Source organism: Bacillus piscicola, from assembly GCF_022458745.1.
Classification (GTDB): domain Bacteria; phylum Bacillota; class Bacilli; order Bacillales; family Marinococcaceae; genus Alteribacillus_A; species Alteribacillus_A piscicola.
This window is the reverse complement of sequence record NZ_JAJJJF010000001.1, coordinates 403,700-519,042: the sequence shown is the minus strand read 5'-3', so window position 1 is coordinate 519,042 and position 115,343 is coordinate 403,700. Positions and strand designations below refer to the sequence as shown.

Sequence of the window (115,343 nt, the reverse complement as noted above, 5' to 3'; positions counted from 1 at the left end):
GTGGCAGCGGTTTCTTCCCCCATCATGAGAAGATTCAAGGCACGAGATTGAGAAACTAAATAAATAAATGTGATGGTAACGGCGATAACCGCCATAGGTAAACTATTCCAATTTGCACCTACTAAACTGCCCATCATCCAAAACATCGCATTTCGAATTCCTTCTCCTTCCGGTGCCGATATCACAATAAAGTTCGTAGCTGCACTTAAAATCATCGATATGGCGATCCCTGCCAGTAAAAGCCGTATTGTAGAAATACGTCCTCCTACTTGTGATAGCAAAAACACAAGAATGACAGATAAAAGAGCACCGAGAAAAGCAGCCAGCGATAAAGCATACTCCCCGAATAAACTAAAAGCACCAAATAAAATAACTAGTGTAGCGCCTACAGATGCACCTGAGGAAACCCCCAAAATATAAGGATCGGCTAAGGAGTTTCTTACAAGCGCCTGAATTCCTGCCCCGACCAAAGCCAATCCTGCCCCCACTGTAGCACCGAGCAAAACACGCGGAAATCGGATTTCCCAAACGATATTGCTCTGAGCCGTTGACCAATCTTTTGTAGTCAAGTTCTCTAGTAATGGGAAATGTGATAAAGCAATTTTCCAGACGGTTAAAGCGGGTATCGATACCGGCCCCAACATGACTGACAGTGTCATGGAGATAAGAAGGAGGAACGGAAGAACAAATAGCAATATTTTAAATCGATCAGCATGCCTTCGAGTATGGTCACCATGTCCGTCTCTTTCTACATCTAGCTTTATCACTTTTTCTTCCGATTTGTTCTCAGCAGCTAGATTACTCATTTAATCCCTCCTTTTGTGGGAACATCATATTTCTTAAAAAAGAAAAAGCCCTACCACGTAGAGAGGGCTTTTTAATGACAGCTCAAAAATGACGGCAATACTTAGCCATTTTGAATTGTAGTACATCCCACCTCCCCGGAGATATAAAATTAGAAATTCAGGCTGGTCTCCTGACTCATGTATCACCCTACTTTGACCCTTCCCGCATAACGACTACTCTATCTTCTAGAGCGCCCGTCATGCAGTGGTATTGTCATTTCGTCCACATTTACAGTTGCGGGGGCAGTCTTGGATTTTCACCAAGTTCCCAATTAAGTCTATACAACTAGACACCTAAATAGCTACGTATTCATTTTCAGCCGTACATTCAGAAGAAGAGCACTTAGAACTTGCGTTATTTGCTATCATCACCAGTGTTGTTACTTATCTCCGTAAATACCATTGACAATTTTCTCAAATGCCTCCGGTGCGCGTATCCCTTCCGCGGCTTCTGAAAGCGGGATGACCGTATATTCGGCCTCCTTCACTGCTTTTACCTTTTGCATGACCGGGTGTTCCTCGAGAAATGCGATTTTATCTTCTACACTCGTGTCTCCGTAATCAATAATAATGATTTCATCTGGATTCGCCTTCGCTGTATCTTCCCAATTAACGCTGGCCCATCCTTTTTCGATATCCCCGAAGATATTATCCGCTCCTGCTTCCTCAATTAACGTATTCAAGAAGTTTTGCGTAGCGGTAGTCGGGGCGTCTTCCCCGCTGTCATAAACAAATACCTTCTTCGGCTCCTCTTGTTCTGGCACCTTTCTTTTAGCTGCTTCAATGCGCTCAGACATATCTGTAATTAAACTTTCTGCAGCTTCTTCCTCTTTAAAAATAGTGCCGATATTGCGGATATCCTGGAAAACGTTATCCAACTCTGGGTGAACCATATTGGAAGATTCATGTAAATATGTAGTAATACCGAACTCTTTTAATTCCTCCCTGCTTCCAGCCGCTTCGTTCTGGAAGGCACTGGGCCATCCAGCGTAAATAAAGTCAGGATTTGCCTCCAGCACTGTTTCCTTAGAAGGGTAGGCATCCGCAAGTACCGGCACACTCTCATAGGCCTCTTTATAATCCGGATGGATGCTGTCATCCAGATAGGCAGTACCCACCATCTGATCCTGAAGCCCTAGTGCAAGCATCACTTCTGTGACGTGCTGGTTCATTGTGATGGCACGTTGCGGACTCTCTTCGATAATTATTTCCTCTTCGCCATTTGTTATTTTTATTGGTTCATTTTCTACCGTCTGTTCTTCAGCAGCTGCTTGACTGCCTTCTTGCACCGTTTCTTCCGCCTGGCAAGCTGCCAGCAACAAAACAAACATTAATAAAAATGCTACTTTTCTCATTCCTGTATCCTCCTAGACTGTATAATGGCTTCTCCGTAGAAGCCATATAAAGAACGGCCCGCCACAAATAGCGGTCACAATGCCTACCGGTAGTTCTTCCGGAGCAATGACAAGCCTGGCCGTAATGTCTGCGATTACCATAAAAACGGCTCCTAGCATCGCACTTATTGGCAGCAAAATTTTATGGTCAGGCCCGACAATGATTCTTGCCATGTGTGGAATCATTAACCCAACAAAACCAATCGCCCCGCTCACTGCCACTAACACACCTGTGATAAGGGCGGTAACTACGATTAACAGCATTCGAAAAGTCCCTGTCTTTAAGCCGAGCGAACGCGCTGTAGTATCATCAGTGATCAGCACGTTCATGGAACGAAAAGAATGATGGAGAAACAAATAACCAAGGATAACAGATAAGACTGGAATCCAGAGTTGTTCCAGTTTGGCACCGGCAAGACTTCCCATCATCCAATAGAGGGCCGTTTGAATTCCTTCTGCCCGCGGATTAGTCATGACTAAAAAACTTGTTACGGCACTAAAAATCATCGACACTGCTACCCCGGAGAGCAGCAGCCTCGTCACTGAAATGCGAAACCGCTCTTGTGCTAGCATATACACAAGAATAACGGTCAAAAGGGCTCCTATAAATGCTGCGCCCGATACGGCATATACACCTAGAAACGAAAACGCTCCGGCTAAAATGACGAGCGTTGCCCCGACTGATGCACCGGACGAAATCCCTAGAATATAGGGGTCGGCAAGAGGATTTTTCACCAGTGCCTGAATGGCCACTCCCACAATGGCCAGTCCTGCCCCAACTGTAAGCGCGAGAATCGTCCGCGGCAGTCGTAAATTCCAAATAATATGATCTGTTACTGACATTTCCGTGCTGCTCAGCCCGTTAGCTACCCGCCAAAATAAGGAAACAACGTCACGGGCGGGGATGGAAGCAGATCCTAACATTAATGATGCAATCGCTGCAGCTCCGATACAAATAGCTAATAGGAAAAACAGGCTCGACCGATAAAATGCACGATTATGCTTCATTGCCTGTTGGTTCTGCTTTTTTTATCAGTTGATCTGCTTGTTCGGAAAACCAGCTTACTTTGTCCCGCAGCCCGACCACATCGCCAATGATAATAATAGCCGGATTAGCAATACCCGCTTGTTCGATCTCCTTGTGGAGTAAATGAAGCGGTGCCGTGACAGTTCGCTGGTGGGTAGTCGTTCCCCATTCAACAGCAGCAGCAGGGGTTTCTTTTGGTCTTCCTGCGGTCACTAGCATGTCAGCAATTGCTTCAACTTGGCTCATGCCCATATAAAAGACAAGGGTGTCGATACCTTTTGCAAGCGCCTCCCATTGCTCTTTATTCTTTTTGTGAGGAAGATGACCGGTTACAATAGCAAATGTCCCGCCAAAGTCTCGGTGAGTAACGGGAATACCTGCGTATGCCGGGGCTGCTATGCCAGCAGTCACTCCAGGTATTACTTCAAATGGAATGCTTCTTTCCTTTAAATAGACAGCCTCTTCTCCGCCGCGCCCGTATACAAAAGGATCACCGCCTTTCAACCGGGTAACGACCTTCCCCTCTCGTGCTTTTTCATACAGTAATTCATTAATCTGTTCTTGGCGCAGTGTATGGTTTTTAGGAAACTTGCCGCAAAACACGAATTCAGCATCTTCTTTGCACTCCTGAAGTATCTCTTTATTAATCAGTCTGTCGTAAACTACGACATCGGCTTCCTGCAAAGATTCAAGGGCACGTATCGTCAAGAGCTTTGGATCTCCCGGCCCTGCCCCTGTCAAATAGACAAATCCTTTTTTCATACCTTTTCCTCCTGAGCAGCTCTCCATTCCCTCGCCTTAGACACAAAACGGGCGGGTATTACCGGGTTAGAGGCAAAATGAATGTGGGCATAAGACGCTGTAACATTGGGAGCAACATATCCTTCAGGCCCTGACTTACGCCGGGCTTTTACTTCATAAGCATTTTCATATGGCTTAGTTGCCGTAGATACAGAGTAGTGAAATTCATGACCTTTAGCGGATTCGCCTTTCCGTAAAATAACGGTGTCTTGAAGCGCTGTGACTTCCCGATATCCTAATGCCGCTAACCGCTTTTTCATTTCCACAGCTGCCGGTATCACTCCGAGCATCGGATGCCTTTTACCATCCGTTGTAACGAGTGCTTCCGTTAGGTACATAAATCCACCGCACTCCGCATAAACCGGCATGCCGTCAGTTATCGCGCTCTTTATAGAGTCTTTCACACGTTCTCGCTTCGCTAACTCTTCCGCAAACTCTTCTGGAAACCCGCCACCGATATACAGCGCGTCACTCCCTTCTGGCAGTAATTCTCCCTTTAACGGGCTGAAATAAAGTAATGCCGCGCCTTGTTCTTCTAACAGTTCAAGATTTTCTGGATAATAAAAATTAAAAGCTGTATCATAAGCGACTGCAATACGTACAGATTTTACGCTTTTTTGTCTCACGTATGTAACTTCAGGCAATTCCACCGTTTGATTCGCAATCTCTTGGATCTTTTCCAAGTTAATTCCAGCTGTCACTGCGTCCCCTAGTTCATCAAAAAAACTATCCATTTCCCCTCGTTCGATGGCTGGTATTAAGCCGAGATGACGTGCAGGTATAGAGGGGACATCCCCTTTTTTTAAGTACCCAACAACTGGAACACCGCATTCTTTTTCAATTGCCTGTTTACAAAGCTGATAATGACCTTCACTGCCAGCTTGATTGACGATCACACCGCCAATCTGAACGTCAGGCGACAATGTTTGGAACCCTTTCACAATGGCAGCAGCACTCCTTGCCATTGCACTGATATTCACAACTAGAATAATAGGAGCCGCGAGCATTTTTGCAATCTCAGCCGTACTTCCCTTATCCGATTCCGGACTCTTGCCGTCATACATTCCCATCACTCCTTCAATGATGGAAATGTCAGCTCCTTGACTGCCGCGGTGAAACACTTCAAAAAATGTATCTTCTGGCAGCATCCAACTGTCCAAGTTACGGGAAGCTCTTCCGGTAACAGCAGTATGATAGCTTGGATCAATATAGTCCGGGCCGCATTTAAAACCTTGTACCGTCATGCCTTGTTTTTTTAATGCTGCCATCAGGCCAATCGAGATGGTCGTCTTTCCTGTGCCGCTTCCTGTGCCGGCAATTACTATTCTTGGGTTCAAGTGGTTCGCCTCCTTCACTCGAATTGCTCTTGGATGGCGACAGAAATCGTGACATTGCCAGACTTCTCTTTTTCCAAAAGCAGATTTTCATTCCCGGATGACAATATAGCCGCTGGTTCGCTTACCCCATACGCCCCCGTATATTTGTACACGACGTCTGAAGGGTTGCGGAGCGGTGCTTTGTTTAGTTCCTCAGGGGGATAATAATGAAAAGGCCAATTGTTGTCTTCACAAACTTGCAACAGGCCTTCTTCGTCCTTTTTCAAATCAATAGTCGATACTTGTTTCACAGACAACCGGCTTAGCTTCAATTTAGCCAATGTCTCGCTAATCACCGCTTCAATTTCTTCTGCTTCCGTACCACGGTTGCAGCCAATACCGAGATGAATGACTTTGGGCCTGTAAATGATTTGTGTTTCCGGTAATTTCTCTTTTTCTTCTATGGATAACGTTCGATGAGTGATCACTAGTGCAGTGTTTACCCCCATGTCCGCAGCCTCTTCAAGAGAAGATGTTACCGTCATATGAGATGGTAACGGCCTATCGTAAGTCCACCAATCTTTCTCTCCCGATTGTTGTACAATAACGAGTGGTTCTTCATTAACAACAGCTGCACTTGCCGGGATAACATGATCATAATCTTCCAGTGTCCAGCCAAAGGAGCGTCCTAATATATCCACAGGAATGGTCTGTTGTGCCTCAGAGGCAGTCGTTATAACCGGTGTTGCTTGCAACAGCTCGGCCACTTGGTGCGTCAACGCATTGGCACCCCCCAAATGTCCAGAGAGAACACTAATAACGAATTCTCCTTTGTCATCGATAACAACAACTGCCGGATCTGTTTTTTTGTCTTTAATATGCGGACTAATTAAACGAACCACAGCTCCGATGGAGACAATCATGATAATGCCATCGTACTGTTCAAACAAAACAGGCACTTGTTTGCGCACGGATCCTTCAAACATCGTGACCCCTTTTTCCTCTTCATCGCCGCGTGAGAACTTTACGGGATAAAATGGATCTACCCCCGGTAAAGCGTTCCCTAAGCGACGCGCTAACGCTGAACCATGTTTTGTGATTCCAACAGCCGCTATTTTATTCATGGGCCGGTTCTCCTTTTCGGTAACCGTGTGTGAAGGTTTTATCGTACAATTTAGATTCGAAAGTATTGTTCGCGATCAACTCTTCGTCGGCTGCTCTACTGATAATGACCATTGCTTGTTTTGTTATTTTGTTTTTCCGCATATCATCTTGCAGGTTCCCTAACGTAGTCCTTACAACTTTCTCATCAGGCCAGCTTGCTTTATAGACGACAACTACCGCATCGTTTTCTGTCCAACCTGCTTCGAGAAATTCACGAACAACCTTTTTAATAAGGGTGGCACTTAAAAACAGAGCAATACTACACTGATGAGCAGCAAGATCAATCAACTTTTCTTTTTCAGGCACCGGTGTCCGACCTTCCGCTCTTGTTAAAATCACTGTTTGCGTTAGTTCAGGTACGGTCAATTCGATACCGGCACTAGCAGCAGCAGCAAAGGCTGAGCTCACACCGGGTATAATTTCCGCTTCAATTCCCTCTGCTTTTAATTTTTTCATTTGTTCCAATATCGCCCCAAATACCGAGGGGTCTCCCGTATGGACACGCGCGACTTTCTTTCCTTTTGAAACTGCTTCTGCCATCATGGCAACGATTTCGTCCAAGTGCATACCGGCACTTTTTTGCACGACAGCATTCGGTTTTACGTTGACAAAGAGTTCTGGATTGACGAGCGAGTCGGTGTAAAGGATAAGATCAGCTTCCTCAATGAGCCGCTTGCCTTTTACGGTGATGAGTTCCGGATCGCCAGGTCCCGCTCCAATAATATGAACGAGCGCTTCCGTCATACTAACGCCTCCTTCTTTTCTTTGCGTACCATCATCAAGGTCAAGTACTCGAGTTCGGCCGTTTTTAGCTCATCCATGTTCCGCCACACCCATTCGTCTTCCGAAGTCACTTTTGTGGCAACTGCCGCTGACTGAGCAAGACCTAATTCTTCGAGAAGTTCAATCATCATCGGGAGCACTTTCGCCACTTTAATAAAGATCACCCCATCATGCTGCAACAACGCCTCTTTCATCTTCTCACGATCTTCCGTTGCCGGGATAATTGCCGTCCAATCATCTCCGTCCGCAAGCGGGATCATTAACCGAGAGGCTACCGCAGTAACCGAAGAGATCCCCGGAATAGACGTTATTTCTACTTCAGGAAACTTTTTATTCATCGTTCTCCACAAATGGATAAACGTGCTGTACAGCATAGGGTCGCCTTCCGTGACGAAAGCCACGTCTTTTCCTTCTTCCACATGTTCATAAAGTTCGTCCGCGATTCTGTTCCATTCTTTTTCTAGTACATCTATCTCTTTTGTCATCGGAAATACAAGTCCTAAGCTTTCTTTCATCACATCGGCATAAGGCTCAATAATTTTGTATGCATAGCTGTTGGCACCACGCCGTTTCTTCGGATAAGCCACGACATCCGCTTCTTTTAACGCCCGGTATGCTTTAATTGTGAGGAGCTCCGGATCGCCAGGCCCAACCCCAACTCCAATAATTTTTCCATGATCGGCCATTTACTCTCTCTCCTTATGTGTTGCTGTTATGATGTAAACAGGATTCAAACCTTCAAAGCGAGTCATATGTAAAATTGGTTTACTGCGAGCAAGATGAGCCATCGTCACATCTACGGCAAAGTTTTGGCGTTTAAACACTTCCATCGCCTCATGCAAGGTCTCAATTGTCGCTGCATTTAAGACAATGCGGCCTTCGCTCTGCAGCCGTTCGGTAATCGTTTCCAATAGTTTTTGCAAATTCCCACCAGTGCCGCCGATAAAGACAGCGTCTGGATCCGGCCACTCTTCTAAGTGTTCAGGAGCCTTGCCATGGTAAAGGTGAATGTCTGCTCGTAATGTTTTCGCGTTTTCCTTAGCAGAATCCAAGTCGGCTTCATTTTTCTCGATCGCATATACGGCACCATCTACAGCTAAGTGCGCGGCTTCAATAGCAACGGAACCAGTACACGTACCGATATCCCAAACGATACTGTCCGTTTGCAAATTTAAAGCTGCCAGACTTAACACACGTACCTCTTTTTTCGTAATTAGCCCTTTATCTGGTTTGCGTTGCCGGAAAATATCATCAGGAAACCCAATAGAACGCCGTTGTGCTAGTTTTTTCGCTTTCAAAATCACAACATTAAGCGGTGCTGCTTCATAGCGGGAAGCCTCTTCTAATGTGTACCACTTCACCTTTTCTTTCTCACCGCCGAGATGCTCCGCAACGCATATGTCATATTCATTCATTCCATACTTTTGCAAATACTGAGCGATCTTAGCTGGATTATTCGTCTGATCGGTGAGAAGACAAACCTTCTTTTTCCCATGTACCTTTTGTGCAAGACCTTTCATAGAACGACCGTGAACACTAATGTAGACAGCATCGTTCCAGCTTTCTTGGATTGCAGCGAACGCCAGCTGAATAGAGCTTAAGGAAGGGTAAATTTCTACATTCGGGAGCTTCTTTGCGAGATAGGAGCCGATGCCGTAAAATAAGGGGTCGCCTGAGGCCAGGACAACCGTTTGTTTTGTATCGGATTTCCATTCTGCTATTTTATTTTTCAAACCACCTTCGAGAATAACTTTCTCTCCTGCATATTCAGGAAAGAAAGCAAGCTGCCGATGCCCCCCAGCTAAGCGTTCAGATTGCTGAATCCATTCCATGTATTGCGGCAATAAGGTATCCGTTCCATCTTCGCCTATGCCAATTACCTTTATCGTCATGACTGTCCTCCCTCTTTTTCGCTCCCTGGACCACAATAAACAACCCGGCTGAGTAGCTCTTTTTTTAACGTAATTAAAATGACTTCTACTTCAATGCCGCCTCCAGCATGGTCATAGCAATTCTTAGCCGCACGCTCACAAAGCAAGGCGAAAAAAGCATCATGCCCTGCTTCTCTCATGATGTTGCCAGCTTCGGTAGCTGTATTAGCAGTTTCGACTTTTTCCTGAAGTGCCTGATCCGCACCAGCTTTCGCAGCCAACTCCCGTAAAAAACGAAAGTCAACAGGGGCACTTCGAGAGTGAACCATCATAATTCCCTGAGCTACTTTGGAAAACTTCCCAATCATCCCCACTAGTGAAACTCGCTTCCTTTTTTTACTTTTACACTGTTTCAAGCTAAAGCCGACAAAATCACCCATCTCAACAAATGCTCCTTCATCTAGTTCAGGAAAGATAGAGATGGCGAATTTTTCACTTCTCCCGCCGGTTGAAAGCACAAGATGGTCGACGCCATTCTCAGCAGCAACACTCACACCTTGCGCGATACTGGCCCGGTAAGCTGCCGTTGAAAATGGTACGACGGTACCGCGCGTGCCTAATATAGAGATGCCACCGATGATCCCAAGCCGGGCATTCATTGTTTTTTTGGCAATCTCTTCCCCTTTAGGTACCGAAATAATAATTTCAGCCCCCGTGTGTCTCGTTTCATGTAATACTTCTTCTGCTACCTCCCGTAACATTTTCCGCGGGACCGGGTTAATGGCGGCCTCGCCAACCGCGATTGGCATTCCCGATTTCGTTGCGCGTCCGACCCCTTTGCCGCCATCAATAATAATCTCGTCACTCCACCTCACTTCCGCGACTATTTCAGCAAGATGGGTTGCATCGGGATCGTCTCCGGCATCTTTAATGATGCTGGCTTTCGCAAAATCATGGTGCACTTCGACGTGTTTCATATAAAACGTTACGAGGTCCTTATTCGGAAGAATGATCTCTACTTCCATCACTTTCTCCTGATAAGCGAGACTTAGCAGCGCTGCTTTAGCGGCTGCTGTTGCATTGGAACCGGTTGTGTAGCCGTGACGTAATCCTTTCAGGTCCTTAGGAGGTTTCTTCATCGTGTTTCTCCTGCTCTTCCGCAATTCGAATCAATGCATTTACAGCAGCAACGGTTACCGGGCTTCCTCCTTTTCTCCCCAAATTCGTAATAAAAGGTATGTCCAATTTAGCCAGCTCTTCTTTGGATTCTTGGGCGGAAACAAATCCAACCGGCATTCCGACGACGAGTCCCGGTTTTGCCTCTCCGTTTTTAACAAGACGAATAAGCTCCAATAACGCGGTGGGAGCGTTACCGATAGCGAAAATTGCCCCATCAGCCTCTTTTACTGCTTTACGCATAGAGATGATGGCCCGGGTCGTATTTAAACGCTTCGCTTCTTCCATCACATCAGGATCCGATATGTATACATTCACATCTCCGCCGAAAGTTTTTAATTTTGGCTTGCTTATACCAGATTGAATCATTTGTACATCGGCAATTACATTTTTACCGGCACGGATTGCTGCCACACCGGCGCGCACGGCATCCGGGTGGAACTGGACGCTTCTTCCGAGATCGAAATCAGCAGAAGCGTGAATAATCCGCTGTACTACCGGATATTGTTCCGCTGTAAATGGGTGTTCGCCGATTTCTTCTGTAATCATTTCAAAACTCTTTCCTTCAATTTCCATTGGTTGTACCGTTAAAGGTTTAAATTCAGTTGAAAAGTCCATTATTTTTCCTCCTTTAGTAAAGGCTGCAACTGGCGGAGTATTTCTTCGGGGCTGTCTGTGACCATTCCATACGCAATATCGGGTCGTTTAATTAAAATCACTTCTAACCCTAACTCAAGTGCAGCCGTAACTTTTTCATCAAACGATCCTTGCTTTCCACTTTCCTTTGTTACGACGACATCCGTTTTAAATTGACGATACAGGGCTGTATTAAGCTCCTTCGAGAATGGACCTTGCATCGCAACAATATCTTCCTGCGCTACGCCAAGCTCTTTACACTTTTCCATATTCTCGATTCGGGGCAACATTCTGCAAACCATCCTCACGTTCTCGAGCGGCTGCAAAACACGAGTAAAAGTGGCTAACGTTTTGCTTCCTGTCGTGAGAAAAATACTGTTCCCTTTTTCTCCTGCAAGACGGGCTGCATCCTCATATGTTTTTACTTTGGTTACCTTATCATCATAGGAAGTAATCGAACTGCGTTCATAGCGGATATACGGAATGGTGACTTCCTGTGCTGCCTGAATCGCCTGCCGGGAAGCTTCCTCTGCAAACGGGTGAGAAGCATCAACAAATGCCCTGGCATTGGTTTCTCTCAGTATACCGGCCATATCAGCAGCCGATAAACGACCTACCCTTGTGGGAACCCCGGCTTCTTCCAGTTTGTTAGCCGCTTCGTCCGTGACAACGGAAGCAAGCACATTATGCCCGTTCTTTTTCATTTCTTCAGCTAATTCTTTTGCATCACTTGTACCTGCTAACATAAATATCATGTTGGGTGTCTCCTTCCGAAACTAGTTACGATGAATGACTATGATGATGACCATGATCATGGTCGTGCTCGTGGTGATGATGGTGGATGCCGTCCATATTCTCGACAGCAAATAACCTGTACTGGCACATGTCGCAATTTAAAGAGGCTTCCCCTTCCAATGCTTCCGCTGCTCTTTCCTTTAAAATGGTTTTCAACCGCGGATGAAACCCGATCGGTGATGTGCTGGAAAATTTCCGTTCGGGATATTCTTTTTGAAACTCCGCAACTTTCGCTTCTGTCCTGTCCATTAAAATACCGGAAAAGAAAAAGTACGGTAGTAAAATGACGTTTTTCATACCAAGACGGAGGCAGCGGTCTACACCACTTTCCACATCCGGCTTCGTTACCCCGATAAAACAGACCTCGACCAGTGTATGATCGAGCGCTTCCGAAAGAAGCCGCGACAGCTTGTACACTTCACTGTTCGTATCTGCGTCGCTGCTGCCTCGTCCAACGATCAAGATCGCCGTATCTTTCTCTTGTTGATCAGCTGACAGTCCAGCCTCCTGTTCGAGCTTCTCCTGTAAAAGGTTCACCATTTCTTGATGAATCCCGATCGGACGTCCATACGTGAATGAAACGTCAGGATATTTCTCTTTAGCTTCGTCAATGGCATGCGGTATATGAATCTTTGAATGTCCTGCCGGAAGAAACATAATTGGTACGAGAGCCACATGTGTCGCACCTTTTTGAACACAGGTATGAACTCCTTCGGCTATCGTCGGATTGGCAAACTCCAAAAAGCACGTTTCGATGATAGATTCATTCATCTCTTTCTTTAACTCATTTACAAAATTAGAGATCTCAGTGTTCCCCTCTTCTTTCGGGCTCCCATGCCCGATAAACAATACAGCTTTCATTTCTTCCCCTCCTATTCACATGGATTGTTAACTTCCACAGGTGTAAACATTTCCTGGTATTGAAAGTTTTGTACGCGTTGAACGCGCTTGAAAAATTTATAAAAGCGCTCATTCGGCATACCTTTCTCGCGGTATTCATCGATGATGTTCACAATTAAATCAACTAATCTTTCCGGCGGGAGGCCTTCGGTAACAGGCTGACCCGTATGTGCGTTGCGTCCCATCGCTTTTGCGCCTAAAAATAAGTCAAAGGCTCCCCGACGATAGACAATTCCAATATCGTCTGCTACCGCACCGTAACAGGCCATCCCACAGCCATTGAACCCGATTCTTAAAACTTTCGGTACTTTTAAACCGCCTAGTCTTTCTTTTATTTCTTCTGCGTATGGGATGCTGCTCTTTTTTTCCCCGTCACAAAAATCACAAGCCTTTACATGGATCACATTTCCTACAGGAGACACGGTCCATCCCTCTTCTTCCAATCGTCGCGTAATTTCCTGCGGTTCTTCCGTCTCTAGAGAAACCCGCAAATAATGACTCGTCGTGTAGTACACTTCCCCTTTTTCACCGACGATGTCTGCAAGCAGGGCCAGCTGAGAAGCATTGATCGATTTTTGCCAAACACCTGGCGAAACAGCGAATTCGAAGACAGACGTTTGTTTAAATACTGGTGCGGCCTCCTCACGTGCGTCAGCCGTCAGCGTTGTGCCGTCTATATAAGATAATGCTTCTTTTGCTAAGTCTGTTGCGGCGAGCTGTTTATTCTTTATCAGTGGTTTTTTTTTTACTAATTTCTCCCTTTTTCCGCCATGCATGGCCCATGGTTCCGCTTCCGGCTTCAGACGCTGTGCCGGCTTTAGCTTTTGTTCTTCTTCCCCGAGCGTATACTTTCGTTGATACCCGCGCGGAGTAATCATTTTCCCGTCATAATAAAAAGTGGAGTTATTGCCAATAATGACAGTGGTTAACATGCCAATTTCAAACTCAAGCATATTCTCGAGATCTGTCATTACGATATGCTGACGTTCTCGAAAAGCACTTTTGACGAGACCTACTGGTGTTTTAGGATCGCGGTATTTCAATAAAATGCGTTGCGTTTCTTCAATTTGCTTCGTTCTTCTGCCGCTTTTAGGGTTGTACAAGGCGATAACAAAATCAGCCTGCGCCGCTGCCTCTACTCGTTTTTCAATTAATTCCCAAGGGGTTAAATGATCACTGAGACTGATCGTACAAGCATCATGCATCACAGGAGCGCCTAATAAAGAGGCACAGGAGTTAATGGCAGAAACACCTGGAATAATCTCTACTCCAATTCCTTCTTCTTCCTTCCAACCTTTTTCTATCAGCACTTCGTAAACGAGCCCTGCCATTCCATACAAGCCGGCGTCTCCACTGGAAATGACGGATACTTTACTGCCATTTTCAGCTTGTCTAACCGCTTCTTGGGCTCTTGTTACCTCTTCCGTCATCCCGGTACGCACAATTTCTTTCCCCTCAATTAAATGGCTGACCAGGTCCATGTACGTTTTATAGCCTATTACGCTGTCCGATTCAATTAGCGCTTCCTTCGCACGATGTGTCATATGTGCTTCATCTCCCGGTCCGAAACCGACTACAAAGATTTTACCTTTCATCATAGGTAACACCCTTTCTATTAAAATATGATGACGCAAAAAAAGCATCTCTAACATTGTGGAATGTTAAAGATGCTTGGAACGCAAACTATTCCTAGTAAAAAAGAAACAGACAGCCCTGCCGCACTCTTTAACACCTCCCCATTACCCGTAGGTTCTAACGGTGTTATTGAAAAAGGCAGGTCTCCTGACTCCTGGTTTCACGTTTACCATCCTTCCCCCCGGATGACTCGGGAGTGGCTCAGCAGGTAAACAACCCAGTTACAGTGGCGGGACCGTGCCGGAATTTCACCGGACTTCCCTTTTAAGGAAACAGTTCATCAGCTGTCTCCACCTTTTCCTATAAACATATTCAGTTGTCACTTAGTATGTATTGGTAACTAACTTGTATATATTGGTTTGTTGACAAGATGATTTCTCCATCTTCACTTTAAAACAAATGTCTTCTTTTGGCAATCCTTTTTGTAAAATAGGTAGAATGTTGTTCTGACAATTACAAAAAAATCGACAGTAATTCTCTTACTTTTAAAAACAAAAGTCATATGTTTATAATAGGAGGTATGTGTATGATGACACCAATATGGAGGTGGACGTTTTGGTCCCTGAACAAGATATATATGATATTACAATCCTCGGCGGTGGTCCGACTGGATTATTTACTGCCTTTTATGGTGGGATGCGACAAGCGAAAGTGAAAATTATCGAAAGCATGCCTCAGCTTGGCGGACAGCTATCAGCGTTATATCCGGAGAAATACATTTATGATGTTGCCGGTTTTCCCAAAATCAGAGCACAAGAGTTAATCGATAATCTTGTCGAACAAATGAACATGTTTGAAACGGAGGTTGTGCTCGAACAATCGGTTGAAAATGTAGTAAAAACAGACGACGGCATCTTCGAACTACACACTGGTAAAGATATCCACTACTCACGAACTATTATTATTACAGCAGGAGTGGGGGCATTTCAGCCACGCCGTTTAAAAATAGAAGGTACAGAGCCATATGAAAACAACAACCTTCATTACTTCGTCAATGATCTTCAGCAGTTTAAAAATCAGCGTGTTATAATATGCGGTGGTGGCGATTCGGCTGTCGACTGGGCCAATATGCTGGACCCGATTGCGGACGTTTTGCTTGTTCATCGCCGTGATACATTCCGTGCGCATGAGCATAGTGTCGAACAACTTGAAAAGTCCGATGTTGAAATCGTGACTCCTTTTCAAGTAAAAGAGTTGATCGGAGACGGGGAGACAATTGAGAAAGTCGTGATTGAGGAAGTCAAGGGCGATGAAACACGTGAAGTAGACGTAGACAGCCTCATTGTTAATTATGGATTCATTTCCTCTCTCGGCCCAATTAAAGAATGGGGACTCGAATTTGACAAAAACATGATAAAAGTCAATTCAAAAATGGAAACAAACATAGAAGGAATTTACGCCGCCGGTGATGTTGCCACCTATGAAGGAAAGGTGAAGTTAATTGCGACAGGTTTTGGGGAAGCGCCTACGGCAGTAAACAATGCCAAAGCCTATATGGACCCGAAAGCCCGTCTTCAGCCGGGACACAGTTCCCATATGTTTTAATAACGAAAAAGACTCCCTTTGCGGCCGGCAAAAGGAGTCTTTCATTTGGTTAACAATCTTCCGGGGTACCGGCATTAGTGGCCGTTTTAAACGATGAACCACATCCACAGGATACAAGGGCATTCGGGTTATCAATCGTGAACCCGCCCCCCATCATGTTCTGTTTATAGTCGATCACGACACCTTCAAGCAGAGGTGCGCTTTCCTTATCAATTAAAATTTTCAACCCATTCTCTTCCTGGACCTTATCGTCCTCGGCTGCCTCAGAATCAAAGCCTAAACTATACGACAATCCTGAACATCCGCCGCCTTTCACACCAACTCGTAACATTACGTTCTCTTCCTCTTCTTCCATCATTTTCTTCACTTGCGTTACTGCCGCTTCCTTGACGGTAATCATGAATTGTACCTCCTTTGCTTTAAAGCCTTTCATAAATTATAACGTGTTTAAAAGATTCCTTCAAACACTACACTTACAAAGTATGCGTCATGTTTTTCTCTAAATGGTTATGAGAACAATACTTTCAACACTTTGTTTTTACACAACTACAACCGACTTCCAATCGCTCTGGGCGGGCGCTTTCACCTACAGGCACAAGGGCGACATCAGCTCGAGACTGCGCTTACGCTTGCTCTCACTGTGTCTTCTTTGCCGCGGGCAACGCTTCAGCTTCCTCGGGCCTACAGGATGTAGGTCATGCAACCGTTGCGACAGGACGTCGCGAATTTAGGTTGCCTCCCTTTAAGCGCTCACTGCGGGACCTAAGGAAGCCGCCTAAGTTCCCCACGTCCTGTGGGAACGGCGGCCCTAGCACCTCCTGTGCGTCGCAGGATGCGGTGGCTTCTGCGTTGACTTGTACAGGATGTACTGACTTCTACGTTGCAAACAGGACGTTTGCGTTCTTAGTAGAAGTTCCCTTCCCGACGTGTGCGGTCTTAGCAGAGGTTCCTTTATGCTTTTCCCGCTGGAGTCGCCGCCCGACGCTCTTTTCAGTCCACAACTATCAGTTTTCTTTTGAAGTTATCGAGTAATATTTTACACATACACATGCAAAAGAAGCTATTCTGAGGGAACATCGAGAGGTCGTTCCTGGAATAGCTTCTTTAATGAATCAATTTCATAAGTGTTTAAATAACTAAAAAAGACGCACAATCATGTGGAAATTCTGTTTAAATATTCTCCTAAAACCGCAAATACTACCGGTTGATTGTAACGGAAGGCGGCGACTCCTGCGGGAATAGCATGAGTCTTGAGACTCCGCAATGAGCGGAGCGAATGAGGTGGCTCAAGCCATGCCCGCGGAAAGCGTCCGCCTGCAGTGGAAATCAACAGTCTATGCTATATCCAAATTGTTCGGATTTTAATAACTGGATTCGAATTATGAAATTGACTTTAATCTTAAAACATTGGGTTTTCTTCTAAATATTTATAAATATTGGCAAGCAGTTCATCTGGGTCTTCTCCATCAACTATTTCTCCATTGACTAGGGCATACATGTTCATCGCGCAGTGCGCACAGTTCCCTAAGCAGCCATATTCAATGATGTCAAGATCTGGATCTTTCTCAAGCTCTTCTTTTACTTCCTGAGTGCCGCTTGCCAAATTGCTCATGCAAAATTCTATAATAGGCAGCATCAGTTTCACCTCTTTAGCAGTCTGCACTTATCCTATCGCTGCTTGCGAAATAAGTCAACCTGTCCAAAGTCGAGTCTTTGCCCTTTCCTACCTGTATTATCTGTTCTCAAAAAAGGGAATAGTTGAAATTTAAACGAATTGTTGTAAAATCGCCACACAATCGTTATAATTTGAAATGACCATGGTCATTTTTACATATACATATCTAAAAGTGAAGTTATAAAAAGCTCTCTTAAATAAATAAGAAGGAGGGTTTTGGTGAACAGAGATGATAAAAAACAGCTAACCCGGGGGAAAATAATACAAGCTGCGGTGTCTTTATTTCGGGAAAAAGGGTTTGAGACCACTACCGTTCAGGAAATAACGGAAACAGCGGAAATCGCCAAAGGAACCTTCTTTAATTATTTCCCAACAAAAGAGTCCATCATGCAGTCATTAGCGGAGGACCGGCTGCAAGAAATTGACGATTACATGGAAACATATAGTTTACGACGTATGAATTTTTTATCCAAGCTGCGCGTCCATTTCAGTTACTTCCTCGGAGAGTATCACTTAAATCCTGAACTGACGAGGCAAATATGGCAGCATGTCGTAGAAAGAAAAGACTCCTTGCTAATAGAAAATTGGAAAGAACTCCTTAAAAATGGGATGAAAGAAAAAGATATCAAGGCTGACACCGACATTTCATTGTGGGCAGACATTATTAACAGCCTGTTTTATTATACATTGGCTACTGTTGAAGAAGATACCAGGGAAGCATATCTTGATCGATTAATGGTACTTCAATATACGAGCTTACAAGGAATTTTAACAAAAAGGGGACATCAATCGATGAAAAAGTTAGTCATTTTGGGAGGTGGTTATGGGGGGCTGCGCATGTTACAGCGCTTGCTGCCGAATGACCTTCCAGAAGATGTTGAAATTGTGCTTGTAGACAAACTTCCATACCACTGTATGAAAACGGAATATTATGCTTTGGCCGCTGGAACTGAGGCGGATCATGAAGTTCGCGTTCCTTTTCCAGAACACAACCAATTGCAACTTCACTTTGGGACGATTGAAAAAATTGACATCGAACAACAGTTAATCCACATGCGAGGGGAAGAGAGCCTTACCTTCGATTATTTGATTGTCGCCCTTGGAAGCGAAGATAAATATCACGGTGTGCCTGGTGCCAAGGAATTCACATACAGTATCCAGTCTATGGAAAATACACGGAGAACGTATGAGACCCTTAATAATCTCCCCGCTAATTCCGTTGTTTCGATCATTGGTGCCGGTCTAAGCGGCGTAGAAATTGCAAGCGAACTTCGTGAAAGCAGAGCGGATCTCCGTATTAAACTCTTTGACCGCGGTGAAACAATTCTGCCAATGTTTCCAAAGCGTTTAAGCAATTATGTTCAGAATTGGTTTGAGAAGCACGACGTTGAGGTCATCAGTAACTCTAATATTACCGAAGTGAAAGAAGATGGTTTGTATAACCATGACGAATTCATCGAAACGGATGCTACCATTTGGACTGCCGGCATCCAACCAAGTAAGATTGTCCGGGATATGGATGTGGAAAAAGACGACAAAGACCGCGTCATTTTAACCCCTCATCATCATCTCCCAAATAACGAAAATGTTTTTGTTGTTGGTGATTGCGCAAGTCTTCCGCACGCACCAAGTGCTCAGCTTGCAGAAGGGCAGGCAGACCAGGTTGCAACGGTGTTAAGGAAGCGGTGGAATGGCGAAGTTCTCCCTGAAAAACTTCCTACTATTAAATTAAAAGGAGTGCTCGGTTCCTTAGGTAAGAAACATGGGTTTGGTGTGATGGGGGACACAGCTTTAACGGGCCGAGTAGCACGATTGTTAAAGAGCGGTGTCTTATGGATGTATAAATACCACTCAGGTGTGTAATCATTATAATCATTCGGTTTGATGATACTGATTGATATCAGTTGTCAATGGAGCGCTGTTCATAGTACAATATCCAATAAGCCCTTAAAAAATGTACCCTTCTCTACAGCACTATTAAGGGGAATGAAAGGAGAGATTCGTGCATGCCACATACAACGGAAGATATGTACGCTCAAGTGCAGGAAGTTCTTGAAAAGTTACGTCCATTTTTGCTACGTGATGGCGGTGACGTTGAATTAGTAGGATTGGAAGACGGTATCGTTAAAGTACGCCTTATGGGAGCGTGTGGTACCTGCCCATCTTCTACAATTACTTTAAAGGCCGGTATCGAGCGTGCTTTAATTGAAGAAGTTCCTGGCGTTACTGAAATTGAACAAGTATTTTAACACTAAATTACATGTATAAAAGGGACTGTCCGAAGAGACAGCCCCTTTTTTTCTTTGCCTTGCCATTTTTTCACCGTAACCCTACTGATGGAAGTTTCCCCTTATCAGGATGAGAAACTTTTATCCTCCACATAGCGAACCGTTGCTCCAAATGGTGCCGGTCGTGCAGGATAAATGTGAAAGTCAGGATAATCTTTTTGCAGCTCTCCGCATACAGCTGATCCTTCACCAGCCGGCGCGAGACAGACGATGGTAGGTCCTGCGCCGCTTAAAGCGGCACCATAAGCCCCATATCTACGTGCATTATTGATAATATCTGTCAATCCAGGGACTAATTTTTCCCGGTACGGATGATGGAAAATATCACTTCCCATCATCCGTCCAACTAAATCCCACTCTTCTTTTAAGAGTGCTGCTACCAGTACATTTCCAATCGAACTTCCCCGGATGGCGTCAGCATAATTCAAGCTTTCCGGTAAAATCCCACGGGCTTCTTCTGTTAACAGCTCTGAACTAGGAACGGCCAGCACTAAATCAACGTCAGGAACACCGCAATGGACAAGGTTAGTCTCTACTTTCGAATGCGTCCCGACAATTAAACCTCCGTACAAACATGGGCCGACATTATCTGGGTGTCCTTCCCAAAGACTTGCATAGCGCAGTTTCTCTTCTATCGAAAGCTCGGTTCTCGTTAGCCCATTGACCAACTCAATAGCAGCAACTATCGCAGCGGCACTGCTTCCTAACCCACGCGCAAGTGGAATCTCCGTAGTCATTTTAACGTGGCAGGGAGGAAGCTCGACGCCTAATTCCTCAGCTAAACCGGACGCTGCCTTATAAACAAGGTTGTCGTTCCCCGCAGGCATAGTAGCCAACTCTGGAGATTCCGACTCAAAACTCCATTCCTCCGCTTGCTCTGCCTCCAGCGTTAAATAGCGATTCACAGCCAGTCCGATTGAATCAAAGCCCGGCCCTAAATTGGCAGAGCTTGCCGGAACCGTGATGACTAATTTTTTACCTGCCACCTGTTACGCCTCCCTTAAGTTTTTCCAAGAAGGCATCTTCACTGTTTGGAATTAATTCCGGTTTTACTGTAATAGTATCAATAGCTGTGTTCGGGTCTTTCAAGCCATTTCCGGTTAAGACACACACAACTTTCGAACCTTTTGGTATGATCCCCTGTTCTATATGTTTCCGCAAGCCGGCAACGGAAGCACATGAAGCCGGTTCCGCAAATACTCCTTCTTTCTGGGCAAGCAGCTGATAGGCTTCCAGAATTTCCGCATCTGTGACCATATTAATACGGCCATTTGACTCCTTGGCAGCATCAACTGCTTTCGTCCAGCTCGCTGGATTCCCAATACGGATTGCTGTTGCGATTGTCTCCGGTGCTTCAATGATCTTATTCTGTACAATAGCGGCTGCACCTTCTGCTTCGAAGCCATGCATCTCAGGAAGGCCTGTCTTTTTTTTCTCATGGTATTCCTTAAAGCCTTTCCAGTAGGCAGTAATATTACCAGCATTCCCGACTGGAATAGACAAAATATCCGGTGCCTCTCCTAATGCATCACAAATCTCAAATGCTGACGTTTTTTGACCTTCGATACGGTAGGGGTTAACCGAGTTAACGAGCGTGATGTTTTCTTTTTCACTAACGGACCTCACAATGTCGAGGGCGTTATCAAAGTTTCCTTGAATTTCAAACACTTCGGCCCCGTACATAACAGCCTGAGCAAGCTTGCCAAGCGCAATTTTCCCTTCAGGAATGACGACGACAGTACGCAAACCTGCTCTCGCACCGTATGCAGCGGCCGCTGCTGAAGTGTTACCAGTAGAAGCGCAAATGATCGCCTTACTGCCTTCTTCTTTCGCCTTTGCCACCGCCATAACCATTCCGCGGTCTTTAAATGATCCTGTCGGATTCGTACCTTCTGTTTTGACGTGGATATCAACGCCCCATTCCTCTGATAAACGTTCCAAATGAATTAAAGGCGTATTCCCTTCATTTAACGTTAAAAGCGGGGTCTGGTCATTTACTGGCAAATAGTCTTTATAGGCATGTAACAAACCTTTCCAGCTGCTCATCACTGATGTCCTCCCTCGACACGGTACGTGCTCTTGATGTCAATGACAACGTCCATATTTTCTAATGCATTGTAAATCCGTTCGTAAACTGCTCTGCTTGTTGTATGAGTGATAATAACTACCTCGGCAGCCGGCTGTTCTTCCTCTAACGGCCATTGCAAAAGTTTCTCAAAACTAACATCCTCTTGTGCAAACAACGATGTCAACGCCTTAAATGTTCCTGTTTCATCTTTAACGTGTAAACGCAGGAAATACTTTGCTTCTACTTCTTCATCTGACTTTAATTCTTTTGCAAATAAAGGGGTGGAAATCGATCGCCCATTTACTCCGAGTACTAAATTCTTCACAACCGTGATAAGATCTGAAACAATTGCTGTTGCTGTCGGCAATGAGCCGGCCCCAGGTCCGTAGAACATTGTTTCTCCGATCGCTTCTCCGTACACATACACAGCATTATATTCATTATCCACTGAAGCGAGAGGATGATTGTCAGGAAGCAGCATTGGCTGAACAGTAATTTCAATTCTGCCTTCCTGACGTTTCGCAAGACCGATCAGTTTCAGCACATAACCGAGTTGACGACAGTATTCCATGTCTTCCGTGGTTACAGTAGTAATTCCTCTTACGACAACGTCTTCCAACGCCACATCTGTTGAAAAACCTAATGTAGCGAGAATAGCCATTTTCCGAGCCGCATCAAGTCCTTCCACGTCAGACGTTGGGTCACTTTCTGCAAATCCAAGCTCTTGGGCTTCCTTTAATACTTCCGCATAGTCACGGCCTTCCTGATCCATCTTCGTCAAAATATAATTAGTCGTGCCATTAACAATACCCATCATTTGGGTAATGCGGTCAGATGCCAGCCCCTCCGTCAATCCGCGAATAATAGGGATTCCTCCCGCTACACTCGCTTCAAAAAATAAGTCACAGCTGTTATCCGCTGCAACCTTCAGCAATTCCGCACCGTACAGTGCCATCAAATCTTTGTTAGCTGTAACGACATGCTTTTTATTCTTTAATGCTTGCAGAATGTAATCGCGCGCTTCTTGGACCCCACCCATCACTTCGATTACTACGTCAATGTCTGGGTTGTGCAGAATATCTGCAGGCTCTTCTGTCAACTTTTCTTTATCAATCAACACTGTACGAGGTTTTTCCTTATCCTTCACAAGCACTTTCCCAATTGAAATAGGACGGCCCACTTGATGCATAAGTTCCTGCTGATGATCATTTACGATCTGAATGACACCAGATCCGACAGTTCCCAATCCAAGAATTCCAACAACAACGCTTCGTTCCATATTTCTCCACTCCTTGCTGCTATTCCGAACGTTCTTTGTTACACATCATGTCATAGAAACAACTTCTATGTCAATTGGATAAACGCGGGGTTGTTTTCACCCACGAAACATTTGTCTCCCCATAAAGGACATTATATAATTCAGTCATGATGATTACAAGAAATATTTATGCGAAATTTTTCTGTTGAAGCAGCCATTTCGGTTCCGTTTCCCACCTTGACACTTCCGTTTTTAGAAACTGTGCGAGCTGGTCAAGGTGAGCAGCTTCTCTATCCCATAAACGGCGCAACTCCCGTTCTGCCGTTTCCCGTTCTGGTATTGTTTCTTGTAAATACAGCCTTTCCAGCTGTTCGATATAATAATAAGGAAATAACAACCTTCCAAAAATGAGTTGTCGATCTAAACGGCTTAATCGTGACGTTTTCGTATATTGATCAATAAATGTACTAATCTGTTGGTGGTCATACTCCTCTTCAAACGCATATCTCACCCATTCTGCTATATCACGAGCAGGATGGTCATACAACCAATCCACAGGTAGTTTAACAGGATTAATCCCTTCCCCTACCGTCACCCAGGAAAAGGGTGTATAGCAAAAGTGACAAAGAGAACCTTTGGCAAACGATGGCATGAGAGACGCTGTTTCTTTTACATACTGTATGGCATTTTCAGCTCTTCCGATGTAATACGGAAATGTCTGGAGAAAAAAACGGTCGACCCGGGTATACGTCGTTTTCTTCCGAACGTTCCAAAACCAGTTTTCAAGCTGGTCTATTCTTTTCCCCCACCAGTCGCACCATCTGTCAGTGAAAAAGTGAGAGGTCGTTTCTGTAAATAAACGAGTGGACAGCTGGTGAAACGCTTGTAGTTCCTCGCCGTCTTCTAGTCGTTTTTGTGCGAACATGTGGGGTACCTGAAACAGTAACTGATTTTCCCCATCAATAGGTACCGCACGCTGGCCGGACAGCGGTGGAATATACAATGCTGTTGATTTATCACCCAGCCGCATCAACTGCTGGGCCCAGTTCCATTTTGTTTCCCAATCATCCTGACTAGCAGATTGGTCCGGCACTAGTAAAAAAATGTGGTCCTTCGTATAAAATCCTAAATAGCGTCCCGCTTGAAAAAATTGTTCCACGTACAACCCGTAATGGTCATAGATCTTTCGTTTTGACACGATCAAGGCCCTCCCTCATATAATCTCCCTTGAAAAATTATATGTAGGGAAGACACTCACTCATTCACGTAATCATAACAGTTGCCAATGAGCCAATGAAGGAATGCTATACGTAGGCGGTATGTTCTTTTGTAAAAGTTCGTCGGCTGCAGTCACTCCCGTATCCACATGAATGGTATCAATACCTGCCCTTATCCCGGCGAGAATGTCGGTATCGTAATTGTCTCCGACTAAAACAATCTTTTTTCTCGGTATACCTAACAACTGAACCGCCTGATCAATCATTACCTTTTCAGGTTTACCAATCAACATCGGCTGTTTACCCGACGCTATTGTGATAACGGAAGTGATGGCTCCATTACCTGGAAGAAATCCATTCTCCGTGGGAATAACCGCATCTCCATTAGTAGAAATAAAAACAGCGCCAGCCTGTACCGCTTGGCTCGCTTTTGCCAATTTTTCATATGTAACTTGTCGATCGAGCCCCACTGCCACAAAACCTGGTGTGTCTTCCTCCTCTTTAATGCCATGTGAGAGAAGCGCTTCTTTTAAGCCAGATTCTCCAATAACATACGCACTCTGTTTAACCGGTGAGGCGGACATGAAGGCAGCAGCTGCTACACTTGACGTGAGGACATTTCCCGCTTCACAAGGTATTCCCATATTTTGAAGGCGTTCTGTTACTTCTTCTGGAGAGGCAGTTGAATTATTCGTAACAAACACAAAAGGGATCTTTAAAGATTGAAGGCTTTTTACAAAAGTGACCGCCTCTGGAATCGGATCCTTACCTCGGTACATCGTTCCATCTAAATCTAACAGAAATCCGCTGTATTGTTTCCTCACAGCTGTTTCCCCTTATCCGTGTCTTGCTCTGGTAAAAATGCAGAAACTGGTCCCAGTTCTTTTTCTACATATTCACGAATGTTGTTCGGAAAATCCTCAAGTGCCTTTTTATTATCCTCGATCACTTGCTCTATTCTTTCATGATTGATTTGTGTATATTGTTGTACCAACGGCTTTCGTAACGCGATTACATTTTTCAGTGAATGAGCGTCATCCGCATGAATAACCTTTTCATCCTCCAATATATCCACAATATCATCGTAGCTCCCAGGATCCCGCATAATAAAACCATCGATCATTTTATTTCCTACGTCAATGACCGCTTCAATCCATCCTTGTACAATGCGCTCGAGTGCCAGCTTTGCCAACGGGGAGTCAGTTGCACCTGCCTGCGCATACACGTCATTTAAATGCTCTATGTAACAGACTGTTTCTTCCATGTTTTTTCTATCTACAAAGTACAACAGCACTTCCTCCCATCTAAAATCAGTATTATGGCAAGTATACCATATCATTCCCCTTTTCACTTCGTATGAATTCGTATCTATCGGGGGATCATTTGAAGAAAGGGGTGATCTAATGGAAAACAATTATCGAAAAGCACGAGTAGCCCATGAATCATCCACTTTTACTGACTTTGCCAATGTGGAAACAGGAAAAAATTACCTCGTTCCAGAACAGACGCCGGAAGGTCCGTACGGTTCTCCCATCAATACGAAGTTAGGCAAAACAACGCCGTGGGAGAAAGGGCAACGTCGTTACAGTGCCTTTAACTACGAATTCAAATCGTTCCACGAAGATATACCCAGACAATTCCCAGGGGCACACCCACCACATGATGACCCCGAGGAAGAAGAAGAATATCTTTACACTTCAAAATAAGGCATTCTCATTGAAAAAAGGTCTGGCTTCCTCCATAACGTGGAGGAGGCTGACCCTTTTTTATTCCGCTGGCCTAACTTTCTTTAGAACAAAGTAAGCGCATCCGAAGCTGCAATATTCATAAATATAATCTTCCAGTGTTTCAATTTTTGTATCAAATGAAGCTTTTTTACGGGTATTCGCAAAGAAACCACGTAGACGCAGTTGATTATGTGACCAGTCTCCGACCACAAAATCATATTTATTTAATATATCACTGTAGCGATTTTTAAATTCTTCCTCATCCCAGCCATTTCTGACGTCATTGACTAATTCAAACCGCTGGCTTTGCACTTGAATCACGACTTTGCACCTCGCTTTGTTCTTATTGTACCACAGGACTTTTTTTCCTTACCGGATTTTCCCGTCTGCTTTTTTGAATTTTTGAGCCATACTAACACTCACAGCTTACTTTAAAGGAGGATCTTCATGAAAAAAGCAGTGGTAATCGGAACTGCTGCCATCTTGTTCATACAAGGCTGTTCCGGCATCCCAAATAATACAAAAGAAGATTTAGGGGCAGAATACGGCCCTCACCACCCTATGGATTATGTGTCTTATACAGAAGAGGCGGAAACGGAAAAGCCAAAAGTGAATAATTTTGGTTACAGCAGAAATTACAGCAATGAAGTCGGGCTTGATAAAAAGTTGTCCATGCCTGACATCATTGATCATCAGAAAACAGCAGCCGGGATTGGCACACTCCTTGTGCAGGCACCAGAAGTGGACGAGGCTTCCGTACTAATTACAAACGAATACGCTTTAGTCGCTTTTAAACCTAATAAGGAACACAAAAAAAATGCAGTAAAGCAAGTTAAAATGATGACGGAGACAGCGGTCCCCTATTATTACGAAACAGTTGTGACAGACAATCCACGGATGATGGAAGATATTGAATCTTTTAAGTCAATGGACGATCAGGCTAAAGGAGGACGCTCTGCCCTTCGTCAAACCGTAAAGGATATGAAAAATATGACGAAGCAGCCTAAAACGAAAAAGGATGAGGTCGACTCCATGTAGGAGATCGACCTCTCGGTTTTTCGTTAGGCATTCTTATATTTGTTAGCTTCCTCAAGCACTTGAGCTTCGTTGACCTGTTCATCCGCATGATAAGAAGAACGGACAAGTGGACCAGACTCACAGTGACTGAATCCTTTCGTCATGGCAATATCTTTCAGCTCTGCGAACTCTTCCGGCGTATAATATTTCTTCACTTTTAAATGCTTTTTTGTCGGCTGTAAGTATTGCCCGATTGTCATAATGTCTACGTCATGAGCGCGTAAATCATCCATCGTTTCGATTATTTCATCCTTTGTTTCGCCCAAACCAATCATTAAGCTTGATTTAGTTGGGATATCTGGATGTAATTCTTTGGAACGCTGTAATAACTGCAGGGAACGATCATAAGTGGCCCGTGCCCGTACCCGCGGTGTCAAACTACGAACAGTCTCGATATTATGATTTAAAATATTAGGACGAGCTTCCATTAATATCTCAAGGTTTTCATAAATACCCATCATATCGGCTGGCAGCACTTCAATCGTACAAAATGGATTTCGCTTTCTGACCGCACGTATTGTCTCTGCAAATACAGCTGCCCCGCCGTCTTTCAAATCATCCCTCGCTACTGCGGTAATGACGACATGCTTAAGCCCCATTTGCTCAACCGATTCTGCTACCCGTTCAGGCTCTTGCCAGTCAAGCTCATTAGGCAGTCCTGTTTTTACCGCGCAGAAGCGGCAGCCTCTGGTGCAGATGTCTCCTAAAATCATAAACGTTGCGGTCTTACGCTCTGCCCAGCATTCATGGATATTGGGACATTTTGCTTCTTCACAAACGGTGTGAAGGTTTTTTTCTCTCATCATTTTTTTTAGGCCTTTATAAGACTCATTTGTATTTAATTTAATTTTTAGCCATTCCGGTTTACGAATGTATTCTTCTGTTTTAGCCATGTTTCCACTCCATTCTAATCCATATGTAAGAAACGATACTGATTAGTCTTACTGTAACACGGACCAGATTTAGCGGCAAATGGTTCGTTTTCCAGCCTTTGGGTTCATGAATGACTTTCTTCTCAGGCACACTAAACGTATGAAAATTTATTAAAGGACGAGTGAATGGTGCTATGAAAAAAATATTTTTCATTTTTTTAACAATCTTATTGACTGCTTCTTTATTAGTCCCAGTTGTTGAAGCAAAAGAAAAGACAACGGATACGGACAAGTATCAAGAACGTCTTTTCCTTTATAAACAGATGGAGGCGCTCACCCAAGTCCCGTGGTACTGGCTTGCCGGTGTAGATTCTTATGAACGGGGGCTGCGCGGAGCACGAAAGGATCGTGACAGTGCTGACGGGTTTATTAGTATTTATTATTCCCCAAAAGAATGGGCTGGTCCACTAAACCCTAATATAGAATCTGACGTGCCTGCCGACATCTCGTTTTTTGGCGGGGTGGGACTTGACGGCAACGGAAACGGAAAAGCTTCTCTTCAAGAAGATGCCGACGTTTTATTTACTTTTGCTAATTATCTCTCTCAATATGGATTCGATGACGAAAATATTAAAATCGGCCTTTGGAATTATTATCACCGGGATCAAGCTGTTAATATCATTACAGGACACGCCAGGATCTTTAAAAAATACGGAAAAATTGATTTAGAAGAGAAGCATGCTTTTCCTGTGCCTCTCCATTACAATTACAGTTATCGCAGCACATGGGGCGATAAACGAGGCTGGGGAGGCCGGCGAATTCATGAAGGCACTGATATTTTTGCCGGTTATCAAACCCCGGTACGGGCAACAAGGTATGGGATTGTTGAATTAAAAGGATGGAATAAGTACGGGGGTTGGCGAATCGGTATTCGTGACTTAACAAACACCTATCATTATTTCGCCCATTTAAGCAGCTTTGAAGAAGGGCTTGAGAAAGGAAAAATAGTTGAACCCGGGGAAGTGATTGGATATGTAGGGAGTTCAGGATACGGGAAGCCGGGGACGCAAGGTAAGTTTCCGCCCCATTTACATTACGGGTTGTATCGGGATAACGGCTACAGCGAATGGTCCTATGATCCTTACCCCTCTTTAAAAACGTGGGAAAGAGCAGAGCGTAACTAAAAGAGTCCGGGAAATTTCCCGGACTCCCCTTACTGTATTTTTTTCTTTTCCTTGGAAACTTTTCGTGCGTAAAGAAGGCTTGTGATCAGACCACCCCAAATGATCACCATTCCCAGTATCATCATAAAAACAGCGCCTAGAGACAAGTTACATCGCCTCCTTGTCAAGCTTTTCTTTGTTCTTCCAACGGATTACACTTAAAAGAATACCGACCACGAGGGCAAATAATGCAACTGCCCATCCACTGTAATTTATAAAGATATCCGAATAACCTTCATAGTTCCCGGTGTCCGTATCAAATTCACGAAGAAGGTTCTGTTTAAATAAATCAAACATCATATAACCGAGAACGAGCGGAGTGATAATACCAAGGCAAAATTTCCAAAACCCGCCAATTTTAATATCTGACGTAAGGTTTGCATGGTTTTTTAACGTGTCAAGCTTTCGCATAAACCAGGCAATCGCCACGACTTCCACCAAACCAACAAGCGCAACACCAAACTGGTTAATAAAGTAATCTGCCGCATCAAGGAAATAAAGCCCGCCTCTTGTTGCATAAAGCAAAGAAATAAGAGCTGCCAGGCCGCCTCCTATCAGCACGGAGGTTTGTCTGGAAATCCCCAGTTTTTCCGAAAAGCCTTTTACGTACGTTTCTGAAATGGAGATCAAGGACGATAACCCTGCCAATACGAGAGAAACAAAAAACAAAACGCCAAATAATCCATTTAAAGCCGGGAATTCATTGATTATTTGCGGGAAGACAACAAAGGCAAGTCCTACACCGCCTTCTACAACCTCTTTTACCTCCAGACCAGATTGCGATGCCATAAAGCCAAGGGCAGCAAATACTCCAATCCCCGCTAACAATTCGAAGCTAGAGTTACTAAAACCCGTGATAAAAGCATTGTTTGTAATATCGGATTCTTTTGGCAAATAGCTGGAATATGTAATCATAATTGCAAAGGCAATGGAGAGACTAAAGAAAATCTGCCCGTAAGCTGCCACCCACACTTCTCCGGATGTAATAGCCTTAAAATCAGGTTCAAAAAACGCCTGCAGTCCTTCCAATGCACCCGGCAAGGTCACAGCGCGAAGTACAATAATTAAAAACATCACGACAAGAGTAGGAATGAAAACGCGGTTAGCCATCTCGATCCCTTTTTGAACACCGCGGAAGAGGACTCCCAATGCGACTATCCAAACAAGTGCCAGCGGAATAAGCACAGATGGTACTAACCCGCCTATTTGTCCAGCCCCGTCGGCTAGCTGTAAATAATCTCCGTATAAAAAAGCTTCGGTATCTTCTCCCCATGCCAGGTTAAAGGAGAAAACAGTATACGAAATCGCCCATGCGACGATCACAGAGTAGTAAGTGGAGATAATGAAAGCTATGACAACTCCCCACCATCCGACCCACTCGGCTTTTTTATTCATTCTCGAAAAATTAAGCGGGGAAGAACCCCGGTATTTATGCCCGACTGTGAATTCCAATATTAATAATGGGATTCCGGCGGTTAGAAGAGCAAATAAATAGGGAATAAAAAATGCGCCTCCCCCGTTCTCATAGGCGGTAGCGGGAAAGCGCCAAATGTTCCCCAGGCCAATCGCCGAGCCGACTGCAGCCATAATGAAGCCCGCGCGCGTACCCCATTGTTCTCTTGTGCTCATGAGGTTAACTCCTTTCTATCTAAATGAAGCTAGTGAAGAAAATTCAGACAACATATTTCGAGGCCAAAAAACATTATAATTACTTCTGGCACGCTTGTCAAAAGCTCTTTTTGCTTTTTCCCTATTCTTCTTCGATATTCATTATAGTATCCATCTCACTTTGTTGCAAAATAGCAGGTGCAGGCATTTCCCCGTCCCCGGCATTATAGAACTCCGGAACTTCTCCCGAAACAAAGACCATTCCAATTGGTACGGATGTGGAAACTTCTGCCGTATCGGTTGCAAAGGGGATGACGATACGCACATCTACTTTGATATCAATCGATACTCTTAAGTACGTATTGTTAATCCCTGACTCCATGATTGATTCACTCATCGTCGAGCTTACATCCCCTATCGCCGAAAAACGAACCGGGATACGCGGGCCTAACTGGGCGAGCAACGCATTGTTTGTCGCCTGTCCTAATGGTATATAGTGGATAATCCCTTTTTCCGAGTATTTGTCCGTTTGCAACTCTTGTTTTATCTTTTCTGAAAGTCCCAATTCCTCCACTTTGCCATCCTCGACCATCTGTAAATAATCATGGACACGGATAGTCGTTTCAGCTAAAACTTGATTATACATTTTGGGATTAAAGTTTACCGATGTAATCCGCCCATCGTTGTCTTGTTCCATGTCAATCATCTTTTCGAGATCAATGTTTTTTATTATTTTTGTAGAAATTGCATCATTAATCGCGTGCGTTGCAATCTTTTTTGTTTCCATTCGCGCAATCGCCATCAGCGTAGGCCTTATTCCCTGATCTACCAGCCAAACACCTTGAACTGTTAAAACGAAGAAAAGAATAATAGAAATTAGTAAAATATAGCGCAAGGGGAGGGGACCTTTTTTTCGTGCCGTTCTTTTAAAAAGCCCAGACTTCTTCATAAAAAAACCCACCCTTCTTTACCCCTACCATGTGTATGCAAAAAAGGACGGGTTAACGCCTATTATTCCATTTTTCTCGTTAACGTGTAATAAGTATGAGGGTACTTATTTTTATCATCAGTTGGACCCTCTTTTCTGTCTACTACATTCCACTCTTCCTCATCAAATTTTGGAAAAAAAGTGTCCCCTGTAAATGCGTCATGAATGATGGTCAGATAAAGTTTTTCTGCGTGGGGGAAAAATTGTTCAAACAACGTCTCTCCACCAATTACATGCGTTTCCTGTGTTTTACTAATGTCTAACACTTCTTCCACCGTAGAAACAATGTCGCATCCTGGTGCTTGATAGTCTCGATTTCCTGTCATGATAATGTTACGCCTTCCCGGGAGCGGCCTACCAATGGACTCATATGTTTTTCTCCCCATAACAATTGGATGACCCGTGGTTACTTCTTTAAAATGCCTAAGGTCGGCAGGCAAATGCCAAGGAATGTCATTATTGTTACCAATTACTCTGTTCTTATCCATTGCCACGACAAATGCAATCATACGGAGACCTCTCCTTTAATGTGAGGATGAGGATCATATCCTTCTAATTTAAAATCTTCAAATGTGAAGCCAAATATGGAATCTACCTCCGGGTTGATTTTCATCTCTGGGAGCTTCCGAGGTGTTCGCTGTATTTGCGTCTTTACTTGTTCCATGTGGTTCGTGTAAATGTGAGCATCCCCAAATGTATGTATATATTCATGAGCCTGCAAGCCGCATACTTGAGCGACCATTTTAGTAAGCAACGCATAAGATGCAATGTTAAAAGGGACGCCGAGAAACACGTCTGCACTGCGTTGGTACAATTGTAAGGAAAGTTTGCCGTCATTTACGTAGAATTGAAAAAGGCAATGACAAGGCGCGAGGGACATGTCACTTATTTCAGCAGCATTCCAAGCACTTACAACGAGCCGCCGGGAGTCTGGATTCACCTTTATTTCGTTAATGACATCAGCAATTTGGTCAACTGTTTGTCCGTTTGCGCCTTCCCATGACCGCCACTGTTTCCCGTAAATCGGCCCTAAATCTCCGGTTTCATCTGCCCATTCATCCCATATCTTCACTTTGTTTTCTTGAAGGTAGCGCACGTTTGTATCTCCCTTCAAAAACCAGAGGAGCTCGTAAATAATGGAGCGTAGATGCAATTTTTTTGTTGTAAGAAGCGGGAACCCTTCTTCTAAATTAAAACGCATTTGCCACCCAAAAGTGCTGACAGTGCCCGTGCCAGTACGGTCACTCTTCTCCGCGCCGTTTTTTAAAATATGCCTGCAAAGTTCCAAATATTGTTCCATGGTATTGCCACCTTTACATCCTCATTTTTATTGTCTCACCATCATACTACAACCGGTGTCGCCGGTAAAATTGCCTGATCGATTAAAGAGGGTGGGAAATGGTAAAGGGTTTTCCTTTACCAAGTTGGCTGAGATTGCCCCGGAAAGTATTTTGACGGAGCGGCGGTAGCAATTGCTACCCTCGCCAAATAATCCGAACTGATTGTTTGCAATCGTTCGGATTATTGGAGAATATCCACTTGTTCCAGCCGTTTCTATTTCAGAAGTTACAGTCGACATACACTTCACTTTCCATGCGGTACTATTCCCGAGCAACCAACTTACGGAATGAACCTTACGCAAATTTTTTCATAGCATCTTTTCCTGTCATCCCGGCTTTTACGCCGAGTTCTTCGGCTGCTTTTGAAACCGATTGAAGCGGTGCCTCTACCAGTTGATCAATGGTACGTACCCCGAGTGCCCTTCCTGCAGCTATCTTCCGTTTCGGATATTTCCCGTTCAGGACCTCTATATCTAATGCTCCACACATAATGTAACCTTTTTCACCGGAGACGATTAAAAGTGTTGTTTCCGGCAATTCAACTGTTGTTGCTGTAAACAGCTGGCCATCAAGTGATAAGGGACTTACTGTAACCACTCTCATCCCCCTCCCTTTCTTTTTCTCTGATTATCATATGAAAAAAGAAAAGAAGTGGAAGGTTGTCCTGTTAACTTGGATATTTTTTTTGGAGAATAAACATCAGTACATCTCGGATCGTCTCGGGCATGAAGTACTTTTTTGGACCGCTTTGCGCAAGTCCCGGATAAAGAGAACCGAACGTGAACATATCGGCAGTTGCTAGTTTATACGTTTCTTCGGCCTTTATGGGTTCACCGTTTATTACGATCTGCCGTACAGTCTTGCTTCCCCCGTCTGCCATAACTATTTCAGCACCTGCAAATGCCATCCTCCCTAACTTCTCTCCACGAAATCCCAGACCTCTCAATGGAAGATTGATCATTTTTTCTGTAAAGGAAGAAGCAATCGTTTCCTTTAAGATGGAACCTTTTACCTCAACAAGACACGGATTAATTGGATGTGGGCAAATTCGGTGGACATCTCCTTTTGTAACCGGTCCTGCAGGCAATGATTCTAAAAGCAGGCCGGAATTCAACATCGCTATATCTGCCTGACACCATTCCCTAACACCTTCGGTCAGCAAATCCGCAAACAGAGACGGAGAGTCCCAGGAGATGGGAACCTCCTCTGGCATACAGGCAATTTCTTCTGCCAAACAATAATCTGCTTGCATCTGTAATTGTTCCACTAACTGCTGCGTGCGATAAGACGGCTCTTCTATACTAACATCCACTGCTGCTCCGTCTTTTTTAATGATTTGATTCGTTTTTTTATCGTACAACAGTTGGACTGCTCCCACATAATAACTGCCACGTCCACATTGGGCGATCAGCGTATCATGCACGATGACGGATGATTTCAATAAGTGGTGTGTATGTGCCCCCAAGATAACATCGACTCCCGGGAAACGACGTGCCACTTCTTCGTCCTGAGGGTAGCCAAGGTGGGAAAGCAAGATAACGATATCTGCCTGTGGCCTCACCGTACGTAACACTTCTGAAAGAACTTGAAATGGATCTCTAATGTCCCAGCCTAATTCTGTATAAAAAGGGTAGAACGGTACGGTTAAGCCAATCAGGCCTACCCGAACACCTTCCTCCGTGTTTACGATAGTAAACGGTGATGCCCATCCGGGACGGCTTCCATCCTCCTCAAACAAGTTCGCTAAGAGGACGTTAAATTCAGCATTTTCATAAAGCGTGTTTAATTCCTCTTTCGATAGAGTTATTCCTTCGTTGTTACCGATAGTAGCATACTGGACTCCAGCTTCGTTTAACAGTTCCACATTCCCCTTACCACGGCTTGCTTCCGTGATCGGATTAGCAAGATCGGCGTGGTCGCCGATATCAAAGAAAAAAGAAGTTTCCTGCTTTCTATGATGAAAGGTCTGCCGCGCTTTCAGAAAAGAGACAGCGGCCGGCCATTGCTTAAGATTGCTGTGTAGATCATTTGTATGGTACAGGTATAAAGGTACTATTGATTCTGAGGAAGACAAAGCTTGCACCGCCCTTTTCCAATGATATCGCCATGCACTATCTTTACATTTTACTATGAGTAGGGGGGATCAAACAAAGAAATTTGCCTTGGAGCAAGCCCCTCATATTCTATACCGGCTAAATTTAAAAATTGCTTTGCGTTAGGTGCCGCATGCCCGCCGGAATTATTGTTAAAAACAACGTATACAATACGTGAATTCTTTTCTAGTTTTTTAATCGCTTTTAGGCACTCCTCAAGCTCTGTTTTCGAGTAATCATACAAATAACGTGTTTCCCGCCAGCTTTTACCCTTTACTGGTCGTCTCCAAGCTTCTCTGTTTCGGCCATGCAAGCGCACAAGGGTCTTGTTAGAGTCCGTCGGCTCCAGCACCATGGGCACAGATCCCGGTTCCACTTGCGGCTCATCACAAATGCTATGTATCCAATTTTGGTTTTTCATAAAATCCAGTGTTCGTTTTTTAAACTCCGCTGAGAACCACGATTGATGCCGAAACTCTAAGGCACAAGGAAATGAAACAAGTTGTTCACGAACGTATCGTAAATATTGAACATTTTCTTTTGAGCAATGAAACCACGGAGGAAATTGACAAAGAATCATGCCAAGTTTTCCAGCTTGCTGTACAGGCTGTACAGATTCCTTAAATGCTTGAAACATCTCCTCTTTAGAAGAAAAGGGAATCTCCCCCCGTTGATGACCTGTGATACCTTGGTATGCCTTTACCACGAAGGAAAAGCGATCAGGTGTTTGATTCAACCACTTTTCATAGTTTTTTGCAGGCTGAACAGCATAGAAGGATGCATCTATTTCTACAATTGGGAAATGACTGCTGTATACTTCTAATTTGTCTCCCGGCTTTGTGCCAGGTGGGTATAAAGAGTGGTGATCTCCCCAGCCGGTGAGCCCTGTATAAATCATTGTCCTCCCTCCCTCACTTCACAGATTAACGAAACTAAAAAGCGAACCCGAAGAGGGTTCGCTTTTGGTTTCGGTGTTGGCTTATTAGCCGATAGACCCTTCCATTTCAAAGCGGATGAGACGGTTCATCTCTACCGCATATTCCATTGGAAGTTCCTTCGTAAACGGCTCAATAAAGCCCATTACGATCATTTCTGTCGCTTCTTCTTCAGACACTCCGCGGCTCATTAAATAAAAGAGCTGTTCTTCTGAAACTTTCGAAACAGAAGCTTCGTGTTCCAACGTAATGTTATTATTATAAATCTCGTTATATGGAATTGTATCAGACGTTGACTTATCATCCATGATTAACGTGTCACACTCAATATTCGCTTTTGATCCGTCTGATTTTCTTCCGAAATGAGCGATTCCCCGGTACGTTACTTTCCCACCGTGCTTCGATATTGACTTCGAGACGATCGTAGAGGAACAGTTAGGTGCAAGGTGCATTACTTTCGCTCCTGCGTCTTGATGCTGGCCTTTTCCGGCGATAGCAATCGATAGAATGGTACCTTTCGCTCCCGGTCCACGCATGATAACGGAAGGGTATTTCATCGTAAGCTTCGAACCGATATTTCCGTCGACCCATTCCATCGTTCCACCTTCGTCAACAACGGAACGCTTTGTTACCAGGTTATAAATGTTAGGAGCCCAATTTTGGATCGTCGTGTAACGGCAGTACGCATTTTTCTTAACAATAATTTCTACGACGGCACTATGCAGCGAGTCAGTAGAGTATACAGGCGCCGTACAGCCTTCCACGTAATGAACGGAACTGTCTTCATCCGCAATAATAAGTGTTCGTTCAAACTGCCCCATGTTTTCGGAGTTGATCCGGAAATAAGCTTGCAACGGAGTATCCGTTTTAACACCTTTCGGAACATAGATGAACGATCCGCCCGACCAAACTGCAGAGTTTAAAGCGGAGAACTTATTATCTGACGGTGGAATCACTTTTCCAAAATGTTCTCTAAAAAGATCTTCATTTTCTTTAAGAGCCGTATCTGTGTCTTTAAATACAATCCCTTGTTTCTCCAGATCTTCCTGCATGTTATGGTAAACCACTTCTGATTCATACTGAGCCGAAACACCGGCCAAATATTTTTGTTCTGCTTCTGGGATACCTAGCTTATCAAATGTGTTTTTGATCTCTTCCGGTACTTCATCCCAAGATTTTTCAGAGCGCTCCGACGGCTTAACGTAGTACGTAATGTCATCAAAGATAAGGCCAGTTAGATCACCGCCCCATTGAGGCATCGGCATTTTATAAAATAGCTCTAGAGATTTCAACCGAAAGTCAAGCATCCATTCCGGCTCTTCCTTGATCTTAGAAATCTCCCGTACGACTTTTTCTGTCAATCCACGCTCGGAACGGAAAATCGAAACATCTTTATCGCGAAACCCATATTGATACTCGCCAATTTCAGGCATTTTTTTAGCCATGTGTGAATGACCTCCTTATAGGATAATCAAGCAATTCCTCTAAATATAGAATCTAGAGCTATCAGCAACAACGTTGAAACGTTTAGTTATGGTCGTCTTCATTCAGGCCCTTCTCCATGGCCTTCCATGCTAGTGTAGCACATTTAATACGTGCTGGAAACTTTGTGACCCCTTGCAGAGCTTCAATATCTCCCAACTCATACGTTTCGTCGTCGTAATCTTCTCCTTGCATCATCTGAGAAAAGATGTTTGACATTTCCAAGGCTTCTTCTACAGGTCGCCCCTTTACTACTTCCGTCATCATCGAAGCAGATGAAAGACTAATGGAGCAACCCTCTCCGAGAAATTTAGCGTCAGAAATTTTGCCGTCCTCCACTTTGAGCTGCAGTTGGATACGATCTCCGCAGGTCGGGTTATTCATATTGATATGAAGGGTTTCTCCCTCTAAATCTCCGCGGTTGCGAGGATTTTTGTAATGATCCATAATAACTTGACGGTAAAGAGTGTCGAGATTGCTGCTATGCAAAGACATCACCAAAATACTCCTTTGTCTTAATTAAACCTTCTGCAAAGGCATCTATTTCTTCCAACGTGTTATACAAGTAAAAACTGGCTCGTGCTGTCGCTGTAACATCCAGCCATTTCATTAGCGGCTGGGCACAGTGATGGCCTGCTCGAACGGCAATCCCTTCAGAATCCAGGACTGTCGCTACATCATGAGGATGAACCGTATCAATATTAAAGGTAATTAATCCGGCTCTTTTTTCAGGACCATAAGTGGTAATACCTTCTACTTCTTCCAGCTTGCTGCAAGCATAGTCAACCAGCTTCTTTTCATGTGCTGCAATGTTGTCCATTCCTACATCTTCAAGAAAATCAATTGCTGCCCCTAAGCCAATCGCTCCAGCAATAATCGGGGTACCGCCTTCAAATTTCCACGGAAGCTCTTTCCATGTAGAGTCATGCAGGTCAACAAAATCAATCATTTCACCGCCAAATTCTACCGGTTCCATGTTTTCAAGCAGCTGCTTTTTACCGTAAAGCACCCCAATACCAGTGGGACCTACCATTTTATGGGCAGAGAACGCAAAGAAATCACAGTCCAATTCTTGAACATCTACCTTCATATGAGGTACAGTCTGCGCACCGTCCACCACTGTTACAGCACCGTGCCCGTGAGCAATTTTAGTGATTTCTTTTATCGGATTAATCGTTCCGAGTACGTTTGAAACATTTGTGATGGCGACAATTTTAGTATGGGACGTAATTGTATTTTTTACATCTTCCAATGAGAGTGTTCCATCTTCTTGCATCGGAATGTACTTCAACTTTGCTCCCGTTGCTTTAGCCGTCTGCTGCCATGGAATGATATTACTGTGATGTTCCATCTGTGTAAGAACAATTTCGTCTCCGTCCTTTAGAACAGACTTCCCATAGCTTTCAGCTACCATATTAATAGCAGTAGTCGTGCCCCGTGTAAAAATAATCTCTTGGGTGCTGGCCGCATGAATGAATGAGCGGACTTTTTCACGAGCCCCTTCATACGCATCTGTCGCTAAACTTCCCAAAGTATGCACACCACGGTGGACATTCGAATTATAGCGACGGTAGTAATCATCCACCGCTTCAATAACCTGAAGCGGCTTTTGGGAGGTAGCCGCACTGTCCAAATAGACAAGCGGCTTGCCGTTAACATCTTGATCTAGTATCGGGAACTGTTTACGAATTTCTTTGACATCCATTAATAAACTTTCCTTTCAATCACTTCTGTCAAACGTTCTTTCACGGCCTTGATCGGAAGCTCATTTACCACTGGCGCTAAGAAACCGTGAATGATCAAACGCTCCGCTTCTTTTTCGGATAATCCGCGACTCATTAAATAATACATCTGCATCGGGTCAATGCGTCCAACAGATGCCGCGTGTCCGGCCGTTACATCATCCTCATCTATTAATAAGATCGGGTTAGCATCGCCCCGTGCTTTTTCACTCAGCATTAACACCCGCTCTGTCTGTTCACCGTTCGCTTTCGTGGCACCCTTTTCAATTTTAGTGACACCATTAAATATGGAAGAAGCTTTATCTTTCATCACGGCATGGGTGAGAATCTGGCCATCCGAATGTTTACCGTAATGATTAATGTGCGTTACGAAATTCTGGCTCTGATCCCCGCGCCCAATCGAAACCGATTTTGCATCTGCATATGAGCCGTCGCCAAATAGAATAGTCGTATTATCCGACACAGTGTTCCCTTCATTCATTTGTCCAAGGGCCCACTCAATGCTGCCGTCCTTCTCTACATACCCTCGTCTGGAAACGTAAGTTGTAATTCCTTTCTCAAAATGGTCAACGCCACCATAAGAAACTTTGGCTCCAGGTCCGGCGTATACTTCTGAAATAATATTGGCAACTGACTTCTTTTCCTTTTCGAATGATACGTAGTTCTCCAAGTAAGTAATCTCACTATTGTCTTCTGCTACGATAATTACATGGTTGAACAACGCCAATTCCGGATTGTCCTGCCAATAAATAGTTTGAAGTGGTTCCTTCACCTGTACATTTTTAGGAACATAGATGAAAGTCCCGCCATTTAAGAGTGCTGCATGAAAAGCATTTAAGCGGTGTTCATCCACCTTGACCGCCTTACCCATAAAATATTTTTTTAGGAGGTCGCTATGTTCTTTAGCGGCCGTCTCAAAATCAAGAAACATAACGCCTTGTTCAGTCAACTGGTTGCTTACAGAATGATACAAAGGACGGCCATCTTGAAAAACAATTAAATTCTGGTTGTCCGAGCTTTGATCAATTAGTTTCTGTACATCTTCGTGAAGGTCTTTTACTGAATCAACCAAATCCTTACTGTCAGCTTCATGTTTAAATTCTGTAAAATTCCATGTTTTTATATTTGTTTTTTCCGGCTTTGGAAGGTCTAACTTTTCAGCCAAGCGAAGGGCGGCCACACGCTCTTCGGTAAGCCAGTCAGGTTCTCCGCGCCGCTTTGAATAAGCTTTTACGTATTCCTCATCGTAAGTATTTCGTGTATCTACTGGCATTTCACTTACAGCCTCCTTTCTCTATTTATGCGTTTTGTTCTTGCTCTCCGACTTTTTCATTTTCAATACCAAGTTCCTCTTTGATCCAGTCATATCCTTCTGCTTCCAGACGCTGGGCAAGTTCAGCACCCCCGGACTTCACAATACGTCCTTGCATGATGACATGGACTTTATCTGGTGTAATATAGTTAAGCAAACGTTGGTAGTGTGTAATCACCATACAGCCAAAATCAGGACTTCTCATTTGATTAATGCCTTCCGCAACTACTTTTAACGCATCAATATCCAGGCCAGAGTCAATTTCGTCTAAAATAGCAAATTTAGGTTCCAACATAAGCAACTGGAGAATTTCATTACGCTTTTTCTCACCACCTGAAAATCCTTCATTCAAGTAACGTTGAGAGAACGACTGATCCATTTCCAGCTTTTCCATTTCTTTATCCATCTTACGGATAAATTTCATTAAGGAAATTTCATTACCTTCACCGCGTTTTGCATTAATCGCGGAACGCATAAAGTCAGAGTTTGTGACCCCGCTGATTTCGCTTGGGTATTGCATCGCAAGAAACAGTCCGGCACGAGCACGCTCGTCCACGTCCATTTCAAGAATGTTCTCTCCGTCCAGTAACACTTTACCGGCCGTGATATCATACCGTGGATGCCCCATAATAGCGGAAGCAAGTGTCGATTTACCAGTCCCGTTCGGTCCCATGATGGCGTGAACTTCCCCGCCTTTTATTTCTAGGTTAAAATCTTTAATTATTTCTGATCCATCAATTTCTACATGAAGATTCTCAATCTTAAGTGTTGACGCTGCCATGTAAACAACCTCCATTTATTATTGAAAGGAATGAGATACCTTTCTATTCTCAATTTATTCTCATTACAATCTTATAACAAATCCAGATAAACTTCAAGAGATGGGTTTGTTCCTTATATTCTGGCCTAGTTAGCTCTTTAATAAAAGTAAGATTGTACTCTTTATCCAATGATAGTGGAATTGGATAAATAAGAAAAGGGAACCACCCCAAAGAAAAGTTTTTGGAGCGGTTCCCCTCGTTCTCTTTAATTGTTTTTTAACACACTCTTTAGAAAAAAGCCTACTTATTCTGAAACTGAGCTGTCAGGCGCCGGCATTGTTTGTATTCGGTTTCTCTCGATTGCTCAACTTTAATCCGTTTCGTTAAACTGTTATTGTACTCGGCATATCCAAATCCGTGAGATTGATGCATTGCCTTTTCCATAGAATCCGTATGAGGATTATTTTTAATTGCGTGGATAACAAATCCATCCTTTCTGTGTGTCGAACACATAACTAAATATACCACGTCAGCTTTGCATGCACAAAAAGCGTATGTGACGATTTTTTTTTATTATTTGGACTTAGAAAGGATGGATTATTGTACATTTCATCTTATTTATAAATGCTTCCATATCCTTCTCATCTCTACCTAAGTTGTGACAGCTTCTTTTTCTTCCTGCAGTTCCGTTAGCGCTTCTTGAACGAGAGTCACCGCTTGACTCATAGCTGCACCACCGCCAAATGCCGCTGCTACTCCTATCGCCTCCAAGATTTCCTTTTCTGAACAATCTTGGTCCAGACAACCTTTTGTGTGGTAAATAATACAGTATTCGTCTTGTGAAAATATACTGATCCCCAAGGCAATTAATTGTTTATCCTTCTGTGACAAAACCCCTTTTGCAAAACAAGCCTCTGTAAAGGCGTTGTATTTGCGGGCAAGGTGCGGTATTTTTTCTGAAAACTGCTGTAATCCCTCTTTATATTCTTTTAGAGCTTGCTGGACAAATGAGGATTCATTACTTTTATCTTCAGACATCATACTCCCTCCTTTGCCCGCTTAGTATGTGAAAATCGTTGTGTTCTCATTCAATAAAGAAAGACGGACAACGAAGAGACAGTGAACTACTCCCACCACTTACCACCCTTCGGGTTGCTTGAAGTGGGGGCTTCTTGGGTAATCGTCACTTTTGGTAGCTGACGAAATTGACCAAGCTAACCCTCTTGTTCCAAGAGTTTATATTTTTTAGGCACTTGCTAATAAGCGAATACCTTCTTTCTTGATATTAAGTGCTGAATTGTAATCCCTATCAAGGTTTAGTCCGCAATCACATTGATAAATGCGTTCAGATAATTTGATTTCTTTTACTGAACCACACTTAGAACAAGTCTTTGTAGAGGGGAACCATTTATCTATTTTGATAAATTGTTTCCCTTGTTCTTTTAGTTTGTACTGCAAGAAAGAAGTGAACATTCCCCATCCATTGTCAGCTACGCTTTTACCGAATTTAAGTGCTTGCGACATACCTTTCATATCCAAATCTTCAATGACAACCGCATCATAATTCGTTACTAATTCTTTTGATTTATGGTGAAGGAAATTCTTGCGTTGATTAGCGGTTTTCTCTTGAATTTTAGCTACTCGAATACGTTGTTTATTCCAATTTGAAGAACCTTTCTTTTTACGAGAAAGTTTACGTTGTTCTTTTGCTAATTTCTCAAGCATTTGTCGATAAAATTTAGGGTAATTGGCTTTCTCACCTTCACTATCGACAAACAACCCATCCATCGCAAAATCTAATCCAACTACTTTTTCGATTTCCTTGCTTTTAATCTCCATCTCGTACTCAGTCAGAATAGAGATATAGTATTTTCCTGATGAAGTCATAGATAGAGTACAAGATTTGATTTTGTGTTTCAAAGGTATCTCTCTATGTTGCTTGATTTTTACCCATTTTAATTTAGGTAATTTGATATGACCATTCAACAATTGAATGTTCCCATTAACAACATTGGTTGTGTAGCTTTGTTTGTGTCGCTTACTTTTGAATTTTGGAAATTTAGCATTTCCCTTGAAAAAGGCTTTATATGCCTTATCTAAGTTTAGTTGCGTGTTTGCCAACGCTAACGAGTCCACTTCCTTTAGCCATTCAAATTCCTTTTTATATTTAGCAGGAGTAGGATGTTTTACCTTTTTCAATGCTTCTTTATCATCTTTTAGACTTTCATACGTTTCTTTTCGTTCTGCTAACATTTTATTGTAGACAAAGCGAACACAACCGAAAGTTTTTCGTACAATCAAAGCTTGTTCATCCGTTGGATATAATCGGAACTTATACGCTTTGTTTTGTTTGGTCATATCAAATCACCTCACTTTATCCTTTGATTTTCAATGTATTTTTTCACCATTTCAATAGGTGAACCACCAGTGGTCAACAAACAAAAACTTCTTGACCAAAACATTTCTTTCCATAACTTTTCACGAACATGAGGAAAGTCCTTTTTGATAAGTCTTGAACTGGCACTTTTATAGGCGTTAATGAATTTCGATAATTCACTGTTAGGTTGTGCTTTGAACAAAATATGAACATGGTCAATATCGTGGTTCCATTCGACTAATGTGATATTATATTTTGCACTCAATGACACAAATTTATCTTTAGCATAATCCGAAATCGTATCATCTATTACTTTTCTTCGATACTTCACGACTAGCACAAGATGGTAATACATTAAGAATACTGAATGGTTATTACTGTCTAATTTCATTATCATATCAATCCTTATATTTTATAAGACTGATTATAACATTTTGAGAAAAAAGACAAAAGAAAAAAGCCTTTGGGCTGTCGCCCAACCGAAATTCATCTCCCCCTTACCGTTGGGCTTTGCCCTTCACACGCTTGAAGAGGGAGACTTCTTTCGGAGGTGCGTTAAAAAAGCAGCCCGGATGTCATCCGGACTGCTCCCTCTTTCTTCTTCAGAGCGCGTATTTATATCATACGGTCTCTATGTATTAATCTTCGCTGACCATCTCTTCATATTCATCTGCAGACATTAATTCATCGATTTCCTCTTCATTTGAAGGTTCGACCACAATCATCCAAGCTTTGTCGTACGGTGATTCGTTCACAAATTCGGGAGAGTCATCCAGTTCTTCATTCACTTCAACAACTTTCCCGCTGAGCGGAGCATATAGTTCAGAAACGGTCTTGACAGACTCTACGCTGCCGAATGGTTCATCTGCTTCTATTTCATCACCGACTTCAGGCAACTCTACAAAAACAATATCACCAAGCTCCGACTGAGCAAAATCAGTAATGCCGATTCGTACTTTCTCGCCTTCTGTTTTCACCCATTCATGTTCTTCTGAATACTTCAAATCCTTTGGTAAATTCATCTTTTCACCCTCCATTTCAGAATTCAGTACCAATCTAAAGAAGCAAAGACTATTTCCATGTTTCCTCAAATTGGTCTTCCTTAAACCCAACTGTCACTTGTTCTCCGTTTGTGATCAATGGACGTTTGATCAGCATGCCGTCCGTTGCAAGAATATCGAGAAGCTCATCGGCTGTGGCGGTCTTCACTTTATCTTTCAAGCCAAGCTCACGATATTTTTTACCGCTTGTGTTGAAGAATTTTCTTAGCTCAAGACCGCTCTTTTTCCAAAGCTGTTCCAATTCTTCCCGGCTCGGAGGACTTGTTACGATGTCGCTTTCATTATAAGCGATTTCCTGATCATCCAGCCACTTTTTTGCTTTTCGGCACGTTCCACAGCGGGAATAGCCATAGTAAGTTAGCTCCACAGTAGTCTCTTCTCCCTCCACGCATGAAATCCCTTCTTATGTAACTGTTCTTTATGTTATCAAATGATTACCATCCTAACAATTTTTAAGAGGAGTTCCAGTTTTATTTTTCTAGAACTCCCCTTATTGCTTAAATTGGGTACCCTTTTCTATGCAAAACTCGGGATGCGATCTGCCGCTTCAATTGTATGACGTCTGTTGGCGTGTGTCGGGTGAGTTTACGCAGCATTCCTAACATTGTCCTTAATGTATCCCCTTCTTCCATGTGGACTAATGACTCTTTGGCTGCCGCTTCCGTACGGTTCATTGCTTCTTGGCAGTAGACACGCGTGCACAGCAGTTTTATTTGTTCTTTCGTCTCTCCGTTTTTTGCTACCGCTTTCTCTGTACGAATCAGGGCAGATTCCATCATATACACGTCGTTTACAATATTAGCTAATTTCATTAATAATTCTTGTTCTTTTTCCAAGGAACTTCCGTATTTCTGCACGCTGTTTCCAGCGATAAACAAAAATACTTTTTTTGCGTTTTGAAGGAGAGCATTCTCTTGTGCTAATGTTTTCTCCTCACGTTCTTCTGGCATCATATTCAGTAGTTCCTGCTGCAAAGCTTTAGCCTTCTCTAAAAACGGCAGTTCATTTTTCATCGCTTTTTTCATGATCGTATCTGGTATTAACAGCCTATTAATTTCATTCGTCCCTTCAAAAATGCGATTAATTCGGGAATCTCGGTAAATTGTTTCTATTTCATATTCAGACATATACCCGTATCCACCAAAAATCTGAACGGCCTCATCTGCAACAAAGTCTAATATTTCCGATCCGGCAACTTTATTTAAAGAGCATTCTACCGCATATTCCGCAATTGCTGCTGCCACTTTACTGCCATCTTCCTGTTCTCTTTCTGTCAATATGCCGAGCTTCTCTTCAAACAGACCTCCCGTTCGGTAAACAGAACTTTCAAGTGCGAATATTACCGCTGTCATCGTTCCTAATTTCTCCTGAATAGCGGGAAACTGACCTATCTCTGTCCGAAACTGCTTACGTTCTGTCGCATAGGCTGCAGCCAGTTCAAGTGCACGTTTTGAAGCCCCAACACAGCCTGCCCCGAGTTTATACCTGCCAATATTCAATATGTTAAAAGCAATGATGTGACCCCTTCCTGCCTCTCCTAACAGGTTTTCTTTCGGTACTTTTGCTTGATCTAAAAGAAGAGTCCGGGTCGACGAGCCTTTAATGCCCATTTTCAATTCTTCCGCGCCCGTAGTGACTCCTTCACATTCACGTTCCACGATAAACGCCGAAAAATGTTCTCCATCTATTTTGGCATAGACGATAAACACATCAGCAAATGCGGAGTTTGTAATCCATTGTTTTTCTCCATTTAAAATGTAATGAGTCCCCTCCTCATTTAAGACAGCTGTCGTTTTTGCTCCCAGCGCATCAGATCCTGAGCTTGGTTCCGTTAGGGCATAGGCTGCGATTTTTTCACCTATTGCTAAAGCAGGAAGGTATTTTTTCTTCTGCATCTCATTCCCAAAGAAAACGATTGGAAGGGATCCTATTCCTACGTGCGCTCCGTGACTCAGTGAAAATGCCCCCGCTCGCGAAAACTTCTCGGTAATGAGTGTAGAACTGATCTTATCAAGTCCGAGCCCACTATATTTTTCTGGTACATCTGTGCCTAAAAGCCCTAATTCCCCTGCCTGGAAAAGCAAATGCCGTGAGACGTCAAATTCCTGATTCTCTATTTTTTCTATTTGTGGCACCACTTCTCCCACTACGAAATCTTCGGTTGTTTTTGCGATCATTTTGTGTTCTTCCGTAAAATCTTCCGGGGTGAAAACCTGTTCCGGCCGAACATTTTCTAAGAGAAAACCGCCGCCTCTCTTACTGGCATGCAGTGTGCCGCTCATCTCTCATCCCTCCTAAATTATACCAACTCAAATATGCCAGCCGCCCCCATGCCGCCACCCATGCACATCGTGACCATGCCAAATCGTTCATTTCTGCGTTTCATCTCGTGTATGAGAGTAAGTGTCAGTTTCGTACCCGTGCAGCCAAGCGGATGGCCAAGCGCCACTGCACCTCCGTTTACATTCACCTTTTCAGGGTCGAGTCGTAAGGAACGAATCACTTGTACCGCTTGTGCAGCAAAAGCCTCGTTTAACTCAATCAAACCAATATCAGACAGCTTTAAACCAGCCAATTTCAATGCTTTGGGTACTGCTTCCACCGGGCCAATCCCCATTACTTCCGGACGAACTCCGGCCACAGCAAAGGAGCGAAACTTAACAAGGGCTTTCAGTCCTGCTTTTTCTGCTTGTGTACGCTCCATAAGCATTACGGCAGCAGCTCCGTCACTCATTTGCGAGGAGTTACCCGCAGTAACGGTTCCTTCTGGATGAAAAGACGGTTTTAACTTACGTAATACATCGATTGTCGTCTCCGGGCGCACTCCTTCATCTTCTGTAAAAACCACACGCTTCTCTGTTAATTTGTTCTGTTCATCGACTGCACGTGTTATCACTTCCACGGGTACGATCTCTTCTTTAAATTTTCCTTCCTTCTTGGCAGTAGCAGCTTTTTTTTGACTTTCCACCGCAAATGCATCTTGGTCTTCACGGGAAACATGGAACTCTTTGGCAACTTGCTCTGCTGTGTGCCCCATGCTCATATAGTACTCCGGCGCTTTATCGACGAGAGTAGGATTGGGCACCTTAACATGGCCGCCCATCGGTACGAGGCTCATCGACTCCGCACCGCCGGCAATCATAACGTTCGCATGCCCAAGCATGATACGTTCCGCCCCGTACGCAATACTCTGCAGACCAGATGCACAATACCGATTGATCGTTACAGCGGGAACGGAGGGCGGCAGACCAGCTAATGCCGCCATGTTTCTTGCCATGTTCATCCCCTGTTCTGCCTCGGGCATTGCACATCCGATCACGACATCTTCAACTTGTGCAGGCATCATGCCGCCTGCACGCCGTACTGTTTCTTTAATCGTTAATGCTCCGAAGTCGTCCGGACGCATATGCGCAAGTGTACCTTTTTTGGCCTTTCCGACTGGAGTTCGTGCCCCGGATATGATGACTGCTTCCTTCATTTTTTCCTCCTTTTGTATACAGTTAATTTCGCAATGGCTTTCCTTTTGTGATCATATGTTGAATGCGCTGCTGTGTTTTCGGTTCTCCAATAAGACTTAGGAAGGCTTCGCGTTCTAAATCCAGTAAATATTGTTCGTCAACAAATGTCCCTTGTGATACCCTTCCACCAGCGAGCACAAATGCAAGTTTGTCAGCTATTTTTACATCGTGATCTGTTGCCATCCCGCCATACTGCATCATTTTAGCGCCGAGCTTCATTACAGCATAGCCTGTTTCCCCAACGACGGGAATCTTTGCCCGCCGTCTTGGTGAAAATCCTTTTTTATCAAGGCTGAGAACTTCTTGTTTTGCTTGATAAACCCTATGTGCTTCATTTTTTACAATACTGTCAGCTGCGCCGAGATAACCATTCTCTTTTGCTTCCGCAGCTGAATTGGATACGTTTGCAAGAGCTATCTTCTCGAATACTAGATTAGCCGCCTGAAGTAAATCCACACTCCTGTCTGCCGGGATCCCTTCTATGTGACGGAGATACAATTCTTTATTCCCCCCGCCTCCCGGAATAAGGCCAACGCCCGTTTCCACAAGCCCCATATACGTTTCTGACGAAGCCTGGATACTCGTTGACGCGAGGCATACTTCCGCTCCTCCGCCGAGTGTCATCCCATGCGGCGCCGCTACAATGGGACGCTTGGCGTAACGTATCTGAGCCGTTGTCTTTTGAAATTGCCGAACAACCATATCCAATTCAAAAAAGTTGTCGTCCTGGGCTTCCATAAGGATCATCAGCAAGTTTGCTCCCACGCAAAAGTTCTTGCCAGTACTCCCAATGACCAGTCCTTTATAATTCTTCTCAGTTTCCGATACAGACTTCGTTATCATGTGTAAGATATCGGGGCCGATCGAATTGTTTGACGAGTGAAACTCCAGGTAAGCTACTTCGTCTCCGATGTCTATTAACGAAGCGCCGGCATTTTTAAAGATGACGCTCGTTCTATCACGATCGGCTATTACGGAAATCGCTTTAGGATTCTGTTTTTTCTCTTGATACTTGCCCTTATGATAAAAAGTATGGGAGTTCTTATAGAACGAGTCGAAACCCTTTTCTACCATCTCTTCTACCCACGCCGGCAACGTCTCCCCGTCTTTTTTCATTTTGGCGGCCGCTTTTTTCACTCCAAGGGAATCCCATGTTTCAAAAGGTCCCATTTCCCAGCCAAAACCCCACTTTACAGCGTCATCGACAGCCGTAATATTATTGGCGATCTCCGGCATTTTTTCAGCTGCGTACAAGAGCACAGGTTTTAACACGCTCCAGACAAATTGTCCTGCTTTATCGTCGGCGTACACCAATGTGTTTAATTTTTCCGCAACCGTTTTTGCCTGCTTTGCTTGTTCTATCGCAGCCGTACTCACTTGTTTACGAGGTTCATACGTTAATGAATCAGGGTTGAGTTCTAAGATGACATTTCCTTCTTTATCCGCCTGTTTTTTATAAAACCCCTGACCCGCTTTGCTGCCATTCCATCCTCTGGCTGCCATCTCCTCCATAAAAACAGGTGGCTTAAAAACCGCTCTTTCTTTATCATCTGCTTGTTCGTACACATTTTTTGCTACGTAAAGAAACGTATCCAAGCCGACAACATCAAGAGTACGAAAGGTCGCACTTTTGGGTCGTCCTATCACTTCTCCTGTTACCGAATCTGTTTCTCCTATGGTCCAGCCTCTTTTTAACATTTCCTGGACCGTTATTAAGAGGCCGTATGTCCCTATGCGATTGCTGATAAAGTTTGGTGTGTCCTTTGCCTGCACGACTTCTTTGCCGAGTATGTCTTCAGCGAACTTCACCATACATTCAAGCACTGAAGATTTTGTTTCACTGTGAGGAATGATTTCAAGCAGCTTTAAATAACGAGGTGGGTTAAAAAAATGGGTCCCTAAAAAATGGCTTTGAAAAGACTGTGTTCGTCCTTTCACCATTTCATGGATGGAAATTCCAGATGTATTGGAACTGACTATCGCTGTCGGATGTCGATGTTTGTCTACCAATCCTAAAACGTGCTTCTTGACAGCTACATTTTCCACGACTGCTTCGATAATCCAATCTGCTTCTTCTAAACGTTCAAGATCATCTTCCATATTACCCGTTTCAATCAGCACAAGGTTTTTCGTTGATGTAAGCGGTGCTGGTTTTTGCTTTAGCAATTGCTTCCTGGCTGAATCACTCAAGCGATTGCGGACTTCTTTGTCCTGAAGAGTTAAACCCAGTGTTTGTTCCGCAGGCGTTACCTTCTCAGGGACAATGTCTAATAAAAGAACAGGGATACCAGCGTTCACCAAATGTGCCGCAATCCCGGCTCCCATCACTCCAGAACCAAGAACTACGGCTTTACGAATGAAGCGTGCCATTCTCCCCCTCCTCTTTTCCGTTTTATTGTGAAAAATACGATGTTTTCTGACAAACATGACAAAAAAGGATGTTAAACAGAGCTTTAAAGATATTTAAAACACTTTAAATCGATAACAAGCAGCAGTGCCATTGCTCGGAGACTCTTGCAAAGTATTCATTCTTTCCCGAGTTTGCTGATTTTATTTTAATATGTTTATCTAGAAGATGGGCGGGGAAATGGAGTGATGGACTCGCCACAATAACTAAATAAGTGAGTTGAAAAGGAGTGATGGTGTGATGGCAGTCGATTTGTATCCTTCTAGACAAGGTGAGCAGGCAAAAATCCTCAGGAGGCAAGACCCTGTGGTCCACCGCAATCCCGAATTCTCGGATGGTCCGCTTAGTGAGCAGGAACTAACGAAATTTGAAGAAAATGGTTATCTTATGTTTGAAAAGCTGTTTAATGACGATGAAGTATCCATCATGAAAAGCGAATTAAAACGCACCATGGACTTCAATCGTGACCGTGAAGCTGATGATGTCATTAAAGAACCCGGGAGTAATGAAATTCGCTCTGTTTTTGAGATCCATAAAGACAGCGGCTTCTTTCAAGCTCTTTCTAAAAACGAAAGAATTGTGAATGCAGCACAGCAAATCTTAGGAAGCCAGGTTTACATTACACAGTCTCGAATAAATTTCAAGCCAGGATTTAAAGGTAAGGAGTTTTACTGGCATTCGGACTTTGAAACTTGGCATACAGAAGACGGCATGCCCAACATGCGTGCGGTCAGCTGCTCGATCATCCTAACTGATAACTATGAATATAACGGACCGCTTATGTTAATACCTGGTTCCCATAAGTGGTATATTTCCTGCCCGGGAGAAACTCCGGAAAACAACTATAAATCTTCTCTTCAAAAGCAAGAAACGGGGGTTCCTGATAATAACAGTATGACTTGGCTTGTAGACCAGGCAGGCGGCAGAATAGACAGAGCAACGGGACCCGCAGGATCTGTGTTATTCTTTGAGTGCAACACGATGCACGGTTCAGCAGGAAACATATCGCCTTATCCGCGCAGCAACGTTTTCTTTGTGTTTAACTCTATTAACAATAAACTGACTGATCCATACTCGGGGCAGACACCACGCCCGGAATTCTTAGCTAATCGTGAAGATATCCGGCCAATCACTCCGAACAAAGATCGCCTTCAAAACTTCTCCAACCGAATTACAAAGAGATAAATAGCAACACCGCTTCCTAATTCAGGAAGCGGTGTTTTCATTGCACAATAAATGAAATTGTAAATAGTTCTTTAAAAATCAAAAAACAGCTACCTATATCCAGGCAGCTGTTTTATTTCTCTTTTTCTCGTTCCTTTTCTTCGGAATGCTGTGTGATGAGAAGTCCATACAACATAGCAAATATCATGCCGCCAAACCCTACCATCTGAAAGGCAGCGCTTTGGACGCCCTCTAATTGGACGGTTCCCATGAAAAATAGTAACACAAAAACGGTTATCCAAATAAACGTCCATAGCATAGGATTTTTCATTGTGTTCCCTCCTTTTCTTATTTCGTGTATTTTACAATCATATGGGCTAATCTGGATTATATTATTCTGAATTTTAATAATTATATCATATATCTAATGTTTTATCCAGAAAATAGTGAGGCACCCTGTCATGATAGTGCGTGAAGGGCGCCTTCTATATACTTCTATACTATCTGTATACCCTCATTCGTTCTTCTGAAAACATTTTATGTGAGCAATAATCATTCTCGTTTCCTTTTATCCCGTTACGACTGCCTCTTCTTCTTTTCTCTTTACCTGTTTCTTATAGACCCTTTTTGAAAATAGAAGACCAATTTCATAAAGAACAAATAGAGGAATGAGCACGATTATTTGTGACACAAAATCAGGAGGCGTAATAAGGGCAGAAATGACAGCCAGGGTGATGTAGGCATATTTTCTCGTCTTTTTTAATTGGCTTGGTGTGACCATACCAATCGCTGTTAAGAACATGAGCACAAAGGGTACTTCAAACAAAAATCCGAGAGGAATCGTAGACATTAATAGAAAAGAAAAATATTCTCTAGTTGTGATCATCATATCGAAATTTATTTTCCCCAAATTGATTAAAAAGCCATAAATAAAAGGAAAGACGACGAAAAAGCCAAAACTTATCCCGGCAATGAAGCTTATAAACATTGCAGGAATAAAGCGAAGAGCTGTCCTGCTTTCTTTGTCAGAAAGAGCAGGTCTTACAAACTTCCATATTTGATAGCCAATAAATGGTGCAGACAGTCCAATACTGAGGCTGCCAGCAACACCGGTGTAAAAGCGGACAACTTCCAAAGGACCAAGCATCACAAGTTCCTGGTCCTTTGTTAAAAACGGAATGATTTGCTGAATACCGGCAATCATTATCGCAAAACAAATAATAAAGAAAATGACGGAAGAGAGAAGGACCTTACGCAATTCCGTTAAGTGTTCAATGGCAGTCTGTTGATCATCCATTGACAACCTCTCCTCTCTTTATACCGTTTCGTCCTTCTTATTCTTTTTTTCTTCTCCCTCCGCTTTCTCCGTGGAAGACGAGTTATCACTCATGATGTCATTTGCAGATTTTTTAAACTCAGATAATGTTTTACCGAAAGCTGAGCCTATTTCTGGTAGTTTTTTAGGCCCAAAAATGATCAAGGTGATAATTAAAATGATGACCAGTCCGGAAACGCCAATATTTCCTGGAAACATGCCAATCACTCCTTAATTTTGTAATTGTCTCTTTTCCTCGCAACGGTTAGCTTTTGCATAAGCGGATGAGCGGAACCCCGTTAAACAAGTAAACCGCCTTCCTTGCTGTAACGGATGATTCCCTCAGAGGCTCGGTAAGCAAGCGCCCCTACTGTTCCAGTTGGGTTGTAGCCGCTGTTATGGCGAAATGTTGAAGCGCCCAGAACAAAAACATTATCTGCTTCCCACATTTGGGAATAATTATTAACCGTGGAGTTCTCAGGGTCTGCGCCCATTGGTGTTCCGCCGACATTGTGGGTGGTTTGGTAAGGAACGATGTTGTAATCTCCCAGTTCTTCTGCCTCTGTCGCAATATCCGCACCCATCTCTTTGATAAATTTAGTTGCCTGCTTGCTTAGATAACTATGCAACTGGCGGTCCTGGTCGGTAAAATTGTATGTCATTCTCAAGAGAGGGACTCCGTATGCATCCTTATAAGTCGGGTCAAGGTCTAAGTAGTTGTATTGATAAGGCATCGATGCCCCTTGAAAACCAATCCCAAGGTTACGCGTGAAATAGTGAATCGATTTTTGTTTGAATTCTTTCCCCCACGCTGGAGTGCCCGGAGGTACTGGATTGGTTGCGATCGGCCGTTTTCCAGTTTGAGTCACAGATCCCACACCACCATGAATAAAGTCGAGACCCGCATGATCAAAGTTATCACCATTAAAATCATCAACTGCAATACCCAGTGAACCTGCTCCCATAAAAGTATTAAACTGCTCGTCCTCAAAGAATCCAGTGGAGCCTGCGTTAATCTGATAACAATAGCCTCTTCCGACATGGCCTGTACCTTTTTCTGGATTATAAGGAGTACCGAGGTTAGAGACGAGTAACAGCTTCGAATTATTCATTACGTAACTGCTTAATACGACTACTTCCGCCGGCTGAATGTATTCTTTTCCAGACAGGACATCCACATAACGGACACCTGTTGCCTTTCCGCCTTCATGCAGGATTTCTACTACATTCGAATGAGTGCGAAGCTCGTAATTACCTGTTTCTTTCGCTGTTGGAATTACCGTAATCGTCGGGTCTGATTTTGCACCGTATTCACAGCCGAACCGTTCACAAAACGCACAGTATTGACAAGCATTTATCGTCTTGCCATCGGGGTTTTCGTATTTCTCAGATAAATTCGCCGAAGGAATTGCGAATGGTTTCAGCCCCATATTTTCAGCTGTTTTTCTAGCTCGCTCTGTAATAGGAGTACTTTTCATTGGCGGAGTAGGATACGGATTACTGCGTGGTCCGCCGTGAGGATTTTCCTCCCCGGAGATTCCGCAAGTTTTTTCGAATTGATCATAATACGGCTCTAACTCGTCATAAGTTACGCCCCAGTCTTCGATAAGCATGTCTTTTTTTATTTTATTTTTCCCGTATTTGTCAATTGTCTTCGTCCGTATTTCAAAATCATAAGGAAGAAAACGATGGGTCATGCCGTTCCAGTGGACCCCTGCCCCACCTAGTCCTTCACCAAGCAGAAAGGAACCAAGCTGTCTCATAGGGAGGGCTCTTTGTTTTGATTCATTGCGAAAGGTGATCGTTTCCTTTGACACATCCTGCATTAAATCATAGCGAATCGCATAACGCAGCTCGTCATGAATCATGTAATAGTCTTCCGTTCCACGTGCTTTCCCGCGTTCCAGACCGACTACCTTTAGTCCTTCTTTCGCACATTCGGCAGCAATAATGCCTCCTGTCCAACCTGCGCCAACGGTTACCACATCTACTTTGTCTAATTTCTCAGCCATGTTCTCAACTCCCTATCTTGGTAATTTACTTATCCATGTGAGAATGTAAACTGCTTGGAGGTTCATCATAAAATTTATCGGAATCAATCACGTCATGGTACGCCATCTTATTACCGGGATATTCTTTCATTTTCCAGCCTTCCATGTTCTGATTTCCACCGTAAAGGGGATCTGCATATGCACCCTCTAACGTAGCAGCGCGAAGCAGTGCAAAAAACTGCTCATTCGGTACACCGGCCAGTTCGATATCTCCTTTTTCGAAGGCAGTAAGTATATCGATTTGCTGGTCTTCTTCTAAGTCTAGAAAAGGAGCGTTGAATTTTTTCTGGCTATACTCCTTCATTTTTCGAATGCCTTGCGAAAAAATTTCGTGCCGCTGTAACCTGGATTGATATCCTTGGGTTGGCTCCCCTTCAAAAAAAGGTCCTTGCATGTACTCTTTTGCATTATGCCCCCATGCGCCCGCTAATTGTTTATCAATGTAATAAGGGACACCTAGTTCAATAGCACCTGGCCCGAGCTCATCCGCCGGAAATATCAACTCTGTTGCCTGGGACAAAACATCAAAATCTTCCTTTTGAGAGAAGTACATCAGGGCGTGATCAAATTGTGGTGTTTTCTCTGATTTGCCGCCCGGCTTTTCCTGTGTAGGCGCCCCGCCGGATTGCATTTGGTTCCCGACTATTCCTCCGACAAGACCTCCACCCACAACTCCTCCAGCGACGTAACCGCTGTTTCTTAAGAATTGCCGACGCGTCATTTTGTTATCTGATGAATTTTCAGCCATTTCTGGATACCCTCCTTTTCCTTGTACTAGTAACTCTTGCCAAGTTTTTCTAAAGTTAAACATTTAGCAAGCAGGATTTTTATCACTCGACGTTTGCTGAATTGTCATTATCCTAGTATCATGAGAGGAGGTATAGTACAGAAAATATGATAAAATGTAACAACTTTTCTAGAGAGGGTTGAAGTGCAATGGATGAAAACAAGAAAGATCTGCGAATCCGAAGCAAGGTAATCAGTGAAGGTGCTAACCGCACTCCAAACCGGGCCATGCTGCGTGCAGTTGGTTTTTCGGACGAAGATTTCAAAAAACCGCAAATCGGTATTGCAAGTACGTGGAGTGAAGTAACGCCGTGTAACATACATATCGACAAGCTAGCGCGTGAAGCGAAAAGCGGCGCATCAGACAATGGTGGAGCGCCTCTTATTTTCAACACCATTACAGTCTCAGATGGTATTGCAATGGGACATGAAGGCATGAGTTACTCGTTGCCGAGCCGTGAGGTAATTGCTGATTCCATTGAAACGGTTACCGGGGCAGAACGTCTTGACGGTGTCGTAGCCATCGGCGGCTGTGATAAGACAACTCCAGGTTGTATGATTGCAATTGGGCGCCTTAATCTGCCGTCTGTATTTATTTACGGGGGGACCATTCAACCGGGAAAGTTAAATGGAGAAGATATTGATATTGTGTCCGCTTTTGAAGCGGTCGGCCAGCACCAGCAAGACGAAATTAACGATGCTGAGCTTCACAAAGTGGAATGTCATGCGTGTCCTGGCGCCGGTGCCTGCGGCGGAATGTACACCGCAAATACAATGGCAGCAGCTGTGGAAGCGCTCGGGATGAGTATCCCAGGTTCCTCATCTACTCCTGCGGTATATGACTATAAAGAACAAGAGTGTAAACAAGCGGGGGAAATGGTCGTTGAATTGCTGAAAAAAGACATTTATCCACGCGATATCATGACGAAGAAGGCCTTTGAGAATGCGATTACTGTGGTCATGGCATTAGGTGGTTCCACCAATGCATTCTTACACCTGTTAGCGATCGCACACTCAGCTGGAGTAGAGCTCAGCTATGACGATTTTGAGCGGGTCCGCCAGCATGTACCGCATATTGCCGACTTGAAGCCGAGTGGAAAATATGTCATGCAGGATCTTTATGAAATTGGCGGTGTGCCAGCCGTTATGAAAATTCTCTTGGAAGAAGGACTTCTCCACGGGGATTGTTTAACCGTCACCGGCAAAACTCTTGCGGAAAACTTGGCAGAAGCGGCTCCCCTTAAAGAGGGTCAAGAGATTATTAAACCTCTATCCGATCCAATTAAGCCGAACGGACCACTCGTCGTTCTGCGCGGCAACTTGGCTCCAGACGGAGCTGTTGCAAAAATGTCCGGACAGAAAATCAGCCACTTCGAAGGAACAGCAAAAGTTTACAATAGTGAAGAGGAAGCAACGAAAGCCATTACTGATAATGAGATTAAAGAAGGCGATGTCCTCGTTATCCGTAATGTCGGTCCAAAAGGCGGACCTGGAATGCCGGAAATGCTCTCTGTTACAGCCATGATCGTCGGACGAGGACTTGGCGGAAAAGTAGCCCTTATTACCGACGGCCGCTTCTCCGGAGGCTCACATGGCTTTGTCATCGGCCACGTCGCGCCGGAAGCTGCTGCCGGTGGACCGATCGGCCTGCTTCAAACTGGCGACAAGGTGGTCATTGACAGCGAGACCCAAGAAATTAACTTTGAAGTCTCAGAGGAAGAACTTGATAAACGTGCCCGCAACTGGACAGCCCCTGAACCTCGATATAAAACAGGAGCACTCGCAAAGTATGCAAAGCTCGTCTCTTCCAGTGCGCAAGGCGCTGTGACTGACAAGGATCTTTATTAAATAGATAAAAACACAGTTCCTATCGAGGGGACTGTGTTTTTATCTATAACTTTTATTATTCCAACGCGCCTTCCACTTCTTCTACCATTTCTGAAACGGAGAGGAGGCCACCACCGGACAGGTACCAGTAGTTTGGATCAAGGTAAATGAAGTTGTCATTCTTATATGCTTCCGTATTCTTTGTTAAATCGTTTTCAACGACTTCTTTTGCTGAAGAGCCGCCGTCACCGACAACAGCACCACGATCAACGATAAACAAGTAGTCTGGATTCTGCTCTGCGATATATTCAAACGAAACACTTTGACCATGTATAGATGCCTCAATATTCTCGTCAGATTCAGGGAAACCAAATTCATCGTGGATAAGGCCAAAGCGGGACTCTGATCCATAAGCACTAACTTTACCGTCACTTGCCAGTATAATCAGAGCTTCTTCTTCCATGTCAGAAGTTTTTTCCTGTAACGCTGCTACTTTCTCTTTTACTTCTGTTAGCTTTTCATCCGCTTCATCTTCTTTTTCAAATATTTCAGCTAATGTCATCACATTTTCTTCAAAGGAATTCATGTAATCTTTTGTGTCAACTTGCAAGAAAATAGTTGGCGCAATTTTACTAAACTCATCATACGCATCTGACTGTCTTCCGGAAATAATGATAAGCTCGGGATCAATTTCGGCAATTTTTTCAAAATCTGGTTCTTTTAACCCGCCGACATTTTCATAATCAGCGCTTTCATATTTTTCGAGATACGTAGGGATGTTAGCCTGTGGTACCCCTGTAACATCGACGCCTAACGTGTCCAGCGTATCCAGACTTCCGAAGTCAAACACAACCACTTCTTCAGGATTCTTCTCAACTGTCGTTTCACCAAGATCATGTTCAATGGTAAGTTCTTCTGCTTGCACTTCTTCTTTTTCTTTGTTCCCGTCAGTACTGCCCGATGCTTGACCCGATGCCTCTTCACCACCGCCATCAGTTCCGCAAGCAGCGGCAGTCAACGTCATAATAAGTAAACCAGTGATCAAACGAAATTTTTTCATCTCTCTTTCCCCTTTTTTTGTAATGTAGCTTTTTTTAAGCAAAATACATACAAATTTTTTGTTTGTTAATATGTTGAATGGTCATATCCAAATCATAAATTTCTTTAAGTACATCGCGGTTAATGATTTCCTCTGTGCTTCCTTCCCGTACAACTTGGCCATTTTTCATTGCGACAATATAATCCGAATAGCAGGAGGCGAAGTTTATGTCATGAATAACGATGACAACTGTCTTACCGAGGTCATCAACGAGTTGACGGAGGACCTTCATGATTTGAACGGAATGTTTCATATCCAAGTTATTAAGCGGTTCGTCTAACAGAATGTATTCGGTATCTTGTGCGATCACCATCGCGATAAAGGCCCGCTGGCGCTGACCGCCGCTTAATTGATCCAAAAACTTATGTCTCATTTCTTCAAGTTCCATATAGGATATAGCTTCTTCGACATGCTGCCAGTCTTCCTCTTTCAACTTCCCCTGAGAATATGGAAAGCGACCGAATGCAACCAAATCCTCTACCGTTAAACGGACATTAAGAAAGTTAGACTGTCTTAAGATTGACATCTTCTTTGCCAGTTCTTTACTGGAAGCTGCCCCTACTTCTTCATTATCAATAAGCACTTCACCACTGTCTTTCGCTATCAAACGGCTGACCATCGATAAAAGCGTACTTTTTCCTGCGCCGTTTGGGCCGATAAAAGTAGTGATTTTTCCTTTTTCAATTTCCACGGATACATTTTCAACGACATTCTTGTTACCGTATTTTTTGAAAATGTTTTTCACTTTTACCATGTCTTACTCTCCTTTAGCAGCAGGTAAATAAAGTAAACCCCGCCGGCAAAATTGATAATAACACTGATTGTAGTTGCGAAAGTAAAAACTCTTTCAACGATGAGCTGGCCTCCGATCAATGCGATAATACTGATTAAGATTGCGCCGATGATAAGTGGTTTATGGCGGTGTGTTTTTAAAAACTCATACGCAATATTAGCAACTAATAGCCCTAAGAACGTAATCGGACCAACGAGTGCTGTCGAAATCGAGATTAATATCACGATAATAATCAACAGCCTTTTTACTACATAGTCGTACTTAATTCCCAAGTTAATGGCATGTTCTTTTCCTAGTGCCAAAACATCAAGATATTTAGCAAACGGCTTAAAGTAAAAGGAAACGATCAACATGCAAATGATTGACAATCCGAGAAGATCGGTCGAAACATTATTAAAGCTTGCAAACATTCGATCTTGGACAATCAGAAATTCATTTGGATCGATAAGCATTTGCATAAAGGAAGACAAGCTCTCAAAGAAAGTGCCGAATATTAACCCGACCAGTAACAGGAAGTAGATATTTCTGCCTTCCCCGCGAAAGAGCAATTGATAAAGAAGAAGGGCAAACAGCATCATGATTACGATGGACACGGAAAAATTAACATTTTTGTTAATAATCGTAACCGTGTTAGATCCTGCAAAAAATATGATAGCCGTCTGGACGAGTAAATAGAGTGAATCCAGCCCGATGATACTTGGTGTCAAAATCCGATTGTTCGTGATCGTTTGAAAAATAACAGTTGAAAAGGCAATAGCCGCACCAGTAACGATGATGGCAAGCACCTTCTTGCCGCGGCTTGGAAGAATATAATCTAAGTTACTTCCTAATCCTTGAAACATAAAAACTGCAACAACAGCGGCGGCCACAATAGCTAAGATAATAAGTTTTGCCTTAATTTTCATAGGCTTTTCCCCTCAACAACAAGTAAATAAAAATGCCGCTGCCAAGCACTCCGACGGTGAGCCCAATCGATATTTCATAGGGATAGATGATAAGACGGCCTAAAATGTCACAGAACAGCACGAATGACGCACCTAAAAGAGCAGTTTGGATAATACTCTTTTTCACATGATCACCCTGAAATATCGAAACAATGTTGGGAACAATCAATCCTAAAAACGGGATCATGCCAACTGTCAAAATGACAACTGCTGTCACTGCTGCCACGATTGTCAGTCCAAGGTTCACTACTTTTTTATAGCTCAGTCCCAAGTTGACGGAAAATTCTTCGCCCATCCCTGCTACTGTGAATTTGTTCGCAAACAAAAATGCAATGATGAGAATCGGTACACTTATGTAAATGAGTTCATACTGCCCTTGAATGATAAGTGAAAAGTCTCCATGCAGCCAGGAACCAATGTTTTGAATTAAGTCATTTTTGTAAGCAAAAAAGGTCGTGACGGAACTGATAATGCTCCCAAACATCAAGCCAACAAGCGGTATGAATACGGGATCTTTCAATTTGATCCTGTCTAATATTCGCATAAAAATAAAGGTGCCGAGCAAGGCAAAAATAAAGGCAATGCCCGCTTTAACAAGTGGTGATGCACTTGTGAAGACCATAAGGGAGACAAGGATTCCAAGCCGTGCGGAATCCATCGTTCCCGCTGTAGTTGGCGAGACAAATTTATTATGGCTGAGCTGTTGCATAATCATCCCGCAAATACTCATGCTCATTCCGGCAATCAAAATACTCGCTAATCTCGGCAATCGGCTCACCAACAATACCTCTGCCTGATCGTCGGTTAAATGAAACAGATCAAGCGGCGACACATTATGTACACCTATGAAAACAGAAGCAAAGGAAAGTATTACGAGTACTGTGAACAAATATCTTTTTTTCATAAGAAACCTAACTTTCTGCTGCAAACGTTTGTAATGATCCTTGCAAGGATATCGGTGTAAATGAATTTCATTATCATTGATAACGATTATCATTTTACATGAAAAAATGGAAATGTCAAACATGTTTTTAAAAAATAAGCTTGCTTTCCAAAGAGGAAAAACAAGCTTATTACTTAGTTTTTAAAAGCGGGCCTCATCGCCGTACGTTTTTCCCTTCCTTCAGGTTCAGGGCGGATGGCCATGAAGGTTAGAAGAACGGCAATGATACTAGCTGCCGCTAACATATAGTAAATCCATCCCGGTTGGTATTTCATCATCACAGCAATGAGGGGCGGGCCTGCTGCGACCCCAACAAATCGCATACTCGTGTAAAAAGAGGTAATGGATCCTCTTTCCTCTTTCTCTACCCCTCTGGTGATTAAGGCATCCAGACATGGCAAGGTAAGGCCGATCCCAATGCCCGCTCCCGATAAAAATAATATAAATAACGTAATACTCATCGTATCCTTAATGAAAAACAGAGACGCTGCTGTAATACTATTTCCAGCAAAGATAAACCACTTCATCTTCGTTTTATTATCACCAATCACCTTGCCGCTTCCATATGAAGCAGCACATAAAAATAAAAGAGGAATCGCGAGCAGCAACCCTTTCACGTACCCGTCGATGTTATACTTCTCTTCTAACACCGAGGAAAAGTGGAATAAAAAACCAAATAACACTAACATGGCAATCCCACCGATGAAAAAAACAGCGAACAGCCAGCGGCCATTGTGTTGAAACGTCTCTTTTATTCCTTGTAGAAATTCTCGAAAGCTTTGTGTAGTTGATTCTTCTTGGTCTGTTTCTTTAGGCACTTTTACCAAAAACATAACTAACAATGCGGAGAATATCGACAGTACCGGTATGGCAACGAATGGCATGTACCAAACCAAAACAGCAAGAAGTGCCCCCAACACGGGACTTAAAACTTTACCAAATGTGTTAGCTGTTTCAATTACTCCTAACCCATGACTGACCTCTTCTTCCTCCTTAAACATATCACCGACAGTCGGTAGAACAACAGGAAAGGCGCCTGCCGCACCTGCTCCTTGCAAAAAACGCCCGATCATTATTACCGTGTAAGGAGATTCCATTTGCCAAGCAGCAAAGCTTGATACCAATCCTCCAGCTGCGACAATAAAAAGACTTGGAACAATTACTTTCTTCCTCCCTACTTTGTCAGAGATATACCCGGAAAGGGGGATAAGAACGATAGCAATCAAAGAATAGATGGAGATCATAAGACTGGACTGCAAGGGCGTAATATCAATTTCGCGCTCCATTAAGGGTAATATTGGAATTAACATCGAATTTCCTAACGTCATCATTAATGGAATGGATGCTAACGCTACTAAATCCCATTTCTTTTGTGCCATTTTTTCCTCCGAAACCTATCCTTTTTTCTTTGCTCTTTCATCTGCTCGTCTTGCACGTTCTTGGGCTTCATGGTCCTCTTCATCAGCCAATGCCTCTGAAAATTCCACGTCAAGGCCGTCTGCGTAAGTCGAATTGTGTTCTGAATGGTGTGCGTTTTTCTTTTTATCGTTCACATATGTCACTCCTTCTCTAAGAAAGTGTATGCGTAGTATTCGCTTGTCGGCCTTTTACTATCCTGTTAATTGTTACAAGCGAAAAGAGAATGCAGCTTATTTCTGCATTCTCTTCCCTTTGTTATTTTTCTTCATAGGCAATTAGAATAATATCCTGATTCGAATCGCTTTGCAGCTCTTTTTCTAAGGTAGTGATCTTCTCCAAAATATCAGGATTCAAGTTTGCTGTTGTGTACTGCTCAAAAGGCAGCGATTGATTTTCCATCATATCGTACTTTTCCTCCCTTAAATACTTTACTTTTTTTATTTATTATCTAATTGTTTTTCTGCCATTTTCACAAGCTCCCGGACCATGCTGCCGCCGATGTTTCCGCCGATTTTCCCGGCATCTTTCGCTTTCATATCACCATTGTATCCTTTAGAAAAAGGGATGCCTTCCTCCTGGGCTGTCTCATACTTGGCATTGTCTGGGTTGTCTGTGTTGGTCACTTGTGCTTTTAGCTTATTTAATTCTTCTCTTGCTTCTGGGACAAGTATTTTATTGTTGTTAGTACCCGTCATGCTTCTCCCCCTCTTGCTTTACCTTTCCTCATTCTTTCGTAATAATCTCTTCCCATCATGTGTCATGTATCCGTCTGGCTCTTGTTGATCCGCGACTTTTTCATCTACTGTACCTTCCATAAACGCATCGGTTGCCTGTTCATGAGTAATAGTTGTACCTTGTCTATTAAGTCTTTTTTGATTTTCGCCTTTGTCTGTGGCCATAAGCTCCCCTCCTTTTCCAGTTGTTATTATTTTTTTCTGAAGGGGGCTTAATTATTCTGTTTATAGCAAAAACAATGGTAGTGCTAATATCCATAGGTTTCGTATAACTTTTTGATCTGATCACGAAATGTCTTCAGATGAACAAATCGTGCCGTTCGGTGCATTTCCCTTCCATCCGCGAACAAAATAAGTACAGGTGCCGTGAACACGGATAGATAGCCAGCTATTTCCTTCACTTCTTCCAGACTTACTGCTGCCATCTGAATATGAGGAAATTGTTTTAGAACCTCCTCCACCTGAGGAAGTAAATCGCGACCTACACTTCAACTGTTATTCGTAACATAAAGGAAGCGTAACCCTTTCTCCAGGAGAAATCGTTCCACCTCTGGCAGTGAATGAACTTTTTTCATTATAAATTCACCTTCCTATATATAGCATTCCTGTCATCTCCACACGACATCCATATCCTGTTGAAGTCTTGAAAAAACAAAAAAACGGAACTGCCATTATTCGGCGATCCGCTGTTATGTATGGTGGAGACGGTGGGAATCGAACCCACGTCCAGAGATATCGGCACTTAAGCTTCTACGAGCGTAGTCACTATATTATCATTCACCGTTGCATTCGCCTAGTGACAGGCTGCTGCAAGGCTAGTCTGGTTCGTCTCTTCTGCCGGCCTCAGACGGCGTCCGTACAGCGTAGCCCACTAATTAGTGAGACCCCGGTCACTCCACATGGGCGATGGAGAGTGGGATCCGCAATTAACTACTTACGCAGCTACTGCGAGGTTTTGTTCTGATTTGCCAGTTATTATTGGCGTAGGCCTTTTTCGAGACTGCCTAGCTCGGCTCGCGGCTTAAGCTCGACCTATCCCTGTCGAAGCCGTGTCGTCCCCGTTTATGAAGTTGGATACTTAGTATAACACATCCGTATTAAAATGCAAGAACATCTCCCGAGAATAGATGCTTCCTCGTTCACATACATTGAAGCATAGGGAGGATGCCTAGTGAGAAAACGTGGATTTCGCGTCCCCAGTAATCGACCGTTGTCTTTTAAGAAGGCCTTTATTATTTCTACTTTTATCTTTCTGCTGTTAACTGCGCAAGGCATTTGGCTTGTGAACCAACAAATAGCTGAAACTCTGCTCAATATAGCGACAATGGAAACACAAAAGATTGCCACATCTGCCATTAACCACGCTGTATCACGAACGGTACAGGATGTTGATATGAACGAACTGATTGAGATAGAAAAAGATGAACGCGGAGAAATAACCTCTATCGGCTTTAACGGGACAGTATATAATACCGTTGTCACGAACGCAGTGACAGAAGCACAGCATTACTTAGCGAAAATGGAGCGCGGACTGGTTCCAGAGGAAAGTTCGGGGATTATTGCACATTCTACAAGCGGAGACGAAGGTGCCATTTACGCTATCCCCTTAGGCAGAGCAACTAATAATGCACTTCTTGCTCAAATTGGTCCTTTAATACCTATTGAGCTGACTGCTATTGGTGATGTAGATGTGGAATTGAATGAAGAAATAGCAGAAAAAGGCATTAACAATACGTGGGTCCGAGTATCTCTGGATTTAGAAGTCGACGTAGAAGTAATTATTCCCTTTGCGACAGATACTAGTAAGGTTGTGACGACTGTACCTGTTGGAATGCTGTTTATTCCTGGTAAAGTTCCGGAATTTTACAGTGCAGGGGAAGGGGAGCTTCCCGCGCCCGCTGTCATTAGAGAAGAAGATCTCACGCAAGAAAAAAAGACATCCCCCTAACGAGAAAAGTGTCTATGCGCGCTATTCGCCCTTCATTTGCCGGCGGATGGCGCGGTCCATTTCCCGTTTTGCATCTTTTTGCTTCAACGCTTCTCGTTTATCGTATTTCTTCTTCCCTTTGGCAAGACCGATTAACACTTTAGCCTTACCGTTTTTAATATACACCTTTAAAGGCACAATAGAATAACCAGCTTGCTGGCTCTGGCCGATCAGCTTATTGATCTCACGCCGGTGCAGCAACAGCTTGCGTGTACGCAGCGGATCATGATTAAAGCGGTTGCCTTGTTCATAATGGCCAATGTGAGCGTTATGCATAAACAGCTCCCCGTTTTCGATTCTGGCAAAACTGTCTGCAATATTCATGCGGCCGGCACGAATCGCTTTTATTTCTGTCCCCTTTAACACAATGCCTGCTTCTACTGTTTCTTCAATAAAATAATCGTGACGTGCTTTTTTATTTTGAGCAATCACTCTTCCTTCGTTTTTTGCAGCCACTCTTCCTCTTCCCTTTCTTTCCGTCGAGACCCCTGTTCTCTTCATACGGCACTATTCTTTATTCATACTAGCAAACATGCAGAAAAAACGTCAATGAAGAGCACGCTCTAAAAGGGAGTCCTGCTGTAACTTGCAGTCTCCCCTTCTTAAAACCAATTATTTTCTTCCTTTTTTCTTCGGGACGTTCTCATAAAATGGCTTATTCTTCGTTGGCTTGTTTTTTCCTTTTTGGCGGCCCTTTTTTGCTTTTGCTTGTCCTGATTGACTGTTTGGGCGCTTTTCCCCTTCAATAACAGTTGGCCGCTCTTTTTTACGGCGGTTTTTCGTTCCTTTCATGCCGACGATTTCAAAATCAATGTCTGCCTCTTCGACATTGACATTAATGAGCCGCACCTCTATTTCATCCCCGATTCGGAATATGTTCCCGGTACGCTCTCCGATTAAAGCATAGGCTCGCTCATCGAAATGATAGTAATCGTCCGTTAAATAACTAACGTGGACCATGCCTTCAATCGTGTTCTCAAGTTCCACAAAGAGGCCGAAATTCGTGGCACCGCTAATAAAACCAGTGAATTCTTCGCCAACTTTGTCTTCCATGTACTGTGCTTTCTTCAAGTCATCCACATCTCGCTCAGCATCGACAGCTCTGCGCTCTCTTTCTGAAGATTGACGGGTAATGTCAGGTAATTTCTCTTTCCAAGCCGCACGACTTTTACTATCCATTTTCTTTTTAAATAAATACTCTCTTATAAGCCGATGGACGATTAAGTCCGGATAGCGACGGATTGGAGAAGTAAAATGGGTATAGAACTCGGAGGCAAGACCGAAATGCCCGATGTTTTCCGGATCATATTTTGCTTGCTGCATCGAACGGAGAAGTACAGTATTTATTACGGCCTCTTCCGGCTCCCCTTTTACCTCATCCAGCACTTTTTGCAGGGCACTGGCATGAATCGTGTTTGCACCGCCCTTTATGACATATCCAAACGTCGTAACGAACTCCAAGAAACGGTTTAATTTATCTGGGTCCGGGTCATCGTGGATGCGGTAAACGAACGGAAGCTTAAGCCAATGAAAATGCTCGGCTACTGTTTCGTTAGCAGCAAGCATAAATTCTTCGATCAACCGTTCTGCCACGGAACGATCCAGCAACACCACATCAACAGGCTTACCCTCTTCGTCTACTTTCACCTTTGCTTCCTTAAATTCAAAATCAATCGCCCCACGGCCGAAGCGTTTCTTTCGTAAAATTGCCGCCAACTCTTCCATTCTTTCGAATAACGGAACAAGATTTTTATATTTTTCCCGAACTTCTTCGTCTTTTTCTTCTAAAATTAAACGAACATCTTTATATGTCATTCGTTCGGTTGACCGAATAACGCTCTCAAAGATGTCGTGATTGACGACATTGCCTTTGTCGTTAATCTCCATTTCACAGGAAATCGTTAAGCGGTCCACTTTGGGGTTTAAACTGCAAATGCCATTCGATAAACGATGTGGGATCATTGGGATGACCCGGTCTACCAAGTAAGCACTTGTTCCCCTTTCAAACGCCTCTTTATCAATCGGGGAGTTCTCCTCGACATAATAACTGACATCTGCAATATGAACACCGAGCAGGTAGTTGCCATTGTCCAGCTTTTTTACTTGAATAGCGTCATCCAAATCTTTCGCGTCAGCCCCGTCAATGGTGACAATCGTCTCTTCCCGTAGATCACGGCGCCCTTTCAACTCTTCTGGCGTGATCTTTTCCGAAGTGGAGTGCGCATGGTCGATGACGTCATCTGGAAAGTCTCCAGGGAGTCCATGTTTATGGATAATGGAGAGAATATCGACACCCGGATCATTTTTATGGCCGAGTATATTCACGACTTTCCCTTCCGCACTAAAACGTCCTTCAGGGTACTTTGTCAGTTCAACGACAACTTTATGCCCGTCCACCGCGCCATTTTCAGCGTCCTGTGGGATAAAAATGTCATTTGTAATATGCTTGTCATCCGCCTCCACTAAGCCATACGAACGGTGATCCACATACGTACCGACTATCTTTGTCGTCCCTCGCTCTAGAATACGGATTACCGTGCCTTCAGGCTTCGTTCCGGAAGCTTTTCGCTGCACACGTACGAGGACGGTATCACGGTTCATGGCACCATTGATATCATTTGCCGGTACAAACACATCATCTTCCCCTTTATTTTCCGGCAAAATAAAAGCGAAACCTCGTTGATGCATTTGTACGGTGCCTTTTACTAAATTCATTTTTTCAGGCACACCGTAGCGATTGCTGCGTGTTCGAACAATATCCCCTGTTTCTTCCAATTCATTCAGTGTTTTCATTAGGGCTTTTGTCTCATCCGCACTGTGAGCTTCCAGCTCGTTTTGAATCTCTTCGACGGTCATCGGCTTCGAAGCTTCTTCTTTCATATAAGTCAGTAATTGGTCTTTATGCTCCTGTTCCACTTGTTCATCTCCTTTACAATAAGTGTTTCTTATTTACTTTGTTCCCCAGTCGAGACTTTCTAAAAACTCGTAGATGTCTTCGTGAAGCTGGTCTTTTTCTTTATCCATCGTAATAACATGATGGGAATGTTCGTACCATTTCAATTTCTTCTGTGTAGAAGAAATCTCTCTGTGAATAATTTTAGCGCTTTCTGGTTCGACCATTTGATCTAATGCTCCTTGCACGATAAGGGCTGGTGCTTGAATTTTGTTTAGCTGCTGATGGAGATCGTCTATTAACTCATTAATCGAATAAAGAGTATCCAACGGCAGCTTTTTAAACTCCTCCATTTCTTTTTTTACTTGGTCTTCGTTCATGCCGTGCAACTGCTTGTACTCTTTCGCATATTCCAAGACCCCTTGATAAAGGCGGTCTTTATTTTTCTCGATTGTCATAGGAGCACACATTGGAATTATTCCCTTTACGTCTTTTTCGATGGCAAGTTTTAGTGTGAGTGCACCGCCAAGTGATAAGCCTGCTACAGCAATCTCTTCATAGCCCTCATCCTTCAACTTTTCCCAAGCTGCTTCTACATCCTCCCACCAATCTTGATGACCCGTTTTCATTAATTCTTCCGGCGGAACTCCATGTCCTTTATAAATGGGAGCATGACAGGTATAACCTCTTTTTTGTAAATATCTTCCGAGCATACGGACATCGGCAGAGGATCCCGTAAAAGCATGTAACAATAGAACAGCACGTTTCCCTTCTTTAAATGTAAAAGGTTTTGGTGGTACAATTTTCATCAAAAAAAACTCCTTTCTATATATATGTTCTAAATATTGCTTTTCCATACAATCTCAGACGGAGGAAATGCTGAATCCAGAAATCTCACAACGTCCTCTATCACTTGGCTCTGGTTCTCACCATGACAGAGAAAGTGCTTCGATTGTTCATAGTAATAAAGCTGTTTGGCTGTGCCCCCTATCATTTCATACAGATAAGAGGCACTTCTTATAGGCACTAATCCATCATTCGCCCCTTGTCCGATAAAGACGGGGATTCGAACATCTTGTAAAAAGGGAGTGACCGCTTTCACGGCTTTTCTAAACTCAGCTACAGATTGAAGCGGTGTTTGTATTTTTTCCTGAAAAATCGGGTGCCACGGGTGATCTTTCATATTTCCTTTTACTCCGTTTTCGATCATCACAGCCGCATCTTTCATTAACTGCCCAACTCCTATGTACTGCGCTGCCGCACTTAAAAGAACGAGTCTTTCCAGAGGATAGCGGGCCGCGATATACGCCGCAAGCATTCCCCCCATCGAAAATCCGACTGCATACACTTTCTCACACCGTTTAAATAACTCCTGTGCTGCCAAGTCAGCTTTATATATCCATGCTTTGTAACTAGCTTCTTTTAATTTCTCCTGCGGGCCGTGCCCAGGAAGGACCGGAGTATAAACCAACCAGCCGAACTGGGAACGTAATCGTTCCGCCAAAGGTTCTACCTCCCACGGCGACCCCGTAAATCCATGAAGGCATAAACAACCAATCATCATTTCTCTTCCTTCACCATCTAATAGTAGCAGTCTCTCTTCAATATACCCTATTTTCTACTAGAAAAGCCTTTAATTACCAAGAAATAAATGAAAAAACAGCGGAATCATAAGAGTGATCCCGCTGTCTATCCAAAGGCTTGTTTATAAAAAATATGCAAGCAGTATGGTCAAGAGAAAAAAGAGAACCGACAAGACCACAGTGGCCCGCACAAGAAACGCCTCTATGCCTCGTGCTTTTTGTTTCCCCATTAACTGCTCCGCACCGCCGGAAATCGCGCCTGACAATCCTGCACTGCGGCCGGCCTGGAGCAGAACCACTGTAATCAAACTAACGGATACGATAATTAGTAAAACATATAGCAAGGTTTCCAATCCTTACACACCTCCACGTCCCTGTCACATATGGTTAATTTACCATAAGGAACGGCAAACGTGCAAGCACTGCCGAACGATGCTTATTATTTGTTAAGATTGTAGAATGCGCTTTTTCCTGGGTAAACAGAGGTGCTTCCAAGTTCGTCTTCAATACGAAGAAGTTGGTTATATTTTGCAACACGGTCCGTGCGTGATGGCGCTCCTGTTTTAATCTGACCGGCATTTACAGCAACGGCAATATCAGCGATTGTGGCATCCTCTGTCTCACCAGAGCGATGGGAGATGACAGCGGTATATCCTGCGCGTTTTGCCATTTCTATCGCATCAAATGTCTCCGTGAGCGTTCCAATCTGGTTAACTTTAATAAGAATAGAGTTTCCGACACCGCGTTCAATTCCTTGCGAGAGCTTGTTTGTATTCGTGACGAATAAATCATCCCCTACAAGCTGAACCTTATCGCCAATTACCTCCGTCAGCTTTTTCCAGCCGTCCCAATCATTTTCATCAAGGCCGTCTTCAATCGATATGATCGGGTACTTGTCCGTCAATTCCTTATAAAAGTCAATCATTTCGTCCGCCGTTTTTGTGACGCCTTCCCCTTTTAAGTGGTATGTTCCATCTTCGTACATTTCAGAGGCAGCCGCGTCCATTGCCAGCATTACTTGTTCACCGGGAGTATATCCTGCATTTTCAATCGCCTCGACGAGCGTCTGCAAAGCTTCTTCGTTGGATCCTAAGTTGGGAGCGAATCCTCCTTCATCTCCTACAGCCGTATTATAGCCCTTATCTTTTAATACCTTTTTCAGATGATGAAAGATCTCTGTCCCCATGCGAACGGCTTGTGGAAAGTCCTCGGCACCGACCGGCATAACCATAAATTCCTGTATGTCAACATTGTTATCAGCATGCTCGCCGCCATTTAAAATATTCATCATTGGCACTGGAAGTGTTTTTGCGTTAAACCCGCCAAGATATTCATGAAGTGAGATGCCAACCTCATCTGCAGCTGCACGGGCGGTAGCCATCGATACACCTAAGATGGCGTTCGCGCCCAGTGATTCTTTGTTGTCCGTGCCATCCAGCTGAAGCAGCAGCCTGTCAACACCAGTTTGATCCGTTACGTCCATTCCGACTACTTCTGGGGCAATTTGCTCGTTCACATTCTCAACCGCTTGCAAAACACCCTTTCCCATAAAACGGTCGCCACCGTCCCGTAATTCGACGGCTTCATATTCACCGGTGGAAGCACCACTAGGAACGAGCGCGCGACCAAAAGCACCGGTTTCTGTATAAACTTCTACTTCGACTGTCGGGTTCCCGCGGGAGTCTAATACTTCTCGTGCATACACATCCGTAATCATGCTCATTTGTCTCAAGCTCCTTTTATTTGATTAAACTTTTGCCGGTCATCTCTTGCGGCTTATTAATATGCAATAGATCAACGGCAGTCGGAGATAAATCTGCCAAAATGCCATCTTCTCTCAAGGTGACATCGCTTTTTGTCACAATGACTGGCACCGGGTTAGTCGTATGAGCAGTCATTGGCTTACCTTCACATGTAATAACTTCATCGGCGTTCCCATGGTCGGCTGTGATAATTGCATATCCACCTCTGTTCAGCAGTGTATCCACTACTTTCCCCAGGCATTCATCAACCGCTTCAACAGCTTGAATGGTTACATCAAGTTTCCCCGAATGACCTACCATATCAGGATTCGCAAAATTTAATACGATAAAATCAGGCTGGTCGGTTTCCATTTCTGACACAAGTGCTTCTGTTACTTGATAAATACTCATTTCCGGCTTTAAGTCATACGTTGCCACTTTAGGAGAATCAATTAAAATTCGTTTTTCCCCTGCAAACTCTTTTTCCTGACCACCGCTGAAAAAATAAGTGACATGGGGATATTTCTCTGTTTCCGCAATCCGCAGCTGTGTCAAACCTGCATTTGCGACAACTTCTCCCATGGTGTTCTCAAGATTCTGCGGTGGATAAGCAACGTCTGCTTGAATAGCCGCACTGTAGGAAGTCATCGTAACAAAATATACATTTGTCGGTGCCTTCTCTCCAACGTCAAAGCCGTCAAAATTGGGGTTCGTAAACACTTCTGACAGCTGTGTCGCACGATCAGGACGGAAGTTAAAGAATACAACCGCATCATTATCCTTTATGACAGCAGTTGGCTTCCCTTCTTCATTCTTGATGATGGAAGGTTCAATAAACTCATCTAGAATTTCATTTCCATACGAATACTCAATCACTTCTTCTGGGCTATTGAACTGTGGTCCTTTACCATCTACAAGAGCCCGGTACGATTTCTCCACCCTGTCCCAGCGGCGGTCACGATCCATCGAATAATAACGTCCATGTACAGTGGCAAGACGCCCGATGCCTAATTCATCTGTTTTTTGGCGCAGTGCTTCTATGTACGTTTCTGCCGTCGCGGGTCCAACATCACGGCCGTCCAAAAAGCCATGAATAAATACACGTTCCACTTTTTTTTCTTTAGCCATCTCCAGCAATGCAAATAAATGGTGAATGTGGCTGTGAACACCGCCATCAGAAAGCAAACCATACAAATGTAGATCGCTGTTGTTTGTTTTGACATGGTCGATCGCATGAAGAATGGCTCTATTCTCGTTAAACGTTCTGTCTTCTATTTCTTTATTTATCCGTGTCAGGCTCTGATAAACGATGCGTCCTGCCCCAATGTTAAGGTGACCTACTTCAGAATTCCCCATCTGTCCTTCAGGAAGGCCGACAGCTTCTCCGCTGGCCTTTAACGTTGCATGAGGAAAGCTGTTCCAATAACGGTCAAAGTTCGGGGTGTTTGCTTGGGCCACTGCATTTCCTTCCTGTTCCTCGCGAAGTGCAAAGCCGTCTAAGATAATCAGTGCTACTGGCTGCTTACTCATACTTAGCCTCCTTCGCCATGTCAAGAAAAGAATCAGGGGCCAAACTCGCACCGCCTACAAGGGCACCGTCAATATGTTCTTGTTCCATAAAGCTCTTAATATTGTCAGGCTTTACACTGCCACCATATTGTATGCGCAACGCTTGTGCCGTTTCCTCGTCATACAGCTCAGCTATTGTATTGCGGATAACGGCGCATGTCTCATTCGCATCTCCAGCGGAAGACGAACGGCCTGTTCCAATGGCCCAAATTGGTTCATAAGCAATAACAAGTCGCTTCACATTTTCTCTATCTAAACCTTTAACCCCTGCTTCCACCTGTTTTTTTACTACCTCGGCCGTTTTATGCTGTTCGCGCTCTTTTAATGTTTCACCGCAGCACATGATTGGGATTATGTTATGATAATAAGCCGCGTGAAGCTTTCTATTGACACTATCATCGGTTTCATTAAATAATTCCCGGCGCTCCGAGTGGCCGATGATCGTATATGTAACTCCTGCATCAGCAAGTGCCAGTGGGCTGATCTCACCGGTGAACGCCCCGCTGTCTTCAAAATGCATTGTTTGTGCCCCTATCTGGATGTCACTGCCTTCCGCTGCTTCGTTCATCCCCTTTAAAAACAAAGCCGGTGCACAAATTACCGTCTCCACTTCATCTTTCGAAGGCGTCTTCCCTTTCACTTCTTCTATAAAGGCAACCGCTTCCCGGTATACCTTATTCATTTTCCAGTTCCCCGCCACTATCGGAGTTCTCATAATTAAGAATCACCTCTGCCTGCTAATCTTTATTCCTTATCATCCAGTACCGCGATGCCTGGAAGATCCTTCCCTTCCATGAACTCCAGGGAAGCCCCGCCGCCTGTCGAAATATGACTCATTTTCTCTGTCAATCCGAACGCTTCTACCGCTGCAGCCGAGTCTCCTCCCCCAATCACCGAATACGTGTCAGTGGACGCAGCCAGGGCTTCTCCAATACCTCGCGTGCCATTGGCAAAAGCCGGGATTTCAAAAACACCCATTGGACCATTCCAAATGACAAGTTTTGATGAACGGATGACGTCATTATATTCTTCAATTGTCTTAGGACCGATATCTAGCGCTTGCCACCCCGGTAAGATATTGTTAATATCTACTATTTTTGTATTGGCCTCACTGCTGAAGGAATCCGCAATAACAGCGTCCACTGGTATATGAAATTGGACACCTTTCTCTTCCGCCTTTTTCATAAAGCGTTTAGCTGTTTCTAATTTATCTTCTTCCAGTAATGAGTTACCTATCTCATAGCCTTTCGCTTTCACAAAAGTAAATGCAAGGCCGCCCCCGATAATTAAATGATCCACTTTCTCAAGTAAGTTATCAATTACTTCTATCTTATCCTTCACTTTTGCACCGCCAATAATCGCTGTAAACGGGCGTCCAGGATCTGATAATGCTTTTCCAAGGACATTGAGTTCTTTCTCAATCAGGAAACCAGCTGCTGATGGCAGATAATGGGCGATGCCTTCGGTGGAAGCATGAGCACGATGTGCAACACCAAAAGCGTCGTTTATGTAATAATCGGCTAAATCAGCGATACTCTTCGCCAATTCCTTATCATTCTTTTCTTCTCCGGGTTCAAAGCGGAAGTTTTCTAAAAGGAGGATATCCCCCTCATTAAGTTGTAAGACCGCCTGCTTTACCCGCTCACCAAACACTTCATCTACTTTTGTTATCTTTTTCTTTAAAAGTTCTTCTAACCTTGTCGCGACCGGACCGAGCCGTAACTCTTCTACAACTTTTCCTTTCGGCCGTCCCAGGTGAGTGCCAAGAATTATTTTGGCTCCTTGTTCCATTAAGTATTCAATAGTTGGCAGAGCCGCACGTATACGAGTGTCATTTGTAACCTTCCTATCACTCATCGGCACATTAAAATCAACCCGGACAAATACTGTTTTTCCGGCAAAATCAACATCATGCATAGATCGTTTATTCATTAAGGACAAACCCCCCTTTTCAGATTATACAATAGAAATGCGGTATTGCTATTACCATCAGAGCTAAGCTTCATAAATAGGCCTTATGTATCATGCCGATGTGTTAGGAAAGGGAGAAACAGTAGTCTTCTCCCCATTAACACCTCTCGTTTTCATGCTAACTATTCTCCGCCATGTAAGCAGCTAGCTCTAAAAGACGGTGTGAATAAGCATATTCATTATCATACCAAGCGATGACCTTTAGAAGGTTATCTTCCAATACGGATGTAGAAAGCGCGTCAATGATAGCGGAATGGGGGTTCCCATTATAATCCCCAGAAACGAGCGGCTCCTCGCTATATCCCAATATACCGTTTAATTCATCTGCAGCTGCATCTCTAAAAGCTTTATTAACTGCGTCTTGTGTAACGTCGCTCCCCAGTTCCGTTACGAGATCAATAAGCGAAACATTAGGTGTTGGCACTCGAATTGCCCCTCCTGTTAATTTCCCTTCAAGCTCAGGAAGAACAAGAGCTACCGCTTTTGCAGCCCCCGTAGTAGTCGGGATTATATTTTCTGCAGCAGCCCGTGCGCGTCGGTAATCTTTATGCGGCAGGTCAAGAATACGCTGGTCATTTGTATAAGAATGGATGGTCGTCATCATCCCACGCTTAACTCCGAACCGTTCATGAAGCACCTTAATAATTGGGGCAAGGCCATTCGTTGTGCAGGAGGCGTTAGAAACGATGATATGTCTTTCCTTGTCGTACTCTCTATGGTTCACTCCCATAACAAATGTAGCATCTACTTCTTTTCCCGGAGCGGAGATAATCACCTTATTTGCCCCTGCTTTCAGATGAGCGGCAGCACTTTCACGCTTGATGAATTGCCCTGTTGATTCAATAACCGTGTCTACACCGCTTCTTCTCCAATCTATTTTTTCAGGACTACTTTCAGAGGTTACACGTATTTCTTGATCGCCGATAATCAGACAACTGTCCTTCACAACGACATCATTCTTTAGTTTACCGTGTATGGAATCGTACTTCAACAAATGAGCAAGCATTTCTGGTTCAGTCAAATCATTAACAGCAACAACTTCTGCTGCACTTTCATTTTCCAAGGAAGCACGTAATACGAGTCGCCCAATTCTGCCGAATCCATTAATACCAATTTTCGTTTTCATTTTATTTCTAGTCCTCCTTATCTTGAGGAAACTTAGCCTTTCCCAGCCTAACGAAAAATTCGGTGCAGATCTTCACTTATGATCTACACCGAATATTCCCTGGCTGTTGTATTTTCATTCATAACGCTTACGTTTTGACGAAGATGGGATTTGTAGTTCTCCCCTGTACTTTGCAATTGCGCGCCGCGAAATGGCTATCCCATGCTCTTCCTCTAAATAATCAACGATCTTTTGATCAGATAGAGGTTTTTTCTTATTTTCATTGTCTACTAGTTCTTTGATTTTAGATTTAATAACAAACGTGGACGTCTGCTCACCGGTATTCGTACTCATTCCTAAAGAGAAAAAATATTTCAATTCAAATAAACCATGAGGTGTCTGTACATATTTCTGATTGGTTGTCCGTGAAACGGTAGACTCATGAACATCGGCTGCTTCCGCTACGTCTTTTAGCGTTAACGGTTTCATTTCTGACGGTCCTTTTTCAAAAAAATCGTTCTGAAATTGCACAATGGCTTCTGTAATATTACGTATCGTCTGCTGACGTTGGTCAATGCTTTTTAATAACCAAACCAGTTGTTTATACTTCTTCTGCGCATAGAGAGCCGCCTCACCTGCTTCTTTATTCTCTAAGAGGTGACGGTATTGACGATTCAGCCGAATCCGTGGAAGTCCGTCGTCATTTAATCGTACAATAAAACGGCCGCCTTCCTTTTCGACATAAACATCTGGCACTAAATGTCCCGGATGTTCGTTCCCAAAACAAGTTCCCGGATGGGGATCGAGTTTCTGAACTAGGTCGCAGACATGCTGAATATCTTTAAGTGGTACGTTCAGAGACTTTGAAAGCTCTTTCCACTTACGCGCCGCGAGCTCCTCTAAATGAAACTCGACAATGATTGCTGCCAGCTTTTCACGTGGATAATAACGTCTTAATTGCAGAAGCAGGCATTCCTGCAAGGAACGGGCGCCAATTCCTGCCGGTTCAAAACTTTGGATTTTTGCAACATAGGCTTCATATTCGCTTTCGGTAAGGTTAAAAAGCGCCGTAAGCTCCTCGTAAGTCCCCGCTAAATAACCATCATCCCCGATGTTTCTCGCCATATGCGTCAGGATGAGCTGCTCGTCTCCAGTCGTTGTTAAACGGATCTGATTAATCAGATGGTCAGATACTCGTTCTCGATCATCTTTAATTCGGTCGAAAGGAGAGACATTTTCCTGCTCTTCATGCCCTTGAAGTTCATGTGTCGGTTCATCCTGCCACATAACAGGCATATCATAACGCATCTCTTCTTTCATGTGAGTACCCGGATCCTCTATATCGATTAACGGGTTCTCTAACGCTTGCTCTTCTAGAAATTCCGATAATTCAATGGTAGAAAATTGAAGTAAGGAAATCGCCTGGCGCAGTTCCTGAGTCATGACTAACTTTAATGTCTGTTGTTGGTATAACCCCATTTCCATATTCACGGCTATTCCCCCCTCTAACTTGTAAGCGTTTTCTTTACTATATGTGCCATCTTATGATCTCTTTCCTAAAAAAAGTCATTACCTATTTATCATCTCGCCACGTCAATTGGAACTGTGCCCGTGATTCTCGGCCTTGCTTTGTATAATCTATTTTTAACACCACGTTCTCCGTTGGAGCTATTACGACACTTTCTTCCTGATTCGTTAGCGTGCATTCCTTATTCGTCCGCAACATAGAGGCAAGGGCTTCTAATTGTTCTGCCGCTTCAGAAAGTGCAAGTTCTTCCTCTTTTTCAAACCAAGCATCCTGACCTAAACGCTCCTGACCAAACATGGAGACCCCTCCTCTATACCTGTCACTAATTTGTGATAATTTTATTATAGCTAAATATCCTCTGTTTGTAAAAAGAGTTTCTGTTATATATATACGCAATGCTTCCTGTTTGCTAAAGCGCTAGTAGTTTGAAATAATGTAAAAAAGGAAAAGATACAGGCAGGGTTTTACGAGTAATGTCACGAATTCCCAATATGTACAGCACTTCCCACCATTGGACAGCCTTGTTGTTTGACCATTGTTGACCATTGGGGTAAAATTAGTACTACCAACACAGATCCAACAAACTTACCATACTATATAGGAGGAGTTAACATGAATTTAATACCTACAGTAATTGAACAAACCAATCGCGGTGAAAGAGCATACGACATTTATTCTCGTCTTTTGAAAGACCGTATTATTATGCTAGGATCAGGGATTGACGATAACGTATCAAACTCCATTGTAGCTCAGCTGTTGTTTTTGGCTGCTGACGACCCTGAGAAAGATATTTCCCTATACATTAATAGTCCCGGTGGTTCGATTACCGCTGGTATGGCCATATACGATACGATTCAGCATATAAAGCCGCAAGTATCTACCATTTGTATTGGGATGGCTGCGTCAATGGGAGCGTTCCTATTAAATGCCGGCGAACCAGGAAAACGATTTGCACTGCCAAATAGTGAAGTCATGATTCACCAGCCACTTGGCGGTACACAGGGGCAGGCTGCAGACATCGAAATCCATGCTCGTCGTATTATTGAAATGCGCGAGAAGTTGAATCAAATTCTCTCCGAACGTACCGGACAGCCACTTGAAGTTATCGAACGCGACACCGATCGTGATAACTTTATGTCCGCAGAAGCTGCGAAAAAATACGGTTTAATAGATGAAGTACTCTATAAATAAGCTCAAATTAAAACATACAAAAAGAGGGTGTCACTGTATAGCAGTGGCATCCTCTTTTCACACTTCTATGTCTTATTCTTCTTTTTCCACGAAAGCAGTAAGTTCATCTAAGGCTTCTTGTTCGTCGCTTCCCTCTGCTGTAATATTAATGGTACTTCCTGAACGGACGGCAAGACTCATGATCCCCATAATACTTTTCGCATTAACTTTCTTATCCCCTCTTTCAATAAAAATATCGGATTGAAAACGGTTCGCTTCTTGTACAAACAAAGCGGCCGGTCTTGCTTGCAAACCTGTTTTCAACTTTACTTCGACTTTTTTTTCAACCACTCTTATCTCCTCCATCGTCAATGACCTGATTCGTTATGTTCCCTCTGGCAGAGGCGATTCTCCTTTCCGAATCTTTTCTGCCAACTCGTCAATTTTTCGCAGCCGATGGTTTACACCTGACTTGCTGACGGGTCCACTCGGTATCATTTCCCCTAATTCTTTTAACGTAACATCCTGGTGTTTTAAACGCAGATCGGCGATTTCTCGTATTTTTTCTGGAAGCTGCTCTATTCCTATTACATTATCAACAAGCTGAATGTTTTCAATTTGCCGCATCGCAGCTCCTACTGTCTTGTTCAGATTAGCTGTTTCACAATTGACAAGACGATTGACCGAATTTCGCATATCCTTCACAATACGTACGTCTTCAAAGTACAGTAGGGCTTGGTGAGCACCAATAACATTGAGAAATTCCGTTATTTTTTCACTTTCTTTAATATATAGGATAAACCCTTTTTTTCTTTCCAAAATCTTAGAAGAAAGATAAAAATCCTCCAAAAGTTCCTGTAATGCTTTAGTATGTTCCTCATAAAAAGAAAAAATCTCCAAATGGTACGAGGATGTTTCAGGATGATTAACAGAGCCGCCGGCTAAGAAAGCACCGCGAAGATAAGCGCGTTTGCAGCAAGGGTTCTTCATAAGTATGGGAGATATTGTTCGAATAAAACGATACCCTTCCTCCATAATGTGAAGATCACTCAACAGCTCCTTCGCTTCTTCGACAATCCGTACTAAATACACATTATTTTTTTTCAAACGCATTTTCTTCCTGACCATCAATTCAACGGTGGTTTCCTTGTAAACTTTTTTAATCAGCTTGTAAATCCGGCGGGCTATCGCTGCATTTTCTGTCGTGATCTCGAGCACCATCTCCCCGTTCCCAAGAGATACTGCACCATTCATCCGGATGAGTGCTGCCAATTCAGCTTTTGCACAACAATCTTTTAATTCCAGCTGCGTCAATTCTTTTTTTGCCATAGCCGCAAAGGATGACAATATGATCACCGCCTTCTCTTCCTTTGCAGCGAGTCATTTCGTTTATTTATTCTCGCCGCACTTCTTTAAGTTCATGTAATAAGGCCTCTGCCACTTTTACGGCATCATGTCGTAATAGGTTATCGTTAAATTCCATAAAGGAACCCTTAATCACCTGGCAGCCAAGTTCCTGCAGTCTATTCAGATCGACGGCAACAGGGGCAGCCCCCTCCTTAGCATAGTTCGTAAGGATGTCAGCCGGTATGCTGCCGTTATTTGCAATCACAGCATCGATCACTTTAGAACCAGCGTGGGCATAAATCGTCTCCACGTGGTCAGCTGCAGAAAAGTGGTCCGTCTCTCCTTTTTGAGTCATTCCGTTACAAATGTAAATTTTACGGGCCGCTGATTCCTTAATAGCCTCTGTAATACCCGGGACGAGCAAATTAGGGATAATGCTTGTGAACAAGCTGCCAGGCCCAAGGACAATCAAATCCGCTTCATGAATGGCTTGCAAGCTTTCAGGAAGCGGTTTCACCGTATTCGGCGATAAAAATACACGTTTAATTCGCTTGCCCGACTGAGGGATGTTTGATTCACCCTCAATGATAGAACCGTCGATCATTTCCGCACGAAGCACGATACTGTGATTAGCAGCCGGTAATACTTTACCGCGAACGTTAAGGACCGTACTTAATTCACTAATTCCCCGGGCAAAATCACCGGTTATGGAAGTCATGCCGGCTAAAAGCAGATTGCCTAAGGAATGTCCCGATAGGCCATTCCCGTTTTCAAATCGATGTTGAAACAACTGCTCAAATACCGGCTCTACTTCTGCAAGCGCTACAAGGACATTCCGTATATCTCCTGGAGGAGGGATGTTCAACTCTTTGCGAAGCCGCCCCGAGCTTCCGCCATCGTCTGCCACCGTCACAATAGCAGTAATAGTAAACGGGTACAGTTTCAAGCCGCGTAACAAAACAGATAAGCCGGTCCCACCACCAATGACGACAATGTTTGCGTTTGTCAACGGGCTTTTTCCTTCCCCTTCTGAATATCCCGGTGACTACGGTGTACCGAGTAATCGTCAGAAAAGTGATCGGCAATGTATTCAGCTAGAGAAACGGACCGGTGTTTCCCCCCCGTACAGCCAATCGCAATAATGAGCTGGCTCTTGCCTTCTCTTTTATATTGAGGAAGCATAAACGTCAATAAATCAAGCAGCTTCCCTAGAAATTCTTTTGTTTCCACCCATTTTAACACATAGGAAGACACTTCCTGTTCCAAGCCTGTTTTCGGCTGCAGGTTCGAGATATAATGAGGATTCGGTAAAAAACGGACATCAAACACGAGGTCTGCATCGATCGGCAACCCGTACTTAAAGCCGAAAGACATCACATGTACGGTAAAGACATCCTGTTTTGTCCCGCAAAAATACTCCATAATTCGTTCACGAAGCTGCTTTGGCTTAAGCTCACTTGTGTCTATGATCTGTCGTGCTCTTCCTTTTAAATCTTCAAGCATCTCCCGCTCCTGCCGAATACCTTCAAGAGGCGCTTCGCCATTAGCAAGCGGGTGGGACCTCCTTGTTTCTTTATAGCGCTGGACGAGCACATTATTTCTCGCATCCAAAAACAGAATGTACGACCTGAGATTAGGCTTCATCCTTAAATAATCGACCCCTTCAAATAGCTGATCAAAAAATTCACGGCCTCTCAGATCAATGACTAAGGCTACTTTATTCATTTTTCCGCCTGAATTCTCAACCAGCTCTATAAAAGTCGGGATGAGAGCAGGCGGTAAATTATCCACACAATAGTAGCCTAAATCTTCAAAGCTTTGCACGGCTACAGTTTTGCCCGCTCCTGACATACCAGTAATGATTACTACCTGGATATCTTCATGCGGCTGCTTCACTACGCTTCATCCCTTTCCGCCTGGTCATTATCTAGCTCACAGGATAATAGCTGGTAGTCCTCTGAGTAGCGAAACGTTCCATATAACACACCATTGTTAGTTAAGACATGTTCAAAAATTCGCTGATCACCTTCTGCCATATCAAGCGCTGTCACTGATTCAGCAGAGTGCCACATCAGGTTTCCTTCAGGGGATTCATCTAAAAGAGTTCCTTCCCATTCCGAAGCCTGAAAGGTAAACATCATCCATTCTGATATTGTCTTCTCCCCATCCATAATTAAGAAAGTAAAAATACCGCGAATAGCGGGATTCTTAATCACCAGACCGGTTTCTTCACGAAATTCACGAATGACCGCATCGCGAACTGATTCACCTGGTTCCATCTTCCCTCCAGGGGCCACCCACCAATTACGGCTTGGCTTTTGGAGCAGAAGAAGCTTTTCTTTATGTTTAAGCACACAATTTGTTACTCGCTGCATGTTTACCACCTCACCATACTGCCTTCTTTCAGTATACTATTGTGAAGCAGATTGCTCAATTTTAATAAAGAGGGTACTCCATCTTTACACAAAAAAAGACACAGGCCGTGGCCTGTGCAAAAAATATTTTTATAAAAAAGGGGGTCAATTACTAAATACCATTATACAATTCATTTGTTGCACTTTCGTTACAACCTGATTAAAAACAATTTAATTTACAAAGAGGAGGTGCTTATGATTTAACAGTGCTTTTTAATTCCTCTACATATTTTTGTGCTGTTTCAGCCGCGAGCGAACCGTCTCCCGTAGCTGTGACTATTTGACGGAGTGATTTCTCTCTAACATCTCCAGCAGCAAATATGCCCGGCACTTTCGTTTCCATCTCCTCATTTGTGACAATATACCCTTCGTCATTTAAAATGTCCAAACCTTTTACAGCTGCGTTCAATGGCAGCATACCGATGTAAATGAAGGCACCCTCTGTTTCAAACTCATAATCCTCACCGGATTTAAGATCGCTCAGCGTTACGCTGCCTACTTTGCCATTTTTTTCATTAATTTCTTTGACAATGTGATCCCATTTGAATTCAATTTTATCATTAACGAAGGCACGCTGCTGCAAAATTTTCTGGGCACGAAGTTCATCGCGGCGGTGAATAATCGTCACCTTGGAAGCAAAGCGCGTGAGATAAACCGCTTCTTCAACTGCTGAGTCGCCGCCTCCCACTACAACGATTTCTTTGTTGCGGAAGAAGGCCCCGTCACACACTGCACAGTATGAAACACCGCGTCCGCCTAATTCATTTTCACCTGGAACACCAAGTTTTTTATACTCAGCGCCCGTCGTAACAATAACAGACCGCGTTTTGTATTCTTTTCCGCCTGCTTTCACCACTTTATATTCTTTCCCATCTACAATCTCTTTAATATCGCCGTAAGCATATTCCGCCCCGAACTTACGCGCGTGTTCAAACATTTTATTAGATAAATCAGGACCGAGAATATGGTCAAAACCCGGATAGTTTTCAATATCCTCTGTATTGGCCATCTGGCCCCCCGGCACACCGCGCTCAAGCATCAGCGTATCCATTTCTGCACGGGAAGTATATACCGCAGCCGTCATACCTGCAGGCCCTGCGCCAGCAATAATTACGTCATAAATCTTTTCTTCTGACATAGGTCTCACTCCTCTTTCTTAACTATAATATCCCCTAGAGCGCCCTAGTGATACATACAGTTATAATCCATACATTTATCCTATGAGAGGTTAGCTGCGAAGTCCATTAATCTGCTCAGGCGATATAAAACGCTGTTAAACAGCCAAACAGAAAGAAATCAGAGAAGACTGTTACTGCAGTCTCTCTCGAGTTCTGCCTTAACATCCGATACGGTCAGCTGATGGGCACGACATTTTTCCAATAGCGCTGATGCCTGAGGATGGTTCATCCTTTCCGCTCGCTTCCACCATTTTTCTGCTTGTCGAAAGCGGTTGGTCAAAAAAGCGGCTGCCCCCTTATAAAAACAGAGATCCTGATCAGCACTTTGGAAACGCGACACATACCTTCGGAAAAATTGATAGCCTAGTTCATATTCCTCAAGCCTGCACATGGTACAGGCAGCATAAAACAAATGCTGTTTATTTAAAGGTAACGTTTGCTTCAACGCTGAGACTAATTCCTGCGAATCCCTTTCCCGGCCTGACTGTTTATAAAACAAGGCCAGTTGGAAAACAGCAGGCAAGTATTGGCTGTTCTTAATTAATTCTTTTGTATAGGTAGTGGCTTTTTCCTTTTCTCCTTTTAAGAAAAGCATAGCGGCATATTGGCTTTGCGCCGCCCAATACGTTGGATATTCCTGAATGATGTTTTGGAAAAGTAACTCTGCTTCTTCGTAATGCTTTTTTTTAAACAACTTGACAGCTTCTTCATATCTAATAATAAGCTCATCGTCATCACGAAGATCGTTCTCATCTTCTTCAAGCGCCAAAAGATCTAATAAATCTTCTGCGTCTGCTGAAAAGTCACCATCCGGTACTAATTGCAAATAACGAGTTGCTTCTTCTTTTGCTTTATGAAACAACCCTTGGTAAGCATAATTATTAGCCAAGAAGAAGTGAGCTTCATAGATAGTATCGTCCACTTCACGCAGGACATATTTCAACAAGTCAGTTGCTTTTTCATAATCCATTTTCTCTGCATAGATAACAGCCAGCTGACATTGATAAATTCCTTGTTCTGGATTTATTTGAATCGCCCTGGTTATATATTTATCAGCTCGTTCCAGTTCGTTTCTATGGTAGGCGGATACCCCTCTTTCAAAGAACAATCGGTCACTTTGAATAAAAGGGATAATACGACCAAAATTTTGTTCCTTTTTCATTAGTGTTCTATCCTTCCCTCGGATTAAATCACATGCCACTGCCAGTATACCACCATGCACCAAGAGAAAAAACCTACTTGCTGTGACGTTCCTCCAATACGGATAAGACGTCATCCAACGGAAGCTTTTGTTCACGTAAGAGCACAAGAAGATGATAAAGAAGGTCAGCACTTTCCCACTTTAATTCTTCTGAATCGCGATTTTTTGCCGCAATAATGACTTCGCTCGCCTCTTCTCCCACTTTCTTTAAGATTTTATCGACGCCTTCTGTAAATAAGTATGTCGTGTAAGCACCTTCCGGCATACTCGCTTCTCTTTCGGCAATTGTCTGTTCCAAGCAATTAAGAATGGTAAAACGATCTTTTCTGCTCTCAGCAGTTTCCGCTTCCAAAAGAGGGTGTGAAAAACACGAATACGTTCCCTCATGGCAAGCAGGACCATGTGGGACAACTTTCACCAACACAGCATCTTTGTCACAATCATAGTTTACTTCTGTGACTCTCTGTGTGTTCCCTGAGGTCTCCCCTTTATGCCACAACGCTTGCCGAGACCGGCTGTAAAACCATGTTTCTTTCGTTGCGATCGTCTTCTCTAAAGATTCTTTATTCATATAGGCAAGTGTCAGCACTTCTTTGCTAGCTGCATCTTGTACAATTGCCGGCACTAGTCCATTATCGTCAAATGCTATTTCGTCCACTTTCATCGTACGTTGACCCCCTTCTGTCGCAAGTAAGCTTTGACCTCTTCTACGGATGTTTCTTTGTAGTGAAAAATAGAAGCCGCAAGCGCCGCATCTGCACCCGTGTCCTCAAAGACATCTACAAAGTGTTCCTTCGCCCCTGCACCACCAGAAGCAATAACGGGTACTGTCACCACTTCATTCACTCGTTTCGTCAGCTCCAGATCAAAACCATCTTTCGCCCCGTCTTTATCCATGCTTGTCAACAAAATTTCGCCGGCGCCTCTGGACGTGGCCTCTTTCGCCCACTCCGTCACTTCCCATTCTGTTGGAGTACGCCCCCCGTGTGTATATACCCGCCATGAGCCCAGCTCTTCATCGTATTTTGCATCGATCGCCACGACCATACACTGAGTTCCAAAATAATCTGCACCTTCTGTTATAAGCGAGGGATTTACTACAGCTGCAGTGTTCAAGGACACCTTATCGGCCCCGGCCCGTAAAATACCCTTCATATCATCCAACGTATTAATACCGCCGCCTACAGTAAAAGGGATCGCCAGTGTACCGGCTACTTCCCGTACTACTTCGACCATCGTTTTCCGTCCCTCATGGGAAGCAGAAATATCCAAAAACACAAGTTCGTCCGCTCCCTGTTCGTCATAGAAAGCGGCTAACTCTACGGGATCTCCCGCATCCCGCAGCTCCACAAACTGAATACCCTTTACGACCCTTCCCTCTTTCACATCCAGGCAAGGGATAATCCGCTTCGTTACCATGCCGATTCCACCTCTCGCACCGCTGATTCTAAATCAATTTTTTCGGTATAAATAGCCTTTCCAATAATTGCCCCACTGACACCGGAATCATGATACTTTGCTAGTTCTTTCAAGTCTTCCAGGTTGCTCACACCGCCGGACGCAATTACAGAACGGCTGGTTGCTTCAGCAAGCTCCGCGATTGCCTCGACGTTAGGGCCTTCCATCATCCCGTCTTTTGCAATGTCGGTAAAAATAAATGTCTCAGCACCGTACTCCGCCATCACTCTGCCAAGTTCAACCGCTGTAACCTCTGACGTTTCCAGCCAACCGTTCACTGCTACGTAACCATCTCTGGCATCAAGTCCAATCGCTATTTTCTCTTTGTATGTTGCGAGCATTTCTTTGGCGAACTCAGGATTCTGAACAGCGACACTTCCCAATATGATCCTGTCCACCCCGTTTTCCAAGTAATACGCAACATCTTCTCTTGTTCTAATACCGCCTCCTACTTGAATTTTTGCAGAAGTTTGCGCGGCTGTTTCTAAAATAACATCATCATTCACACGTTTTTTTTCTTTGGCACCGTCGAGATCAACCATATGTATCCAGGAAGCGCCTGCATGTTCAAAGCGTAATGCCATATCAAGCGGCGAATCGCCGTACACGGTTTCCTTACTGTAATCTCCTTGAAGCAGGCGAACGCACTTCCCGCCTCTAATATCGATTGCAGGATACAGTTTAAAACTCTCCATTTTTCTGTCCCCTTTCATTCACCAACTCACCAAAATTACGCAATAGGTTCAGACCGAGCTCTCCACTTTTTTCCGGATGAAACTGCATACCGATTGTCAATCCTTTTCCCGTTATTGCCGGGACTTCCTGGTGATAATCACTTGTCGCAATCAACACATCTTTGCTTGACGTTTCCACCGCATAGGAATGGACAAAATAAACATGTCCTGATTCCGTACCGTTTAATATTGTGTGATCCGGCTGGTTATAATGTAGTTTATTCCATCCCATATGAGGCACTTTGTACGTGCTTCCTTCCTGCGTTCTGCCATTGAAACGTCTGACATATCCCGGAAGAATATGAAGCCCTTCGGCATCCCCATTCTCTTCGCTTCCTTCAAATAACAGCTGCATGCCTAGACAAATCCCAAGTAGCGGCCTGCCATCATTTGACCATGATTGAATAAAACCGTCCTGTCTTTTTTCTCTTAATATCGACATGGCATCCCGGAATGAACCGACACCAGGCAGGATCAGTCCGTCCGCTTTAATAAGCTTTTCTGGTTCTTCTGCTATAAAATAAGCAAGACCAAGACGTTCTAATGCTTTACTGACGCTGTGCAAGTTTCCCATCCCGTAATCAATGATCCCAATCATGACAATCTCCGCCCTTCGCTTCTGCTGCATTTCTGCTTCCGACCTATTAAGAAAAGTGTTTATACAGTTCTATATCATAGCATTCCTTTTGTAGAGGGTATACCCTTGACCCGTGGATCAATCTGCGACGCTTCATCCAGCGCTCGTGCCAGCGCTTTGAAGACAGCTTCGATCATATGGTGGGTATTGGCCCCGTAATGAACAATGACGTGTAGATTCATGCGCGCCTCATGAGCAAATTTTTGCAGAAATTCGTGGACAAGTTCTGTATCGAATGTACCAACCTTTTCTCTTGGGAACTCAGCCCGAAATTCAAGATGCGGTCTGTTGCTTAAGTCAACGGCAACTTGCGCCAATGCCTCATCCATCGGAACAAAGGCATTTCCGTAGCGCTTGATTCCTTTTTTATCACCGAGTGCTTCTCCCCACACTTGGCCAAGGCAAATGCCAATATCCTCCGTCGTGTGATGGTCATCAATTTCCGTGTCCCCATTTGCCTGCACGGTCAAATTAAAATGCCCGTGTTTCGTAAATGCTTCCAGCATGTGACTCATAAATGGGACACTCGTCGAGATATTACTTTTCCCTTCCCCATCTATGTCAAGAGTCAAGCGAATTTGTGTCTCTGAAGTGTTACGTTCAATAGATCCAGTACGTTGGCTCATTAATCATTCTCCTTTTCTCAGATCAATAGCACGCGCGTGTGCTTCGAGTCCTTCTAATCTTGCAATCGCAGCGACATCCTCAGCGTCACGAAGGAAAGCTGTCTTACTGTACGAGATAATACTTGATTTTTTCAAAAAATCGTCAACGTTTAAAGGACTGGAAAAACGTGCGGTTCCGTTCGTCGGAAGCACATGATTCGGGCCGGCGAAATAGTCTCCCAGCGGTTCTGGGCTGTACGGTCCTAGAAAAATAGCCCCTGCATGCCGGATACTTCCTAAGAGGGCATGCGGGTTTTCTGTCATAATTTCTAGATGCTCTGGAGCCAGTTTGTTAACGGCCTCTACTGCTTCTACCAAATTTTCCGCAACGAAAATAGCCCCATAATCTACGATAGAGGCTTGTGCAATTTCCTTTCTAGGTAACGCAGCAAGCTGTGTCTCTACTTCTCTTTTTGTTTTTTCAGCAAGTTCATACGATGTGGTTACAAGAACAGCTGACGCCATTTCGTCATGCTCCGCTTGTGAAAGCAGGTCAGCTGCGACATATTCCGGGTGTGCTGTTTCATCTGCAAGAATTACAATTTCACTTGGACCGGCAATCATGTCTATCGCTACGTCCCCAAACACCGCCTGCTTGGCCAACGCCACAAATATATTCCCGGGACCGGTGATTTTGTCAACAGCCGGCACTGTTTCTGTTCCGTATGCGAGAGCTGCAATCGCTTGCGCTCCGCCCACTTTCAGAATCCGCTCTACTCCAAGCTCCGCTGCGGTCACGATTACTGCAGGATTAAGTTTCCCGTCTTGACCCGGCGGAGATGCCATGATGATTTCTTTTACCCCGGCTACTTGTGCGGGGATGACGTTCATCATAATAGTAGAGGGATAAGCTGCTTTTCCTCCCGGGACATATACCCCCGCTGAATCAAGCGGCGTGATTTTCTGCCCGAGCATCGTGCCGTCCTCGCTTGTCGTAAACCAGGACTCTCTTTTTTGCTTCTTATGGAAGGTACGAATATTGTCAGCCGCCCTGCGCAGGGAGGATAATGTAGATGTATCTATCAAACGATACGCTTCCTCCATTTCGGAATTGGTTACAAATAATTCCTCAAGCTGTGCGCCATCAAATTTTGCAGTTAATTCCTTCAGCGCTTGATCTCCCTTGTCACGAATATCACGTATAATCGACTGCACGGCTTCTTTTTGTTTTTCTGTTCCGGTATCAAGATCACGAGCAAGACTTATTTCACGTGTAAGCTTGACAATTTTCATGATTCTTCCACCTCCACGACCTTCGAAAGACGTTCCACTAAGTCATCAATACGTCCATCTTTCATCCGGTAACTCACTGGGTTGACAATCAGCCGTGATGTAATGGGGACGATCGTCTCAAGCTCTACCAACCCATTTTCCCGCAATGTTCGGCCCGTTGAAACAATATCAACAATACGGTCAGCTAAACCGACAAGCGGCGCGAGCTCGATCGAGCCGTTCAGCTTAATAATTTCCACCTGTTCCCCTTGTTCCTTGAAGTACTTCGTGGCAAGGTTCGGATATTTTGACGCCACCTTCGGATTAATATCCGACTTCTGGTAACCCGGTAAAGCAGCAACGGCCATATAGCATTCGCTAATGTTCAAATCGAGAATTTCATAGACGTCCCGTTCCTCCTCAATCATTGTATCTTTCCCTGCGACACCAAGATCTGCGACACCATGTTCAACATAAGTCGGTACGTCCATCGGCTTAGCCAAAATAAACCGTAAATCTGCTTCTGGGGCATCGACAATTAATTTCCGGGAATCATCAAATTCAGGAGGCAGCGGGAAACCTGCCTCACGAAGCAAATCAACAGCTTCATCAAAAATCCGTCCTTTTGGCATTGCAACCGTTAATGGCTCATTCATCCTTGCTGCCCCCTTGTTTCTTTCCGATAAAATATTGCACGTCTACAAAAGCGCCGCTTAATTCATCCACACTTTCCACTCCTTGTAAATCTTGGAGCACGACCCGTTCCCCTTGTTGACGCAGGCGCTTTGCTTCTGCTATCGCTTCACAGCGCCGTTCTTTGCTAAAAACAATACACGTCTGTGCAGGAAGTTCTTCCGTTTGGCCAAGCGCTTCGACGAGGAGATCAAGCCGAATACCGAAGCCGGTCGCTTGAGCAGGGCGGTTAAACTTCTCTAAGAGCTCGTCATAACGACCGCCGCTTGATAAAGGAAATCCGAGACGCTCTCCGTACCCCTCGAAAACGACACCGGTATAATAACTCATATGCATCACTAAGTTGAGATCAAGTTTTATATAGTCACTAACACCGTAACCATCCAAAACTTCCCAAAGTTGCTTCAGATCTTCCAGTGCCTGTCCGGCTTTGCCATTATTAACAAGTGTTTCAGCATCGGTCAGCTTATCCCGCCCTCCTCGTAGTTTTAATAAGTTTAAAAGGCGTTTCTCGTCTATAGAAGATAACGGGAGACTTTTTACATGTTGTTTATAACCAACGTAATTTTTTTCATATAAGTAACGGCGCAGCACATTTGCCCTGTCCTCACTGCCGACGACATCAAGCAAAAGAGCATTCACATAGCCGATATGCCCGATTGCGATTTGGAATTCGGCGAGTCCTGCACTTTTTAATGTCTCTGCCATTAAAGCAATGACTTCCCCATCTGCGCTTGCAGTTCCATCGCCAACCAATTCAATACCCATTTGTTCAAATTCTGCCGGCCGACCGCCCTCCTTTTGCTGGGCACGAAACAAGGGACTGTGATAGGAAAGGCGAAGCGGGAAGGCTTGATCCTTTAAACTGGATGCCGCTACGCGTGCAATCGGCGTCGTCATATCGGGGCGGAGGACGAGCGTGTTTCCATCCTGGTCTAACAATTTAAACAACTGCCGATCCAAAATCGCAGATGCCGTGCCAACGGTGTCATAATATTCAAGCGCCGGCGTCTCAATTGGAAGATACCCCCAGCTTCCGATCACCCTTTCCAGACGCTCCCTTACTGTGTTCTTTGTCTGATAATAGGCGGGTAGTGTATCCCGCATTCCAGCAGGCTTTTCAAACATAAATGGTGTGCTCATTTTTCCGCTCCTCTCAGCAAATTTCTAAGCAGCTATCACTGTCAGATCCATTGCTATTTACTTTTTAAACTGTTCATTTACTTTAGTCTGCTAATGTGATGATGAAGTAAAGAATATATCGTGTAGTTTACACGCCTTATTTCACTCCGTCAACACGGAAAAAACCTGATGCAGAGCTTATCTCTACACCAGGAAAGCAGAAAGACTAATCAAGATCGCCGGATGGCCGGATTACTTGTAAGGGGTTACCGCCAACTAATGTACCAGGAGCGACGTCTTTGTGGACAACAGAACCTGCTGCCACCACTGCCTCATGGCCAATCGTTACCCCCGGTAAAATGGTCGTATTCGCTCCAATTAATACATTATCCCCTATCTTCACTTCGCCAATTCGGTATTCCCGGATCAGGTACTCATGAGCCAGAATGGTCGTGTTGTAACCGATCACACTGTTATCCCCGATGGTGATCTTTTCAGGAAACATAATATCGGGCATCACCATGAGTGCAAATGCAGTCTTTTCTCCCACTTTCATACGTAGAAAGGTGCGGTACATCCAATTTTTCAGAGGTAAGAAAGGTGTATAACGCCCTGCTTGAATAATGACAAAGTTTTTCATTACTTTCCAAAAAGATACCGTTTTGTAAATGTGCCAAAGCGAATTAGCAGAAGTAACAGGGTAGCGGTCTGTCCGCCTCATGCCATCTTCACTCCAAGATAGTACAGAAGATCTGGCATAGTACGGAGCATAAAGTCCGGTTCTAATGACGCTAAGCTGCTTTCCCCTTTAATCGTCCATGCGACACCAGCAGTTTGGACGCCGGCATTTTTTCCATCGAGTATATCATGCGGACTGTCCCCGACCATTAACGTATTTCCGGGATCGGATCGAAGTTGATCCATCGCTAAATTAATAGGCTCAGGATTTGGCTTCACATGATCCACATCATCAAAGGTCACTACTACGGGAAAATAAGGGGCAAGACCGGCCTCTTTTATTCCCAAGAGGGCACTTTGCTTCCGTTTTGTCGTCACAATTCCAAGCTTATATCCGTGATCGTACAATTCCTTAACGGTATCCGTTACCCCTTCATACTCTTTAAGTAAATCATGATGATGCGCCAAATTATGTTTCTGATACAACGCAATCATCTCTTCCGCTCTCTCCGGGTCCACCTCTTGGAAGCTGTCTGTCAGCGGAGGTCCTATAAAGTGAATAATATCTTCCCTGGAATAACGGCCGGGGGCATATTTATCTAACACATATTCAAATGACGCGATGATTAAGTCATTCGTGTTTATCAATGTTCCATCCAAGTCGAAAAGGACTGTATTAATAGTCATAGGTAGCCTCCTTGTGAATGAGCTGCTTCTTCTCTGCTTGTTTCCATATAAATGCGATGAACGCTGTCAGCACGACCGCCGTAATAAAACGGATGATAAGAAGCGGCAGCACCGGAATGCCCAGTGGTATAAAGATGACCGTGTCTTCAATGACAGCGTGACAGGCGATTAGAAAAATAAAAACAAGATAGAGATCTTTCTTCTTTACATTATCTTCTTTTACTGCTTGAATCATAACCCCGGCACCAAATGCAAGCCCAAATACAAGTCCGGACGCGAGTGTCGTCGATGTATTCTCGCGTATTCCTAGCAATTTTGTAAATGGAGCCATCCAGCTTGAAATTTTTTGCAGCCAATTTAAGTCCTTCATGATTTGGATCAAAATCATGATTGGAATCACAACGAGTGCGATTTGCAGCACTCCTAAAAATGCACTCGACAGCCCTTCCCACACAATTGCTCCCCAGCTAGAAGCCTCAGACGCACTGCCGGCAGGCATAAAACCATACGTAGCTGTTTCACCGCCACCCTTCCACAGCCAATGAATCAATAATGCGGAACTAAGGGCAAGGCCGATCCGAACTGCGAGGATGACTGTCATCCTTACACCGACTTTCATGGCGACTGCTGATTCCACAAACAAATTATGGGAGAAAGACAACATCACCGCTAAAATAAATACCTCTTTCACAGCCAAGTCCATAGATAAAATCGCACCGATGGCGGCATACAGATTTAAGATGTTGCCTAAGACGAGTGGAATAGCTGCTTCCCCAGGTAGGCCGATGAACCCCATAAACGGGGCCAGCATATGTGCTATCCATTCCAAAACCGGTGTATATGACAGCACCGTAATCAAAAGAGTGATTGGAAAAATAATTTTACCCAATGTCCACGTTGTCTGCAGACCTGTAAGTATTCCCTTTTTCAACGTACCCAATTTCTCCCCCTCCCCTTTTATTTTTTATTTTTTTTAGTTGATGATTTGCGCCCTTTCTTCGGGATGCCGGGACCATCGTTGTCTAAGTAATGGGCGTCGGCGAGTCCAGCTTTTCTCCGGTATACCCACAATATAATGGCACCAATGATAAGTACTAGTGAGATCACTTGCGCTGTTCGTAACACATCGCCGATCATCAAGCTGTCGGTTCGCATTCCTTCTATAAAGAACCGCCCAAAGGAATACCAGATGACATAGCTTAAAAAGAGTTCTCCCCGTCGCAGGTTGATCCGCCGCAGCAAAATTAATAATACAAAACCGAGCAGGTTCCAGATGGATTCATATAGAAAGGTCGGATGATAATACGTACCTTCAATGAACATTTGATTAATAATGAAATCCGGGAGCTGCAAATTCTCCAAAAACTCACGTGTAACCGGACCGCCGTGCGCTTCTTGGTTCATAAAGTTTCCCCAACGGCCAATCGCCTGGCCCAAAATAATGCTCGGCGCGGCAATATCAGCGAGTTTCCAAAAAGAAACACCCTTTTTCCTCGCAAAAATAATCGCGGTTAGAACAGCACCAATTAAGCCGCCGTGAATGGCTAATCCGCCTTCCCAAATCGCGATAATATCTCCTGGGTGCTGTCCGTAATACTCCCATCGGAATATAACGTAATATAGTCTTGCACAAATGATTGAAATAGGGATAGCAAAAATCAGTAAATCAGCGAAGATGTCTTTCGGCATTCCTCGCTTTTGCGCTTCCCTGTTAGCAATTAAAAAGCCAAGCAGGGCACCAACCCCAATAATAATGCCGTACCAATAAACGGTAAAGGGGCCGAGTTCAAATGCAACCCGGCCAATTGGTTCTATCGTATAAACCATATATGCACTCGCTCCCAACGTAATCAGCGTTTAAAAATCCTCACGGTCGCCTTCTTCGATGACGTCTGTCAGCCGTTCCGAAAATTCTTGTGCCGCGTTAATACCCATTCTTTTCAAACGGAAATTCATTGCCGCTACTTCGACAAGCACAGCTAAGTTACGCCCGGGTCGGACGGGGATTGTATATTTCGGAATATCCGTATCGAGAATAGAAATCGAAGCCTCTTCAATTCCTAAGCGATCGTACGCTTTTTTTTCGTCCCACAATTCAAGATGAATCGAAATCGATATTTTTTTAAACGGCCGTACGGCTCCAGCACCAAACAGAGTCATCACATCAATAATCCCAAGTCCCCTAATCTCCAGAAGATGCTTAATCAATTCAGGAGGGCTGCCCATTAAAGAATCACCCTGCTGGCGAATTTCCACCGAATCATCAGCGACCAAACGGTGTCCTCTACGCACAAGGTCAAGCGCCGTTTCACTCTTCCCCACACCGCTAGCCCCTGTTAATAGCACACCAATACCGTATATGTCTACCAGCACACCATGCACAGCCGTCGTTTTCGATAAGCGCGCTTCCAAAAACGTGGTAATCTGTCCAATCAGACGAGTCGTTGTTATATCGGATCGCAAAACCGGGACTCCATTTTCATTAGCACTCTCCAGTAGTTCGGGGGGAGTAACTAATCCACGTGAGAGAATAATCCCCGGCGTGTCATATGTACAAAGTTTATCCATTCTCTCTTTTTTCTCTTTGCTTTTAAGCTGTTGAAAAAACGAAACTTCCGTACGGCCAAGGATCTGAATGCGCCTCGCAGGATAATAGGTGAAAAAACCGGCCATTTCAATGCCTGGCCGTGAAATATCGCTCATCGTAATAGGACGGTGAATCCCTTCCTCCCCAGCCAATATTTCTAAGTTAAAATGCTTAATTAAATCGTTTGCCGTTACCTTCGCCATATAAAGACCTCCAACCATTTCCATTATCGGGCACGCTGCCCGGTTGGAACCAGCGCATAAATGAAATTATCACACTTCTCCATTGTAGCATGAATGCAGGCCGTTGTGGATTCGACACTGCAAAGAGAAAAAAAGGATACACAAATAGCTGCCCTGATAACACAAGGCAGCATGTCGGTTCTTTATTCTTTTCGCTGTAACGGTTGGATGATAAAGTTCTGAAGCAGCATGTTAAGAATGGCTATTATAATCGCCGCGAGTAATGCCATTCCGAAGCCGGAGATTTGAAAGGAATCTCCCATTAAACCTGCAGTAAGCATCAGCAATGCTGCGTTGATAATAAAGATAAAAAATCCGAGTGTAAATACTGTTATCGGGAGGGTGAATAACACAAGCAGCGGGCGAACCAACAGGTTAATCACTGTTAAAATAAAGGCAGCCATCAAGGCAGCTCCCATACCGTCAAGCTGAAAACCGGGAAAAAAACCAGCCACAACCATTAAGGCAATGGTGTTTAACACAAGGGAACTAAGACAGCCCATTACTCCGTGATGTCCTTTTCATTTGGCATAATGATCGCTAAAACAATGTATGCAACAATTATGGGGAGACCAGAGGTAATCAATCCTAGAATAACCGTAACAATCCTTACCAGAGTCGCATCTACGTTAAAGTAATCGGCAATACCGGCACATACTCCAGCGATCATTCGATTGGACTGACTGCGTTTTAGTTTCTTCATTCAAAGACCTCCAATTACTGTTTTGGTTTAATAGAAATCGATCCTGTTTTCGTATCTGCTTCCAGCCGCAGCCGCGGTGAGGCTGATTGGTTTGAGGTAAATCTTAACGCTTTATGAATAAAATCTTTCTTCTCTTCAATGATATCAATATCGCTTAAAGGATAGTGATAGTTCCCTACGTTTGTTTTTAGATACCCGTCTGTACGGATGGAAGCGGGTACTTTAACGAAGATACTTCCAGTAGCAGTAGAAAAATCAGCTCTTGCGTCTTCTGCGATATCAAGCGTGCTGTCAATAGTACCGTTTACCGACTCTGCTTCCAGATCGCGGATTTGGGCCTCAATCTCTATTGTGCCATTCATTGTCTTTACGTCAACTACTCCCAGGTTACCTGACCTCAGTGTGATTGGCCCATTCACTGTCTCTCCTTCACATTTTTTGAAAAGGGCGGAGCTGATCGCCAGGCTGCCGTTGACTACTTTTCCTAAAAACCGCTCTGCCGTTACATCTTCTACCCGCAGATGCCCGTTGAACGTGTAAAGTTGAATAGATTCATACGTTTTTCGGGGCACATAGATAACAGCGTTCACCTTCATCGTTTTCGTCTTCGTGTAAAAATGAAGCTCGTTATCTGCCACTTCAAATATGGTCTCTTTCAAAAACTGGCGACGGGCCTCGTCTATTGTCTTTCCATTATAAACTTTCACATCACAGCTTATTTTAACATCTTCTTCATCCCATGGCCGCAATTCCGCTGAACCGTTTTCCAAAGAAATATCAAGGACAAGTTCTTTCATATTTTTATGCTGAAAAATATGATGGACATCCTGATAGGAACCAAAATTAAAATCTAAATCTAGATCTTTGATTTTTTGAATCGTGTTATCAATAAACTCTGTAAAAGCAGTAGTGAAATCCCACTTTCTCTGTTTGTCCCGATCCCACTCATTAAAACGTTTGTTTCCCTCTTCCCAGTCCACTTTCGTAGATAGACTACTTCCTGTGGAAGGCCCTGAAATAGTGGGACTGGCATCCTTGCTGGCTGTCTCTTTTGCAGCTTCATCCCGCTGCAAATTGTTTCTGCGGGAATGTGACCGCTTCTCTTCTGCATCTTCTTCCGGCTTTAATGCCTTCAAAAGCTTGGCACCGTCTTCTGCCGAGATCTTTCCGTCCTCTACCATTTTTAAAATGATTTTGCGCTCTTCCTCCATAACAATCCCCTTCCTATAACTGGTAATGGCAGTTTATATTAGCTTATGCCATGTTCAGCTGTTTCCGCGACATGTTCAGCTTGCAGCAATCTTTCTTTCATTCGCTCACGATCTCGCTCTAAGATCGGTTTCAAATAATAACCTGTATAAGACTGCTCTACCTTAACAATGTCTTCCGGCTTACCAGAAGCAACTAAAGTGCCACCCTTGTCTCCACCTTCCGGTCCGAGATCAATCACATAATCCACCGTTTTGATCACATCTAAGTTATGCTCAATCACGAGGACTGTATCACCATTCTCAACTAATCGCTGCAAGACATTCAAGAGACGGGCAATGTCATCTACATGCAGGCCGGTTGTCGGTTCATCCAAAATATAGAGTGATTTCCCATTAGACCGCCGGTGCAGCTGGCTGGCCAACTTAACGCGCTGGGCTTCGCCTCCTGACAACGTAGTCGCAGGCTGCCCAAGCTTAATATAGCTGAGGCCGACGTCATAGAGCGTCTGCAGTTTGCGTTTTATCTTCGGGATGTTCTCAAAGAAGACGAGCGCCTCTTCTACTGTCATAGCAAGTACATCTGCTATGTTTTTTCCTTTGTAATGTATGTCCAGCGTATCACGGTTATACCGCTTGCCGTCACACTGTTCACAAGGGACATAGACATCAGGAAGAAAGTGCATTTCGATTTTAATAATACCGTCACCTTTACACGCTTCACAACGGCCGCCCTTTACGTTAAAACTGAAGCGGCCTTTTTGATAGCCGCGCATCTTCGCTTCGTTTGTCATCGCAAAGACTTCCCTTACATCATCGAATACACTTGTATACGTCGCCGGGTTGGACCTTGGGGTGCGGCCGATTGGAGACTGATCAATGTCGATCACTTTTTCCAATTGATCCGTTCCCTCAATACTTTTGTGCCAGCCCGGTTTCTCTTTACCGCGATGCAACTTTTGAGACAATGATTTGTACAGGATGTCATTGATAAGCGTGCTCTTCCCCGATCCGGACACACCGGTTACGGCAGTGAACAAACCGAGTGGGATATTTACGTTTGTGCCTTTTAAATTATTTTCTTTTGCCCCTTTGATTTTCAACCAACGACCTTCTGGTTTACGTCGTTCAACAGGAAGCGGAATAAACTTACGCCCGGACAAGTATTGTCCCGTTAATGAATTCGAATCCTCTTTTAATTCTTCCGGTGTCCCAGCAGCTGTTATATAGCCCCCGTGCACCCCAGCTCCTGGTCCAATATCGACAAGATGATCAGCAGCCAGCATCGTGTCCTCATCATGTTCTACGACAATTAGAGTGTTACCGAGATCTCTCATTCTTTCAAGCGTACGAATAAGACGGTCGTTATCACGCTGATGTAGGCCGATGGAAGGTTCATCTAAAATGTACAGGACTCCCATTAAGGAGGAACCAATCTGGGTAGCAAGACGGATACGTTGGGCTTCCCCACCGGAAAGAGTACCGGCAGATCGGTTTAACGTTAAATAATCCAGTCCCACATTCATTAGAAAACCAAGCCGTTCATTAATTTCTCGCAGTATTAATCTTGCAATGGCCCGTTCTTTCTCTGTCAGCTCCAATGTATCAAAGAAGGTTTTGGCAGTGTGTACCGACAGCTTTGTCACTTCCCCAATATGGGACTCTCCTATTTTCACAGCGAGACTTTCCTTCTTGAGACGGTACCCTTTACACTCTGGGCAGTCGGTGCGCGTCATATACTGTTGCATCTGTTCGCGTGTGTACTCGGAACTTGTTTCGTGATAACGCCTTGCAATGTTTCGCAAAACACCTTCGAAGTAAATATGTCGTTCACGGACGACGCCACGCTCATTCTCAAAACGAAATAGGAACTTTTCACTGCCGCTTCCGTACAAGATCAGCTCGATATGTTCCCTGGGAAGTTCCTTTACTGGCACATTCATATCAATGTTGAAGTGCCGGCAGACGGACGAGAGCAGCTGCGGATAATATTGGGAGCTTGTCGGTTCCCAAGCGGCAATAGCGTGGCCTTTTAGCGTTCGGTCCCAATCAGGGATGACCAACTCCTCGTCCACTTCCAGTTTACTGCCGATCCCATCACAAGCAGGACACGCGCCAAATGGACTGTTGAAAGAAAAGAGGCGCGGTTCAAGTTCACCGATCGTAAAGCCGCAATATGGACAGGAATGGTGCTGATTAAATAGAAGCTCTTCCTCGCCAATAACGTCAACCAAAGCTCTTCCCCCACCTAACTCGAGGGCTGTTTCCAGCGAATCGGATAAACGCGTCTCGATCCCTTCTTTAATTACGATTCTGTCCACAACTACTTCAATATCATGCTTTTTATTCTTCTCCAGCTTAATCTCGTCACTTACTTCGCGCATCTCCCCATCAACTCGAACCCGGACAAACCCTTTTTTCTTCAGATCTTCCAACACTTTAACGTGCTCACCTTTCCGGCCGGAGATGAGCGGCGAAAGGATTTGCATTTTTGTTCTTTCTGGAAAAGCTAACATCCGATCCACCATCTGCGGAATCGTCTGGGAGGAGATCTCCACTTGGTGAACCGGGCAAATTGGGCGTCCTACCCGCGCGAACAGTAGCCGTAAATAGTCATAGATTTCCGTCACCGTTCCGACCGTCGAGCGGGGATTCTTGCTCGTCGTTTTTTGGTCAATGGAAATCGCCGGAGACAGTCCTTCAATCGAATCAACATCCGGCTTATCCATTTGTCCCAGGAATTGCCGCGCGTATGCGGATAGTGATTCCACATAGCGGCGCTGCCCTTCTGCATAAATCGTATCAAACGCTAAGGACGATTTCCCAGACCCCGAAATACCGGTGAAAACAACCAATTTATCACGCGGAATCGTTACATCGATATTCTTCAAATTGTGAGAGCGAGCACCTTTAATGTTCAAATTTTCAAGTGGCATCAAGGTCATCCTTCCGCTTTAATTTCTAGTAGCATGTCACGCAGCTCTGCAGCACGCTCAAACTGCAGGTCTCTCGCTGCCTGTTTCATTTCAGACTCTAATTCTTCCATGACTCGTTGACGTTCTTTCTTACTTAATTTATCTAAAGCAGGTTTATCAAAATCATTTTGATCTTCCAATGTAATAGTCGCTTGAATGAGCTCTGGTATGGCCTTCTGGATCGTCTTCGGAACAATTCCGTGTTCTTCATTGTACGCTTTTTGGATCTCACGCCGCCGCGTTGTTTCTTGAATCGCCGTCTCCATAGAGTCGGTGATACGATCCGCATACATAATCACGTGTCCATTCGCATTCCTCGCAGCCCGACCCATCGTCTGTATCAACGATCGTTCCGCCCGGAGGAACCCTTCTTTATCGGCGTCCAAAATGGCCACAAGTGACACTTCCGGGATATCCAGTCCTTCTCTAAGCAAGTTAATGCCGACGAGGACATCGAATTCTCCAAGCCGCAGCTGGCGGACGATATCAATCCGTTCCAGCGTCTTAATATCAGAGTGCAGATACTTAACGCGAATGCCCACTTCTTTTAAATAATCAGTCAGATCTTCGGCCATTTTTTTCGTAAGCGTCGTGACTAATACCCTCTCTTTCATTTCTTTTCGTTCATTTATTTCGCCGATCAAGTCATCAATTTGGCCTTCAATAGGCCGGACATCAATGGTTGGATCAAGCAGGCCTGTCGGACGGATAATCTGCTCAACCATTTTCGGTGTGTGTTCTAGTTCGTAAGGCCCGGGTGTAGCAGACACAAACACCGCCTGGCTGATCCGCTTTTCAAACTCTTCAAAACGAAGCGGCCGGTTATCGAGCGCTGATGGCAGTCGGAACCCGTGGTCCACTAACACTTGTTTTCGCGCCTGGTCGCCGTTAAACATACCACGGACTTGCGGAAGAGAAACATGAGATTCATCAACAACAAGAAGAAAATCATCCGGAAAATAATCGAGCAACGTGTACGGTGCATCCCCTGGATTTCGGAATGTTAAGTGCCTGGAATAGTTTTCAATTCCTGAACAGAAGCCCATTTCTTTCATCATCTCAATATCATAATTCGTACGCTGCTCAAGACGCTGCGCTTCTAATTCTCTTCCCTTGTCACGGAAATATGCCAATTGTTCCTGCAGTTCTTTCTCAATGTTCTTTATCGCCTTCGTTAACTTCTCTTCTCTCGTTACGAAGTGGGAAGCCGGGAAGATGGCGACGTGACTTCGTTGTCCCAAAATCTCACCCGTGAGCGCATCGACTTCCGTAATCCGGTCAATTTCATCACCAAAAAACTCAACACGCACGCAATGCTCATCACGAGATGCCGGAAAAATTTCTACAACGTCGCCGCGTACGCGGAATGTTCCCCGCACAAAGTTGATATCATTTCGTTCGTATTGAATATCAACAAGCTCTCGAAGCACCGCGTCCCGTTCTATTTCCATGCCGGTCCGGAGCGACAACACGAGATCCCGATACTCCTCCGGCGAACCTAAACCGTAAATACAAGACACACTTGCGACAATGATGACATCATTCCGTTCAAACAACGAACTCGTCGCCGAATGGCGCAACTTATCAATCTCATCATTAATACTCGCATCTTTTTCTATATACATATCCGTTTGCGGGACATACGCTTCCGGTTGATAAAAATCATAGTAACTAACGAAATACTCTACCGCATTATTTGGAAAGAGTTCCTTAAATTCACTGTACAGTTGACCTGCCAATGTTTTATTATGAGCCATCACAAGCGTTGGCTTGTTTATTTCTTTTACGACATTCGAAACAGTGAATGTCTTACCCGTGCCTGTGGCGCCTAAAAGCGTCTGGTATTTCTTTCCGGCCAACAATCCCTCTGTCAACGCCTCTATTGCTGTTGGCTGATCACCTTCCGGCTTGTACTTGGAGACCAACTCAAATGTTTCATTCATGTATCTTTCCTCACTTTTTCCGCATATCTATAAGCGTTAAAATTGTTTCCGTTTCTATATGGACTACTGTACTATTATACCACACCTGATTGCGAATCAAACGATTATTCGAATATGTGTTCGTATTTTTAGTTAAAAAAACAACGGTAGTTAAACCGTTGTATGTCGTATCTAAAAAGCAAAACCTTTACGTGAAGTTAAATTTCGTGTTTATCCTTCTTTGGCCGGGTAAGCGTATTCTTTTTCTTTTACGAAGAGCAGACCAAGCTCATGGTGTTCGTTATCATAAACTGCTGCCTGGGTGTGCCTGATTTCTCCTTGTGTATCCAATACCTCTATTTTACTATACGCGGAATTACGTTGAACAGCGTTGTAAAATTGGCTGGTATTGTTTACAGAAGCACCATTCACTTTGACAATCACTTCACCGGGAAGAAGACCCATTTTTGCTGCCGGTGAATCAGGGAGCACGCCCAAGATGATTAACCCTTTGGCTCGCAGCGTAAACAGCGGGGGCTGGTATTGCTTTTCGCGTTTCGCCAATAAAGTGACGGTTACACGTAAAAGAAAAGCTCCAGCCACGATATAAAGAAAAGTAAGCGGGTAGTAAATAGTCAAGATAGCACTAAGCGCGACGGCTACACCGATTAAGAGAATACACTTCCCCATTTTTTCGCAAGCATAGGCCGGCTGTGTATGAAAAATATCTCCTCTCGCTCCAATTGCTGCCGGTATTAACAGGAGCGAAAAGCTACTATCTCCAAACGGGATAACCGGCCAATAAGGCATAACTTCAAGGACCCCGCCTGGAATGAACATAAAAAGCGGCACGAACCAGATCCGCTGCATGCGCTGCCCGCCGACCCATTTCCCACGGCTGCTTTCCGTAAGAAAAGGTGACGTATAGCGTTTCCCATTCTTCCAGATCAGTATCCCTTCTGCCATCAACATCAGGGAAAGCATAATAACAACAGGCAAGTATGTACCTTCAAAAGGTGTGATCCACTGTTCTAGTAATGGATGATCCAGTCCCCAGATAGGAAGCAGGTAAGCTAATATAACAGCTGTACCTACGGTATAGGCAGGTGACAATAACGTCACTCTTCCTGTAAGTAGGAATAGAAAGGTAATGATCCCCATGAGAAAAACAACAGAAATTGGAACGACTATTCCAACTACGGTTATGATAATGGAAAGAATCAATCCAGCAAGAAAACCAGGGATAATAGGAACAGTAAGATCAAACAACGCGCTGTACACTTTCATATGGAAATCACGGCGCTCCCGCTTCACGCGAAAGTAACCGAGTATCGCCATAACAATTGGAAGTACATATGTTAACGGATGCAATAGAAAGCGTCCAACACTGTTTAGTAGTTCCCAGCCAATCATCTCCATGACTGCAACCCCTTTTCTTCTAAAATCGACACGAGAAACTGCCACACGGTCAGTTCAGCAGGCAGCTTCAAGCGTCTACATCTGTTTACTGCGAGCCAGCTATTTCAATAGCTTTTTTCAATTGTCTATCATTCGCAGAATCCCGTATTAATTCCAGAAGTGCCTGATTCATGTGGGATGCTGTTTTTTCATTAATAATACCTGTTGCTTCTAAACCCTTTTCTTTTTGAAACTCGCGAACTTCAGCTGCGGTATTTTCGTCATAATATCCATCTTGACGACCCGGATCAAGTCCTAGTCCTTGAAGCATTTTCTGGGCAATCTCCACCTGCTCTCCGATGTCGTCTTTCGCAAGTTTATCTTCCGGAGAGAGGACAGCCGAGTAGAAGTAATCAGGTTGTTTCACTTTCACCGTAGGAGTAACTCCTTTTTCATTTATCCAATTTCCATCCGGCGTGAGCCATTTAAACATAGAAAGCTTTAGCTCACTGCCATCTCCAAGCTGCAAAGACTGCTGGACGGTACCTTTCCCATACGTTGTTTCACCGACTAGTTCATATCCACCCGCTTCTTTCAGAGCTGCGGCCAAAATCTCCGAGGCAGATACACTGCCTTTGTCAATTAATCCAACGATCGGGTAAGGTTTCTTCTCTTCTAAGGTGGAAATAGAACGTCCTTTTTCACCATTAGGATCTTCAATTTGGACAACAGTCTTATCGCCTGGGATAATCAGGTCGCCAATTTCCTCCACACTCGTTAAAAAGCCACCGGGATTGCCTCTGACGTCTATCACTAAACCATCAATACCTTGATCTTCTAATTTTTTCAAGTGTGTTTCAAATTCTTTTGCTGTATCCTCCGAAAAAGAAGTCAACTCCAGATAACCTATCGATTCACCGTTTTCTTCCATCACCTCAGAACGAACTGTTTCCACTGGTATTTCATCCCGTTTCACTTCTACCTTAAACGGGTCTGTCGTTCCTTGACGACGTACGGTAAGCGTAACAGTGGTGCCTTTTTCACCTCGAATTTTCAAGACAGTATCATGAAGAGAATCCCCTTCTGTGCTTTCACCGTTCACTTCCACTATTTGATCATTCGGGCGTAGACCAGCTTTATCAGCAGGAGAATCTCGGAACGGCGAAACAATCGTCACCGTGTCGTCCACCATACTGACTTCCGCACCGATTCCTTCAAAAGAAGACTCAAGCGACTGGGTAAATTCATCTGCAGTCTCTTTATCCATATAGGCAGAATGAGGATCCCCCAATTCTTCTACCATCCCTGACAAAGCCCCTTCAATCAACTTGTCTTCATCGACATCCTCCATATATTTTTCATTTATAATGTCATAGACTTGTTCTATTTTATCCATGCCTTCTGCTGTGGAGGCAGCAGAATCACTTTCCGCTTCTTCAGACGGTGTTGTTGAAGAGGCAGAACGAGAAGAATCTGAACCGTCGCTGATATTCATTCCCGCAAATACACCGCCAGTTCCTGCTATTAACACAGCAGCCGTAACCGCCGCCGCTGCCTTTGTTTTCCATTTCATTCACTTCCACCTCAGCTCTGTATCGTTCACTCCTCTATATTCTAGCACGAAACAAAGGACTGCAAAAATAATATTACGAAAGGAAAAAACAGATACGAAAAATTTTCTGAATAATCATTATGTTAACCGGTCATTATTGTGGTATACTAGAGGAATAACACTATACTACTATGGAGGTTTTGTGATGAGTAAACTAAAAGAAAAGCGCAGAAGTCAGATTTTAATAGCTTCGCTGCAGGCTATTGCTGATAAAGGGTTCCACTCCCTTACCTTGCAAGACATTGCTGATTATGCTGGTGTAAGTAAGGGCGTGACGAATTACCACTTTAAAAATAAAGAAGACGTGCTACGCCATTTATTGGAATGGATTACTGACAAAATTTATGAAAAAGAATATAACGCTATCCAAAAAGAAACAACCGCCATCGGAAAATTAACAGCCTACGTGAACGCGGCTTTCTCCACCCCCGCAGAAAACAAACGGTTTTTTCGCGTTTACATTGATTTTTTAGGCCAAGTTAGACATAACAGTCATTTCAAAGACATTAACGATAAGTTTTATGAAAACTGTTGGCGAATCGGAAATGAAATTGTAACGCTCGGCCAAGAGGAAGGAATTTTTCCTGAGATGGATAAGCAAAAGGCGTCTATTTCCATTCGTGCTTTAATCGACGGCTGTCTAATCCAGTGGTTAATGAGAGAGCAAGATGAGCTTCATGAATACTACAAGGAGATTTGCCTAGAAACGTTAAAATCTTCTCTGATGAACCAAAACATCGTTAGTCAATAACTTTTCAGCCACAGCTACAACACTCTTAGACACTCAAACAGGCTGCTCCAGTATCCAAAAAGGACTGGAACAGCCTGATTTTTTATATTTTCACCACTTTCCTCCCTGTGACAGCACCTTGCAAGATATCTGATAACGTTGACGGAAGGTCAGAAAGCGTAATTTCATCCGCAATCTCTTCAAGGTGTTTGGCTATTTTGAAATCACTTGCCAGTTTGTCCCAAACCTTCCTGCGTCGTTCCATCGGGCAATACACAGAATCAATACCAACCAAATTTGCACCTCTTAAAATAAACGGGAAAACACTAGTTGGTACTTTACCGCCCCCAGTTAGCCCGCTTACCGCAGCAGTCCCCCCATACTTTAACGTACTCAGGATATAAGCTAGGGTTTCACCACCGACAGGGTCAACTGCCCCTGCCCAGCGCTGCTTATCAAGCGGACGTATTTTCTCGGGGTTGACATCCGAGCGTGATATCACCTCTGAGGCACCCAAGCTTTTCAAGTAATCGATCTGCTCTGTTGACCCTGTACTTGCAACCACTTCATACCCAAGCTTTGCGAGCATAGCAACTGCCATACTTCCTACACCGCCTGTTGCACCCGTAACAAGGACAGGACCACTATCTGGCTTTACTCCTTCTTCTTCCAATCGCAATATGGATAACGCAGCTGTAAACCCTGCTGTTCCGTATATCATCGATTCTTTCAAAGTTAAACCATCTGGTAAGGGTACCACCCATTCAGAAGGGACACGAGCATATTCACTAAAGCCACCATCGTGAGATACCCCAAGCCCGTAGCTTGTGACAATTACTTCATCGCCCGAAGCATAACGGCTGTCGTCTGAACTTTCTACTATTCCAGCTAAATCAATTCCAGGGACAATTGGATAACCTTTGACAATGTTCCCATTTGGAATACTCGCCAGTCCATCTTTGTAGTTCACACTGGAATAATGAACTTTAATCAGCACTTCTCCTTGTGGTAAATCGTCCTTTGTGCGTTCTTTTAAATCAACCAAAATATCTTTTTCCCCGTTTTTGTTTACTACCAATGCTTGAAAATTATTCATTTTGCTACCCCCTTATCCTCTGTATATAAACCTGTCTCATAATCTTTAAACTTTACCATTGCTATAATCCCCAGCATTGGTCCTATACTTAACAGTGTAAACACCCATTCCCAACCAATAATAGATTGAAAGATTGGAACTAAATTAATGGAGATAATCGTAATTAAAAAGCCAATGCACATTTGAAAGGTTAAAGCGGTCCCAACATACTCTATCTCGGCGAATTCAGATACCCCCACTGAAAATTGAGCGGAATCAGCAATAACAGCTCCTCCCCAAATTAGGGCCAATACTACAGTTATCCATATATTACTTCCAAAGGTTAAACCTATTCCAATGGCACATAGTCCACTAACTGACATCGCTGTAATAGTTAAAGAGGAACGTCCAATTTTATCTGCCACAATTCCTCCCACTACACAACCAACTCCTCCTGCAATTCCAATGGAAGTAAAGGAAACAAGCATACTTAACCAGGGATCTGAGGAAGGCGAGTAAGTTAAGAAACTGGCAGCTAAAAAAGAAGGAAGCCAAGTCCACATTGCATATAATTCCCACATGTGACCGAAATAACCATAGTTAGCCAACATTACTGGCTTGTTCATTACTACTTTCTTCATTAAACCTAATGAAAAAGGAGTTTTTTTAGAAGGTATCGGAGCATCTTTCAGTATTCCGTAAATTAGCATAGCTGCCAATATAGCAAGAATAGAGCTAATCAAAATCACCAGTCGACTATCTATGAAAGCTACAAATATAGAAATAAAATGTGGAAATGATGAACCCAATGTTAAGGACGCTATTAGGATCCCTGTTGCAATGCCTCGTTGTTTTGGAAACCATTGAGAAATGAGTTTAACTGATGTAGGATAAACACCGGCTAAAATAATACCAGTTAAAATACGAAGCGTAATTCCGATGATTGCTTGGTCTACAAAGATAAGCAATCCATTGAACATAGCCCCTAATAGTGCTGAGAGAGCAAATAGTTTTCTAATATTAAATCTGTCGGCTAAACCAAAATAAGCACTTATTAATGCCCCAATTACAAAACCAGTTGGAACTGATGCAGATAACCAAGCCTCTGTGAATGAGGTTAAGCCCCAACTCTCTTTTAAGTCAGGGGCTATAACGGATGCACTGAACCAAAGGCTTAAGGAGAACAATACGGCCGTACCAATCAGAGCCAGTGCTGCCCATCTATTCTCCATCATAGGTCCTCACCTCTCATTCTTTCAGCGACTTGATTATCAGTAAAGATTTTCAATCAGCTTTTTGCGATTATATGCTATGGCTGTTCCAGCAATGAAGTCTCACTGCTGGAACAGCCATAATAACTTACACCTTCACACTATTTGGTGATTTTTCCTTTAATGCCACCAATCCATCAACTGCACGGCATCCCATATTTTCTGACAGTACCATCATAGGGTTTATTTCAATTTCTTGTATTTGATCTCGGTAATCCAATGCTAAATTTGACATTTTCACTATTGTTTTAGCCAGTGATTCAATATCTCCCTTTGGCTTACCTCTATAACCGGATAACAGTGTATGGAGTTTAGTTTCCTTAATCATCTCTAAAGCTTCCGCGTAATCTACAGGGGCTACTCGTGAACTATAATCATTTAGTAACTCTACCAGAATTCCACCAGATCCCAGGATGACTGTCGGGCCAAATAACCGATCATTTTTAACTCCAATTAAAGCTTCGATTCCACCCTGGACCATTTCTTCCACAACAATACCATTGATAAAAGCATCTGGATGTTTCAGTCTTACGGAAGTCATGATCTCTTCAAATGCTATCTTTACTTCTTCAGCGTTCTGCAAATTCAGCTTCACACCGCCAGCATCTGATTTATGAGGAACGTCTGCTGACTCCACCTTCATCACTACAGGATATCCTATTGATTCAGCTTGGAGGGCAGCCTTTTCTGGTGTCGTAACGAGCTCTTTTTCGGAAATTCCTATTCCATACTCTTTCAATAATTCTTGACTTTCTCTTTCTGTCAGTACCGGTTTATCTGGCAATCGTCCAACATTACTGTTCGTTTGTTTTTCTGATGCTCTAACTTTATTATTTCGCAGCATGGATGAATACCAACTTAAATTTTTTATCGCTGTCAATGCTGGCCGAGCCCCTACTAAAAGCGGGATGCCATTTTCTTTAAGCCTTTTGCACACTGCTTTGTCCGCTCCTCCTGAATTAGGAGTGAAGCAAATCATGGGTTTATCATAAATTTTAGCGTTTTCTATGATACTCTCAACGATAACCTGGGTAGCTTTGTTGTTTTTAAGAGAAACTTCATTGATATCCATCTGAGAAACGGCAATCACATCAACATTCTGGTCCTCAGCCAATGTACTTAAGCATGTGGAATAAAGGTCCTTATCAAGCGCGGCGTTCCCAGTAGTATCAAGAGGATTACCCATACTTCCAAAATCAGGTAACACATTTGCCAATCTATCTTTCGTGTCATTTGAAAACTCCGAAAACTCAATCCCTAATTCTTCCCCGAGATCAGCGTACATCCCTGCCTCGCCACCAGATGTAGTCGTGATAGCTAAATTGGGACCGTTCATTCTTTTATTATTAGAAAACAACACCGTAGTTTCGATCAATTCATCTATATCATTCACTCGAATAATCCCTTTTTGTTTCAATAAAGTGTCGATAACTTGATCACTACCTGTCATGCTTCCTGTATGGGCCACCGCGGATTCAGCTGCTTTCTCAGATTTGCCAACTTTGAAAACAATAATAGGCTTTTTATTTTTAAATGCTATTTCTGCCGCTTTCACAAACCTATCTGGATCCTTGATCCCTTCAAGGAATCCGATTATTACATCTGTATCTGGATCATTCGCCAAATACTCTAGATAGTGGCTGCTGTTAACAACCGTTTCATTACCACTCGAGACAATGGAACTCATCCCTACTCCTCGTTGACTCAGTTCACCAGCAATCGCGTGCATTAACCCTCCGCTCTGGAAAACCCCCCCGACGTTACCCTTCAGAAACTCATCAGGGAAGAAAAATCCATAAGATGAGAAACTATAAGAAGCATTTATCAATCCTAGGCAATTAGGACCGCATACAGCAAAATTATTTTCTTTAGAAAATCGAACGAGCTGGTCTGATTTTTCTTTTCCGGCTCCTTCTCCCTCTCCAAACCCACTTGAAATAACAACTGCGCTCGTGGCTCCTTTAAGTTTGGCTTGTTCGAGTGCCGGAATGACATGATCCCCTGGAATACTAACGTAAATCGAATTAATAGTAGAAGGTATATCACTAATAGTTGGATAACATGTCTTACCATGGACCGTGTCGTACTTGGGGTTCACAAAATAAATATCTCCCTTGTACCCTAAGTTAATAAGATTCCTATAAGCAAGTGTTGCTCTGTTTTCTTTTGGGGAAATTCCTATTATGGCAATTGAATCAGGCTTAAATAATGTATCTAAATCATAGTTTAAATAACCCATAAGTCTATTCCTCGCCCTCTCCTAGTTTTTACTCAAAATTCTTATTGGCCTCACTTAGAAAGTTTTTTAATCCTTTCTCTTTTATAGCCTCTCCAACGTCAGCAATATCTTTTTCGGAATTTAGGAAAAACATTGAAATCGAAGCTTCCAGATTATAATCAAGTGATTCTTTAATATTCATCATTTCATAAATTTTATTAATAGCGTTCTTTGTTATTTTTAGTGCGGACGGTGGAATATTCGCCATTTTCTCTGCTAACTTCATAGACTCTTCCATTAAGCTATCCTGAGATACAACTTTATTGTAAACACCTATTCTATGTCCTTCTTCCGCATCAACTGAATCTCCTGTGAAAAGCAATTCTTTTGACTTTCTCAGCCCAAGGACCCATGGCATCATTAATGTCGGAGGAGCTGATCCAAATCGAATCTCCGGCTCTCCAAAAATTGCCTTATCAGACGCGATTGCCACATCTGCAGATAGCACCCAGTCTGCCGCTCCTCCCAATGCATAACCATCCACAGCAACAATAACCGGCATCCGCAAATTCCACATTTTCAGTGATACGCCGAGCATATCATTGAGATGATCTCTCCACACCTCAGAAGGTTCTTCTCCTATTGGGGAAGGCATATCAAATACTTCTTTTAAATCAACTCCTGATGAGAAGTTGTTATTCGTCCCTGTCAAAATAACTGCGTTTATTGTTTTATCCTTCTCTGCCTCATCTAAGGCGTTCCAAACATCTATTGTCAGTTGTTTATTAATCGCATTCAGTTGCTTAGGGCGGTCCATCGTAATAATAGCTACGTTACCTTTTACTTCAACCTCTACCGTTTCATACTTTTTTGTGATGTTCATTCAAATCATCCTTCCAATTTGCTATTTGTTTTTAATAATTAAAATTTTTCAATTATTGAAATACCATTTCCATAGAGAGAATCCTATAATAGATAAACAGACCCCAAACCCATACAACCACACGGATAACATAGCATTAACAAATATAACTACTCACCCCTTCCAATTTACCTAGCGTTTACAACTTCTTTTGAAGAAGTCTTTTCCTCCGTTGACTCCGTAGCAGCTGGTGTTTTCATTATATATGCTAATATAATCATTGTCCCAATCCCTATAAGGGTGGACCATGCTCCTGCTGCCATGGTGCTCTGCTCGATCCCTCCAAAGTAAATAATAAAGTAAGATAGTAATCCAACAATCATAGAAGCTTCAGCTGCACGAGGAGACGCTTTTTTCTTACCAAAAACAGCGTATAAAATGGGGCCCATTGTCCCGGCAGCTACTCCCGAAATACCGATCCACATCACGTCTCCCATATACTGAGGCGGCTTAAGGACGATAAGGAAAGCAACAATACCAACTATTACCACCGCCACACGACTTATCAATAGAGATGTACGGTGAACTTTCTCTTCACTAGCTCTAATAATACCGCGTCTCACTAGAACTTTTCGATATATATCGTTTGCAAAAACAGTGGAAATAACAACGAATATTCCGTCTGTAGTCGACATGGCAGCAGCCAAAATAACGACACCCATAAATGCAGCAATGATGGCCGGCGAAGCCCATACTACGTATTCCATTAATGCTAAGTCACTAGCAGACACACTATTTCCAAGACCAACGCGGCTGTATATCCCTCCAAATAAAACTACTAAACAAAGTGCGGTAGTAACAACATACGTCAAAATCATTTTACCTAAATCTTTTTCATTTTTCAGACCAAGTACTTTATTAAATAACTGCGGGGCTGAGGCAAATGCCCACTGAATAATGACAGCACCTGTAATAGCAGTCATGGAATAAAAGTAGGTAGAATCAGGATTAAACACGGTAGTCAAGTTAATGTCTTGCGATGACAAATTTGTTGTGATTTGCGAAAAAGTAGCCGTGATACTCCCATCCCAGAACACCACTATGCCGGATATGAAAACTGCTGTACCTGCAACAGCCATCATTACAGCCTGGACTGCATCTGTATAGACATCGGCAAATGCCCCGCCTGCAAACACATACACTACAACTATAACGGCAATCACAATTAATCCGGTGGTATAGGACATCCCCAGCATATATTCAAAAATTCTTGCCCCTGCTGCAAATTGAGCCGCGATGTAAAATAGATTAAAAAGCATGATCAGCCCTGTCCCAATTCGCAATAAATCACTATTATAGAAATCCCCTAACCAGTCTGGGAGTGACAGGGATTTTTGGAAAGTGTTTAATTTTCTTGCTTTTCTAGCTACCATTAAGACTCCTATTGGGCCTCCTCCCATCATAGCTAAAAATAACCAAAGGTTTGAATAACCCCATTCATGAGACCAACCGGGATAACCAAGGAAGGTAGCTGCACTAAAGTAAGTCGCGGCGAACGACAATCCAAGTACATATGGCCCTAAATTACCTCCGCCGATAGCGAAGTCGCTTACACTTGTAGTTTTCTTTGCGCTGATATAGCCTAACAACATCATAACTGCTAAAAATATACCGAACCCTATCCACATGTAAACCCGCAACTCATCCATTTTTCTCTCTCCTTTCTGTCGAAGGATATAACCGCAAAATCACAAAGTGGAGGAAAGGAGGAGAGGAGTAGGACCCCTCCTTATACTTTATTTTTCTACAATTAATTCTGGTACAAGTTTAATAGAATCGGCGATCGTAGCTCGGTTCGGTGAAGTTTCAATCACTTTTTGATGAATTTCTTGAAAATCTTCTTCACTGCCATCGCCTTTTACTCTAATTTTATACTTAACATCTTTCATCCCTATTGGGGAATCAGGATTCACTTCTAAAAATCCTCTTAAATCCAAGCCGCCTTCGATATCTATTTCTAGCTTTTCAAGTTTTATCCCTTTCACGGCCGCTCCTACTGTATAACCTACTAACATGCACGCTCCCATTCCACCAAGAAGATACTCTTGCGGAGTAGGCTGTGAATCCTTTCCCAGTAACTGAGGCGGCTCATCAATTTCAAAGGAGAAGTTTCTTGATAGCTCCTGTTCTCCGAGCGTAATGCCTTGTGTCGTTACTCTGGATTTAGTACCGCCAAGCCATTCAAGGTTCACCTTATAGTCAATCATCGCATCCTTTTCACTCTTGCTGATTGTCTCTCTATACCCTTGTAGTCCCTCTACGTCAATTCCGTTTAACAATTCATCTACTTTATTACCCATATATATACCTCCTAAAAAGAATTAACTTTTTTATTGACTCATCTTTGAAATTGAAAGTTTGTCATCCCAGTTTTCTAGAGGATGATTGTGGTTGTCTCCGTAAACAAACATGTCATTTACCTTAGAGTCTGAAACATCTGTCAAATTTTTATATGTCCATTGCGGGTTTCTATCTTTGTCTACTAAAACGGAACGTACTCCTTCATAAAAATCAGGATTTTTCATGAAATTCATACTTAAATTGAACTCCATTTGAAAACATTCCATAACAGACTGTGTTGTTCCTCTTAGCAGTTGCTCCAGGGTTGTTTTCAGAGATAACGATGACTTTTCTTTTAATGCTTGCAATGTATTCTGAGCCCATTCATCATCTTGTTCCCTGGATAATGAATCAATAATTTCTTTTATACTATTAAACTGAAAGTGTTTATCAATCTTATCCTGAACACTTTTCAGTTGGGACTCACCTGCGGATTCACTAACTTTCTGAATTATGCTTTTAATAATTTCATCGGCTTCTTCCTTATCCCATTCTGCATTTTCTATCTCCCAGACCATTTCAGGCCACTTATCCTTACTTACTAAATATTCAGCAGCCCCGACATATACAATAT

The 115,343-nt window shown here is 43.6% G+C and carries 116 protein-coding genes, 1 other RNA gene, 2 pseudogenes and 2 riboswitches (2 of these 121 running past the window's edge); of the genes and pseudogenes, 12 read left to right on the top strand and 107 right to left on the bottom strand.

The features are described from left to right. The 14 genes from LOR49_RS02465 to cobJ form a co-directional block, all read right to left on the bottom strand. Positions 1–806 carry the 5' portion of a FecCD family ABC transporter permease gene (locus LOR49_RS02465; RefSeq protein WP_275899458.1) on the bottom strand. It extends 331 nt beyond the left edge of the window, so the window shows 806 of its 1,137 coding nt (coding positions 1–806); its start codon is at positions 804–806; its stop codon lies beyond the left edge, outside the window. Between the two features lie 143 nt (positions 807–949). Further along, positions 950–1,158, bottom strand: a riboswitch (cobalamin riboswitch). A 67-nt stretch (positions 1,159–1,225) separates the two neighbouring features. Beyond that, on the bottom strand, positions 1,226–2,200 hold the full coding sequence (locus LOR49_RS02460; protein ID WP_240374514.1) for an ABC transporter substrate-binding protein: 975 nt from the start codon (positions 2,198–2,200) through the stop codon (positions 1,226–1,228). A gap of 12 nt (positions 2,201–2,212) precedes the next feature. Continuing rightward, entirely contained in the window at positions 2,213–3,247 is a 1,035-nt protein-coding gene (locus tag LOR49_RS02455; protein WP_240374513.1) for a FecCD family ABC transporter permease, read from the bottom strand. Then, entirely contained in the window at positions 3,237–4,028 is a 792-nt protein-coding gene (gene cobA, locus LOR49_RS02450) for a uroporphyrinogen-III C-methyltransferase (protein WP_240374512.1), read from the bottom strand. Before cobA ends, LOR49_RS02455 begins: the two co-directional genes overlap by 11 nt. Further along, the gene (locus LOR49_RS02445; RefSeq protein ID WP_240374511.1) at positions 4,025–5,404 is read right to left on the bottom strand and encodes a cobyrinic acid a,c-diamide synthase CobB; all 1,380 of its coding nucleotides are present in this window, start codon (positions 5,402–5,404) and stop codon (positions 4,025–4,027) included. The genes cobA and LOR49_RS02445 overlap by 4 nt, the downstream gene beginning before the upstream one ends. A gap of 14 nt (positions 5,405–5,418) precedes the next feature. Continuing rightward, a complete protein-coding gene (locus LOR49_RS02440; RefSeq protein ID WP_240374510.1) occupies positions 5,419–6,507 on the bottom strand; it encodes a cobalt-precorrin 5A hydrolase in 1,089 nt (362 codons plus the stop codon). After that, positions 6,500–7,291, bottom strand: coding sequence for a precorrin-4 C(11)-methyltransferase (cobM, locus tag LOR49_RS02435; RefSeq protein WP_240374509.1), 792 nt, complete (start codon positions 7,289–7,291; stop codon positions 6,500–6,502). Before cobM ends, LOR49_RS02440 begins: the two co-directional genes overlap by 8 nt. Beyond that, positions 7,288–8,016, bottom strand: a complete 729-nt coding sequence (gene cobI, locus LOR49_RS02430; RefSeq protein ID WP_240374508.1) for a precorrin-2 C(20)-methyltransferase — start codon at positions 8,014–8,016, stop codon at positions 7,288–7,290. The genes cobM and cobI overlap by 4 nt, the downstream gene beginning before the upstream one ends. Further along, positions 8,017–9,222: a precorrin-6y C5,15-methyltransferase (decarboxylating) subunit CbiE gene (gene cbiE / locus LOR49_RS02425; RefSeq protein ID WP_240374507.1), complete on the bottom strand. Its 1,206-nt coding sequence runs from the start codon at positions 9,220–9,222 to the stop codon at positions 8,017–8,019. After that, the gene (locus LOR49_RS02420; protein ID WP_240374506.1) at positions 9,219–10,340 is read right to left on the bottom strand and encodes a cobalt-precorrin-5B (C(1))-methyltransferase; all 1,122 of its coding nucleotides are present in this window, start codon (positions 10,338–10,340) and stop codon (positions 9,219–9,221) included. Before LOR49_RS02420 ends, cbiE begins: the two co-directional genes overlap by 4 nt. Then, positions 10,324–10,995 (bottom strand): precorrin-8X methylmutase, encoded by a 672-nt coding sequence (locus LOR49_RS02415; RefSeq protein WP_240374505.1) that lies wholly within the window; start codon positions 10,993–10,995, stop codon positions 10,324–10,326. The genes LOR49_RS02420 and LOR49_RS02415 overlap by 17 nt, the downstream gene beginning before the upstream one ends. Then, positions 10,995–11,768, bottom strand: coding sequence for a precorrin-6A reductase (cobK, locus tag LOR49_RS02410; protein WP_240374504.1), 774 nt, complete (start codon positions 11,766–11,768; stop codon positions 10,995–10,997). The genes LOR49_RS02415 and cobK overlap by 1 nt, the downstream gene beginning before the upstream one ends. A 25-nt stretch (positions 11,769–11,793) precedes the next feature. Continuing rightward, positions 11,794–12,669 carry a sirohydrochlorin chelatase gene (locus LOR49_RS02405; protein ID WP_240374503.1) on the bottom strand — a complete coding sequence of 292 codons (876 nt, stop codon included), beginning with the start codon at positions 12,667–12,669 and terminating at the stop codon, positions 11,794–11,796. A gap of 11 nt (positions 12,670–12,680) precedes the next feature. Next, the gene (gene cobJ, locus LOR49_RS02400) at positions 12,681–14,303 is read right to left on the bottom strand and encodes a precorrin-3B C(17)-methyltransferase (RefSeq protein WP_240374971.1); all 1,623 of its coding nucleotides are present in this window, start codon (positions 14,301–14,303) and stop codon (positions 12,681–12,683) included. A 160-nt stretch (positions 14,304–14,463) separates the two neighbouring features. Further along, positions 14,464–14,656, bottom strand: a riboswitch (cobalamin riboswitch). 227 nt (positions 14,657–14,883) lie between these two features. On the opposite strand from cobJ, the gene LOR49_RS02395 reads away from it, so the two are divergent. Next, positions 14,884–15,888 (top strand): NAD(P)/FAD-dependent oxidoreductase, encoded by a 1,005-nt coding sequence (locus tag LOR49_RS02395; RefSeq protein WP_240374970.1) that lies wholly within the window; start codon positions 14,884–14,886, stop codon positions 15,886–15,888. 49 nt (positions 15,889–15,937) lie between these two features. Here the strand turns inward: LOR49_RS02395 and LOR49_RS02390 are convergent, their stop codons facing one another. Beyond that, positions 15,938–16,288, bottom strand: a complete 351-nt coding sequence (locus LOR49_RS02390) for a HesB/IscA family protein (protein WP_240374502.1) — start codon at positions 16,286–16,288, stop codon at positions 15,938–15,940. Between the two features lie 999 nt (positions 16,289–17,287). Continuing rightward, entirely contained in the window at positions 17,288–17,524 is a 237-nt protein-coding gene (locus LOR49_RS02385; RefSeq protein WP_240374501.1) for a YuzB family protein, read from the bottom strand. Between the two features lie 258 nt (positions 17,525–17,782). Here LOR49_RS02385 and LOR49_RS17690 point away from each other — a divergent pair. The 3 genes and pseudogenes from LOR49_RS17690 to LOR49_RS02375 form a co-directional block, all read left to right on the top strand. After that, positions 17,783–17,944: pseudogene (locus LOR49_RS17690) on the top strand (TetR/AcrR family transcriptional regulator); the annotation flags it as partial. Between the two features lie 411 nt (positions 17,945–18,355). Continuing rightward, the gene (locus LOR49_RS02380; RefSeq protein ID WP_420830396.1) at positions 18,356–19,426 is read left to right on the top strand and encodes an NAD(P)/FAD-dependent oxidoreductase; all 1,071 of its coding nucleotides are present in this window, start codon (positions 18,356–18,358) and stop codon (positions 19,424–19,426) included. Positions 19,427–19,590: 164 nt separating this feature from the next. Next, positions 19,591–19,812, top strand: a pseudogene (locus LOR49_RS02375) (NifU family protein); the annotation flags it as partial. Between the two features lie 104 nt (positions 19,813–19,916). On the opposite strand, the gene thrB reads toward LOR49_RS02375, so the two are convergent. From thrB to LOR49_RS02345, 6 genes are all read right to left on the bottom strand, one after another. Beyond that, positions 19,917–20,837 carry a homoserine kinase gene (gene thrB / locus LOR49_RS02370; protein ID WP_240374499.1) on the bottom strand — a complete coding sequence of 307 codons (921 nt, stop codon included), beginning with the start codon at positions 20,835–20,837 and terminating at the stop codon, positions 19,917–19,919. Then, on the bottom strand, positions 20,827–21,897 hold the full coding sequence (gene thrC, locus LOR49_RS02365; RefSeq protein ID WP_240374498.1) for a threonine synthase: 1,071 nt from the start codon (positions 21,895–21,897) through the stop codon (positions 20,827–20,829). The genes thrB and thrC overlap by 11 nt, the downstream gene beginning before the upstream one ends. After that, positions 21,897–23,198, bottom strand: a complete 1,302-nt coding sequence (locus LOR49_RS02360; RefSeq protein WP_240374497.1) for a homoserine dehydrogenase — start codon at positions 23,196–23,198, stop codon at positions 21,897–21,899. The genes thrC and LOR49_RS02360 overlap by 1 nt, the downstream gene beginning before the upstream one ends. A gap of 166 nt (positions 23,199–23,364) precedes the next feature. After that, positions 23,365–24,375 carry a spore coat putative kinase YutH gene (gene yutH, locus LOR49_RS02355; protein WP_240374496.1) on the bottom strand — a complete coding sequence of 337 codons (1,011 nt, stop codon included), beginning with the start codon at positions 24,373–24,375 and terminating at the stop codon, positions 23,365–23,367. 72 nt (positions 24,376–24,447) lie between these two features. Beyond that, complete coding sequence (locus LOR49_RS02350; RefSeq protein ID WP_338021110.1) at positions 24,448–25,218, bottom strand: TIGR01457 family HAD-type hydrolase; 771 nt, start codon at positions 25,216–25,218, stop codon at positions 24,448–24,450. Next, the gene (locus LOR49_RS02345; protein WP_240374495.1) at positions 25,215–25,682 is read right to left on the bottom strand and encodes a DUF86 domain-containing protein; all 468 of its coding nucleotides are present in this window, start codon (positions 25,680–25,682) and stop codon (positions 25,215–25,217) included. The genes LOR49_RS02350 and LOR49_RS02345 overlap by 4 nt, the downstream gene beginning before the upstream one ends. A 115-nt stretch (positions 25,683–25,797) precedes the next feature. Here LOR49_RS02345 and LOR49_RS02340 point away from each other — a divergent pair, with 115 nt between their 5' ends. Then, positions 25,798–26,100, top strand: a complete 303-nt coding sequence (locus LOR49_RS02340; RefSeq protein ID WP_240374494.1) for a cytosolic protein — start codon at positions 25,798–25,800, stop codon at positions 26,098–26,100. Between the two features lie 60 nt (positions 26,101–26,160). Here the strand turns inward: LOR49_RS02340 and LOR49_RS02335 are convergent, their stop codons facing one another. Further along, on the bottom strand, positions 26,161–26,442 hold the full coding sequence (locus tag LOR49_RS02335; RefSeq protein WP_240374493.1) for a YutD family protein: 282 nt from the start codon (positions 26,440–26,442) through the stop codon (positions 26,161–26,163). A gap of 126 nt (positions 26,443–26,568) precedes the next feature. On the opposite strand from LOR49_RS02335, the gene LOR49_RS02330 reads away from it, so the two are divergent. Next, positions 26,569–27,159 carry a YhcN/YlaJ family sporulation lipoprotein gene (locus LOR49_RS02330; protein WP_240374492.1) on the top strand — a complete coding sequence of 197 codons (591 nt, stop codon included), beginning with the start codon at positions 26,569–26,571 and terminating at the stop codon, positions 27,157–27,159. A gap of 23 nt (positions 27,160–27,182) precedes the next feature. On the opposite strand, the gene lipA is transcribed toward LOR49_RS02330, so the two are convergent. Then, positions 27,183–28,091 carry a lipoyl synthase gene (lipA, locus tag LOR49_RS02325; RefSeq protein WP_240374491.1) on the bottom strand — a complete coding sequence of 303 codons (909 nt, stop codon included), beginning with the start codon at positions 28,089–28,091 and terminating at the stop codon, positions 27,183–27,185. Positions 28,092–28,264: 173 nt separating this feature from the next. On the opposite strand from lipA, the gene LOR49_RS02320 reads away from it, so the two are divergent. Next, positions 28,265–29,254: a M23 family metallopeptidase gene (locus tag LOR49_RS02320; RefSeq protein WP_240374490.1), complete on the top strand. Its 990-nt coding sequence runs from the start codon at positions 28,265–28,267 to the stop codon at positions 29,252–29,254. 29 nt (positions 29,255–29,283) lie between these two features. Here LOR49_RS02320 and LOR49_RS02315 read toward each other — a convergent pair whose 3' ends face one another. The 22 genes from LOR49_RS02315 to LOR49_RS02215 form a co-directional block, all read right to left on the bottom strand. Next, a complete protein-coding gene (locus LOR49_RS02315; RefSeq protein WP_275899455.1) occupies positions 29,284–29,400 on the bottom strand; it encodes a methionine/alanine import family NSS transporter small subunit in 117 nt (38 codons plus the stop codon). A 1-nt stretch (position 29,401) separates the two neighbouring features. Next, positions 29,402–30,922, bottom strand: a complete 1,521-nt coding sequence (locus tag LOR49_RS02310; protein ID WP_240374489.1) for a sodium-dependent transporter — start codon at positions 30,920–30,922, stop codon at positions 29,402–29,404. Between the two features lie 121 nt (positions 30,923–31,043). Continuing rightward, positions 31,044–31,850 (bottom strand): sporulation protein YunB, encoded by an 807-nt coding sequence (yunB, locus tag LOR49_RS02305; protein WP_240374488.1) that lies wholly within the window; start codon positions 31,848–31,850, stop codon positions 31,044–31,046. A 62-nt stretch (positions 31,851–31,912) separates the two neighbouring features. After that, positions 31,913–32,398: a dihydrofolate reductase gene (locus LOR49_RS02300; RefSeq protein WP_240374487.1), complete on the bottom strand. Its 486-nt coding sequence runs from the start codon at positions 32,396–32,398 to the stop codon at positions 31,913–31,915. Then, the gene (locus LOR49_RS02295) at positions 32,395–33,189 is read right to left on the bottom strand and encodes a thymidylate synthase (RefSeq protein ID WP_240374486.1); all 795 of its coding nucleotides are present in this window, start codon (positions 33,187–33,189) and stop codon (positions 32,395–32,397) included. The genes LOR49_RS02300 and LOR49_RS02295 overlap by 4 nt, the downstream gene beginning before the upstream one ends. A 334-nt stretch (positions 33,190–33,523) precedes the next feature. Further along, on the bottom strand, positions 33,524–33,826 hold the full coding sequence (locus tag LOR49_RS02290) for a YunC family protein (protein ID WP_240374485.1): 303 nt from the start codon (positions 33,824–33,826) through the stop codon (positions 33,524–33,526). 70 nt (positions 33,827–33,896) lie between these two features. Continuing rightward, the gene (locus LOR49_RS02285) at positions 33,897–35,303 is read right to left on the bottom strand and encodes a bifunctional metallophosphatase/5'-nucleotidase (protein ID WP_240374484.1); all 1,407 of its coding nucleotides are present in this window, start codon (positions 35,301–35,303) and stop codon (positions 33,897–33,899) included. A 53-nt stretch (positions 35,304–35,356) separates the two neighbouring features. Continuing rightward, positions 35,357–36,220, bottom strand: coding sequence for a DUF72 domain-containing protein (locus tag LOR49_RS02280; protein WP_240374483.1), 864 nt, complete (start codon positions 36,218–36,220; stop codon positions 35,357–35,359). 84 nt (positions 36,221–36,304) lie between these two features. Then, a complete protein-coding gene (gene sufB, locus LOR49_RS02275) occupies positions 36,305–37,702 on the bottom strand; it encodes a Fe-S cluster assembly protein SufB (RefSeq protein ID WP_240374482.1) in 1,398 nt (465 codons plus the stop codon). Positions 37,703–37,784: 82 nt separating this feature from the next. Next, positions 37,785–38,234 carry a Fe-S cluster assembly sulfur transfer protein SufU gene (sufU, locus tag LOR49_RS02270; RefSeq protein ID WP_240374967.1) on the bottom strand — a complete coding sequence of 150 codons (450 nt, stop codon included), beginning with the start codon at positions 38,232–38,234 and terminating at the stop codon, positions 37,785–37,787. Beyond that, positions 38,221–39,444: a cysteine desulfurase gene (locus tag LOR49_RS02265; RefSeq protein ID WP_240374481.1), complete on the bottom strand. Its 1,224-nt coding sequence runs from the start codon at positions 39,442–39,444 to the stop codon at positions 38,221–38,223. Before LOR49_RS02265 ends, sufU begins: the two co-directional genes overlap by 14 nt. Next, positions 39,444–40,754 (bottom strand): Fe-S cluster assembly protein SufD, encoded by a 1,311-nt coding sequence (sufD, locus tag LOR49_RS02260; protein WP_240374480.1) that lies wholly within the window; start codon positions 40,752–40,754, stop codon positions 39,444–39,446. The genes LOR49_RS02265 and sufD overlap by 1 nt, the downstream gene beginning before the upstream one ends. A gap of 25 nt (positions 40,755–40,779) precedes the next feature. Next, the gene (gene sufC, locus LOR49_RS02255; RefSeq protein ID WP_240374479.1) at positions 40,780–41,574 is read right to left on the bottom strand and encodes a Fe-S cluster assembly ATPase SufC; all 795 of its coding nucleotides are present in this window, start codon (positions 41,572–41,574) and stop codon (positions 40,780–40,782) included. A 280-nt stretch (positions 41,575–41,854) separates the two neighbouring features. After that, complete coding sequence (locus LOR49_RS17800) at positions 41,855–41,986, bottom strand: YuzK family famiily protein (protein WP_476693200.1); 132 nt, start codon at positions 41,984–41,986, stop codon at positions 41,855–41,857. Between the two features lie 219 nt (positions 41,987–42,205). Beyond that, positions 42,206–42,592, bottom strand: coding sequence for a carboxymuconolactone decarboxylase family protein (locus LOR49_RS02250; protein ID WP_240374478.1), 387 nt, complete (start codon positions 42,590–42,592; stop codon positions 42,206–42,208). A 207-nt stretch (positions 42,593–42,799) separates the two neighbouring features. Next, positions 42,800–43,912 carry a transposase gene (locus LOR49_RS02245; protein ID WP_240374477.1) on the bottom strand — a complete coding sequence of 371 codons (1,113 nt, stop codon included), beginning with the start codon at positions 43,910–43,912 and terminating at the stop codon, positions 42,800–42,802. An 11-nt stretch (positions 43,913–43,923) separates the two neighbouring features. After that, positions 43,924–44,322 carry an IS200/IS605 family transposase gene (gene tnpA, locus LOR49_RS02240; RefSeq protein WP_240374476.1) on the bottom strand — a complete coding sequence of 133 codons (399 nt, stop codon included), beginning with the start codon at positions 44,320–44,322 and terminating at the stop codon, positions 43,924–43,926. A 247-nt stretch (positions 44,323–44,569) separates the two neighbouring features. Further along, complete coding sequence (gene gcvH, locus LOR49_RS02235; RefSeq protein ID WP_240374475.1) at positions 44,570–44,953, bottom strand: glycine cleavage system protein GcvH; 384 nt, start codon at positions 44,951–44,953, stop codon at positions 44,570–44,572. Between the two features lie 49 nt (positions 44,954–45,002). Then, positions 45,003–45,359 (bottom strand): arsenate reductase family protein, encoded by a 357-nt coding sequence (locus LOR49_RS02230; RefSeq protein ID WP_240374966.1) that lies wholly within the window; start codon positions 45,357–45,359, stop codon positions 45,003–45,005. 130 nt (positions 45,360–45,489) lie between these two features. Then, positions 45,490–47,274 carry an acyl-CoA dehydrogenase family protein gene (locus LOR49_RS02225; RefSeq protein ID WP_240374474.1) on the bottom strand — a complete coding sequence of 595 codons (1,785 nt, stop codon included), beginning with the start codon at positions 47,272–47,274 and terminating at the stop codon, positions 45,490–45,492. A gap of 17 nt (positions 47,275–47,291) precedes the next feature. Further along, positions 47,292–48,470, bottom strand: coding sequence for an acetyl-CoA C-acetyltransferase (locus LOR49_RS02220; RefSeq protein WP_240374473.1), 1,179 nt, complete (start codon positions 48,468–48,470; stop codon positions 47,292–47,294). Between the two features lie 22 nt (positions 48,471–48,492). Beyond that, entirely contained in the window at positions 48,493–50,880 is a 2,388-nt protein-coding gene (locus LOR49_RS02215; protein ID WP_240374472.1) for a 3-hydroxyacyl-CoA dehydrogenase/enoyl-CoA hydratase family protein, read from the bottom strand. A 277-nt stretch (positions 50,881–51,157) separates the two neighbouring features. Here LOR49_RS02215 and thpD point away from each other — a divergent pair, with 277 nt between their 5' ends. Continuing rightward, a complete protein-coding gene (gene thpD / locus LOR49_RS02210) occupies positions 51,158–52,102 on the top strand; it encodes an ectoine hydroxylase (RefSeq protein ID WP_240374471.1) in 945 nt (314 codons plus the stop codon). A 112-nt stretch (positions 52,103–52,214) separates the two neighbouring features. Here thpD and LOR49_RS02205 read toward each other — a convergent pair whose 3' ends face one another. From LOR49_RS02205 to LOR49_RS02185, 5 genes are all read right to left on the bottom strand, one after another. After that, on the bottom strand, positions 52,215–52,412 hold the full coding sequence (locus tag LOR49_RS02205) for a hypothetical protein (RefSeq protein WP_240374470.1): 198 nt from the start codon (positions 52,410–52,412) through the stop codon (positions 52,215–52,217). Between the two features lie 237 nt (positions 52,413–52,649). Next, complete coding sequence (gene tatC, locus LOR49_RS02200; protein WP_240374469.1) at positions 52,650–53,378, bottom strand: twin-arginine translocase subunit TatC; 729 nt, start codon at positions 53,376–53,378, stop codon at positions 52,650–52,652. A gap of 18 nt (positions 53,379–53,396) precedes the next feature. Next, entirely contained in the window at positions 53,397–53,615 is a 219-nt protein-coding gene (gene tatA, locus LOR49_RS02195) for a twin-arginine translocase TatA/TatE family subunit (protein WP_240374468.1), read from the bottom strand. A gap of 80 nt (positions 53,616–53,695) precedes the next feature. After that, the gene (locus LOR49_RS02190; RefSeq protein WP_240374467.1) at positions 53,696–55,408 is read right to left on the bottom strand and encodes a GMC family oxidoreductase; all 1,713 of its coding nucleotides are present in this window, start codon (positions 55,406–55,408) and stop codon (positions 53,696–53,698) included. 25 nt (positions 55,409–55,433) lie between these two features. After that, the gene (locus tag LOR49_RS02185) at positions 55,434–56,195 is read right to left on the bottom strand and encodes a gluconate 2-dehydrogenase subunit 3 family protein (RefSeq protein ID WP_240374466.1); all 762 of its coding nucleotides are present in this window, start codon (positions 56,193–56,195) and stop codon (positions 55,434–55,436) included. Between the two features lie 188 nt (positions 56,196–56,383). Between LOR49_RS02185 and ilvD the strand changes: the two genes are divergently transcribed. Beyond that, positions 56,384–58,081: a dihydroxy-acid dehydratase gene (ilvD, locus tag LOR49_RS02180; protein ID WP_240374465.1), complete on the top strand. Its 1,698-nt coding sequence runs from the start codon at positions 56,384–56,386 to the stop codon at positions 58,079–58,081. A gap of 55 nt (positions 58,082–58,136) precedes the next feature. Here the strand turns inward: ilvD and LOR49_RS02175 are convergent, their stop codons facing one another. The 10 genes from LOR49_RS02175 to ssrA all read right to left on the bottom strand — a co-directional run bounded on the left by LOR49_RS02175 (position 58,137) and on the right by ssrA (position 65,052). Beyond that, a complete protein-coding gene (locus LOR49_RS02175; protein WP_240374464.1) occupies positions 58,137–59,120 on the bottom strand; it encodes a siderophore ABC transporter substrate-binding protein in 984 nt (327 codons plus the stop codon). Positions 59,121–59,154: 34 nt separating this feature from the next. After that, the gene (locus tag LOR49_RS02170; protein ID WP_240374463.1) at positions 59,155–59,913 is read right to left on the bottom strand and encodes an iron ABC transporter ATP-binding protein; all 759 of its coding nucleotides are present in this window, start codon (positions 59,911–59,913) and stop codon (positions 59,155–59,157) included. Continuing rightward, complete coding sequence (locus tag LOR49_RS02165) at positions 59,907–60,857, bottom strand: iron chelate uptake ABC transporter family permease subunit (protein WP_240374462.1); 951 nt, start codon at positions 60,855–60,857, stop codon at positions 59,907–59,909. Before LOR49_RS02165 ends, LOR49_RS02170 begins: the two co-directional genes overlap by 7 nt. Beyond that, a complete protein-coding gene (locus LOR49_RS02160) occupies positions 60,847–61,800 on the bottom strand; it encodes an ABC transporter permease (RefSeq protein ID WP_240374461.1) in 954 nt (317 codons plus the stop codon). Before LOR49_RS02160 ends, LOR49_RS02165 begins: the two co-directional genes overlap by 11 nt. A gap of 173 nt (positions 61,801–61,973) precedes the next feature. Then, positions 61,974–63,218: a bacillibactin exporter BcbE gene (locus LOR49_RS02155; protein WP_240374460.1), complete on the bottom strand. Its 1,245-nt coding sequence runs from the start codon at positions 63,216–63,218 to the stop codon at positions 61,974–61,976. A gap of 15 nt (positions 63,219–63,233) precedes the next feature. Then, a complete protein-coding gene (locus LOR49_RS02150) occupies positions 63,234–63,392 on the bottom strand; it encodes a YfhD family protein (RefSeq protein ID WP_240374459.1) in 159 nt (52 codons plus the stop codon). Between the two features lie 121 nt (positions 63,393–63,513). Further along, positions 63,514–63,660: a hypothetical protein gene (locus LOR49_RS02145; RefSeq protein ID WP_240374458.1), complete on the bottom strand. Its 147-nt coding sequence runs from the start codon at positions 63,658–63,660 to the stop codon at positions 63,514–63,516. Positions 63,661–63,695: 35 nt separating this feature from the next. After that, on the bottom strand, positions 63,696–63,953 hold the full coding sequence (locus tag LOR49_RS02140) for an alpha/beta-type small acid-soluble spore protein (RefSeq protein WP_240374457.1): 258 nt from the start codon (positions 63,951–63,953) through the stop codon (positions 63,696–63,698). 18 nt (positions 63,954–63,971) lie between these two features. Beyond that, positions 63,972–64,157, bottom strand: a complete 186-nt coding sequence (locus LOR49_RS02135) for a YozQ family protein (protein ID WP_240374456.1) — start codon at positions 64,155–64,157, stop codon at positions 63,972–63,974. A 531-nt stretch (positions 64,158–64,688) separates the two neighbouring features. Beyond that, positions 64,689–65,052: a transfer-messenger RNA gene (gene ssrA / locus LOR49_RS02130) on the bottom strand. Between the two features lie 111 nt (positions 65,053–65,163). Here ssrA and yunB (LOR49_RS02125) point away from each other — a divergent pair. Further along, positions 65,164–65,940, top strand: a complete 777-nt coding sequence (gene yunB / locus LOR49_RS02125) for a sporulation protein YunB (RefSeq protein WP_240374455.1) — start codon at positions 65,164–65,166, stop codon at positions 65,938–65,940. 21 nt (positions 65,941–65,961) lie between these two features. Here the strand turns inward: yunB (LOR49_RS02125) and smpB are convergent, their stop codons facing one another. The 12 genes from smpB to LOR49_RS02065 form a co-directional block, all read right to left on the bottom strand. Next, positions 65,962–66,435 (bottom strand): SsrA-binding protein SmpB, encoded by a 474-nt coding sequence (gene smpB, locus LOR49_RS02120; protein WP_420830387.1) that lies wholly within the window; start codon positions 66,433–66,435, stop codon positions 65,962–65,964. 156 nt (positions 66,436–66,591) lie between these two features. Then, entirely contained in the window at positions 66,592–68,895 is a 2,304-nt protein-coding gene (rnr, locus tag LOR49_RS02115; protein WP_338021109.1) for a ribonuclease R, read from the bottom strand. Between the two features lie 33 nt (positions 68,896–68,928). After that, a complete protein-coding gene (locus LOR49_RS02110) occupies positions 68,929–69,681 on the bottom strand; it encodes an alpha/beta hydrolase (RefSeq protein WP_240374453.1) in 753 nt (250 codons plus the stop codon). Positions 69,682–69,710: 29 nt separating this feature from the next. Next, entirely contained in the window at positions 69,711–70,433 is a 723-nt protein-coding gene (locus LOR49_RS02105; protein WP_275899493.1) for an alpha/beta hydrolase, read from the bottom strand. Positions 70,434–70,577: 144 nt separating this feature from the next. Continuing rightward, complete coding sequence (gene secG, locus LOR49_RS02100; protein ID WP_240374451.1) at positions 70,578–70,808, bottom strand: preprotein translocase subunit SecG; 231 nt, start codon at positions 70,806–70,808, stop codon at positions 70,578–70,580. 86 nt (positions 70,809–70,894) lie between these two features. Beyond that, entirely contained in the window at positions 70,895–72,178 is a 1,284-nt protein-coding gene (eno, locus tag LOR49_RS02095) for a phosphopyruvate hydratase (protein ID WP_240374450.1), read from the bottom strand. A gap of 16 nt (positions 72,179–72,194) precedes the next feature. After that, a complete protein-coding gene (gene gpmI / locus LOR49_RS02090) occupies positions 72,195–73,727 on the bottom strand; it encodes a 2,3-bisphosphoglycerate-independent phosphoglycerate mutase (RefSeq protein WP_240374449.1) in 1,533 nt (510 codons plus the stop codon). Continuing rightward, positions 73,720–74,481 carry a triose-phosphate isomerase gene (gene tpiA, locus LOR49_RS02085; RefSeq protein WP_240374448.1) on the bottom strand — a complete coding sequence of 254 codons (762 nt, stop codon included), beginning with the start codon at positions 74,479–74,481 and terminating at the stop codon, positions 73,720–73,722. The genes gpmI and tpiA overlap by 8 nt, the downstream gene beginning before the upstream one ends. 29 nt (positions 74,482–74,510) lie before the next feature. Beyond that, entirely contained in the window at positions 74,511–75,698 is a 1,188-nt protein-coding gene (locus LOR49_RS02080) for a phosphoglycerate kinase (protein ID WP_240374447.1), read from the bottom strand. A 157-nt stretch (positions 75,699–75,855) separates the two neighbouring features. Then, entirely contained in the window at positions 75,856–76,863 is a 1,008-nt protein-coding gene (gene gap, locus LOR49_RS02075) for a type I glyceraldehyde-3-phosphate dehydrogenase (RefSeq protein WP_240374446.1), read from the bottom strand. 114 nt (positions 76,864–76,977) lie between these two features. Next, positions 76,978–78,327 (bottom strand): RNA polymerase factor sigma-54, encoded by a 1,350-nt coding sequence (gene rpoN / locus LOR49_RS02070; protein ID WP_240374964.1) that lies wholly within the window; start codon positions 78,325–78,327, stop codon positions 76,978–76,980. 88 nt (positions 78,328–78,415) lie between these two features. Continuing rightward, positions 78,416–78,667, bottom strand: coding sequence for an amphi-Trp domain-containing protein (locus LOR49_RS02065; RefSeq protein WP_240374445.1), 252 nt, complete (start codon positions 78,665–78,667; stop codon positions 78,416–78,418). A 315-nt stretch (positions 78,668–78,982) separates the two neighbouring features. On the opposite strand from LOR49_RS02065, the gene clpP reads away from it, so the two are divergent. After that, positions 78,983–79,561, top strand: a complete 579-nt coding sequence (clpP, locus tag LOR49_RS02060) for an ATP-dependent Clp endopeptidase proteolytic subunit ClpP (protein ID WP_240374444.1) — start codon at positions 78,983–78,985, stop codon at positions 79,559–79,561. A 72-nt stretch (positions 79,562–79,633) separates the two neighbouring features. Here clpP and LOR49_RS02055 read toward each other — a convergent pair whose 3' ends face one another. The 27 genes from LOR49_RS02055 to LOR49_RS01925 form a co-directional block, all read right to left on the bottom strand. Beyond that, positions 79,634–79,891 (bottom strand): HPr family phosphocarrier protein, encoded by a 258-nt coding sequence (locus LOR49_RS02055; protein ID WP_240374443.1) that lies wholly within the window; start codon positions 79,889–79,891, stop codon positions 79,634–79,636. A 33-nt stretch (positions 79,892–79,924) separates the two neighbouring features. Beyond that, positions 79,925–80,869 carry a DNA-binding protein WhiA gene (gene whiA, locus LOR49_RS02050; RefSeq protein WP_240374963.1) on the bottom strand — a complete coding sequence of 315 codons (945 nt, stop codon included), beginning with the start codon at positions 80,867–80,869 and terminating at the stop codon, positions 79,925–79,927. Between the two features lie 64 nt (positions 80,870–80,933). Next, positions 80,934–81,896: a gluconeogenesis factor YvcK family protein gene (locus tag LOR49_RS02045; RefSeq protein ID WP_240374442.1), complete on the bottom strand. Its 963-nt coding sequence runs from the start codon at positions 81,894–81,896 to the stop codon at positions 80,934–80,936. Next, positions 81,893–82,783 carry an RNase adapter RapZ gene (gene rapZ / locus LOR49_RS02040; RefSeq protein WP_338021108.1) on the bottom strand — a complete coding sequence of 297 codons (891 nt, stop codon included), beginning with the start codon at positions 82,781–82,783 and terminating at the stop codon, positions 81,893–81,895. The genes LOR49_RS02045 and rapZ overlap by 4 nt, the downstream gene beginning before the upstream one ends. Further along, on the bottom strand, positions 82,783–83,262 hold the full coding sequence (locus LOR49_RS02035; protein ID WP_240374441.1) for an NUDIX hydrolase: 480 nt from the start codon (positions 83,260–83,262) through the stop codon (positions 82,783–82,785). Before LOR49_RS02035 ends, rapZ begins: the two co-directional genes overlap by 1 nt. Before the next feature lie 232 nt (positions 83,263–83,494). Beyond that, entirely contained in the window at positions 83,495–84,439 is a 945-nt protein-coding gene (gene trxB / locus LOR49_RS02030) for a thioredoxin-disulfide reductase (protein WP_240374440.1), read from the bottom strand. Positions 84,440–84,597: 158 nt separating this feature from the next. Next, a complete protein-coding gene (locus LOR49_RS02025; protein ID WP_240374439.1) occupies positions 84,598–85,641 on the bottom strand; it encodes a tetratricopeptide repeat protein in 1,044 nt (347 codons plus the stop codon). A 73-nt stretch (positions 85,642–85,714) separates the two neighbouring features. Then, positions 85,715–86,344, bottom strand: a complete 630-nt coding sequence (gene hisIE / locus LOR49_RS02020) for a bifunctional phosphoribosyl-AMP cyclohydrolase/phosphoribosyl-ATP diphosphatase HisIE (protein ID WP_240374438.1) — start codon at positions 86,342–86,344, stop codon at positions 85,715–85,717. Then, positions 86,341–87,099, bottom strand: coding sequence for an imidazole glycerol phosphate synthase subunit HisF (hisF, locus tag LOR49_RS02015; protein WP_240374437.1), 759 nt, complete (start codon positions 87,097–87,099; stop codon positions 86,341–86,343). The genes hisIE and hisF overlap by 4 nt, the downstream gene beginning before the upstream one ends. Further along, a complete protein-coding gene (hisA, locus tag LOR49_RS02010) occupies positions 87,093–87,833 on the bottom strand; it encodes a 1-(5-phosphoribosyl)-5-[(5-phosphoribosylamino)methylideneamino]imidazole-4-carboxamide isomerase (RefSeq protein ID WP_240374436.1) in 741 nt (246 codons plus the stop codon). Before hisA ends, hisF begins: the two co-directional genes overlap by 7 nt. Further along, positions 87,820–88,470, bottom strand: a complete 651-nt coding sequence (gene hisH, locus LOR49_RS02005; RefSeq protein ID WP_240374961.1) for an imidazole glycerol phosphate synthase subunit HisH — start codon at positions 88,468–88,470, stop codon at positions 87,820–87,822. The genes hisA and hisH overlap by 14 nt, the downstream gene beginning before the upstream one ends. A gap of 74 nt (positions 88,471–88,544) precedes the next feature. Continuing rightward, a complete protein-coding gene (gene hisB / locus LOR49_RS02000) occupies positions 88,545–89,135 on the bottom strand; it encodes an imidazoleglycerol-phosphate dehydratase HisB (protein ID WP_240374435.1) in 591 nt (196 codons plus the stop codon). A 3-nt stretch (positions 89,136–89,138) separates the two neighbouring features. After that, positions 89,139–90,407 carry a histidinol dehydrogenase gene (gene hisD, locus LOR49_RS01995; protein WP_240374434.1) on the bottom strand — a complete coding sequence of 423 codons (1,269 nt, stop codon included), beginning with the start codon at positions 90,405–90,407 and terminating at the stop codon, positions 89,139–89,141. Beyond that, positions 90,404–91,042: an ATP phosphoribosyltransferase gene (gene hisG / locus LOR49_RS01990; RefSeq protein WP_240374433.1), complete on the bottom strand. Its 639-nt coding sequence runs from the start codon at positions 91,040–91,042 to the stop codon at positions 90,404–90,406. Before hisG ends, hisD begins: the two co-directional genes overlap by 4 nt. Further along, positions 91,035–92,222: an ATP phosphoribosyltransferase regulatory subunit gene (locus tag LOR49_RS01985; protein ID WP_240374432.1), complete on the bottom strand. Its 1,188-nt coding sequence runs from the start codon at positions 92,220–92,222 to the stop codon at positions 91,035–91,037. The genes hisG and LOR49_RS01985 overlap by 8 nt, the downstream gene beginning before the upstream one ends. 205 nt (positions 92,223–92,427) lie before the next feature. Further along, positions 92,428–92,922, bottom strand: coding sequence for an acyltransferase (locus tag LOR49_RS01980; RefSeq protein WP_240374431.1), 495 nt, complete (start codon positions 92,920–92,922; stop codon positions 92,428–92,430). After that, a complete protein-coding gene (gene ppaX, locus LOR49_RS01975) occupies positions 92,919–93,566 on the bottom strand; it encodes a pyrophosphatase PpaX (protein ID WP_240374430.1) in 648 nt (215 codons plus the stop codon). The genes LOR49_RS01980 and ppaX overlap by 4 nt, the downstream gene beginning before the upstream one ends. Next, the gene (locus LOR49_RS01970) at positions 93,556–94,506 is read right to left on the bottom strand and encodes a nucleoside recognition domain-containing protein (RefSeq protein WP_240374429.1); all 951 of its coding nucleotides are present in this window, start codon (positions 94,504–94,506) and stop codon (positions 93,556–93,558) included. Before LOR49_RS01970 ends, ppaX begins: the two co-directional genes overlap by 11 nt. Positions 94,507–94,523: 17 nt before the next feature. Then, entirely contained in the window at positions 94,524–95,393 is an 870-nt protein-coding gene (lgt, locus tag LOR49_RS01965) for a prolipoprotein diacylglyceryl transferase (protein WP_240374428.1), read from the bottom strand. Positions 95,394–95,423: 30 nt separating this feature from the next. After that, complete coding sequence (gene hprK, locus LOR49_RS01960) at positions 95,424–96,356, bottom strand: HPr(Ser) kinase/phosphatase (protein ID WP_240374427.1); 933 nt, start codon at positions 96,354–96,356, stop codon at positions 95,424–95,426. A gap of 182 nt (positions 96,357–96,538) precedes the next feature. Next, positions 96,539–96,898 (bottom strand): phage holin family protein, encoded by a 360-nt coding sequence (locus tag LOR49_RS01955; protein ID WP_240374426.1) that lies wholly within the window; start codon positions 96,896–96,898, stop codon positions 96,539–96,541. After that, entirely contained in the window at positions 96,898–97,098 is a 201-nt protein-coding gene (locus LOR49_RS01950; protein ID WP_240374425.1) for a PspC domain-containing protein, read from the bottom strand. Before LOR49_RS01950 ends, LOR49_RS01955 begins: the two co-directional genes overlap by 1 nt. A 14-nt stretch (positions 97,099–97,112) precedes the next feature. Beyond that, entirely contained in the window at positions 97,113–98,309 is a 1,197-nt protein-coding gene (locus LOR49_RS01945) for a DUF4097 family beta strand repeat-containing protein (RefSeq protein ID WP_240374424.1), read from the bottom strand. Between the two features lie 38 nt (positions 98,310–98,347). Further along, positions 98,348–101,242 carry an excinuclease ABC subunit UvrA gene (gene uvrA, locus LOR49_RS01940; RefSeq protein WP_240374423.1) on the bottom strand — a complete coding sequence of 965 codons (2,895 nt, stop codon included), beginning with the start codon at positions 101,240–101,242 and terminating at the stop codon, positions 98,348–98,350. Between the two features lie 5 nt (positions 101,243–101,247). After that, positions 101,248–103,224 carry an excinuclease ABC subunit UvrB gene (uvrB, locus tag LOR49_RS01935; protein ID WP_240374422.1) on the bottom strand — a complete coding sequence of 659 codons (1,977 nt, stop codon included), beginning with the start codon at positions 103,222–103,224 and terminating at the stop codon, positions 101,248–101,250. 210 nt (positions 103,225–103,434) lie between these two features. After that, positions 103,435–104,622 (bottom strand): PDZ domain-containing protein, encoded by a 1,188-nt coding sequence (locus LOR49_RS01930; protein WP_240374421.1) that lies wholly within the window; start codon positions 104,620–104,622, stop codon positions 103,435–103,437. Between the two features lie 85 nt (positions 104,623–104,707). Continuing rightward, positions 104,708–106,174, bottom strand: coding sequence for a S41 family peptidase (locus LOR49_RS01925; protein WP_240374420.1), 1,467 nt, complete (start codon positions 106,172–106,174; stop codon positions 104,708–104,710). 184 nt (positions 106,175–106,358) lie between these two features. On the opposite strand from LOR49_RS01925, the gene LOR49_RS01920 reads away from it, so the two are divergent. Then, positions 106,359–106,964: a TetR/AcrR family transcriptional regulator gene (locus tag LOR49_RS01920; RefSeq protein WP_240374419.1), complete on the top strand. Its 606-nt coding sequence runs from the start codon at positions 106,359–106,361 to the stop codon at positions 106,962–106,964. Between the two features lie 82 nt (positions 106,965–107,046). Here the strand turns inward: LOR49_RS01920 and LOR49_RS01915 are convergent, their stop codons facing one another. The 7 genes from LOR49_RS01915 to LOR49_RS01885 all read right to left on the bottom strand — a co-directional run. Beyond that, positions 107,047–108,039 (bottom strand): NADPH:quinone oxidoreductase family protein, encoded by a 993-nt coding sequence (locus tag LOR49_RS01915; protein ID WP_240374418.1) that lies wholly within the window; start codon positions 108,037–108,039, stop codon positions 107,047–107,049. Further along, positions 108,036–109,253: an MFS transporter gene (locus LOR49_RS01910; RefSeq protein ID WP_240374417.1), complete on the bottom strand. Its 1,218-nt coding sequence runs from the start codon at positions 109,251–109,253 to the stop codon at positions 108,036–108,038. The genes LOR49_RS01915 and LOR49_RS01910 overlap by 4 nt, the downstream gene beginning before the upstream one ends. 124 nt (positions 109,254–109,377) lie before the next feature. Continuing rightward, positions 109,378–111,528: an acetate--CoA ligase family protein gene (locus LOR49_RS01905; protein WP_240374416.1), complete on the bottom strand. Its 2,151-nt coding sequence runs from the start codon at positions 111,526–111,528 to the stop codon at positions 109,378–109,380. Between the two features lie 28 nt (positions 111,529–111,556). Next, entirely contained in the window at positions 111,557–112,390 is an 834-nt protein-coding gene (locus LOR49_RS01900; RefSeq protein WP_240374415.1) for an enoyl-CoA hydratase/isomerase family protein, read from the bottom strand. Positions 112,391–112,557: 167 nt separating this feature from the next. Then, complete coding sequence (locus LOR49_RS01895) at positions 112,558–114,078, bottom strand: sodium:solute symporter family protein (RefSeq protein ID WP_240374414.1); 1,521 nt, start codon at positions 114,076–114,078, stop codon at positions 112,558–112,560. Between the two features lie 87 nt (positions 114,079–114,165). Further along, positions 114,166–114,729 carry an OsmC family protein gene (locus LOR49_RS01890; protein ID WP_240374413.1) on the bottom strand — a complete coding sequence of 188 codons (564 nt, stop codon included), beginning with the start codon at positions 114,727–114,729 and terminating at the stop codon, positions 114,166–114,168. A gap of 30 nt (positions 114,730–114,759) precedes the next feature. Next, on the bottom strand, positions 114,760–115,343 hold the 3' portion of the coding sequence (locus LOR49_RS01885) for an enoyl-CoA hydratase/isomerase family protein (RefSeq protein WP_240374412.1). Its footprint extends 535 nt past the window's final position; only the last 584 of its 1,119 coding nucleotides appear in the window; its start codon lies beyond the right edge, outside the window; its stop codon occupies positions 114,760–114,762.

Bases quoted from the DNA above. Each gene is read 5' to 3' on its own strand.
- LOR49_RS02460 (WP_240374514.1), bottom strand. From the start codon at position 2,200: ATGAGAAAAGTAGCATTTTTATTAATGTTTGTTTTGTTGCTGGCAGCT.
- LOR49_RS02455 (WP_240374513.1), bottom strand. From the start codon at position 3,247: ATGAAGCATAATCGTGCATTTTATCGGTCGAGCCTGTTTTTCCTATTA.
- cobA (WP_240374512.1), bottom strand. From the start codon at position 4,028: ATGAAAAAAGGATTTGTCTATTTGACAGGGGCAGGGCCGGGAGATCCA.
- LOR49_RS02440 (WP_240374510.1), bottom strand. From the start codon at position 6,507: ATGAATAAAATAGCGGCTGTTGGAATCACAAAACATGGTTCAGCGTTA.
- cobM (WP_240374509.1), bottom strand. From the start codon at position 7,291: ATGACGGAAGCGCTCGTTCATATTATTGGAGCGGGACCTGGCGATCCG.
- cobI (WP_240374508.1), bottom strand. From the start codon at position 8,016: ATGGCCGATCATGGAAAAATTATTGGAGTTGGGGTTGGGCCTGGCGAT.
- cbiE (WP_240374507.1), bottom strand. From the start codon at position 9,222: ATGACGATAAAGGTAATTGGCATAGGCGAAGATGGAACGGATACCTTA.
- LOR49_RS02420 (WP_240374506.1), bottom strand. From the start codon at position 10,340: ATGAAGAAACCTCCTAAGGACCTGAAAGGATTACGTCACGGCTACACA.
- LOR49_RS02415 (WP_240374505.1), bottom strand. From the start codon at position 10,995: ATGGACTTTTCAACTGAATTTAAACCTTTAACGGTACAACCAATGGAA.
- cobK (WP_240374504.1), bottom strand. From the start codon at position 11,768: ATGATATTTATGTTAGCAGGTACAAGTGATGCAAAAGAATTAGCTGAA.
- LOR49_RS02405 (WP_240374503.1), bottom strand. From the start codon at position 12,669: ATGAAAGCTGTATTGTTTATCGGGCATGGGAGCCCGAAAGAAGAGGGG.
- cobJ (WP_240374971.1), bottom strand. From the start codon at position 14,303: ATGAAAGGTAAAATCTTTGTAGTCGGTTTCGGACCGGGAGATGAAGCA.
- LOR49_RS02395 (WP_240374970.1), top strand. From the start codon at position 14,884: ATGGAGGTGGACGTTTTGGTCCCTGAACAAGATATATATGATATTACA.
- LOR49_RS02390 (WP_240374502.1), bottom strand. From the start codon at position 16,288: ATGATTACCGTCAAGGAAGCGGCAGTAACGCAAGTGAAGAAAATGATG.
- LOR49_RS02385 (WP_240374501.1), bottom strand. From the start codon at position 17,524: ATGCTGCCTATTATAGAATTTTGCATGAGCAATTTGGCAAGCGGCACT.
- LOR49_RS02380 (WP_420830396.1), top strand. From the start codon at position 18,356: ATGAAAAAGTTAGTCATTTTGGGAGGTGGTTATGGGGGGCTGCGCATG.
- thrC (WP_240374498.1), bottom strand. From the start codon at position 21,897: ATGAGCAGCTGGAAAGGTTTGTTACATGCCTATAAAGACTATTTGCCA.
- LOR49_RS02360 (WP_240374497.1), bottom strand. From the start codon at position 23,198: ATGGAACGAAGCGTTGTTGTTGGAATTCTTGGATTGGGAACTGTCGGA.
- LOR49_RS02340 (WP_240374494.1), top strand. From the start codon at position 25,798: ATGGAAAACAATTATCGAAAAGCACGAGTAGCCCATGAATCATCCACT.
- LOR49_RS02330 (WP_240374492.1), top strand. From the start codon at position 26,569: ATGAAAAAAGCAGTGGTAATCGGAACTGCTGCCATCTTGTTCATACAA.
- lipA (WP_240374491.1), bottom strand. From the start codon at position 28,091: ATGGCTAAAACAGAAGAATACATTCGTAAACCGGAATGGCTAAAAATT.
- LOR49_RS02320 (WP_240374490.1), top strand. From the start codon at position 28,265: ATGAAAAAAATATTTTTCATTTTTTTAACAATCTTATTGACTGCTTCT.
- LOR49_RS02310 (WP_240374489.1), bottom strand. From the start codon at position 30,922: ATGAGCACAAGAGAACAATGGGGTACGCGCGCGGGCTTCATTATGGCT.
- yunB (WP_240374488.1), bottom strand. From the start codon at position 31,850: ATGAAGAAGTCTGGGCTTTTTAAAAGAACGGCACGAAAAAAAGGTCCC.
- LOR49_RS02300 (WP_240374487.1), bottom strand. From the start codon at position 32,398: ATGATTGCATTTGTCGTGGCAATGGATAAGAACAGAGTAATTGGTAAC.
- LOR49_RS02295 (WP_240374486.1), bottom strand. From the start codon at position 33,189: ATGGAACAATATTTGGAACTTTGCAGGCATATTTTAAAAAACGGCGCG.
- LOR49_RS02280 (WP_240374483.1), bottom strand. From the start codon at position 36,220: ATGATTTATACAGGGCTCACCGGCTGGGGAGATCACCACTCTTTATAC.
- sufB (WP_240374482.1), bottom strand. From the start codon at position 37,702: ATGGCTAAAAAAATGCCTGAAATTGGCGAGTATCAATATGGGTTTCGC.
- sufU (WP_240374967.1), bottom strand. From the start codon at position 38,234: ATGTCTTTGCATAGCAGCAATCTCGACACTCTTTACCGTCAAGTTATT.
- LOR49_RS02265 (WP_240374481.1), bottom strand. From the start codon at position 39,444: ATGGATGTCAAAGAAATTCGTAAACAGTTCCCGATACTAGATCAAGAT.
- sufD (WP_240374480.1), bottom strand. From the start codon at position 40,754: ATGCCAGTAGATACACGAAATACTTACGATGAGGAATACGTAAAAGCT.
- sufC (WP_240374479.1), bottom strand. From the start codon at position 41,574: ATGGCAGCGTCAACACTTAAGATTGAGAATCTTCATGTAGAAATTGAT.
- LOR49_RS17800 (WP_476693200.1), bottom strand. From the start codon at position 41,986: ATGCATCAATCTCACGGATTTGGATATGCCGAGTACAATAACAGTTTA.
- LOR49_RS02250 (WP_240374478.1), bottom strand. From the start codon at position 42,592: ATGTCTGAAGATAAAAGTAATGAATCCTCATTTGTCCAGCAAGCTCTA.
- LOR49_RS02245 (WP_240374477.1), bottom strand. From the start codon at position 43,912: ATGACCAAACAAAACAAAGCGTATAAGTTCCGATTATATCCAACGGAT.
- tnpA (WP_240374476.1), bottom strand. From the start codon at position 44,322: ATGAAATTAGACAGTAATAACCATTCAGTATTCTTAATGTATTACCAT.
- gcvH (WP_240374475.1), bottom strand. From the start codon at position 44,953: ATGAATTTACCAAAGGATTTGAAGTATTCAGAAGAACATGAATGGGTG.
- LOR49_RS02225 (WP_240374474.1), bottom strand. From the start codon at position 47,274: ATGAGCGGCACACTGCATGCCAGTAAGAGAGGCGGCGGTTTTCTCTTA.
- LOR49_RS02220 (WP_240374473.1), bottom strand. From the start codon at position 48,470: ATGAAGGAAGCAGTCATCATATCCGGGGCACGAACTCCAGTCGGAAAG.
- LOR49_RS02215 (WP_240374472.1), bottom strand. From the start codon at position 50,880: ATGGCACGCTTCATTCGTAAAGCCGTAGTTCTTGGTTCTGGAGTGATG.
- thpD (WP_240374471.1), top strand. From the start codon at position 51,158: ATGGCAGTCGATTTGTATCCTTCTAGACAAGGTGAGCAGGCAAAAATC.
- LOR49_RS02205 (WP_240374470.1), bottom strand. From the start codon at position 52,412: ATGAAAAATCCTATGCTATGGACGTTTATTTGGATAACCGTTTTTGTG.
- tatC (WP_240374469.1), bottom strand. From the start codon at position 53,378: ATGGATGATCAACAGACTGCCATTGAACACTTAACGGAATTGCGTAAG.
- tatA (WP_240374468.1), bottom strand. From the start codon at position 53,615: ATGTTTCCAGGAAATATTGGCGTTTCCGGACTGGTCATCATTTTAATT.
- LOR49_RS02190 (WP_240374467.1), bottom strand. From the start codon at position 55,408: ATGGCTGAGAAATTAGACAAAGTAGATGTGGTAACCGTTGGCGCAGGT.
- LOR49_RS02185 (WP_240374466.1), bottom strand. From the start codon at position 56,195: ATGGCTGAAAATTCATCAGATAACAAAATGACGCGTCGGCAATTCTTA.
- ilvD (WP_240374465.1), top strand. From the start codon at position 56,384: ATGGATGAAAACAAGAAAGATCTGCGAATCCGAAGCAAGGTAATCAGT.
- LOR49_RS02175 (WP_240374464.1), bottom strand. From the start codon at position 59,120: ATGAAAAAATTTCGTTTGATCACTGGTTTACTTATTATGACGTTGACT.
- LOR49_RS02170 (WP_240374463.1), bottom strand. From the start codon at position 59,913: ATGGTAAAAGTGAAAAACATTTTCAAAAAATACGGTAACAAGAATGTC.
- LOR49_RS02165 (WP_240374462.1), bottom strand. From the start codon at position 60,857: ATGAAAATTAAGGCAAAACTTATTATCTTAGCTATTGTGGCCGCCGCT.
- LOR49_RS02160 (WP_240374461.1), bottom strand. From the start codon at position 61,800: ATGAAAAAAAGATATTTGTTCACAGTACTCGTAATACTTTCCTTTGCT.
- LOR49_RS02155 (WP_240374460.1), bottom strand. From the start codon at position 63,218: ATGGCACAAAAGAAATGGGATTTAGTAGCGTTAGCATCCATTCCATTA.
- LOR49_RS02145 (WP_240374458.1), bottom strand. From the start codon at position 63,660: ATGATGGAAAATCAATCGCTGCCTTTTGAGCAGTACACAACAGCAAAC.
- LOR49_RS02140 (WP_240374457.1), bottom strand. From the start codon at position 63,953: ATGACGGGTACTAACAACAATAAAATACTTGTCCCAGAAGCAAGAGAA.
- LOR49_RS02135 (WP_240374456.1), bottom strand. From the start codon at position 64,157: ATGGCCACAGACAAAGGCGAAAATCAAAAAAGACTTAATAGACAAGGT.
- LOR49_RS02110 (WP_240374453.1), bottom strand. From the start codon at position 69,681: ATGAAAATTGTACCACCAAAACCTTTTACATTTAAAGAAGGGAAACGT.
- LOR49_RS02105 (WP_275899493.1), bottom strand. From the start codon at position 70,433: ATGATTGGTTGTTTATGCCTTCATGGATTTACGGGGTCGCCGTGGGAG.
- eno (WP_240374450.1), bottom strand. From the start codon at position 72,178: ATGAGCATGATTACGGATGTGTATGCACGAGAAGTATTAGACTCCCGC.
- gpmI (WP_240374449.1), bottom strand. From the start codon at position 73,727: ATGAGTAAGCAGCCAGTAGCACTGATTATCTTAGACGGCTTTGCACTT.
- tpiA (WP_240374448.1), bottom strand. From the start codon at position 74,481: ATGAGAACTCCGATAGTGGCGGGGAACTGGAAAATGAATAAGGTATAC.
- LOR49_RS02080 (WP_240374447.1), bottom strand. From the start codon at position 75,698: ATGAATAAACGATCTATGCATGATGTTGATTTTGCCGGAAAAACAGTA.
- gap (WP_240374446.1), bottom strand. From the start codon at position 76,863: ATGAAAACGAAAATTGGTATTAATGGATTCGGCAGAATTGGGCGACTC.
- rpoN (WP_240374964.1), bottom strand. From the start codon at position 78,327: ATGGAAATGGGGTTATACCAACAACAGACATTAAAGTTAGTCATGACT.
- LOR49_RS02065 (WP_240374445.1), bottom strand. From the start codon at position 78,667: ATGTTTGGTCAGGAGCGTTTAGGTCAGGATGCTTGGTTTGAAAAAGAG.
- clpP (WP_240374444.1), top strand. From the start codon at position 78,983: ATGAATTTAATACCTACAGTAATTGAACAAACCAATCGCGGTGAAAGA.
- whiA (WP_240374963.1), bottom strand. From the start codon at position 80,869: ATGGCAAAAAAAGAATTGACGCAGCTGGAATTAAAAGATTGTTGTGCA.
- LOR49_RS02035 (WP_240374441.1), bottom strand. From the start codon at position 83,262: ATGCAGCGAGTAACAAATTGTGTGCTTAAACATAAAGAAAAGCTTCTT.
- trxB (WP_240374440.1), bottom strand. From the start codon at position 84,439: ATGTCAGAAGAAAAGATTTATGACGTAATTATTGCTGGCGCAGGGCCT.
- LOR49_RS02025 (WP_240374439.1), bottom strand. From the start codon at position 85,641: ATGAAAAAGGAACAAAATTTTGGTCGTATTATCCCTTTTATTCAAAGT.
- hisIE (WP_240374438.1), bottom strand. From the start codon at position 86,344: ATGAAAGTGGACGAAATAGCATTTGACGATAATGGACTAGTGCCGGCA.
- hisF (WP_240374437.1), bottom strand. From the start codon at position 87,099: ATGGTAACGAAGCGGATTATCCCTTGCCTGGATGTGAAAGAGGGAAGG.
- hisA (WP_240374436.1), bottom strand. From the start codon at position 87,833: ATGGAGAGTTTTAAACTGTATCCTGCAATCGATATTAGAGGCGGGAAG.
- hisH (WP_240374961.1), bottom strand. From the start codon at position 88,470: ATGATTGGGATCATTGATTACGGGATGGGAAACTTGCACAGCGTCAGT.
- hisB (WP_240374435.1), bottom strand. From the start codon at position 89,135: ATGAGCCAACGTACTGGATCTATTGAACGTAACACTTCAGAGACACAA.
- hisD (WP_240374434.1), bottom strand. From the start codon at position 90,407: ATGAAAATTGTCAAGCTTACACGTGAAATAAGTCTTGCTCGTGATCTT.
- hisG (WP_240374433.1), bottom strand. From the start codon at position 91,042: ATGAATGAGCCATTAACGGTTGCAATGCCAAAAGGACGGATTTTTGAT.
- LOR49_RS01985 (WP_240374432.1), bottom strand. From the start codon at position 92,222: ATGAGCACACCATTTATGTTTGAAAAGCCTGCTGGAATGCGGGATACA.
- LOR49_RS01980 (WP_240374431.1), bottom strand. From the start codon at position 92,922: ATGAGGCGGACAGACCGCTACCCTGTTACTTCTGCTAATTCGCTTTGG.
- ppaX (WP_240374430.1), bottom strand. From the start codon at position 93,566: ATGACTATTAATACAGTCCTTTTCGACTTGGATGGAACATTGATAAAC.
- lgt (WP_240374428.1), bottom strand. From the start codon at position 95,393: ATGGTTTATACGATAGAACCAATTGGCCGGGTTGCATTTGAACTCGGC.
- hprK (WP_240374427.1), bottom strand. From the start codon at position 96,356: ATGGCGAAGGTAACGGCAAACGATTTAATTAAGCATTTTAACTTAGAA.
- LOR49_RS01955 (WP_240374426.1), bottom strand. From the start codon at position 96,898: ATGGGCTGTCTTAGTTCCCTTGTGTTAAACACCATTGCCTTAATGGTT.
- LOR49_RS01950 (WP_240374425.1), bottom strand. From the start codon at position 97,098: ATGAAGAAACTAAAACGCAGTCAGTCCAATCGAATGATCGCTGGAGTA.
- LOR49_RS01945 (WP_240374424.1), bottom strand. From the start codon at position 98,309: ATGGAGGAAGAGCGCAAAATCATTTTAAAAATGGTAGAGGACGGAAAG.
- uvrA (WP_240374423.1), bottom strand. From the start codon at position 101,242: ATGCCACTTGAAAATTTGAACATTAAAGGTGCTCGCTCTCACAATTTG.
- uvrB (WP_240374422.1), bottom strand. From the start codon at position 103,224: ATGAATGAAACATTTGAGTTGGTCTCCAAGTACAAGCCGGAAGGTGAT.
- LOR49_RS01930 (WP_240374421.1), bottom strand. From the start codon at position 104,622: ATGGAGATGATTGGCTGGGAACTACTAAACAGTGTTGGACGCTTTCTA.
- LOR49_RS01925 (WP_240374420.1), bottom strand. From the start codon at position 106,174: ATGAAATGGAAAACAAAGGCAGCGGCGGCGGTTACGGCTGCTGTGTTA.
- LOR49_RS01920 (WP_240374419.1), top strand. From the start codon at position 106,359: ATGAGTAAACTAAAAGAAAAGCGCAGAAGTCAGATTTTAATAGCTTCG.
- LOR49_RS01915 (WP_240374418.1), bottom strand. From the start codon at position 108,039: ATGAATAATTTTCAAGCATTGGTAGTAAACAAAAACGGGGAAAAAGAT.
- LOR49_RS01910 (WP_240374417.1), bottom strand. From the start codon at position 109,253: ATGATGGAGAATAGATGGGCAGCACTGGCTCTGATTGGTACGGCCGTA.
- LOR49_RS01905 (WP_240374416.1), bottom strand. From the start codon at position 111,528: ATGGGTTATTTAAACTATGATTTAGATACATTATTTAAGCCTGATTCA.
- LOR49_RS01900 (WP_240374415.1), bottom strand. From the start codon at position 112,390: ATGAACATCACAAAAAAGTATGAAACGGTAGAGGTTGAAGTAAAAGGT.
- LOR49_RS01895 (WP_240374414.1), bottom strand. From the start codon at position 114,078: ATGGATGAGTTGCGGGTTTACATGTGGATAGGGTTCGGTATATTTTTA.
- LOR49_RS01890 (WP_240374413.1), bottom strand. From the start codon at position 114,729: ATGGGTAATAAAGTAGATGAATTGTTAAACGGAATTGACGTAGAGGGA.